We start from the raw sequence: 112655 nt of genomic DNA, 5'->3' as shown, positions 1-112655 counted from the left end.
GACGTGACACGGTTGGTGTCACGGTAGTTGTGATCGGCACTACAAATGGCCTGGATGCACGCTATTGCCCAGTCAAAGGTGCCGCTACCCTCTGAATTGGGTATGTGGAGGTGAGAGTGAGCAGGGTACTGAGACCGAGCGACGACGACGCGTTGCGCGCCGAACTGCGTCGACTGCACCCCCGAACCGAGTTGCCGGTTCTGTTCGGCGGTTGTGTCGACGACCGGTCGCTGACCATCACCGGCTACGTCGGGACTCGTAGCAACATCCTGCGAAATTTGAAGATCGACGCCGAATGCGGACTCGGTGGTCGTGCGATCGCAGAACAACGACCGGGCGCGGTGCAGGACTACGCGAACTCGTCGCACATCACCCATGACTACGACTACGAAGTGGGCACCGAAGCCATCGAATCCTTGATGGCAGTCCCGATCGTCGTACGCGGGGTTACTCGCGGAGCGATCTACGGAGGACTGCGCGCCAACCTGCCGATCGGCGACGTGATCGCCGAGACGATGATGCGATCGTCGTACGCGTTGGCCCGCGAATTCGAGATTCGCGACGAAGTGGATCGTCGGGTGGCGATGCTCGATACCGCTGCGGTGGAACATGGTTCGAATCGCGATGCCCAGATATCCGAAGGGTTGACCGAGAGCGTCCTGGCGCTCGGCGAGATCGCGGCGAACCTCGAGGACATGGCTCTCAGCGCGCAGGTCCTCGCCGTCGAGGCAAAGTTGCGGGCGTTGGCGTCGCCGAAACCTTCCGCGAACACTCCAGTCGCGAACACCGTTGTCCTGTCGCCCCGCGAGCGGGAGGTGATGGGCTACGTAGCTCTGGGACTGCGCAATGCCGAGATCGCCGAGAGGTTGTCCCTGAGCGTCGAAACGATCAAGACGTACATGCGGAATCTGATGGGAAAACTCGACGTCCGCAGTCGGCACGAAGCAGTTGTGGAAGCGCGGCGGCAGGGCTTGATTCTGTAAGGCTGAATCGGTGGGCCGGTCCCGCCAAGCGGAATTTCAAAGCTACGCCTTCGCCATGGTTGGTATGACGGACCTCACTATCGGCAGAGTTCGACACGAGTGATGAGGGCATCGATGCAGGATTTGTTCGACAACAACGACATGACCGGCCTGGCCGAGGCGATCAAGAGCGGCGACGTCTCCGCCAAGGAAGTTCTCGAGTTCAGCCTGGACAGACTCGACGAGCGCAACCCGGCAGTCAACGCGGTGATCAGTGAGCGTCGCGAGGAGGCACGCAACGAGGTATCAGGCGGCTTGCCGGAAGGTCCACTGCACGGCGTCCCGTTCGTGATCAAAGACCTGGGCATGGACGTCGCAGGATTGCCGAGCACCAACGGATCTCGATTGTTCGCCGATGCTGTGGCAGAAAAAGATTCGACGCTCGTGGAGCGGTACCGTGAGGCCGGTCTGGTTGTCATCGGCAAGACGAACACCCCGGAGTTCGGTAAGAATGCGAGTACCGAACCTGCGCTGTTCGGGCCTACCTGCAACCCTTATGCCCTTGATCGTTCACCCGGCGGATCTTCGGGTGGCACGGCTGTAGCTGTTGCCGTCGGGATCGTGCCGGGCGGCCATGCCAGTGACGGCGGTGGATCGATCCGTATTCCCGCATCGGCCTGTGGCTTGGTAGGCCTCAAGCCCAGCCGTGGACGTACTCCGACGGCACCGGCGCGCACGCTGTTCTCGTCGCCGATGAGTGTTCATCACGCACTCACCCGAAGTGTCCGCGACACTGCACTGCTTCTCGATCTCTCCGCCGGACCGACTGTCGGCGATCCTTACGTGATCCTGGCGCCGAAGCGGCCGTATATCGAGGAAGTTGGTGCGGATCCCGGACGGTTGCGGATCGGTCTGAGTAACACTCTTCCTGATGGCACCCCGGTGGACCCGGAGTGCTCGGCCGTCACAACCAGTGTTGCCGGCCTGCTCGAAGAACTCGGTCACGATGTGACCGAGGGTGCCCCGAACTTTCCGCTCGATGCGCTCACCGCCGGGCTTTCCGTGTTGATGGGCATTCCGATGACGATCGAGGTCGACGAACGACTCGAGGCCCTGAACCGCGCAATCCGCGACGACGACCTCGAGCCGATGGCTCGGATGATCTACGACCGTGCGAAGTCCGAAAGTGCGACGAACGTCGTCAAGGCATTGCAGGAACTCGAGCGGGCAGCTCAGGTGATCGGTGCGTTCTTTGTCGATCACGACCTGTTGCTGACGCCGACGATGGCTCGACCGGCAGCTCCGCTCGGTCTGCTCGATACGGCAAATCCCATGTCGATCTGGGAGCATTCGGCCGGGTACAGCGGTTTGACCAGTCCGTTCAACAGTTCAGGTCAGCCCGCGATTTCCTTGCCGATGGGTCATGACACGGCCGGCGTTCCTATCGGCGTGCAGTTGGTGGGTGCGTTCGGGCGTGAAGATTTGCTGATCCGGGTTGCGTCGCAGCTCGAGGTGGCGCGCCCGTGGAGCATTGCCCCAGTGTGGCCGCCCGTCCCGGCGTAGCCCCGGCACCGTCGAAGAGTCGAGAACACCGTACTTTTCACCCGTCGAGGGTGAATGTGGGCCGTCCCGAAACGCATACAGTTCGGAAGGACAGCCCTATCCGGTATCGGTGAAGGAGTCTCTCGATGAGCCAGTTCCAACCAGACAGTCCGGCGACTCCCGCCGTCAATGCACAACGACTGTGGGCGGGCGGGGCCGCAACTGCGCTCGTCGCGGCCCTGGCCGCGGTCGTCGGACTACTGATCGTGCGGGGAATCCTCGACACTCCGGTCATCACACCGGAGCGGATGCCGGGGAATTCCCAAGCCGGCTCGCTTGCTCTCAGCGCCGCGATTGCAGCGCTGGTCGCTACCGCACTTCTGCATGCGTTGATGGTGTCGACGCCACGTGCGTCGAACTTCTTCGCGTGGATCGGAATCCTCGCAACGATCGCCACCGCGCTGTGGCCGTTCACGATCGCAGCGACTACCGCATCGCGAGTCGCCAGCGCCGCAATCTACTTCGTCGTCGGCATCGCGATCGTCTCGTTGCTCACCGGGGTCGCAGGGTCCGCGCAGACCACTCGCCGTATCGGCGTGTGATGGAGTATCGACCGTGAACGGGGTGGTTCCGCAAGCACAACGGCGCACATTGGCGGAGCTCGACGAAAAGCTCAATTTCTCGGTGGGGGACCGAGATTCGAAGCGATCCGCCTTCTGGGTGATGCTGACGCTGTCTGCCGTGATCGCCGTGGCCGGTGTCGTGGGCGATTCCACGGCAACCGTCATCGGAGCGATGATCGTCGCTCCCTTGTCGACGCCGATTCTCGGGGTCGGGTTGGGCATCACAACTGGCCAAGGCGCTTTGGTGGGGCGGAGCCTGGTCTATGTCGTCGGTGGTATCTGCCTCGTCGTCGTATTGGGTGTCGCGTTCGCTCAGGTATTGCCGAATCCCTCCAACGTGCTGACCAATTCCCAAGTGCTTGGGCGTACTTCGCCGACGTTGATGGACTTGACGGCAGCACTTGCGACCGGTTTGGTCGGGGCCATCGCGATCGCGCGCAAGGATGTCGGCGACGTACTTCCCGGTGTTGCCATCGCAATTTCGCTTGTCCCACCGTTGGCGGTGGTAGGTGTCTGTCTCGGCTCGGGGTCACCGAGTTTGGCGGTGGGCGCGTTTGTACTGTTCACATCGAACGTGGTTGCCATGATCATCACTGCGACAGGCGTGTTCGTCGCAGCTGGGTACGCGCGCGACGCCGGGATTTTGAAAACGTCGCGGCGGCGGGCATACCTCGTGCTTGCCGCTCTGTTGATCGTCGTCGCGATTCCGATGGTCGGCAACTCCCTGTCGTCGTTGTGGGCGAGGCAGATCGGGAGCGCGGCGCAACAGTGGCTCGCAGACACTCCGGGAGCCGAGGTCACCGATGTCACCTGGCAGGGCAGCACCGCCACCATCGACGTGCTCGGCCCGGAAACCCTTCCCCCACTAAATGAACTGGAGGCATCGATCGACGCACTGATTCCGTGGAACCCGGACGTGCAGATCGTCCATACCGTCGGGACGAGGATCGCGGCGGGGTGAGGTCAGGCGATAACGCGAATCGGCCACTGACCGTTGACGTCTCCCACGTCCCGGCCCTGGCTGAGTAGGTACTCGGCGAAATCACGCTGGCGCTCGGCGTGCCAATCGGCTTGATCGACCATGAGATCGAGCCCCAGGAGGTCGGGGAACCGCACGGCCAACTCGCGGGCCAACGCTGCCGCAGCTTTAGCATCGGCCTCGGCTTCGTGCGCCGACTCCAATGAAATTCCGTAGTGCTCGCACACGGCCGCAAGCGTTCGCTTGCCCTTGCGGAACGTATCCATCGCCCGATCGATCACGTACGGATCAATCACCAACCCGGGAACGAATGCGGGCTTGCCGATGCGCAGACCCTCGGCATGCATGACCGTCAGATCGTAGGAGGCATTGAACGCCACGACGGCGTGATCGCGCGCCCAGGAATTGTGCAGAGCATCGCGAATCTCTTCGTAGCCCTCGGCGTAGTTCTGGCCGTGCCGCGCCGCGTACTCGGTGCTGATTCCGTGAATAGCCGAAGCGTCGGCGGGGATATCGACGCCGGGATCGAGTAACCACGTGCGTGTTTCGACATTCGAACCGTCGATGACCGCGACGCAGGCACTGACGATGCGAGCATTCGACGGATCCCGCCCGGTGGTTTCGAGGTCGAACGCGCAGATCGGGCGATCGGACCAGCTACTCATCGGGGGCCTTTCGGTGCAGAACGTCATGTCCGAATCACTATGCACCTCCCTACCGACAGAAACGACGAACAGCCACCTCCGCCGGGTGAAGGTGGAGGTGGCTGCTGCGTGACTGTGTGGACCTACAGAGTCTCGGTTCCGACCGTGAAGCGATCCATGACGTCTTCACGTGGAGTCACACCGAAGCCCGGTCCCTGCGGCACGGCGATGTGGCCGTCCTCGATGACAAACGGTTCGGTGATGTCCTCCTTGTAGAAGCGATCGGACGCCGAGATGTCGCCGGGCAGCGTGAACCCGTCCAGCGCCGCGAGGGCCGCGTTGGCGGCGCGGCCGATTCCGGTCTCGAGCATTCCGCCGCACCACACCGCGATACCGTGTGCCGAGGCGAGATCGTGGATGCGCTTGGCTTCCAGATATCCACCGACACGGCTCGGCTTGATGTTGATGACCGAAGCGGCACCGAGCGTGATGGCATCCGCCGCATCCTTGGCCGACTCGACCGACTCGTCGAGGCAGATCGGAGTCGAGAGGGACTGGGCGAGCTTGGCGTGCTGCACCAAATCGTCCTCGGCCAGCGGCTGTTCGATGAGGAGCAGTGCGAATTCGTCCAGGCGACGGAGCAACTGCGCGTCGACGAGGGTGTACGCGGCATTTGCGTCGACCTGCAGAGGAACGTCGTAGCCGAACTCCTTGCGCACCGCAGCCACGGGAGCGATGTCCCAGCCCGGCTTGATCTTCAGCTTGATTCGCACGTACCCCTGCGACAGATAGTTGCCGACGGTCTCTAGCAGCTGAGGGATGCTGTCCTGGATGCCGACGGACACTCCCGAGGGAACTCGCGTGCGAGTGGCACCGAGGTACCGAGCGAAAGACTGTCCGCGAGCGCGCAATTCAGCATCGAGAATTGCCATTTCGATAGCCGACTTGGACATCTGGTGACCCACGATGTGGTGAAGTACGCTGCCGACCGTCTCGGCCGAGAGCGGCTGATCCGACTGCGACTTACGTAGCGTCGGAACGAGATACTCGCGAAGCATCGCCCGCGCACCAGCGGTGTACTCCGAGTTGTAGTACGGATCGCTCAGCGAACCGCACTCGCCCCAGCCGACAGTCTCCACCGGACCGTTGGGGCCGTCGGTGGTGCCGCTCACCTTCAGGACGAGGGTGTTGCGCTCGAGCTGGGTGCTGAATGACGTGGTGAAGGGGGAGACGAGAGGGATGCGCAGTTCGCGCAATTCGACGGACTCAATGTGCATGGACTTGCTCTTCTCCGGTTGTCTCGCAGATTTTCGTGAACGTGTAATAGCCGCTGGGGTCGAAGCCGGTCGATTGCCATTCCTTCGAGGCGATCAGTGGTTCGAGGTACTCGCGAAGCGCGTGTCGCCAGGCAAAGGCAGAGGCGCGGTCGACTGTTCTCAGATGCTCGATGTCTCGGGGTATTCCGACTGCGATATCGATGCAGTCGGGTGGGATCGGGAGCATTCGAGGCGTACCGTCCTCGGTGGGTTGAAGCACCTTGAATGTATCATTCACGGCCACAGCAGAACTCGGAGATCCATCGACGTCGAGATCCCAACTGACGAGCATACGATCGCTGGCGTCGCCTGCGTTGATGCCGTCTGCCATCGAACCGTAGAAATCCGGGTTGTATTCGGTCGGTGCGGCACCGAGACGCTGAATGTTGAAATAGGCATTTCGTGCGACCAGTGGATCGAAGGTCCACCGGATCGTCCTGACACCGCGCTCGATGCACCAGTCTCGCTGATGATGCTTGAGGGCGCGGCCGATTCCCTTGCCTGCGTGTCCCGGTAGTACTCCGGCGATGTGTGAGTGCAGAACCTCGCCGAGAGGCTCGACGAAGAATCCGACACAACCACCGATCATTTCGCCTTCGGAAAAGGCTCCCACCACGTAGTGACCACCGTGATGAAGCGCAACCAACATCGCCGTGCCGAAATGAGCCGGTCCGGGGCTGGTAGCCCAGATCTCATCGAAAACGGCGGATAGATCGGCTATTTCGCGATTGTCGACCAGCTCTCGAAACTCAACCGCTTTGCTTTTCGACACGAGGGCCCCCTTCAGACGTGATCGAACGAATAAGGCCCGCAACCAACGCCGTCCTCGGGGCGATCGCGGACACGAGCGCATGCTCGGTCTCGGCGTGTGCACCGCCGCCGACGCCACCGAGGCCATCGAGGGTGGGGATACCGATACCGGCAGTGAAGTTTCCGTCCGAGGCTCCGCCTACGGCGAGCCCGACGGGAGGAGTCAGATCATGCTCGAGCGCAACACGTTCCGCCAACGCCAGCAACGGTGCGGACATCGTCGCTTCGAGAGGTGGACGGTTGACGCCACCCGAGACCGTGACTACGGCTTCAGGGTGGATTGCCTGCAGGGCTCGGATATTCGCATCGACCCGTTCCTGCTCGGCAGCGCTGGTTGCGCGCACGTCCACATCGACAAAGGCTTCTGCCGGAACGGTGTTGGTGGTGGTTCCGGCCGAAATGACAGTCGGGGTGACGGTGGTTGCCTGCGCCGGCGAGGACAAGTCGTTGACCGCGATCACGAGACGAGCCAGTTCTACTGCAGCATTGATGCCCTTTTCCGGCTCCAGCCCGGCGTGCGCGGCGCGACCGGCAACATGGATCCGATACAGCGACACTCCCTTGCGGACAGTCTTCAGTTCGCCGCCGTCACCGCCGGCCTCGAGAACCAGTACCGCGCCCGCCGCGAGTTTCTCGATCAGTGACCGCGACGTGGGCGAACCGATTTCTTCGTCACCGGTGACCAGGAGTGTGATTCCGTCGAGTGCATCGTCCCCGTGCAACTCTCGGACGATGGCGAGGGCGTGGATTGCCTGAACGACACCAAGTTTCATGTCGAGGCCACCCGGACCTCGAAGTGCGCCCTCGGTGACCGCTGCGGGTAGGCGCGTCAGGGTTCCGATCGGCCACACGGTGTCGTGGTGACCGAGCAGCATCAGCCGCGTCGGTGAGCTGCCGAAACGGGTCACCAGATGGGTTCGGCCTTCCGTCACTATCGACTCCGGTGTCACTCCGAGTCGCTCGCGGACAAGGTCTGATGTCCACTTCGCGCTGCGGGCAACAGCTTCGAGATCGTGCGACGGCGACTCGACTTCGATGAGCGCGATGGCGTCCTCGAGGATCTGAGGAAGTTGGCGCTCGGCCAGATCGCGGAGAATGGTCATCGGTTGTTCACTCGCGGATACGCGCGGCTTCCGACGTGTAGCAATTGTGTACTCCCGGTGTCGGAGAAAGTGATCCGGATCCAACCCGCTGATTGAGGTAGTTGGGTCGCGAATACTCCAGGGTGAACTTCGATCAGGCTGAGAGAGACGGACTCTGCGCTTTCGGCGTTGACCGAAGGGTCGATGTGATCGGTGCGGCGGGCGGTCAGGGAACTCCCGGTTCTTTCCAGGACGAAATCGGCAGCAGCATCACGGTACAGACCGCACAGCGCATCGAGTTCCTCAGGTGAGGACGTGGTGCGGGTGGCGGGGTCTCCAGGCGAAAATGCCGGTGTCACGGCGACGCCGCCGATGGAACCGATCACTTCGGTGAGAAGGTCGCCCGAGAGAGCGTCCATCGCACCGCCGTTGGCCATCAGGACTACCGCAATGCCGTGGGACGGGACCACCCGCAAGAAGGACTGCTGTCCGAGGGTTCCACCGTTGTGACCATGCGCCAGCACCCCGTCCCAATTGTGCAGCAGCCACGTGGTTCCCATGATGTCTGCAGATGACACCTCTCCGATCTGGCGGCACTCCTCGAGCATCGCCAGATGGGTGGACCGCTGAAGCAGAATCGGATCCTCGCGCATCGAATCCTGCGCGAACAGAAGAAGGTCCTCGGCGGTGCTGTTGATGAGACCGGCGGGGCCCATCGAGCGAGGGATGAGGAATTGTGGTGTCTGCGCGAGATTGTCGGCACCGCCGACATGCCCGACCGCAGCGCGGTGCAGTGCCGTCTCCTCGGGCAAGGTCGTGGTCTTGGTCAGGCCGAGAGGCTCGATGATCCGCTCACGCAGAACCGCGTCCCAACTCTTGCCTCGGAGAACCTCGATGATTCGTCCGGCGATGACGAAGCCGGTGTTGCAGTACGACCAATCGGAACCGGGTGCGAAGAGTTGCACCGTCGATGTCAGGGCTGCGACGTATCGCTCGACGCAGTCGTCGCCGCGTCCGCCGTCGATGAAGACGTCACCGTCGATGCCACTGGTGTGAGTCAACAGGTGGCGAGTGGTGACCGTTTCAGTGGCTACCGCGTCGGCAACTGCGAAGCCCGGCAGGATGTTCCGGACAGGCGAGTCGAGGTCCAGTAATCCTTCTTCGACGAGTTGCATGATCAGGGTGGCCGTCCAGACCTTGCTGATCGAACCCATCTGGAACAACGTGTCGGGAGTGGCCGCGACACCGGTGCGGGTACTGACGACACCGGACGTCACCACGGTGCGGTCGAAACCGCTGCGGGTAGTGGTCAGAATTCCGAGCGAAGCACCGGGTACCCCGTACTTCGCGCTCAGGGTGTCGAGTCGGTACTGCCAGTAGTCGGGATCGACCGTGGTCAGTGCCGGCGTAGGCGAGAGATGACGTTCGATCCAGTCGACGAGACGGGTGCTGTAAGCCAGACGGTGGGAGGGTCGACCCGTCAGCACAAAGGCATGCGACGCGCCCGGGAAGACCACCAGTTCGGTCGGGGTGCCGGCCAAACGCAGTCCACCGAACCACTGTTCTGCCTGGTTGACCGGGCAGCGGACGTCGCTACCGCCGTGAAGTATCAGCGTCGGTGTCGTCACCTGGGAGACTCGCCCCAGCGGCGAAAGTTCCTGTACCCGAGATGACTGCGGGTCGAATTCGACCGTCTGCAGCAAGATGCCCTCGTCCGAGGGGCCCGCCGTGTTCGCGATGTCGCAGACAAGGCCGCCAGCGACTGCGACGGCAAACCGATCGGTGACGGACGTCAGGGCGCACGTCATGAATCCGCCGTAGCTGTAGCCCGTGAGCACCAGTTGCTTCGGATCGGCCATCCCTTCGGCGACAAGGGTTTCGACTGGTTCGAGCAGGTCGGCGCGATCCGCCTCACCCCAACCGTCACGCACACCGTCGAAGAACTCGTTGCCGTAGCCGTCGCTTCCCCGCGGATTGATCATCAAGACCGTGTATCCGAGCGCGACCAGTTCCGCGTGGTACGCGTGCATCGGGGTGGGTGTACCGGTCCAGGCATTGTGTGGTCCGCCGTGGACGTCCAGAACCAGCGGACCGGCGCCCGTGACGTTCGGGTCGCGCAAGATCCAACCCTGAACACGGGTGCCGTCGCTGATGTCGAACCAACGCTCGGAGGCGACTGGAAACGCGACGGAAGTTGTCAGTTCCGTGTTCAATTCGGTGACGGTTTCGACTGCGCGAGTCTCGAGATCGATGACGGCGACCTCACCGAAGGACGTCGCCGTTGCCAGCGCGACGACGGCCTTCCCGGATGTCAGGGCAAGACCGGAGACCACTGTCTGTTCTCCGGTGAGAAGTGGTGAGACGGAGCCTGATCCGAAATCGATCTTGTGCAGTTCGGTGGAGCCCTGGTTGCGGATGCAGAAGACGATGTCGCCGTCGGCGGTGAAACGCGGTGCGCCACCGGGATAACCGGTCCCGCCAGGCATGACGTTTCGGTCGAGTGCGGATGTCAGACTGCGGTCTTCCACTCGCTGGTCGCGGTGCAGGACAAGAAGTTCGTTGTTGTGAATGATCGGCGTATGCCAACCGACTGCTACGACGGCGTCGCCGGCAGGTGTCCACGTAAGTGGTCCGGCGATGCCGCGTGCGTGCCCCAGCATCCGCGGAGCCGAGGCGAGATCAGTCAGCGATACGGTCCACGCGGAGCTCGCCCGTGTCAGATCGGCATTGCCGTCCATCGCCGCGGTGAAAGCAAGTTCGGTGCCGTCGGGACTGTACGCGGGATGCGAAGCGTCCCAATCGCCGTCCGTCAGCTGCCGAAGCGAGCCGGCGGCCAGATCGAACTCGAACAAGTGCGCCCGAACGCTGCCCCGGACACCGGATCCGTCGACCTTGTAGTTGAGGCGTTTCGCCACCAAGAGGTGTGACGATCCGGCGGCAGTGCGGTCGACCGGGGCACTGAAGGCGATTCGAGCACCGTCGGGAGAGAACACTGGTGCCCCAGCGCCGAGCGGGAGCTGCGCCGTGGTGGTCATCTGAACGGCGGGCCCGCCGGTGGCGTCGACCTTCCACAGTTGCGGTGTGCCCGAGGAATCCGGCCGAACGAAGACCAACAGCGTGGAAACGGGATGCCATGCCGGCGAGGTGTCGGCAGGTCCCGCGGTGAGCTGTTGTTGCGGGGAAGCCAACCAGATCGAGTGCTCGTTGGTATCCGCGGCCGGATTCGCTTCGGTACGTACGTATGCAATGCGTCCCGACGCTGAGACGGCGATGCTGGTCGGTGTGACCACGGACGCGTAATCCTGGATTCTCGCCGAACGACGTTCTTCGGCACGGGCTACGGCAGCGGGGGAGTCGAGAGTGGTCGGCGTTGTCATTGGAACATCGGCTCCCCGAAGGTCGGGATCGCGGACAACAGCTTTGCCGTGTACGGCTCCTTGGGCGAATCGATCACGTCGAGAACCGGCCCGTGCTCGACGATTTCGCCGCCGAGCATGACTGCGACGTGGTCACAGACATAGCGGATCACCGCCAGGTTGTGGCTGACGAACAGAACCGTCAGACCTAACTGTTTCTGCAGATCCACCAACAGATTCAGAACCGCGCCCTGCACGGACACGTCCAGAGCGGAGGTGATTTCGTCGGCAAGCAGAACTGCCGGTGCGGCTGCCAAAGCCCGCGCGAGGGCAACGCGTTGGCGCTGACCACCAGACAACGACGACGGGTATTCGTGCGCCTTCTCCACCGGCAGTTGGACGGTGGTGAGGAGTCGAGCCACCTCGGCAGCGCGGTCGCCGCGGTTGCGGCGAGCTTTGTCACGACGCTCGGTGGACCGCAGCGCCTCGGCGAGTGACTGGCCGATGGTCATTCGCGGGTCGAGGCACGAGTACGGATCTTGGAAGACCATTTGGATCCGGTGGCGCAGACGAGCGGTCGCGCCGCGGGCGTGAGCGACGTCCACACCGTCGAGAAGGATCTGGCCGGAACTGGGCTCGGCCAAGCCGACAGTTGCTCGCGCCAGTGTCGACTTTCCGGAACCCGATTCACCGACGAGACCGACCACCGATCCGGAGGGGATGTCGAGATTGATGTTCTTGACGGCGTGGAATTTTTTCGAACCGCTACCGAGGTGGACGTTGACGTCACGGAATTCGAGCCTGCTCATCGGATCTCCTCTGCAACAGCCAACAGTTCTTCCAACTCGATGTCGGCGGTGCTCTCCTCGGCGTCGAGGCTCTCCACCTGCCAGGCTTCGTCGACGGTGGCAAGCGGCTTGTCGCGATCGGTGCTCATGGTGGGGACCGCGGCGATCAGCGCGCGGGTGTACGGATGCTTTGCACGACCGGCGATCAGATCGTCGACTGCGATGTCTTCGACGATTTCGCCGGCAAACATGACCAGGACACGAGTGCACATGCCGGTGATGACGGCCATATCGTGCGAGATGAGAAGGATTGCGGCGCCGGTTTCTTCGCGAACCTCGTGGAGCAACCCGAGAACCTCACGCTGAACGGTCACATCGAGCGCAGTGGTGGGTTCGTCCGCGATGATCAGAGCGGGCTTGCCCATCAGACCCATGGCGATCATCGCGCGCTGACGCATACCGCCGGAGAACTCGTGGGGGTACTGCTTCGCACGCCTGGGCGCGTCGGGGATCTTGACGGCGTTCAGTCGCTCGACTGCCGCTTTCTTCGCGTCGACCTTGCTCATACCTTCGTGGAGCCAACCGATCTCGGCGACCTGGTATCCGACCTTGAGAGACGGATTCATGGACGACATCGGATCCTGGAACACCATCGCCATACGTGTGCCGAGTTGGCGGGCAACCTTGCGCGAAGCCGCGTTGTCCGGCCGCTTCCCGTCCTTCATCAGCACGGTGCCGTCGAACTCGATGAGCCCGGCGTCGACCACGGTGGGGTGGGCGGTCAGCTGCGCGATTGCCATGCAACTCAGTGACTTTCCGGAGCCGGATTCACCGACGATGCCCACGGTTTCGCCGCGATGAACTGTAAAACTGATGTTGTCGACGGGGCGACGCCAGTCGTCACCCGCGGGGACTGCGACGGACATGTTGCGGACGGTGAGAACTGCGTCCTCGTCGCTGGGCGCCGAATCGGCCTGAGCAGTTTTCCGGTTGATCGGCTTCCACTTCGGCAGGCGACTGCTGATCGGGCTGCGAACTCCCGCGCCGCGAGCAATGGCCTCGCCGAGCAGCGTGAAGGTCAAGCCGGCGAGCACGACGGCGATGCCGGGGGCAAGTGCGGTGGCCGGGTTGACGAAGATCTTCGACAGACCTTCGTTGAGCATCCGGCCCCAGTCGAATGCAGGTGGCTGAATGCCCAAGCCGAGGAACGAGAGTCCGGCGAAGACCACCAGGCCGCTGCCGACAGCGATGCTGGCATTGACGATGAGTGGTTCACGGATATTGGGGAGAATGTGGCGGAACAGCAGCCCCGGCTTGGTGACCCCGAGGATGCGTGCTGCGTCGATGAAGTCGCGTCCGTTGACCGACGAAGCCAGTGCGTACGTCAACCTCGCGAACGGCGAGGCCAGGGCGAGGCCGATGGCGATCACCGCGCTGCCCGCACCCTGTCCGAGAACGACCAACAGGAAGATCGCGAGGAGCAGTCCGGGGAATGCGATGGCGAAGTTGAGGAATGCCACGACCATGCGTCCGACCCAGCGGGGAGCGAGCGTCGGGAGCGTACCGAGTATCAGGCCAATTGTGACACCGAGTGCGACGGCTCCGAGAGCCATGAGCACCGACAGTCTCGCGGCGGTCATCGTGCGCGCGAAGACGTCACGCCCGCCGGCGTCGGTGCCGAAGATGTGCTCGGAACTCGGTCCCTGAGAGAGTGCCTTCGGGTTGGCTGCGACAGCGGCGTCACCCCAGATCATCGGTCCGAAGATGACGAGGGCGATCAGAGCGGTCAGGAAGGTGAGGGCCAGGATTCCCAATGGGGTGCGGAACGTTCCGACGATCCAGTGTCGTCGCGGGGGCGTCTTGGGGGCCGCAGTGGGGGCCGTAGGTGAGGTGCTCAACTCAGTTCTCCCGAATTGTGGATCGTGGGTCGATGAGAGCGAGCACCACGTCGACGATGAAATTGATGAGAAGGACGATGGCGCCGTAGATCACGACCAGTGTCTGGGCGAGCGGGTAGTCCTTCTCGGTGATGGACTTGACCAGCGCCATGCCCATGCCGGGCCAGGCGAAGATGCTCTCGATGAGCACGGTGCCGGCAATCAGACCACCCAGGAGGAGTCCGGCGAGCGTCAGCGTCGACGTCATGAGGTTGGGCATTGCATGACGGAAGTAGATTCGTGCCACGGGCATTCGCTTGGCGCGCGCCGTACGGATGTAGTCCATGTCCAACACGCCGAGTGCCTCTGCACGGACGATGCGCGACATCGAGGCGATGGCACCGATCGACATGGCCGCGACCGGGAGGATGTAGCTTTCCGGTCCACCGCGGCCGGCGACGGGCAGAACAGGGAACGTGACGGCAAAGAGGTAGACCAGCGCCGTACCGAACATGAACTCGGGGATCACGGCGATGGTGCCTGACGTTGCGGTGTAACCGATCTCGACTCCGCGTCGTCGACCGTTGCGGGTCAGTGCAGCGAAGATGAGGCCGATCGGAATGCCCAGTAGCAGCACCGTGACGACTGTGAGTACAGCCAGTTCGAGTGTTGCAGGGAGGCGGGACGCGATCACCTCGAAGACCGGAGTCCTCAAGGTGATCGAGTCACCGGGATTCCCGCTCAGCAACCCGCCGACGAATCGGAAGTACTGCTGCCACAAGGGAAGGTCGTAACCGAGCTGAGACCTCGTTGTCTCGACCAGTTCGACCGGTGCGTTCATTCCCAGAGCCAACCGAACCGGGTCGCCCGGAATCAGTTGGAGCATCAGGAACGCCGCAGTCACCAGCGCCCAGAGTGAAATCACGAAGGTGCCGAAACGACGCAGAAGATATGCGGGCCAGCTGTCGGACTCGAGCCACTTTGCTCGAGCCTGAGGCGCCGCTTCTGGTTTCGCGGCTTCAATAGTTTGACTCATGGGCTGTCTTTCCGGAGGGCGGGAACAGATGCAGGGCGGGAAGAGATGCTGAGCGGGAAAACGACTTACTGGTAGAGACGCAACGCAGAACCGGTGAGCGTCTTACCGAATGAGAGTCCGGCCTTGTTGAAGTACACGTTCATGACGGAATCTGCGAAGGGCACGGCCGCGATCGTCTTGGTGAGCTCCGACTCGGCGTCGGCCCAAGCGTCACAAGCGTCGCTACCGGTCAGACCGGAAGCCTTGGTGGCTGCTGCTTCGTAGGCGGGGTTGCTGACCGATCCGAAATTCTTGCCTGCTGCGGGAACCGGCCCGGCAAAGTACGCGGTGAACGTGCTGGGCAGCGAGGAGTTGATCTGGACCCAGGCGATGTCCCAGGCAGAGTTGTCCTTGCCGCTCAGAATGACGTCGATGATCTTGTTCGAGTCACCACCGGTCACCTCGACGTTTGCGCCGAGTTCGGACCACGCCGACTGAGCAAGTTCTGCCGCCGCGTTGCGCGGATCGTCGGTGCCGTCGTACACGAGGCGGAGATTGAGCGGCTTGCCATCCTTGCTTCGCTTGCCGTCAGCGCCGGCAGTCCAACCAGCGCCGTCCAGTGTTGCCTTTGCAGCTGTGAGGTCGAAGTCCGGAATGTTGCCTGCGACAGAGTCGTAGACACAGGCGCGCGGTTCGACGGCGACGAGACTGGTTGCCCGGACCCCGTTTCCGGCGGTGATGACCTGAGTGAGGTCGTCGAGATTGACCGCTTGGATCAGCGCCTTGCGCACTGCCGGATCACTGGTGGGGTTGCTGGCGATCTGGTTGAAGTACATCTGGCCTGCGGGCACCGGCCGGCCAACCGAGTCCAGATTGGCTGCCGCGACGCGGTCCTTGTCCGGCCCGGCGATCGGAGCTGCATTGAGTTCACCCGAGAGAAGCTGATTTGCGGCGGTGCTCACGTTCGGTGCCATGGCGGCGATGACCGTCTTGGGGACGCCGGGGGTATCGGAAGCGGTGCCGTCGGGGCCCCAGTTGTAGCCATCACGTCGCTGGAACGTGTAGTGGTCGTTGGCGGCGACTTCGGTGACTTCGAACATGCCGGTGCCGAGCGACTTCTTGTTCGATGCTGTCGGATCTTTCAGCCCGGCCTCGCACAGGATCGGCAGTCGACCGACGTTGAGAAGCAGGAACGGACTCGGCGCCGCAGTGGTCACCGTGACGGTGCGCGCTGCCGGATCGGCGGTTGCTGTGGCACCGGTCGGAACGGAGGACCCGCGCAACTGTGAACCGTTGTCCGGATTGGCGACGAAGTTGATGTTGTCCGCGACGGTCTGGGAAGTCAGCGTCGATCCGTCGGTACAGGTCACCCCGTCACGGATGGTGAAGGACGCCGAGGTCGGAGTCTCCTCCCACTTCTCCGCCAACCACGGTCCGACTTCGCTGGTATCGGGATCCTGGTAGATCAGGTAGTCGTAGGCCAAACGAGACAACTCGGCGGTTGCCTGAGAGGCCGACATGATCGGGTTGAGTGCGCCCGGATCGGCCTGCAGGGCGAAACGGAAGGTCCCGTCCGTGGCCGGTTCACCGCCACTGGCGCCCGAGGACGTGCCTCCCGAGCCACAAGCAGACAACACAAGCGTGAGCCCTGCGGCTGCCGCAAGTGTTGGATAGGAGCGGTGTTTCATGGTGCCTCCGGGATGGAGCTGGGGCCCGAGCGAAAAACGTGAGGGCGCGATTGAGTGTTGACTGCTAAATCTTGGCGCATGACGTGACGCGCATCTCTGTCGATCCTCACGAAAATCGGGTCGATTTTCGTCCGCTCCCACGAAAACCGCCTGGATCGGTGAATACCTGTCCGTATACCGACAGCGACCGGCGAAACACGACGATTTCCCCGGTCGCTACCGGCGGTCTACTGGTACAGGCGCAGGGCCGAACCGATGAAATTGCGGCCGAATGCAAGACCCGCATTGTTGAAGTAGAGAGTCGTGATCTTGTCGGCAAAAGGTACCGCCGAGTTTGCTTTGATGATCTCGGACTCGGCGTCTGCCCAAGCGGCACAAGCGTCCTCGCCCGTCAGCCCGGAAGCCTTGGTGACGGCTGCGTCGTAGGCCGGGTTGGAGATCGACGCAAAATTCATTCCCGCAGCGGGCACAGGACCGGAGAGGAAGGGGACCAGCATGCTGGGCAGCGCGACGTTGATCGGCTCCCACACAACATCCCACGCCGTGTTGTCCTTGCCGCTGAGTGCTACATCGAGAATCTTGTTCGAGTCGCCACTGGTGAGTTCAATGGTGGCGCCCAGGTCGTTCCACGCGTTGACCGCGACGTCGGCGGCAGCATCGGTCGCGTCACCGAACGTCTCGTAGACCATCCGAATTCGGAGCGGTGTGCCGTCCTTGCTGCGCTTACCGTCCGCGCCGACCTTCCAGCCCGCAGACTCGAGAGTTGCTGCGGCTGCACTGGTGTCGAATTCCGGCAGGTTTCCGGCGACAGAGTCGTAGATGCAGGCCCGCGGTTCGATGGACACCATCGTGGTCGATCTGGTTCCGCGACCGGCCGTGAAGATCTCGGCGAGGTCGTCGAGATTGAGAGCCTGGACCAGAGCCTTGCGGACGGCAGGATCGCTCGTCGGATTGCCGGGACTGTGGTTGAAGAACATCTCGCCCGCCGGAGCGGGCTGCTTGACGGTATCCAGGTTCGCGGCGTTCATGCGATCCTGGTCGGGGCCCGAAACTGCTGCGGCATTCAGATCACCGGACAACACCTGGTTGGCCGCTGTGCTGTTGTTCGTGATGATGGACGCGACGACATTCTTGGGTACTCCGGCCGTATCCGAGGTGGTGCCGTCCGGTCCCCAGTTGTAGCCGTCGCGCCGAACGTAGGAGTAATGATCGTTCGCGACTGCCTCTGTCATCTGGAACATGCCCGACCCGAAGGTCGTCTTGTTTGCCGCCGTCGGATCCTTCAACCCGGCCTCGCACATGATCGGTATTCGCGCCAGGTTGAGAAGCAGGAACGGAGAGGGCTCCGGAGTCGTGACCGTCACTGTCCGTGTCGCCGGGTCGGCGGTGGCGCTCGCAGTTGCCGGTGCGTACACCCCGCGGAGAGCAGATTTGTTTGCTGCGTTGGTGATGAAATTGACGTTGTCGGCGACAGTCTGGGCAGTCAGAGCGGATCCGTCGGTACAGGTGACGCCGTCGCGAATGGTGAAGGACGCGGAAGTGGTTGTCTCTTCCCATTTCTCGGCGAGCCATGGCTTGGTGACACCGGTATCGGGATCCGGGTGGAGCAGATAGTCGTAGCTCAGACGCGCCAGCTGGTGCGCCGGCGATGCGGCCGTCATCAGCGGATTCAGAGCGCCGGGGTCGGCCACGAGAGCCAATTTGAAGGTGCCGTCCGTGACGGGTTCACCCGAACCCGAACCCGAACCCGACGAGCCACCCGATGAGCACGCGGTCAGGGCAAGAACGGTGCCAGTTGCCGCAGCCAGCAGTGCGTAGGACCGTTGTTTCATGGTGCCTCCGGAAGATGTAGTCCGGCCCGAGTGACGCGAGGTCTGTCGGGTCAGGAGCAATAAACGATTGCTTGAATCCTCACCCAACAAAAGGAGGAGAACATCGTCCGGATTTACGAATGTTTCGTGAGACTTGGTAGATCGCTACAACGCTGTCGGATAGAAGAGACGAAGCTGGAGCATCAGGCTGAATCGAGTTTCCGGATCATCAAGATCGATTCCGGCAATCCCGGCAAGCTTCTTGAGGCGGTATCGAAACGTGTTGACGTGGATGTGAACCAACGACGCAGCCGCCGGAATGTCGCCGAACGTGTCGAGCCAGGCTCGAAGGGTGTCCACGAGGTTGATGTCGTGAGTGCGGTCGTACTCACGCAGTACCGCGAGCGGACCCGACGCGGTCTCGTTCTCGTCCGCCAGGGCGTCGGAGAGGCGCAGAAGTAGGGAATTGATCTGCACGTCGTCGGCGCGCGCGACGGTCCGGCCCGAGGAATTCCACGTCGACCTCAGAACGCGAAGCGCTCGGTCGGCTTCGTCGCGTGACTTCTCCAGCGTCATCACGTCGGCCACTGTCGCACCGATTCCGATGACCACCGACTTTTCCGAACGGGAACGGTCTGCAAACTCCGACGCGATCCGACGCACGTAGTCGTCGTCGGTCTGGTGCCGGGTGTGTGGGATGACGGCGTAGACGGTGCCGCCGATCGCTGCCGCCACCGACAACGGAAATACTTGGTCGAGATAGGTATTGAGTGTCAGGGCCAGTTGATCGACGTCGGCTTCGGCCTCCAACGATGCGCCGGCGCCGCTACGGAAGCCGGCCGCAAGTACGTTTGCTTTCGAGCGGCCGTAGCCCAGTCGCTCGGCCGCTTCCTTGGCCGAAGTGCCGCCGCTCAGTAGCGTGATCACCTCGCCCAACCTCAGCCGTCGTGCGGAATCGGCGGCCAGCTTGGCGCGAAGCAAACTCATCGCGGCTACGCCCGCCGCCTCGACGAGCGTTTTGACCTGCAATTCGTTCGGCTCCTCGTCCAAGATCACCCAGATCGAACCGAGGATCTGGGATGCCGCATGTATTCGCATGCCGACCCGGGGCCTGATGCCCGGCCCGATACCCGGTAGAAATACCGGCAGGGTAGAGCCGTAGATCTTGTTGAAGTACCCCATTGACCTGAGCCGGTCGGAATAGTGCTGCGGCACTTGATGTCCGAGGACGCTCTGCTTACGTGCCTCGTCACCGAAGGCTTGATCCGCAGAGAACGCGAGGATCCGGCTCGACTGATTCTCGATGGTGACCGGGCCGTTCAATACCTGAGCGATCGAGTTGGCAAGATCGAACAGGTCGGCGTCAGCGGCGGACGTGCGGTCCCCGTTGTTGCCGGATTCGAGGATCTCGTTGATCAGCGACGCACTTTGCAGCCAGCTTGCATCCTTGACCATTCCAAGTAGGGCGATATCGGCTTCGGCGACCGCCCGTGCGACGCTTTCGTCGACGGCCAATGGCTCCCTGACGATCAGCGCGACGGCTCCGGCCGAACCGTATTCTTTTACTGCAGTGGCAATGTCGGCCGACTCGGCCAGTCCTGCGCCGAGCACGACGGCGCCCGCACTGCCTTGCGTGACTCCGGACCCTTCGTGCAGGGTCACTCGGCTGACAGTGCGGGCGTCGTCGACGGTGTCGCCTCCGCTGAGGAACGTCATTCCCAGTCTGTCGACGATGTCGACGATCGAAACTCCCGTTGGTGTGGTCACCACCACACCTTAGGGGGAGCAGGATCGATCAGTTGGCTGGTTGCCCTGCTCAGTTGGCAGGCTGCTCGGCTACAGCTTTCTCGACGAACCGGCGGGTCTGATCGAACGCCGCGGGCACCTGGACGGAATTGGTCATGTCACTGATCTCGGACCACCGTTCGGCGACGACCTCAGGGGAGAGTGCGCCTTCGGGGATGTACAAGCCCTGCGACTCTTCCATGCGAGCGATCGCGAAGACACCGGCACCGGCGCTGAGGATGGTCTTGGTCGGTGCGTCATCGGAGACCATGAACAGTGCGCCGGGTGAAATCGATTCGGGTGCAAGCAGAGCGAGAGTCTTCTCGTCGAGGAGGTCTTCGGTCATGCGGGTCGCGGCGGTCGGGGCCAGCGAGTTGACGCGGATGCCCTTGCGTTCGCCCTCGATAGCGAGAACGTTCATCAGGCCGACGACGCCGGACTTCGCGGCGCCGTAGTTTGCCTGGCCGAAGTTGCCGTAAATTCCCGATGCCGACGTGGTCATGAGGATGCGTCCGTAGTTCTGTTCGACCATGTGCGGCCAGACTGCCTTGGAACAGATGACGGAACCCATCAGATGCACGTCGATGACTTTGCGGAAGTCGTCGAGCTCGGCCTTGATGAAGGACTTGTCGCGCAGGATTCCGGCGTTGTTGATCAGGATGTCCACGCGGCCCCACTTGTCCACGGCCGTTGCGACCATGGCGGCAACGGCGTCGACGTCGGTGATGTCGCAGTGGTCCGCGATCGCCTCGCCACCCAACTCGACGATTTCCGCCACTACCTTGGCTGCTGCGGTATCAGCGCCGCCACTGCCGTTGACCGAGCCACCCATGTCGTTGACGACGACGCGTGCGCCGCGTGCGGCGAGGGCCAATGCATGCGAACGGCCGAGTCCGCCGCCTGCGCCTGTGATGATCGCTACCTTGCCGGAAAAATCCAACGACATTGGAAAACCTCTCTGATCTGGGATACTACTCAGTATTACTATGCGATAGCGTGGAAACAGTCAAGGGCCGGCAGGCAGTGCGAATGGGAGTGGAAGTCGAATGAGTAGTGATCTTCCGGACGTGCGATCCGCGATCATCACCAGCGCCGCCGACGCCTTTGCCGAAGACGGTTACGCGGCCACGACCATGGATTTGCTGGCCGATCGAATCGGGGCCACCAAAGGTCTTGTCTACTACCACTTTCGTTCGAAGTTCGACATCTACCTGGCAATCTACGAGCGCGGGATGAGCCTGCTCCGCGCGGAGGTCGAGTCTCGGATCGACGGGGCAGACAGCGGCCTCGCGCGTCTCGAAGCGATGTCGCACGCCCACCTGGTCAATCTCATGACACATCTCGGGTACCACCACACGATCCACCAAGGTGTCCGGGGCCAGATGAACTCCGCGCTCAAGCCGAGGCAACAGCAAGTCCTCGTGGAACTGAATTCGCTGCGACTCGACTACGAGAATCTGTTCGTCGACGTGATGACCGAAGGTGTCGCGGATGGTTCCATTCGTGCGAGCTCGCCGCGAATGGCGGCAAAAGTACTCCTCAGTAGTCTCAACGGCATCGACCTCTGGTACCGAAGGCGTGAAGGGCAGACTTTGGCGGAGACGGAGTCGTTGGCGGACCAGATCGTCGAACTCTTGATCGGCGGATTGCGCGCTGCGAACTGACTGAAAGCTGCATTCGTGAGCGGATTTCCTCCGACCGGTTCGTGCTGTCCTGCGGCTTGTCGTTCGGTTTGTCCCGCTCTGACAGTCGGGGTAGCATGTTGGCGTCGTGCGCGGACTTGCGTAGGAATTCAGGGAAGAGGAGGTGTGGCTGTAATGCGTGGCCAACCTCCGAGTACCAACTGAAGCTGTAGCCGCCCGGGTTGTTCCGGTATTTTGCTGCAGCTTCATCGTGTGTTCATCGGCTTCGGCTTTGCTGTGAAGCAAGCGTCGTCGTTCACTCTTCCCTCGAAAGCTGTTCAGCATGCGCGAATTTCGTCGTTCACGGTCGGTACTGCCACGTCGTTCCGCGGGTCTCGGTGACTCACATCCCGGGCACTCGCGTGCCGCACGCACCGTCGTCAAGGCTGCCCCGCCCGAGGCGGTGGCGCCCGTCGAATCGACCGTCGTCAACAGTGGCGTGTACCGCGACGGCGAGCGGATAGCGTCGCCGTCCACGCTGGCGGAAGCACTGTCATGCCTTCCGGATTCGCAGTCGATGGCGTGGATCGGCATGTACCGGCCCGACGACGCCCAGTTGTATGCCGCTGCACAACATTTCGACCTCCACGAACTGGCGGTCGAGGATGCGATTGTCGCGCACCAGCGCCCCAAGCTCGAGCGCTACGGCAAGACACTGTTCGTGGTCCTGCGTGCTGCGCGGTACCGCGACGAGACCGAGCGGGTCGAATTCGGCGAGTTGCACATCTTCTGTGGTCCGAACTTCATTCTGACCGTCCGTCACAGCGAATCGCCGGATCTCTCGGCGGTGCGGACTCGCATGGAGAACGATCCTGACCTGTTGCGGTTGGGTACCGAGGCCGTTCTCTACGCCATTCTCGACGCAGTCGTCGACGGGTACGCCCCGGTGGTGGCCGGCCTGCAGAACGACATCGACGAGATCGAAACCGAAGTGTTCAGTGGCGATCCCGGAGTTTCGCGTCGCATCTACGAACTGACCCGTGAGGTGATCGAATTCCAGCGGGCGACGCGTCCGCTGCTGGGAATGCTGCGTGGGTTGTCGGCGGGGTTCGACAAGTACCACACGGACGAGGAACTCCAGCGTTACCTCCGCGACGTCACCGACCATGCGACGACTGTGGTGGAGCGGGCCGACGGCTTTCGTCAGTTGCTCGGAAACATCCTCACGGTGAACGCAACTCTGGTGTCGCAGAACCAGAACGAGGAGATGCGCAATCTGACGCAGGCGAGCTACGCGCAGAACGAGGAGATCAAGAAGGTCTCGGCGTGGGCGGCAATTCTCTTCGCGCCGACGCTTATCGGAACCGTGTACGGAATGAACTTCGACGACATGCCGGAACTGCACTGGCACTTGGGCTATCCGTTTGCTCTCTCGATGATGTTCTTGACGTGTGGAAGTCTCTACACGATCTTCAAACGTCGGGGCTGGTTGTAGAAAGCGCCGGCTGTAGAAAACACCTGTGCGCCTTGCCAACCGAGATCGGTTGACAAGGCGCACAGGTGTTTTCGGGAGGGCGCTCGAATCAGAGCGTTGCGACGCAGACCGTGAACTTACGTTCCGGGTGCTCGAATCCCGAGTCTGCCCCCGAACCGCATTCGTCGATCGACGTGGAGTTCTGCAGGATTTCGACGACCTCGACTACATTGGTGCCGCTGGTATCCGAGCATTCGATGCGGGCGGGCTCGTCCATTCCGCTGCCGAGGTCCATGCATCCGCCGACTACCCAGTCGACGTCGAGACAGACAGCGCCCTGCTCGTCACCCGCGAGGGTCTCGTAGTAGTACGAGTCGACATCGGAGGCACACTGATCAGAGGTGGGAACCTTGGCGACCACCTTGTAGTTGGAATCCTTGCTACCGCAGTCCGCGTTGTCGATTTCCGCGGCCGTCGTGGTACCGCCGAGCTTGACGCAATCACCGATCGACACGTCGATGTCGACGTCGCCGCCGTCGTCCGAACCCTCCTGGCCGGTGATCTTCGAGGTGGTCGGGGCTGCGGAGGTAGTGGTCGAATCGGCAACCGAGGAAGATGATTCCGCAATGGCTTTCGGCTCGATGTCGGAACCGCAACCGACGGTGAAGGCGGCGATTGCAGAAGTTGCGATCACCGCAGTGCAAAGTCGCCGGACGATTCCGGACATAAGGACCCCTTTGTTGATTCTTGGATAATTCTGTTGGTTCGTAGATTGTTCGGGACCTATTCCAATACATCGGTAGTCGAATTGCCAACCGGACTGTCAGTATGGGTAGGTGGAGCTACCCCTGATGCCGCCGCTTGCCCCGATGCTCGCGAAGGCTGCGGCCACTGTGCCGCCTCAGCCCGAGTCCGGTGACCCGACGTGGTCGTACGAGCCGAAATGGGACGGATTTCGAGCAATCATCTTTCGTGACGGTGACGAAGTGGTGCTCGGATCGCGAGGAGGAAAGGACTTGGCGCGGTACTTTCCCGAGGCGGTGGAAGCCGTCAAGTCTGAATTGCCCGAAAAATGTGTGGTGGACGGAGAACTGGTGGTTCCCCGTGAGATCGACGGTGTGACGCGCCTGAGTTGGGAAGCGCTCTCCGAGCGGATTCACCCCGCCGCGAGCCGCGTCGCATTGTTGTCGGAACAGACGCCCGCGCAATTTGTCGGGTTCGATTTACTGGCGCTCGGGGATCGCGACGTCTCGATCGAGGACTTCGGTGTGCGACGTGCGTTGCTCCTCGATTGCGTCGGTGGCGGGCCGAGTTGCCACGTCACGGCAGCGACGGCCGACAGCGCCGAAGCAATGGCCTGGTTCGAAACCTTCGAAGGCGCGGGTCTCGACGGGGTTGTCGCCAAGAAGCTGGCGGGACCGTACCTGCCGAACAAACGCGAGATGATCAAGGTGAAACACGCCAGGACCGCGGATGTCGTACTGCTGGGCTACCGTCCGCACAAGAGCCAGCCGGGTATCGGGTCGATGCTTCTGGGTCTGTTCGACGGTGCCGAATTGAAGATGATCGGTGGCGCTTCGGCTTTCACCGCGGCGCGGCGGATCGAGTTGTTGGCCGAACTCGAACCTTTGCGCCTCGGGGACGACGTTGTGGCCGAGGGAGAGGCCAGCCGGTGGAGATCGGCCGCAGACCGCTCCTGGATTCCGCTTCGTCCTGAGCGGGTGCTGGAAGTGGCGTACGACCAGATGGAAGGGGAACGCTTTCGGCACGCCGCGCGGTTCCTGCGCTGGCGTCCGGACAGGGTGCCCGACGAATGCACTTTCGATCAGTTGGAGGTTCCGGTGCGATACGACTTCGCGGATGTTCTTGCAGGTGGTAAGTGATGGCGAGTCCCGCAGAGGAACTGGACGTCGACGGGATCGCGGTCCGGTTGTCGAGCCCGGACAAGATCTACTATCCGCAGTTGGGTGAGGACGGCGGAACCAAACGGCATCTTGTCGAGTACTACCGAACGGTGGCGCTGCAGGGTGCAGCGTTGCGGGCGCTCCAAGATCGGCCAACGCATCTTCAGCGATTCCCCGACGGCATCGAGGGCGAAGAGGTTTACCAGAAGCGGCTGCCGGCAAAGCGGCCCGAGCACGTCGAATCCTGCGAGGTCACGTTCCCGTCGGGTCGCAAGGCCGACGTCCTTCGAGTGCGAAGTGCTGCGAACATCGTGTGGGCCGCCAATCTCGGGACTGTCACGTTTCATCCCTGGGCCGTGCGGTGCCCGGACACCGACCACCCGGACGAACTCCGCATCGATCTCGATCCGCAACCGGGGACCGGGTTCGACGAGGCCGTTGCCATCGCGGACGAGGTCCTTCGCCCTCTGCTCGCCGAGTTGGGATTGGAAGGATTTCCCAAGACGTCCGGTGGCCGAGGCCTTCACGTCTACATCCCGCTCGAGGCGCGCTGGGATTTTGTCGAGGTCCGCCACGCGGGTATCGCCCTCGCCCGTGAAGTCGAACGGCGTAGTGCCGATCGCGCCACAACCGCGTGGTGGAAGGAAGAGCGGGGTGAACGGATCTTCATCGACTTCAATCAGAATGCCCGTGACCGGACGATCGCGGCGGCGTATTCCGCTCGTAAGACGCCGATCGCAACTGTGTCCACGCCGGTGACCTGGGACGAACTGCGCGACGTGCATCCAGACGACTGCACCATCGCCACGGTGCCCGGCTTGCTCGCCGATCGTGGTGATCCGATGGAAGCGATGCACGACAAGGCCTTTGCCCTCGACGTTCTGTTGGAGATGTGGGAGAAGGATCTGGCGGCGGGACTTGGCGATCTGCCGTACCCGCCGAACTATCCCAAAATGCCCGGTGAACCCAAACGTGTTCAACCGAGCAAGGACCGCGATCGGAAGAACAAAGACGGGTAGCGTCAGAGGCGGACATATCGGGTAATTCGATTAGACGTCGAATGTACGGTCACGTCGAATGCACTGTGGGGGTTGGATATGGATCGCCGGAAAATGCGAGCAGCAGGCTTAGCGGCGGGTGGCGTGATTCTTGCCGCCTTCGGATTGTCACTCGGTAGCGGAACAGCGTCGGCCGCGACGTTGGATTGTTCGGCGCGCGGCCAAGATCAGACGATCGTCGACGGGTCATCCGCATGCCGAGCGGTGGCAGATCCCTCCAGTTACGCGATTTCACACGTGGAGGGCGACGGCGTCGGCGTCGCCGATTCGCGAGACGGTGGCCGGTCGGCGGGCGTCGGACTCTTCGGCGGCGTTGCTGCAGCGGAGTCGCGCGGTGGGCTACTTGCCGCCGTTGCGTACGGCCCGGGTTCGCTCGCACTCGGTCGCACAGACTCCTTACCCTTTGCCGTGGTGCTCAGCGGACCTGGCGGCAGAGCGGCGGTGGGTGACGCGGACGTCGGGGCGATCTGCTCGGGTGGTCCCACCCTTGTTTTCAACCTTGCCACAGGTCAGGGATGTGTCAGCGACGGCACTTCGACGTGGGTCACCCCGTGAGTGCACCCCGGTCCTGAGCCTCTTGCGTGACAGTGGTCACAATGGTGTCAAGCTCCTGCCACCGATCCGGTGACCGGACAACTTGAATCAGCGGGGATCGGAGGACGCGATGGCTCCCAATGCACGACGGGGTTCGCTCGCCCGGGTGGAGGTGCCTTCGCGCACCGAGCTGTATGTGGACCGGCGATTCCTTCCCTTGGCCGACCGCTTCTTCGCGATGTATCGCCAACCGCAACAAGGCGGCGGCGCGCTGGTCGTGTACCTGGGCGGCGAGAAAGTTCTCGACATCTGGGCCGGCAATGCCGACCGCGACAGGCGCTGGGACCACGACACGGTGTCGCTTTCCTTCTCGACCGGCAAGGGCGTGGCCAGCACCGTCGTTCATCGACTCGCCGAACGCGGGCTGATCGACTACGACTCTCCGGTTGCTCAGTACTGGCCCGAATTCGCAGCGGCCGGCAAGGACAAGATCACCGTCCGGGAACTGATGTCACATCGCGCGGGCCTTCACCGCGTTCGCGGCCTGATGCCGCATCCCCTCGACCTGATGGACTACGACGCGGTCGTTGCCGCCCTGGCTGCCGAGAAGCCGGATCCGCGTCGGCTTCGAGGCCCCGGCTATCACGCTGTGACCTACGGCTGGTTGGTAGCCGAACTTGTGGCCAGGGTGTCCGGTCAGCCGTTCGTCGACGTCGTACAAGCGGAGATAGCGAAGCCCCTCGGAGTCGACGAATTCTGGTACCGCGTACCCGAAACCGAGCGTCCACGGATCGCGAAGCTGTTCCCACATATCAACCCTGCCGGCTTGAACTGGGCCTTCGCGTCGACCGTGCTCTCACACGTCGGTCCGACTCGCGGACTCGCGGAGGCCGCGATGCCGGACGGTTTCGACGTCATGGTGCGCAACCCGGCTGTCCATGACGCCGTCATGCCGGGCTGGAACGGAGTGTTCAGCGCGCGCGCTCTCGCGAAGATGTACGGCGCCATTGCGAACGGCGGCGTGATCGACGGGAGGCGGTTCCTGAAGGAATCGACCATCGACCAGATGTCGACCATCCAGACTCGCGATCGGGATTACGTGCTGGCGGTGCGGCCCAACTGGACTCTCGGTTACCACCCGCCGATCATTGCCGCGCGGCGGCAGCCGCGGAATGCGATAGGCCACTACGGAGTCGGCGGTTCAGGCGCGTATGCGGACCTGTCCAGCGGACTCTCGCTCGGTTTCACCACCAACAGGTTGGGTAGTGCTGTGACAGCTCTCGGTGATCTTCGCCTTGCGAGGCTCGGCGCCGAGGCGCAGGAGTTGGTTCGTCGAATCTGACACGAAGGGAATGCCATGAGCAGCAACGTGTACCGGGTGACCGAGATCGTCGGCTCGTCCACCGAGAGCAGTGACGCGGCAATTCGCACCGCCATCGCCCGGGCGAACGAGACGGTGCGCAACCTCGAATGGTTCGAGGTGGTGGAAACTCGCGGCCACATCGAGAACGGCGCCGTGGCGCATTTCCAGGTCACGTTGAAGGTCGGCTTCCGGCTCGACGGCGACGAATCCTGAACCGTTCTTCATGAGTGTTGATCTCACGGCGGCCGTCGGGTTCATGGCGGGACATGCCAGGACTCTCGATCGGCATCGGCTGAATTTGATTCTCGGACAGGGTGACCGGGCCGCGGCTTGTGCGGCCGTGGACGGTTATCGCAACCCGGACGGTGGGTACGGCTGGGGACTCGAACCGGATCTTCGCTCGGCAACCAGCCAACCTGGCGGAGCGCTGCATGCCTTCGAAGCCTTTGCCGACATCGGAACGCCGACGCCCAGAGCGGTCGAACTGTGCGACTGGTTGCAGACCAATTCGCTGGCAGGCGGCGGTTTGCCCTTCGCCTTCCCGATTGCCGACCCAGCCGGGTGTGCGCCCTTCTGGGTGAGCGCGGACCCGTCGGCGCCGTCGTTGCAGATCACCAGCATCGTGTGTGCTGCAGCGGCTCGCGTTGCCGAATTCGACGAGGCCGTCGCCGAACATCCGTGGTTCGCCTCTGCCGTTCGATATTGCCTCGACGCGATCGACGGGGCGGATTCTCTGCATGCCCTCGAGTTGGCCTTTGCCTTGCAGTTTCTCGACGCGGTTCACCGGAACAGTCCCGAAGCGTCGTCGTTGGTGAGCACTCTTGGTTCGCGTATCCCGGCTGACGGCTTGGTTCACGTGGACGGGGGAGCCGAGGGCGAATTCATGCGGCCCCTCGATTTCTCACCGCTTCCTGGCGGTCCGACCCGCGCGTTGTTCGATGCAGCGGTGATCGACTCCGAACTGTCCGCGCTCGCTGCACGGCAACACGACGACGGCGGTTGGGCGGTGGATTTCGACAGCTATTCGCCCGCCGCGGCGTTGGAATGGCGAGGTCACGCCACCGTGCAGGCGGTATGGCTGCTGAAGCGCAATGGGGTGATCTGAAAACGATTCTCGCGCCAAATTGGAACACGTTATAGTCTGGGAATCAGTTCGTGCTTCGTGTTTCAGGGATAGGGGAATGTCATGGCGTATGTGATCACGCAGCCGTGCTGCAACGACGCCTCGTGTGTTGACGTGTGTCCGGTCAATTGCATTCACCCGACACCGGACGAAGCTCCGTTCGCGACCACCGAAATGCTCTACATCGATCCCGACACCTGCATCGATTGTGGTGCGTGTGTGGACGAGTGCCCGGTCGAGGCGATCTTCCCGGACAACGAACTCGACGAGGACGACGCGCCGTACCTGCAGATGAACGCGTCGTACTTCGAGAAGCATCCGATGGGCCCGGATTGGCCCGAGCCGATCACGATGGCCAAGATCGATCCCGAACTGGGAACGCTGAAAGTGGCGATCGTCGGCTCCGGCCCCGCAGCCTGCTATGCGGCGATGGAACTGACCGGCAAGCCTCGCGTCGAGGTCGACATGTTCGATCGGCTTCCCACTCCCTACGGATTGGTGCGCGCCGGCGTGGCTCCGGATCATCCCGGAACCAAAGGCGTCACCGACCAGTTCCGCGCCGTGGTCGCGAAAAAGACCGTGCGCTGCCACTTCAACGTCGAGGTGGGTACCCATATCTCGCATTCGGAACTCTTGGACCATCACCACGCAGTGATCTACGCGGTCGGCGCTGCCGGGGATCGCAAGCTCGAGATCCCGGGCGAGGAACTGCCGGGAAGTCACGCTGCCACCGAGTTCGTCGCCTGGTACAACGGCCACCCGGGATATGCCGATCGGACTTTCGATCTGTCCGGCGAGCGAGCGGTGATCGTCGGAAACGGCAACGTCGCACTCGACGTCGCACGCATCCTGGTGACCGACCCTGACCAGCTGGCGAAGACGGACCTCGCCGAGCACGCATTGGAAGCGCTGCGTAACAGCAAGATTCGTGAGGTCGTCATTCTCGGCCGTCGCGGGCCGGCGCAGGCCGCGTACACCAATCCCGAACTGTTGGCCCTCGGACAGATGGCGAACGTGGACGTAGTCGTCGACCCGATCGAAGCCGAACTCGACGAGGCCAGTCAGGCGTTCGTGGACAGCGATGCCGCGGAGCCGTCCGTGCTGCTCAAGGTCAAGCAGGCGCAGGAATTTGCTTCCCGTACCGCAGATCCTTCCCGCAAGCGGATCGTTCTCCGGTTCCTCACCTCGCCCGTCGAGATCCTCGGTGACGACGCAGTCGCACAGGTGCGGATCGTGAAAAACGAGTTGGTGGCAACGCCGACCGGTCAGCTCTCCGCCCGGCCTACCGAAACCGAGGAGACGATCGACACCTCGCTGGTGCTTCGGTCGGTCGGATACCGCGGTACACCGATGGCCGACTTGCCCTTCGACGACGCTCGCGGCGTGATCCCCAACGAGAACGGTCGCGTGATCGACACCGACACCGGCACGCCGATCCCGGGTGTCTACGTCGCGGGTTGGATCAAGCGCGGACCGACCGGCGTGATCGGCACCAACAAGTACTGCTCCGCCGAGACCGTGTCGATGATCTTCGACGACTTCGCTGGTGGGCGCCTCGCCACGCCGACCGAGGACGCTGACAAGTTGCAGGTTCTGCTGGCAGATCGGTCGCCGGATCAGGTGGACTACCAAGGTTGGCAGCGGATCGACAAGGCAGAACGAGCATCCGGTGCCGCCGCCGGTCGACCGCGAACCAAACTCATCTCCATCGAATCGATGTTGGCGGCTGCTCGCAGCGAGGGATAGCAACGTTTGGGCGAACATCCGAATTGCTCGATTGCCGCATTTGTGTGTTAATGACTATGGAAATGTGCGGTTTGCTCTCTTTGGCGTGCTCGGGTGTGTAGGTGTGCGCCCGGCGGGCGCGTCCGGATGGTGCATCGGCATCGGTACCAGGCGGGTGTCGATGCCGGCCGCGCAAAATCCACGTGAGTACGTGGTCATTCGAGCGAAGGTAGTGACATGGGCAGCAAACAGGGTCGTCGGACGTCACGGGTTGCCGTGGCAATCGTCGGAGCGGTGGCTGCCGGCCTGGCTCTTGCCGGACCTTCCGCGGCCGTTCCTCTCTTCCCCGGTGGACCGGACATTCCGTTGCCCGTCATTCCCGGAGTTCCGTACCTCGATCCGGCGATTCCGGTTCCGGGCATCCCGGGTACACCGATTCAGGCTCCCATCGGCGCTCCCAACTTCTCCGCGCCGTCGCTCAACCCGTCGGCGGGTGAGACAGTCGGCATCGCGCAGCCGATCATCATTCGTTTCAACGAGGCAGTCGGCGACCGTGCGACGGCCGAGCGCGCGATTCGCGTGACCACCGATCCTCCGGTCGATGGCAGCTTCTACTGGATCAACGACAGCCAGGTCCGTTGGAAGCCGGCACAGTTCTGGCCGGCGAACATCTCCGTGACCGTCGACGCCGGTGATTCGCACTCCACGTTCAACATCGGTGACGCACTCGTCACCGTCGCGGACGACAACACCAAGCAGGTCACCGTCACCCGCAACGGTGAGGTCGTGCGCACCATGCCGACGTCGTTCGGCAAGCCGGGGCACGAAACACCGAACGGCACGTACATCGTCGGCGAGCAGCTGCGCGACATGTACATGGATTCGTCCACGTACGGCGTTCCGATCGATTCTCCCGAGGGTTACCGCACCTACGTCGAGTACGCGACACGAATTTCCTACAGTGGCATCTTCGTCCATGCCGCTCCGTGGTCGGTAGCGCAACAAGGTTTCACCAACGTCAGCCACGGCTGCCTCAATGTCAGCACCGAGGACGCCAAGTGGTTCTTCGAGAACGCAGGCAAGGGTGACCCGGTGATCGTGCAGAACACCGCAGGTGGAGTCCTCAGCGGCGCCGACGGATTGGGTGACTGGAACCGCTAGACATCGACGAGGAAGGCCCTGCGCGAGAAGTATTCGCGCAGGGCCTTTTTCGTGTCGCGTTCAGCTCGAGTGTCTTGTACGTTCACCATTCATTCGTTGCGAGCGGTCAGACTGCCTCAGTGAGATCGAGTCCGGAAAGAACGCTGCCCACATCAGGCAAGCCAGGTCTGTGGGGCAGACCATGGCGTGATTACGCGCTCTTTGCGCTCTTGGTAGGTCCCAATCTCGCGTTGCTGATCTTGTTCACCTATCGCCCGCTGGTGGACAACATCCGACTTTCGTTCTTCGACTGGAACATTGCGGACCCGAAGGCGACGTTCATCGGGCTGAGCAACTACCGCGAGTGGTTCGGACGAAGCGACACCTGGCAGATTGTCACCAACACAGTGGTATTCACATTGGTCACAGTGGTGGGTTCGATGGTCATCGGTCTGGCGTTGGCCATGCTGCTCGATCGCAAGCTCGTCGGGCGAAACCTGGTCCGGTCGGCGATCTTCGCGCCGTTCGTGATCTCCGGTGCAGCGATCGGTGTCGCGTTTCAGTTCGTCTTCGACCCCAACTTCGGTCTGATCCAGGATCTCCTGCACCGCGTCGGACTCCAATCGCCCGACTTCTATCAGGACCCCCACTGGGCGCTGTTCATGGTGACGGTGACATACATGTGGAAGAACCTCGGCTACACGTTTGTCATCTACCTCGCTGCGTTGCAAGGAGTTCGGCAAGAATTGAATGAAGCAGCCGAAATCGACGGCGCCAAGCCGTGGACCAAGTTCCGCCGGGTTCTCCTACCTCAGTTGCGCCCGACGACGTTCTTCCTCTCCATCACCGTCATGCTCAACTCGCTCCAGGTCTTCGACATCATCAACGTCATGACCCGTGGTGGCCCGCTGGGTACAGGGACGACAACGATGGTCTACCAGGTATACAACGAGACATTCCGAAACTTCCGGGCGGGCTACGGCGCGACGGTTGCCACCATCATGTTCTTGATCCTGCTGATCATCACCGTCTACCAGGTTCGTGCCATGGATCGGGGAGAAGAGAAATGACAGCGGTAGAGGAAAAGAAAAGCGCTGCTCCGACTTCCGTCGTCCGGCCCGGGCCGGAACGCAAGAACGTGGACCGGCGTGAGGTCGGTGTGAAGATCCTCGGCTACGCGGCAATGGTGATCGCCTTGGTCATCATCGTCCTGCCGCTCTACTGGATCGTGATGACCTCGTTCAAGGAGCGTCCGGAGATCTACACGCAGCCTGCAACGTGGTGGCCGTCATCGCTGCATCCCGAAAACTATTCCGAAGCAACGACATCGGTTCCGTTCTGGATGTTTTTGCGGAACTCGATAGTGATCACGACGATACTGTCCGCGGCGAAGTTCGTTCTGGGGACTCTCAGCGCCTATGGGCTGGTGTTCCTGCGCTTCCCGGGGAAGAACTTCGTCTTTCTCGGAATCATCGCCGCATTGATGGTTCCGAACCAGATCACCGTGATCTCGAACTACGCGCTCGTGGCAGAGTGGGGCTGGCGTAACACGTTCCAGGGCATCATAGTTCCGCTTGCGGGTGTAGCCTTCGGTACGTTCCTCATGCGCAACCATTTTCTCTCGATACCTTCGGAGATCATCGAGGCAGCGCGGATGGACGGCGCCGGCCACTGGCGGCTTCTCTGGCGCGTGGTGCTCCCCGTTTCCGGGCCCACGATGGTGGCGTTCGGCATCATCACGGTGGTCAACGAATGGAACGAGTACCTGTGGCCGTTCCTCATGTCCGACGATTCCTCGGTGGCGCCGCTGCCGATCGGATTGACCCAACTGCAGAACAACGACGGACTCACCAACTGGGGTCCCGTCATGGCAGGAACGGTACTGACGATGCTACCGATCCTGGTGATTTTCCTTCTGCTGCAACGACACATGATCAAAGGCCTCACCTCCGGTGCGGTCAAGGGCTGACAGCATTTCCCGTCACATTTCTTTCTCGAGGAGCAGTAATGGCAAACATGAACAGGCGCGGATTTCTGAGCCTCGGCGGTGCAATCGCCGCCGGCGCAGCACTGACCGCATGCGCGGGATCCGGTGGTTCCAGCGCTGATGCTGCGGGAACATCCGGTGCGTCGGGTGATTCCAACACCATCACCTTCTGGTCGAACCACCCGGGTAAGTCCACCGATGTGGAGAAGGAACTGATCAACCGCTTCCAGACCAAGTACCCGGACTTGAAGGTCAACTTGGTGGACGGCGGCAAGAACTACGAAGAGGTGGCGCAGAAGTTCAACGCTGCCCTCTCCGGCGGAGATGTTCCCGATGTGGTTGTGCTGTCGGATGTCTGGTGGTTCAACTACGCACTTGCCGGGGCAATCGAGCCGCTCGACGGACTCTTCTCCGAGGTGGGCGTCGACTCGGCCGACTACGTCGATTCGTTGCTCGCCGACTACCTGTTCCAGGGCAAGCACTATGCGCTTCCCTACGCGAGGTCGACGCCGTTGTTCTACTACAACAAGGCGGTCTGGTCGCAGGCCGGACTTCCCGACCGTGGGCCTGCAACGTGGCAGGAGTTCGACGAGTGGGGACCTGAGCTGCAGAAGGTCGTGGGCAACGGCAAGTTGGCACACGGGTGGGGCAACGCGAAGGATTACCTCGGCTGGACCTACGAAGGCCCCATCTGGACCTTCGGCGGATCGTACTCCGACCAGTGGAATCTGCAGCTCGACAACGAGAAGACCATTGCCGCAGGGCAGTTCCTCTCCAGCATGATTCACGACAAGAAGTACGCCGCGGTCTCCACTGACATCGCAAACGAATTCGGTACGGGCATCCTGGCGTCGACCATCGCGTCGACGGGTGACCTGTCCGGCATCAAGAAGACTGCGAACTTCGACTTCGGCACCGCTTTCCTCCCGGCAGTGGACGGAACTCCCGGTTGCCCCACCGGCGGCGCCGGGCTCGCCATCCCGTCCAAGATCTCCGATCAGCGTAAGAAGAACGCGCTCAAGTTCATCGACTTCATCACCAATGGTGAGAACACGGCGTACTTCTCGCAGAACGTCGGCTACATGCCGGTCCGCAAGTCGGCAACGTCGGAGCCGAGCATGAAGGCATTCCTCGACGCGAATCCGAACTCCCGTACCGCTGTGGATCAGCTTTCGCGTACGCGCTCGCAGGACTACGCACGCGTGTTCGTCCCGGGTGGCGATCAGATCATCGGCACCGGACTCGAGCAGATCGCTCTCCAGAAAGCCGACGTCGCATCGACATTCGCCGTCGTTGCCACCCAGTTGCAGCAGATCATCGACCGGCAGATCACCCCAAAGCTGCCGAAGTAGTAGGAGAGAACACTCATGGCCAACGTGCAATTCGCGGGAGTCACGCACCGCTACGAAGGAACCGATCGACCGGCAGTCGACCGTCTCGACCTCGACATCGCCGACGGTGAGTTCCTGGTACTCGTAGGGCCTTCCGGTTGCGGTAAGTCCACCAGCCTGCGAATGCTCGCCGGTCTCGAATCCGCGTCGGACGGCCGGATCGAGATCGGCGGCACGGACGTCACGCATCTCGCGCCGCGAGCACGTGACGTCGCCATGGTGTTTCAGAGTTACGCGCTGTACCCGAACATGACCGTCGAGCAGAACATGGGTTTTGCGCTCCAGAACGCGGGAGTGGGAAAGTCCGAACGGCGCGAGCGGGTACTCGAGGCAGCACGGATGCTTGAACTCGAACCGCTGCTCGGACGTAAACCGGCCAAGCTGTCCGGTGGGCAACGTCAGCGAGTTGCCATGGGTAGGGCCATCGTTCGCCATCCCAAGGTGTTCTGCATGGATGAGCCGCTCAGCAATCTGGACGCCAAACTACGCGTGAGCACGCGGTCGCAGATCGCTGCCTTACAGCGTCGACTCGGCACCACGACGGTCTACGTCACCCACGATCAGGTCGAGGCGATGACGATGGGGGACCGGGTGGCGGTGATGCTGGACGGTCGTTTGCAGCAGGTGGCGAAGCCGCGGGAACTTTACGACAACCCCGTCAACACCTTTGTGGCCGCCTTCATCGGATCGCCCGGCATGAACCTGATCGAAGCGCCGGTCGAGGGTACCGTCGCAGTACTCGGTGACCTGCGGATTCCGCTGCCCACCGGGGCGTCCGAGCGGGAGCGGGTCGTCGTGGGAGTGCGTCCCGAGTCGTGGGATCTGGTGGGAGCGTGGCGAAAGGGCTCGCTGGCCGTGGATGCCGACCTGCTTGAAGAGCTGGGCGCCGAATCGTTCGTCTATGCAAAGGGTGCCCCGGATTCGCAGTGGCAGAGCCGATCCGGCCGAATTGTCATTCGCGTCGATCGGAAGATGTCGGTGGCACCGGGGGAGTCGCTTCATCTGCTGCCCAAGGCCGGCGAGGTGTACTTCTTTTCCGCGGAGACCGGGGTACGTCTGTAGCGATACTGTGTGCGGCATGACCGTCGCACGTTCGCTATTGCTGTTCGTACTCGCCGCGCTGCTCGAGATCGGGGGCGCGTGGTTGGTGTGGCAGGGAATTCGCGAGCACAAGGGCTGGATCTGGGTAGGGCTCGGCGTCATCTCGCTCGGTCTCTACGGTCTGGTCGCGACCATGCAACCCGATGCGAACTTCGGGCGCATCCTCGCCGCGTACGGCGGGATCTTCGTAGCGGGTTCACTGCTGTGGGCGGTGGTGATGGACGGATTCCGCCCGGATCGTTTCGACATCGCCGGTGCGCTGATCTGTCTGGTCGGCGTCGGGGTGATCATGTACGCCCGGTAGGGCCTTCGGCCCCGTGCGCGCTCAGGGAGTCCAGGGGGTCCTTAAGCGCGCACAGGGGCTTGCCCTTGCTACCAGATCTTCACACGCTTCTCCGGCTCCAAATACAGTGCGTCACCTGGCTTGACGTCGAACTCCTCGTGGAACGTGTCGAGGTTGCGGACGACGCCGTTGCACCGGAACTCCGGCGGCGAGTGCGGGTCGACGGCCAGACGGCGAAGCGCTTCGGCCTCACGGGCCTTCGTGCGCCATACCTGCGCCCACCCGAAGAACACGCGCTGCAGACCGGTGAGTCCGTCGATGACCGGAGGTTCGGTACCTTCGGTCGCGATCTTGTACGCCGCGATCGCGATCGACAGCCCGCCGAGATCGCCGATGTTCTCGCCGATCGTGAATTCACCGTTGACGTGGTGGCCCGGCAGTTCCTTGGGCTCGAACTCGTTGTACTGCTCGATGAGAGCCTTTGTGCGCTTGCCGAATTCGCTACGATCCTCGTCGGTCCACCAGTCGACCATGTTGCCGTCGCCGTCGTACTTGGCGCCCTGATCGTCGAAGCCGTGCCCGATCTCGTGGCCGATGACGGCACCGATGCCGCCGTAGTTGGCGGCGTCGTCGGCTGCGGCGTCGAAGAACGGCGGCTGGAGAATGGCTGCGGGGAACACGATTTCGTTCATGCCAGGGTTGTAGTAGGCGTTGACGGTCTGCGGCGTCATGAACCACTCGTCACGGTCCACGGGGCCACCCAGCTTGGCCAGGTCACGGTCGTACTCGGCGGCGTATCCACGACGGTAGTTGCCCACCAGGTCGGTAGCCGAGATATCGAGACCGGCGTAGTCACGCCACTTGTCGGGGTAACCGATCTTCGGGGTGAACTTCTCGAGCTTGGCCAACGCGGCCTCACGAGTCTGCGGGCTCATCCACTCGAGGTCGGAGATGTTGCGGCGGTACGCCTCCTGCAGGTTGGCGACCAGTTCCAGCATGCGGGTCTTCGCCTCAGCGGGGAAGTGACGGTCGACGTAGAGCTTGCCGACGGCCTCGCCGAGCAGATCTTGCACCAGGCTGACTCCGCGCTTCCAGCGCTCACGGTTCTCTTCGGTACCCGAGAGCGTGGTTCCGTAGAAAGCGAAGGTCTCGTCGACCAGCGCCGAATGCAGGTAGGGGGAGCGAGCGTGCAGCACCTTCCACGCTGCCCATGCCTTCCAGTCGTCGAGTGACTCCGACGCCCAGAGTGCGGTGAAGGTGTGCAGGAAATCGGGCTGACGGACCACGATCTCGGCGAACTTCTCCGAATCGGCGCCGAGACCGGACAACCATGCCGCCCAGTCCAAACCGGGGTTCTGCTCGGTCAGTTCCTCGAAGCCCACGAGGTTGTAACTCAGATCTGCGTCACGACGCTTGACGACGTCCCAATGCCCGGCCGCGATCTTCTTCTCGAGTTCGAACACACGCTGTGCGTCGTAGCCGACGCCGGCGAGGGTGAACATCTTGTCGATGTGCGCGACGTACTTCTCGCGGATCTCCGCGTAGTTGTCCTCGCGGTAGTACGACTCGTCGGGCAGGCTGATTCCCGACTGGCTGAAGTGGATCAGGTACCGCTCGGAATTCTTGGCATCGGTGTCGACGTAATGCGAGATGGCACCGCCGACGCCGACGCGCTGGTGGCGTCCGATCACGGTGGCCAACGACGACCGGTCCGGCGCATCGGCGACGGCGTCCAGTTCGTCGTCGATGGGGCTGAGGCCCGCGGCCTCCACGGCGTCGGCGTCCATGAAGCTCGAGTACAGGTCGCCGATGCGCTGTGCATCGGTACCGGCGGCAGAGTTGGACTCCGCGGCTTCGGTGATGATGGTCTGTACGTCTTCTTCGGCCTTGTCGTAGAGCGTCCGGAAGGCCCCGTCGACTGCGCGGTCTGCCGGAATCTCGTATTCGGCGAGCCATTTTCCGTTGACGTGGACGAACAGATCGTCCTGCGCCCGTGTGTCGCCGTCGAGGTGGGTGAGGTCGATGCCTGAGCGATGAGCCGTGGTCATTTCTCCATCCTTACACGATCATGGCGAACTGCTCGGTGTGTGCGTGATCGCTCCACACCCCAGTTCATCTCTTGTGCTGGGCAACGTCGGTACCGCATGGCACGATCGAATACGTGACCAGCAGACCTGCCGCAGATCCGCACCTGCAGGACCTCGCGCGACTACGACGCGTGCGTGACCGTATCGACCGGGAGTACGCGCGGCCTCTGGACGTGGAGGCGCTCGCGCGGGGAGTGAACATGTCTGCGGGGCATCTCAGTCGCCAATTCCGTCAGGCGTACGGCGAACCGCCGTACGCATACCTGATGACCAGGCGAATCGAGCGCGCAATGGCGTTACTGCGCCGCGGGGACCTCAGTGTCACGGACGTCTGCTTCGAAGTCGGCTGCAGCTCTCTCGGCACTTTCAGCAGTAAGTTCACCGAATTGGTAGGGGTCCCGCCCAGCGTCTATCGGCGCGAGGCCGAGCAGTCGACGGCCGGAATGCCGTCCTGCGTGTCCAAACAAGTCACCAGACCGATCAGGAATCGAGAAGCGCAGAACCCACAACCGCAATTAACGTGATCGCCATGGACATCACCATTCACTCGAGTTTCCTTCCGCAGGACGACCCTGACGCCGCCCTGAACTTCTACCGCGACACCCTCGGCTTCGAGGTGCGCAACGACGTCGGCTACGACGGGATGCGTTGGATCACGGTGGGGCCGCCCGGCCAGCCCGGCACCTCCATCGTGTTGCATCCGCCGGCCGTCGATCCCGGAATCACCGACGACGAGCGCCGCACCATCATCGAGATGATGGCCAAGGGCACGTACGGCGGACTTCTTCTGGCCACCAAAGATCTGGACGATACGTTCGAGCGGCTTCAGGCCGGCGACATCGACGTCGTCCAGGAACCGACCGAGCAGCCGTACGGCGTTCGCGATTGCGCCGTCCGCGACCCAGCGGGAAACCTGATCCGTATTCAAGAACTGCGCTGAGACCGTCAACTGCGCTGAGACCGTCGGCGATCGACTGACAGATGGAGACACGATGACTGCCCTGCACACTGCAGACAGCCACGATTTGATCCGCGTGCAAGGCGCGCGGGTGAACAATCTCGAAGACATCAGCGTCGAGATCCCGAAGCGGAGGCTGACGGTATTCACCGGCGTCTCCGGTTCGGGAAAGAGCTCGCTGGTGTTCAGTACGATCGCCGCGGAATCGCAGCGGATGATCAACGAGACCTACAGCGCTTTCGTTCAAGGATTCATGCCGACGCTCGCGCGGCCGGACGTCGATGTTCTCGACGGCCTGACCACCGCGATCATCGTCGATCAACAGCGGATGGGCGTCGACCCGCGCTCGACAGTCGGAACCGCCACCGACGCCAACGCGATGCTCCGTATCTTGTTCAGCCGTCTCGGAAAGCCTCACATCGGTTCGCCTCAGGCGTTTTCGTTCAACGTGGCCTCGATCTCCGGAGCAGGCGCGGTCACGATGGAACGCGGCGGACGTCAGACGAAAGAGCGTCGTAGCTTCAAGATCACCGGCGGCATGTGTCCGCGATGTGAGGGACGAGGGGCGGTCAACGATTTCGATCTGACCGCGTTGTACGACGACACCAAGTCGCTCAACGAGAGTGCGATCACGGTCCCCGGCTACAGCATGGAGGGTTGGTACGGCCGGATCTACCGCGGCTGCGGTTTCTTCGATCCCGACAAGCCGATCAAGAAGTACACCAAGAAGGAACTGAACGATCTGCTCTACAAAGAGCCGACCAAGATCAAGGTCGAAGGCATCAACCTGACGTACACGGGTCTGATTCCGCAGATTCAGAAGTCGTTCCTCGCCAAGGACGTCGACGCGATGCAGCCCCACATCCGGGCGTTCGTCGAGCGGGCGATCACGTTCACCACCTGCCCCGAATGTGATGGGACGCGACTGAGCGAGGGCGCGCGGTCGTCGAAGATCAAGGGCGTCAACATCGCCGACGCCTGCTCGATGCAGATCAGCGATCTCGCGGAATGGGTCAGCGGTCTGAAGGAACCATCGGTCGCGCCTTTGCTCACGACGCTCGGCGAAACGCTCGACTCCTTCGTGGAGATCGGACTCGGCTACCTCAGTCTCGACCGTCCGTCGGGAACGCTGTCCGGTGGTGAAGCTCAGCGCACCAAGATGATTCGTCACCTGGGTTCCTCGCTCACCGACATCACGTATGTATTCGACGAGCCCACTACCGGCCTGCATCCGCACGACATCGCGAGGATGAACGATCTTCTGCTGCGCCTGCGGGACAAGGGCAACACCGTGCTCGTTGTCGAGCACAAGCCGGAGACGATCGTGATCGCCGATCACATCGTCGACCTCGGTCCAGGCGCGGGTAGCGCCGGCGGAAACGTCTGCTTCGAGGGCACAGTCGATGGCTTGCGAGCCAGCGATACGGTCACCGGGCGTCACTTCGACGACCGGGCCGCCCTCAAGGAGACCGTGCGGGAGTCCACCGGAGCAATCGAGATTCGTGGAGCGAACTCACACAACCTCCAAGATGTAGACGTCGACGTACCTCTCGGCGTACTGGTCGTGGTGACTGGTGTGGCCGGATCGGGTAAGAGTTCGCTGATCCACGGCTCGCTCGCGAAACGCGAAGACGTGGTGTCGGTCGATCAGAGTGCGATCCGCGGCTCGCGTCGGAGCAACCCGGCAACGTATACCGGGCTGCTCGACCCGATCCGCAAGGCATTCGCGAAGGCCAACGGCGTGAAGCCGGCGCTCTTCAGTGCCAACTCCGAAGGCGCCTGCCCGACGTGCAACGGCAACGGCGTCATCTACAGCGACCTGGCGATGATGGCCGGCGTTGCCACTCTCTGCGAGGAGTGCGAAGGCAAGCGCTTCCAGGCGGAAGTTCTCGAATACAAATTCGGTGGCAAGGACATCAACGAGGTTCTCACGATGTCGGTGGCCGAGGCCGAGGAGTTCTTCGGCGACGGTGAGGCGAAGACGCTCGCTGCGCACAAGATCCTCGTCCGACTGGTCGACGTGGGGCTCGGGTACCTCACGATCGGCCAGCCGTTGACGACGCTGTCGGGCGGTGAGCGTCAGCGCATCAAGCTGGCGACGCACCTCGGCGAGAAGGGTGGCGTGTACGTCCTCGACGAGCCGACCACCGGACTGCACCTGGCCGACGTCGAGCAGTTGCTCGGCCTGCTCGATCGACTCGTCGATTCCGGTAAGTCCGTCATCGTCATCGAGCACCACCAGGCCGTGATGGCGCACGCCGACTGGATCATCGACCTCGGCCCTGGAGCCGGTCACGACGGCGGTCGGATCGTCTTCGAAGGCACTCCCGAGGAGCTCGTCGCCGACGGCTCCACCCTCACCGGAAAGCACCTCGCGGCATACGTCGGCGGCTGACCTGGCTCCTACCTCAGGCGTCGATACCCAGGTTGATGACGGCGAGGTAGGAACCGTCCGACTGCTTCTCGACGGTCATGAGGCCGGTGTCGTCGTAGATACCGTCACTGGCGTTGTTCGTGTTGTTCTCACGACCGGTGTGCTCGCTGTACGGGGACTGCGAGTACACCTCGTCGAGAAGGGTCTCGTCGAAGAAGGTCTGCGACGTGAGGACCGTCTTCTTGTCGATGTGAACCTTGACGTGGATGTGGGTGGTGCGGCCCATGTACCAGCCGGGGAAGATCGTTGTGAACTGTGCGATGCCGTTTGCATCGGTGGTCTGGGCACCGCGCAGGTAGGTGCCGTCGTCGGTGGTGGTGGCTTCGGTGTCGCCGACGCTGTATGAACCGTCGGAGGTCTCTCCGGACCCTCCCATGCCGCCGCCCATTCCGCCGGGGGCGCCTGACGGTGGTTCGCCCATCCCGCCGGCCGGGGGAGTTCCGCCGCCGCCACCGCCGCCGCCGTTGGCGCTCAGCGAACCGGATTCGAAGCCGGAGTACACGCCGCCGGCGTCGCAGTGCCAGATCTCGACGACGGCGTTGGAGACCGCGCCGATGCTGCCGTCGACGTTGCACTGGCTGTTGTCCTGCACGCGCATTGCCACCTGCAGTGTGGTGCCCGGACGGTCTTCGCGGATGTCGCCGCGAATGGAGTCGACGTCGAACCAGTAGGGGCCCTGTGTCTCTTCCTTGCTCATGACGCACTGCGGTGCTTTGGCCAGAAGTGCGGTGACGGCATCGCCGGATGTGGCCGCTGCGGAAGCGCCGGACGTGGTTGTCGTCGATGCAGCCGCGGCCGAAGTCGTCGTGGCGGTGCCACTGTTACCGGAACAGGCTGCGATGAGCCCGCCGAGACTGATGGTTCCGCCGAGAGCGAGGGCCCGTCGACGGCTCACGCGTAGCCTGCTCGCTTCGATGTCTTTGTTCACGCCGCTGTACCTCCATTGTGTGGGCTGTTGTCTCAATGGTGGACGGGCGACCTGGTGCGGAACTGGTTATCCGCTGTGAACTTGCTGGGAGAGCATCTGGATGCTCGAGGTGGCCCGTACGTAGACCTGTCCGCCGGCGTCGACGATGCGAGTTTCGATCAGCGCGAGCCTGCGCCCGGCGCGAATCACGGAGGCTTCGGCGCGCAAGACCGGCCCACCGATGTCGGGTGAGCGCAGGAAGTCGATCTTGTGGTCGAGGACGCGATAGTCCTGATCGGCGCTGGTCAGGGTCTGTGCTGCCAGTCCCGTAATGGCGTCGACTGCCGAGATGAGGACACCACCCTGCACGGCGCCCAGCGGGTTGGCCATCCAGGCCACGGGTGAGAACTCACCGACGACGGAACCTGGCGTCACGTCGACGACAGCAAGATCGAGTAGCCCGGCGAGCGGTCCGCGTTCGAGTTTGCCGCCTCGGATACCTTCGACGACGTCGGACCCCGCCAACCCACTCAGGTTGCTCGTTTTCTCCGGCGTCGGGACCGGTAGCGGCGCACCGTCCACGTAGTCGTCGATTCCGACGACGGGTGGACGCGAGACCACCATTGCGCGGCCGGCCATCACGGCCAGCAGGGTGCCGTTCTCGTCGCGAAGTTGACCGGACGCGAGCCCGACGCCGTCGTCGAGATGCACGAGCGTGCCGGTGGCGCCGACGTCTGCGAGAGCGGGAATGTCGGCGCCCGCGCTGACCGTGACCTGCGCGAGCACGGATTGATGGCCCGAGGTCAGTCCCGAGTACACCGCGCCGCCCATGGCACCGTCGATCATGACGCCGATGGAACCGAGCACCGTCTTGCCACGGTGATCGTGGAAGCGCGGGCCGACTGCCTGCGCGAAGGCCAAGTCGCCAGGCACGACCGATACGGCGCGCACACCCATCAAGGTGTTGAGGGGGTCAAGTTGCGTGACGGGTGCGGCGGAGTTGTCGATGCTCATCCGTCGAGTATCTCCAGCGCACCCAGTCCTGCCGAGACCGGGTCTCAACCACCGATACGTGAATGCATCTCCCAGACGAGGACTTCCGCCCCGGCGTCGGAGGTCAGTTGCTGCCCACCCGAATCGCTCAACCGGACGGCATCACCCTCGTACAGTGTGCCCACGCCCTCCATCTCGGCAGTGCCCTGCGCAACGAAGACGTGCAGGAACGGTGCGCTGGGAAGATTCACGGAGGTGCCGGGCAGAATCCGCGCGACGTGCATGGCGGCGTTCTTGTTGTTGATGCGAATCGCCGAATGATCCTTGTAGCGCTCCATTCCGGAGGCCACCGGGATCAGACCGCCGCGCAGCAGTTCGTCGTCGATCTCGAGTTGTTCGTAGCCGGGGGTCAGTCCACCTTCGTCCGGTACCACCCACATCTGGATGAAATGCACGGGGTCGGAATGCTGTTCGCCGCCAATACGCCACGAATCGTTCTTCTCGCTGTGCATGATTCCGGTACCGGCGCTCATGCGCTGGGCGAGGCCTGGATAGATGACGCCGGTGTGGCCGATGGAATCCTGGTGCACGAGCGAACCGCGAAGTACCCACGTCACGATTTCCATGTCCTTGTGCGGGTGCGTATCGAAACCGGTTCCCGCCAGTACGGTGTCGTCGTTGTTGACGAGCAGCAATCCGTGATGAGTGTTGTCCGGATCGTAATGCTGTCCGAACGAGAACGAATGTTTCGAATCCAGCCAGGAGACGCGGGATTTCAAGCGATCACCGGAGCGGTGCACATCGATGTGCGGTGTCGTCCGTGGGGCCTGTGCTCGACCAGATGCCATGGCTCCTCCTTCTGTGCCACCGGGATCCATCACTACCGGATCCACCACTACCGGCATCCACCCTACGACGAACCTGCTGTGTAGTCCGAACATTGGGCGTACTCGGTGGTGTCGTCAGTTCGTCGACGCGTGCATCTCCCACACGAGTATCTCCGCATCGTCGATTCCCTCGACTCGTTGACCGCCAGTGTCCTTGAGTCGCAACGAATCTCCTGGTCCCAGCAATCCGACTCCCTCGACGTCGACAGTGCCGCTGGCGATGAACCCGTGCACGTACGGCGCATCCGGAAGAGATACCGACCCGCCGGTCTCGAGGCGAGCAACATGTAGTGCCGCATGTTTGTTGTGCAGGCCGATGGCGCTGTGACTGCGATGCGCAGGCATCCCCGATGCCAGGGTGATCAGGCCACCGCTGTCGAGTTCGGAGTTGATGTCGAGTTCCTGATAGCTCGGGGTCACTCCGGATTCGTCCGGCGGTATCCACATCTGAACGACGTGAACGGGTTCGGTGACGCGTGAGCCGTCGGCCCGGAAGCGATCGTTGCGCTCGGAGTGCAGGATTCCGGTACCGGCGCTCATTCTCTGCGCGAGTCCGCGATGGATGACGCCGGAGTGCCCAGCGGAATCCTGGTGAACCAGAGATCCGCTGAGCACCCACGTCACGATCTCGGTATCGCGGTGCTGATGAGTGTCGAAACCGGAGCCGGCTTCGATGATGTCGTCGTTGTTCACCAACAGAAGTCCGTGCGCGTACGCGGCGTGATCGAAGTTTCCGGCGAAGGGGAAACTGTGACGCGCGGTGAGCCAGCCGTAGTTGAGGTGCGCACGTTCGGCTGCTCGTTGGACGACCACCGACGACATGTCAGCTCAGCTTTTCGTGTGCTGCCGGGATGGATCCGAGGCGTCCGGCCTGGAAGTCCTCGAAGGCCTGCATGACCTCGGACTTGGTGTTCATGACGAACGGCCCGGCCATCGCGATGGGCTCACGAATCGGTTTGCCACCGAGGATGAATACCTCGAGGGACTCGGTCCGCGAATCCTGGCGATCGGAAGCGGCGACGGTGATGGAGTCACCGCGTCCGAAGACAGCCGTCTGCCCTACTCGAATGGGTCGACGCTCGGCTCCGACCGTTCCTTCGCCGGCGAGCACGTAGACGATGGCGTTGAACTCGGGGTTCCAGGGCAGAGTCAGGCTCGCACCCGGGGCAATAGTGGTGTGGGAGAGCGCGATGGGTGTGTACGTCGATCCGGGTCCGGCGTGGCCGGCGATGTCTCCGGCGATGACGCGCACCAAGGCTCCGCCGTCCGGCGAGGAAAGCAGGGCCACCTTGTTGCCCGTGATGTCCTGGTACCGCGGAGATGCCATCTTGTTGTCGCGAGGCAGGTTGACCCACAGTTGGACGCCGTGGAACAGGCCGCCGCTGAGGACGAGGTGCTCCGGCGGAGTTTCGATGTGAAGGATGCCGCCACCCGCGGTCATCCACTGGGTGTCGCCGCCGCCGATTACACCGCCGCCACCGTTGGAGTCCTGGTGCTCCATGATGCCGTCGATCATGTAGGTGACGGTTTCGAAGCCGCGGTGCGGGTGCCACGGAGTGCCCTTGGGCTCTCCGGGTGCGTAGTTGACTTCGCCCATCTGGTCCATGTGGATGAACGGGTCGAGGGCGGAGAGGTCGATGCCGGCGAACGCGCGGTGAACGGGAAAGCCTTCACCTTCGTATCCGACCGGCGCGGTGGTGATGCTCTTGACGGGGCGGTCGACTGCTGACTCTGCCGGCTCGTCGAGGCGGGGCAGGGCCAAGATGTTCTCGACTGTCACAGCAGGCATGTCGTACTCCTTGTATCCGTGAAGCTGATGTCAGGTAGTTGATTGTTCAACTATCTCATTCGGAGTCAACAAAGTCGAGCCCCGGGTATTCCCGGGGCTCGGCTGGTGTTCGGATCAGCCTGTTGTCTGGATCAGCGCAACATGCTGCCGAGGGTTTTTGCCGCTGCCATGACCTCGGCGCCCAGGGCTGCTTGATCCTCGGAGTCGAACACGGAGATTCCGAGGCTGGAGATGGCGTCGCGGCGTCTGCCGGGGATGACTGCCGAGATTCCGAGGACGGACGGGATGACCTCCCCGACGGTCACTGCATAACCCCGTGCGCGGGCAGCCGTCACTTCCTCTCGTTCCCCGCTCACCGGTGGGAGTGAGGCAAGAATGGAAAGCCCGGCGGAGCCGCGGTCGATCGGATCAACCTGCCCCGGATGAAACGCGACGTGAACCTTGGCGCTGCGCGGTTCGACCACCATCAGTGCGCGCACTTCGGTGTCGCTCTCGCGGACCACCAGGTGTGCTGTCGCCTCGGTGGCCTCGGCAAGTTCTTGAAGTATCGGGCGGGCCAGGGTTCGCAAATCTTGTTCCACCGGTTCGGCGAGGGTGACCAGTCCGGCGCCGAGAGTGACGCGCTTGAAGGAGTCCTTGCGGCACAGGTGATGAGCCTCGAGCGTGCGGATCAACCGATGTGCGACAGTCCGGTGGACTCCCACTCCGTCGGCAATGTCCGTGACTGACAAACCGTGCGGATAGGACGTCAGGAGTTCCAGGATCTCGAGTCCGTGGTGCAGCGTTTTCGACATGCTCGAGTCCACTTGAACTGCGCTTTTGCGCGGACGGTGTTCCTCGCTCAGCTCTGACATCAAATCCCTTTCTTGACGTTTGTGAGGTATGCCACCTACGCTTTGAACATATCGCACAGTGTGTGCGATTATCGCACACTTTACGGAGCTGCACAACCTTCGGGTGGATGCAGCGCAGCGTGTTCGGAGAGAACCTTCATGAGCAACTATCGCGTCGTGGCAACGGAGGATGTTGTCGCAATCCACCAGCTGTACGGCCACCAGAGTCATTGCATAGACTCTGGGCGCCAGCAGGATTGGGCGCAGACATTCACGGACAACGGTGAATTTCATTCAGCCAGTTATCCGGAACCCGTGGTCGGTTTCGACGACCTTGCAGCGTTTGCTGCTCGCTTTTACGCTGCTGCGGAAGCTGTCGACGAGGTGCATCGGCACGTTCTGACCAATCTCGTCGTCGAGGCGGTGGACGAGAGTGCTCTCGCAGTGCGCGGGTACCTGCAGATCGTTGCCACCGCTCGCGGCGGCGAATCGCGACTGGTTCGGATGACGACGGTCGCTGACCGCGTGGTTCGGGTCGGTGAGGAATGGAAGATCGCCCGCCGCACCGTCTCCCGAGACGACGCACCTCGAGTGTCCGAACACGGCTGAAGTACCGAAATGTTTCTTGCACAACAATATTCAGTAGGAGAAGTACATCATGACCGAAAGCTCTGACCAGACGAACCCGGGCCGCACCGTTGTGACGCAGATGTCGGCGGTGTACCCGGAGTTGGCAGGCAAGGTCGCAGTGGTGACCGGCGCGGCTCAGGGTATGGGTGCGACCTTCGCCGAAGGGCTGGCAACACGCGGCGTACATGTCGTCGGTGCCGACATCAACGAAGAGCAGATGCTCGCCACGGCCGCACGAATCAATACGGACCTGGAATCGAATGCACTGGCGGACAAGCCGGGTCGCGTCGTCGGAGCTCGGGTCGACGTCACCAAGCCGGACGAGCACGAACTGCTTGCGCAGTTGGCGTTGAAGGAGTTCGGCCGGGTCGATTTCTGGATCAACAATGCGGGTATCTTCCCGTTCGCGCTGGCCGAGGAGATCACCCCGGAGCAGATCGGCGCAACGCTGAGTGTCAATGTCGAAGGAGTGCTCTACGGTGCTCAGGCAGCGGCACGCCACCTCGGTCCCGGCGGCGCCATCGTCAACATGTCCTCGGTATCTGCGCTGCGTGTGCGGAAGGGGAGAGGCGCTTACTGCACGTCGAAAGCTGCCGTCGCGCACCTCACTGAGTCGCTCGCAGTGGAGTTCGGAGACAAGGGTATTCGTGTGAACTCCATTGCGCCCGGCTACATCGACACGGCGATGACGAAGTGGGTCCAGGATGATCCGATCGCGCTCGCGAACGCACTCGACGCGGTACCGCTGCATCGTCTGGGCTCGCCCGAAGAGGTCTTCGGGCCGCTGCTGTTCCTGCTCTCGGACAGCGCGCGCTACGTCACCGGGCACAGCATTGCGGTGGACGGTGGTTCGCGGCATGTCTGAGTCCACGAAATATCCCGGCGTCGTTCTCGTTACCGGCGGTGCTGCCGGGATGGGAGCGCATCACGCGCGCACTCTCGCCGCGCGCGGTTCGCATGTCTGCATTGCCGATGTTTCGGATTCATCCGGCGTGGTCGACGACATTGTCTCCGCCGGCGGATCGGCGTCCGCTCATCTTCTGGACGTCACCGATGCCGATGCCTGGGACCGGGTTGTCGACGAAATTCGCACCACCCGTGGGGAACTCGGTGGACTGGTCAACAACGCCGGCATCTCGCGTCGGCTCGAATTCATGGACACCCCGAACGACATCTGGGAACTGACCATGAAGATCAACCTCTTCGGTCCGTTCTACGGTATGAAGGCGGTGGCGCCGCTGATGCGCGAGAGTGGTGGCGGATCGATCGTCAACATCTCGTCCATCGCCGGTCAGATCGGGTACTTCTCTCCGGCTTACTCGTCGAGCAAGTGGGGTTTGACCGGTCTGTCGAAGTCGGCCGCGGGCAACTTCGCGCAGTGGGGGATTCGCGTCAACTCTGTGCACCCGGGACTGGTCGGTACGGCGCTGCTCGGCGGCGCAAACGACTTCGTCGCCGCGTCACTGAAGTCGGTTCCCTTCGGACGCATGGGAACTCTCGACGAGATCACCGAAGCAGTGCTGTTCCTGCTCTCGAACAGCTCGACCTACACCACCGGTACGGAGCTCACTGTCGACGGCGGGTTGGTGTCGAACGGTCTTTACCACCGCATCATCGCGGAGACTGGAGAACTTTCATGACCGAGCACTGGGACGTCGTTGTCATCGGTGGCGGCGGAGCAGGCCTCGCGGCTGCGGTGTCCGCGGCAGAAGAAGGTGCATCCGTTCTGCTGTTCGAGTCCGAAACCGAACTCGGTGGTTCCACTGCGCTCTCGGCCGGAATCTTCACGGCCGCCGGAACAAGCGTGCAGGCCGGACTCGGCGTCGACGACTCGGCGGAGAAGTTCTTCCAGCACTACATGGACCTCAACCAGTGGATGCTCTCACCCGGATTGATTCGTGCGTTCTGCGAAAACGCCGGTCCGACACTGGAATGGCTCATCGGACTTGGCGTCGAAATTCCGGCGGCAATCTCGGGTAACGCTCACCAACCGGGACTCGCCCAGGCCGGCGTCGAGGACGTCTGGCGCGGCCATGTGCCCAAGGATCAGGGATACGGACTGATTCAGGTGCTGGACAAGGCTCGTCGTAAGCACGGGATCGAGGTCATCTTCGGAACACGGGTGCAGAAGCTGATCGAGGAAGACGGTCGGGTTGTCGGTGTTGTCGCCGACGACATCGAGGTACGTGCGGGCGCCGTCGTTGTTGCTTCCGGTGGATTCGCGCAAGATCCGGGCTTGGTGGCGCGCCACTTCCCGGACGCGAACAAGGCCGGAGACGCCTTGTTCGTCGTCGCAGCCGAGGGGAGTCGCGGAGACCATCTTCGTTTTGCCGAAGACCTCGGTGCTTCCGTGGCGGGCGACGGCTGGGGTCTGATGCTGCCCACGGTCTACTTCCAGCGATTCCATCACTGGCAGGCCGGTTTTCCGCCGAAGTCGCGGATCTACGTCAACCAGGACGGCCGTCGATTCATGGACGAGGACAGCTCGTACGCCGTCTCGACCGGCATCATCGACCATCAGGGTGGATACGGTTGGATGATCTTCGACGAGAACGCTCGCGTGAATCTGGCTCCGGGATATGCGGATTGGAATCCCGAACGCATCGAGGAAGAAGTTGCCGCCGGTGGCACGATTCGCGCGGATACGATCGAAGACCTCGCAGTGGCTACGGGTGTTCCGGTTGCGACGTTGACGCAAACCCTGCGTCGATGGAACGACCAACTGCCCAGCGGTCACGACGACGACTTCCTCCGTCATCGCACGCTGCGAAACAAGGGTGCCGTCGGCAACCCGGATCCTATTGCGACAGCACCGTTCTATGCCGCGAAAATCCTTCCGGCGGAGCTCGTATGCACGCACGCGGGAATGGAGATCAACACCGATGCGGCCGTACTCGGCAGCACCGGAGTACCTATCGAGGGTCTGTACGCGGCCGGTGAGGCCGGCGCCGGAATCCTCGGACTGAGATACGTGGGCGGCGGCAATGCAGTTGCCAACGCTTTGACCATGGGCCGCGTAGCGGGACGTAATGCGGCGAATTACACCAGGACCAGCGCTGAGAGCGCACCGGTCCATTCCATCGCGCACTCCTGACGTCCGACGTCTGCGCGGCACCGAATCCAGTCAGTATCCAATCCAGGCAGGGAACAACATGTCAGAGAATGAGACCATGGCGAGAGCCGAATCCACCGAGGGCAGCAGCGTGGCAACCGAACGACAGTCGACGACGAAGGTAATTCGCGCGGCCATCGTCGGTACCGTCGTCGAGTACTACGACTTCGGTATCTACGGATACATGGCCACGACAATCGCCGCGCTGTTCTTCGTTTCCCACGACCCGAACGCAGCACTGCTCGGTACCTTTGCAGCATTCGCCGTGGCCTTCTTTCTACGCGTGCCCGGCGGAATCTTCTTCGGCCACATCGGCGACAAGTACGGCCGAAAGAATGCTCTCTCCTGGACCATCCTTCTGATGGTTCTGGCGACAGCAGGCATGGGCCTGCTGCCGACGTACGCCACGTTGGGTGTGTGGGCCACGTCCATCCTCGTTCTGGCTCGTTGCCTGCAGGGCTTCGCGGCCGGCGGTGAACTCGGCGGTGCCAACGCGTTTGTCTCCGAGTCCGCTCCCAAGCGGTGGCGTGCGACGCAGACCTCGATGGTCAATACCGGCACCTACCTGGGTTCGCTGGCTGCTTCGCTCATGGCCCTCGGCCTGACGTCGGTATTCTCGCAAGAGCAGATCCTCGAGTGGGCTTGGCGTATCCCGTTCCTGCTCAGCCTGCTGATCGGTGGCATCGGTATCTGGATCCGTAGCCAGATGGAAGACACTCCTCAGTTCGAGGAACTGCAGGACAAGGGTGAGACCAAGAAGCTTCCCATCCGTGAGCTGCTCAGCACCTCCGGTGGCAGCGTCGTCAAGATCATCCTGCTGGGTGCACTCATCACCGGTGGCTACTACATCGCCTCGGTGTATGCCGCAACGTACCTGCAGACCACCGGCGGTCACTCGTCGCGCGTTGCCTTCCTTTCCACTTCTCTTGCGCTGGTTCTCGGCGTCATCACGTTGCCGATCTCGGGATACATGGCAGACAAGTACGGGCGCCGGCCGGTGCTGTTCGCCGGTAGTGCCGCCGCAGTGGTTCTCGGAATCCCGATGTTCATGATGATGGCCGGTTCTGGTATCTGGCAGGCGGTTGTCGGTCAGTCGGTGCTCTTCATCTGCGTTTCCGTTGTCAACGGTGCTTCGTACGTGACCTATGTCGAAATGCTGAAAGCATCTGTGCGGTACAGCGGTCTGGCCTTGGGTAACAACGTCACCAACATGTTCCTCGGTGGCACCGCGCCCTTCATCGCCACCTATCTCATCAGCTTGACCGGTAACTCTCTCGCCCCGGCCGGATACTTCGTGTTCTGTGCCGTGATCACCCTCGTCACGGTCTTCTTCATCAAGGAGACCAAGGGCGTTGAACTGCAGGTTGATTGATCACCTCGGGAGAACAGGAGACGTGTTGTGTCCCTCGCTGACAAGCAAGAGATCACCGAAGTTCTGTATCGCTACGCTCGGGCCGTCGATCGGAAAGATTTCGACAGCGTAGCTCTCTGCTACTTCGACGACGCGATAGACAACCACGGTGGTTACATCGGAACTGTCGACGGGCTCATCGAAGACATGAAGTTCAGGCACAAGACGATCGACTCGTCGATTCACTGCATTTCCAACATACTGATCGACGTCAACGGCGATGTCGCTCAGTGTGAGTCGTACTGTTTGTGTTTTCTGCGGCAGGAGCGTTCCGGTACGGATTCGGTGCAGACGCTTGCCACGATCAAGTGCCGTTACGTCGACAGGTTCGAAAGGCGCCGTGGTGAGTGGCGAATCGCCGATCGGATCGTCGTGTTCGACGAATCCCGTGAAGACGTGATCGAAAACGTTCTGCCCACTGACTGGGTGACCCAACGCCGATCCTTCGACGATCCGGTGTACACCAGGACGCCTTGACCAGTAGTGCAGACGAAAGGCCTTCACACACGATGTGTGTGAAGGCCTTTCGCCTGTTCACTGGTCGTGTCAGCCCACTGCGTCCGGTGCGGCGACCTCGGTCAAACGGCCGTCCGAGAGCCTGAGCCAGCGTTCGACCTTGACCTCGGCCAGGAATCTCTCGTCGTGGCTGACCACCACGAACGCCCCCTGATATGCATTCAGGGCACTTTCGAGTTGAGCAACGCTCACCAAGTCGAGGTTGTTGGTCGGCTCGTCGAGAAGAAGCAATTGCGGGGCCGGATCGGCGAAGAGAACGCATGCCAACGTAGCCCGCAGCCGTTCACCGCCCGAGAGTGCAGCGACGGGTAGGTGAGCACCCGCACCCCGAAAGAGGAAGCGCGCCAGGATGTTCATGCGTTCCGGTGCCGGAAGGCCTGGAGCCGACAATGCAAAGTTCTCGGCGACGGTGCGTGCGGGGTCGAGTAGGTCGAGCCTCTGCGACAGATATGCCACCCGGCCGTCGGCTCGCTTGACCTCACCGGAAGTCGGCGCAACATCCCCGTTGACGATGCGAAGTAGCGTCGACTTTCCGGCGCCGTTCGGCCCGGTCAACGCGATACGCTCCGGTCCTCGAATGGCCAGGTCAATGCCGGGGTCGGCGAAGATCTCACGATCGCCGAACGCGAATTGCATTCGCTCACCAAAGAACACCATGCGTCCGGCGGGTACGTGAGTGCCTGGCAGTTCGAGCGAAATCGTCTGATCGTCTCGAAGAGCGCGGCCCGCTCTGTCGAGTCGGTCCTTTGCCGCGTCGACCCGGGCGAGGTGTGTCTCGTTCGCCTTGCCGGCCGACTCCTGAGCATTGCGCTTCATGGTCCCCGCAAAGATCTTGGGCAAGCCCGCGTTCCCGAGATTGCGGGCAGCGTTACTTGCGCGTCGTGAAGCGCGTTCTCGGGCCTGCTGCAGTTCGCGCTTCTCGCGTTTGACGTCCTGCTCGGCGTTGCGGATGTTCTTCTCCGCCACCTCGCGAGCCGAGCGTGCCGCAGCTTCGTAGTCGGTGAAATTGCCACCGTAGAAGCTGATCTCGCCGCTGTGAAGTTCGGCGATGCGGTCCATACGGTCGAGTAGTCCTCGATCGTGGCTGACTACCAACAGACAGCCACTCCAGTCGTCGAGAACGTCGTAAAGTCTGCGGCGCGCGTCAAGGTCGAGATTGTTGGTGGGTTCGTCGAGGAGAAGGACATCGGGGCGTCGCAGGAGTTGAGCCACCAGTCCGAGCGAGACGACCTGCCCGCCGCTCAGAGTGTCGAGACGACGATCAAACGTCATGTCACTCAAACTGAGTCGGCCGAGTTGGGCTCGGGTCCGCTCTTCGACGTCCCAGTCGGACCCGATTGTCGTGAAGTGTTCTTCTCGTGTGTCTCCGGATTCGACAGCGTCCAGCGCAGCGAGCGTCGGGGCGATGCCCAAGACCTCGGCAACGGTCAGATCGCCCGTCAGTGGAAGGTCTTGCGGAAGGTATCCGAGAACGCCGTCGACGGACACACTGCCGGCGCGTGGGCGGAGTTGACCGGCGATCAATCTGAGCAGAGTGCTTTTCCCGACGCCGTTCTGGGCAACCAGCCCGGTTCGGCCACCGGGCACCGTGAAGGACAATTCGTCGAAGACCGGAGTGTCGTCCGGCCAGGCAAAAGACAGATTCGAGCAAACGATGTAGGTATCGGACATGAATAGACCTCAGGTGTCGTGCGGGCGCGGCAACGCTGCTCCGCAAAAAGTCGGGTAAGTGAACGACAACATGGCCACTACGGCAGCGCTCCGAGGCGTCTGCCGGTGGCCGTCATGCCCGGTTTTATCCGGAGATGTCGAGTTCACCAACCATGTCTGATCCTTTTTGGTCTGTGCGGTTTCATCCGACGATAACAGGAGCCGGTATTTACATACGAGCAATACCGGCGCAGAGAAGTTCGACCAGTCTTCGATACACCCGATCCGGGTCGGTGCCGGCCGGTTGGCCCTCTACCGATTCGAGGATGCAGAAACCGTGCAGCGCGCTACGAAGAGACCACGCCGCCTGCTCCGAATCATCCGGGCTCAGACCGTATCCCGCGATCACCTTGTTGATGACGTCTACCACCTCGCCCACGGCGGAGACCAGATCGGGATGCGGAGCAGTGGGGTAGCGGTCGGTGATGGCGTAGAGCCCGGGGTGCACCCGGACGAAGGCACGCCATGCGTCTGCGAGCGCCATGACGGCGTCGTCGCGCGAGAGACCAACCGCGGCGGCACGCAGTTGTTCGGCGAGAAGGTTGCGTGCGAGGAGGCTGAGTTGATGGTGGACGTCGTCGACCCCGTCGACGTGTTTGTACAGGGCTGACTGCCGGACGTCGAGGGTCTCGGCGAGTTGACTCAGTACCAGAGCGTCGGCGCCTTTGCTGTCGACCAGGTCGGCTGCGGCAGCGATCACGCGTTCACGGGTAACCGGAGTTCTCATGCACGCATCTTCCCTGTATGACAGGCTTTGCGTCGGTGATACATTATCACCATGAGTGATGAAGTATCGCCACGCGTGCCGTCCGGCGATCAACTACGCCGTCGTGACCTGCGCGTAGTCGTCACCGGTGCATGCATCCTCGGGTTGACCTCGGTGCTCTATGAACTCTCAGGAGTGTCTCCGTCGACGGGTGCCTTCTTTCGGTGTCTCTATGCGCTCATCCCTCTCGGCATACTCGTGCTCGTTCAGCGTCGTCGGTCATCCCGGTCTTCGATCTCGGCGCCCTGGATCGTGAAGTCATTGCTTGCCGGCGCGTTCCTCGGAATCGATCTTGTGCTCTGGCACGAGTCGATTCATTCGATCGGGGCAGGTCTTTCGACTGTGATCCTGAATTTGCAAGTGCTGTTCGTCGCAATCCTCGGCTACGTTGTTCTGCGCCAACGGATCGGCCGGGAACTGGTCGCCAGCCTTCCGTTGCTCTTCGTCGGAGTTGCTCTGGTAGCCGGGACGAGCACAACGCTCACCGGGGCGAATCCTGCTGTCGGAGTGTCGTTTGCCGTGATCGCCGCAGGCGCCTACGCGGTCTACATCTTCCTGATGGGTCTGGCTACTCGGGCGGCGGGTAGAACGGCTCTGCCGATGTTCGTCTCGACGGGAGCCACTGCCCTCACTGCAGGTGCATACGGCCTCGTGAGTGGAACTTTGGATCTGACCCCTTCGCTCGTAGCTCAAGGCTGGCTTGTGCTGCTCGCGTTGGTATCTCAGGTGATCGGGTGGCTTCTGGTGGCCAGCGCCAGTCAGCGTCTGCCTGCCAGTGCAGTCGCCGCCAGCCTGGTGTTGCAATCGGCGTCGGCACTGCTGTTCGGCGCGGTGATGCTTGCGCAGACCCCAACTCTCGTCCAACTTGCAGGTGCCGGAATGATTTTGGCCGGAGTGGTTGTGGCGACGCGGATACCTGCGAAGAAGTCCTCGACGACTGTAGTCGGAAAACGAATGGAGACAAGCGTATGACACCGGTGGCTGACCACATCTACATCAACGGCGAGATCAGGACCATGGACGGTGCGGTCGGCGATAACGCGACCGCTGTGGCAGTCAAGGACGGCAGATTCGTCGCCCTCGGAACTGATGCCGAGATCTCGGCGCTGACCGATTCCGAAACCTCCGTTGTCGATCTTGCCGGAGCAGTTGTTGTTCCGGGGTTCATCGAGACGCACCTTCATCCGATGATGTGGGGTTTGATGCTCAGTGGGGTCGACGCAACGACGAGTGCGTGCCCGACCATCGAGCAGTTGATCACGGCGTTGGCCGCGCGGGCCGCGATCACACCAGTTGGCGAGCCCATAGAAGCGTGGGGCTTCGACGACAGCCTCGTGGCGGAGGATCGAGGTCTGACCGCAGCTGATCTGGACAAGGCATCCACCGAGCATCCGATTCTGGTGCGGCACTTGTCTGCTCACGGGATCTATGTCAACTCGGTCGCACTGGAGAAGGCCGGGATCGATGCCACCACGGTCGATCCGGAGGGTGGTGTCATCGTTCGGGACAGCGCCGGTGTACCCACCGGTGAACTGTGCGAGGTTCCGGCAATGTCTCTGGTACACGGACTTGTTCCGGATATGAACCCGGATGCGTCCAAGATCGCGATGCTGCGGGCGCAGGAAGTCATGGCTTCGGTGGGCGTGACAAGTTTTCACGACATGTACGTCACAGCCGAGATGTACGAGGCGTACCGACAACTGGACGCTGATGGTGACCTGCGTCTGCGTGCGCGCCTCTATCTCGGCCACGGGGTGCACGATCAATTGGGCGAACTCGCCGATTCGACAGATCGAGTTCGTGTGGGCGGCGTCAAACTCATTTCGGACGGGTCGATTCAGTTGCACACCGCTGCGCTGACCGAGCCGTACCACGATCTGGGCGGATGCCACTGCGGCGGAATGGCAATCCCGGCAGGTGCACTCGGGGTGCTCGTCGCGGAACATCACGCTGCCGGCCGGCAGGTTGCGATTCATACCAACGGTGATCAAGCCATCGATTTTGCACTGGACGCAATTGCAGCGGCACGGACGGCACACCCGGACGTCGAAGTTTCGCATCGACTCGAGCACGTTCAGACGTTGCGGGAAGATCAGATCGTGCGGATGGTCGAACTCGGGGTGGTGGCGTCGATCTTCGTGAACCACGTCTACTACTGGGGCGACCGGCACCGTGATCGGTTCCTCGGACCGGGTCGTGGCGAGCGGATCAGCCCCGTGGCGTCGGTCGTGGCGGCGGGGCTTGCCTACGCGCTGCATTGCGACTGCCCTGTCACTCCCGTGAACCCGCTCTTCACGATGAACACAGCCGTACACCGTGTGACGCGAGAAGGTCATGTTCTGGGTGCAGAGCAACGGGTTTCCGCGTCCGATGCGTTGGCCGGTTACACAAGCGCTGCCGCCCGTCTCACCGGTGAGTCATCGGACAAAGGTCGGATAGCGGTGGGACTTTTGGCGGATTTTGTTGTGCTCGACGGAGATCCGTTGCGGAGCGCTTCTCAGGAATTGAACGAACTGTCGGTCCTGCGCACGGTTGTCGGCGGTGAGACCGTCTTCGAGGTGTAGGTGCTCGTAGTTTTACCTTGGGATTGGGTGCCGGTAGTCAACTCCTTACCGGCTTCGCAACTGTAGACGCACGTGGGCCGGGTAGCGAATTTGCTTCCCGGCCCACAGCTTTGGACGCACCAGGGGGCAGTCGCTATTCGATGGTCGGACAAAGTTATTGGTGGAGTGCTGGTTTCGGAGCGTGCGAGGGTTTGTCATGGCCGTCTGATCCGGCGAGGCGCGGCGATCGATGATGCCCGTGTCCGTGGCATTCGTGAACGAAATGCAGCACGTGCTCGAAACGGTTCGATCCTTCTGTTTGCTCGAGGGTCGCTGTTCTCGACGAGTTCGTTCGTGAATATCCTCGGACATACCAAGAGTATGTAGAACGTGTTCTCATATCGAGTGGAACGAATCGCCCGTTCGGCGCCAAAGGGGTTTTCGGGAACAAGTTACGAAGCGCAGCTAACTGTTTCTAACAGTACTGGTCAGCGCGCATAATTCACCCGCATGGAGTGTTCGAATTCCTCCTGAACGTTTGACCAGTAAAACCGCCACAAAAGCTGATACGTGTGATAAAAATTGATCCGAAGCGGAGCAGTAGCTATGTATGAGCGAGGGCATGCACAGCGTCACGGTTCGGCTCGCAAGCCTTCTGCAACATGTTCGGCACCGATGGCGGATGTACCTGGATCTGTCGTCTTATCACCCCAATGCCCGGCAACGGGACAGACGAAATGAGTCTTCACATGCCTCGATTTTTCCCGGTCGGGGACGGACGCGGATCCCGTCTCCCCCGGCGCGCCACTGCTGTGTTGGCGGCGCTGCCGGCTGCATTGCTCCTCGCGACCTCGGGTGCGCTGCTTGCTCCCGGTAGCGCCGTGGCTGCCCCGGGCGACGACATCACTGACCAGTGCCTGGAGATGTCCCAGAACGGTGGACCCTGGGTCAAGCCGCCAGCCTTCGGGCCTAATGGAACCGACTACATCCCGATCCCCGGAGATGAGGGCACGCAGATGGCCTTCGACGTCCGCAATGTCTGCGACCTTCCCGCCACGCTCACACTCTTCAGCGAGGGCTGGTCCGTCTCGGGCGGCGGCACCGCGACAGTACGGGGCAAAATCGGCAGCCAGGTCGGCCAGCAATTCGTGATCGGACCGGATGCGAATTCCGCGACTCGGATCGAGTTGGTGAAGACGCCTCTCGCGCAGAACGTCAACGTGATGGTCGGTTTCATGATTGGTATCCCGGCCAGCGAAGTCCTGCAGGGATACGAGATCAACCCCGGCTGGGGTCTGGTCCTGGTGGAGGGCGAGCCTGCTGTGGTCGCCCCCAGTGCTCCGACCGACTTGTCTCTGGGCGCCGCCGAGGTAGAGGCGGGTACACCCGTCAAGGTCTCCGGCAAGGCAGAGCCGAACAGCACCGTCACTGTCACCGGAGGGGGTGCCACCTGCACCGCCACCGCGGATGCGAGTGGGGACTTCAGCTGCAACCTGACTATCACCACACCCGGCAGTCATCCGATCACCGCCACTGCGACAAATGCGGGTGGGACCAGCCCCGCCTCCGCGGGAGTCACGGTCAAGGTCACGGCGAAAACTACCGATCCGGGTGGCAGCAGCAGCGGTTCGCTCGGCAGTAGCACCGGTTCGCTCGGAAGCCTGGACCTCTTCGGAAGCCTCGGCGAATAACCACTCCGGCCCAACCGACCACTTAGAACTCGCGATGCGCGGGGCGATCTCGACCATCTCCGCGCATCGCCGGCCTTCTCAGTCACCGAATTCAATTCGGCGGCTTCATTTCCCATGCCCCTTCCTGGGGCTGTTTCACCGGAGTGCACATCCGCACGGCCCGGGCTCAACCAAGCGCGTCGGATGTCCCGCCGCGAACTGCACAGGAGGAATACCAGATGAACAAGACCACAAAGGGTGCGATCGCCGCAGGTGCGGCTGCTGTTCTGCTCGCAGGCGGTGCGGGCACCATGGCCGCGTGGAACGCGTCCACCAACACCACGGGCGCCGGCACGGTGACCGCAGGATCGATGGCAGTTTCCGAGACCACTGCCGGCACCTGGAAGTGGGTCGGCGGCAGCAAGGCCGGACAGGCGTTTGCGCCCACCGACAAGCTGGTTCCGGGCGACAAGGTCGCTTACACCTCGGTGTACCAGGTGACCCTGAACGGCACCAACCTGAAGGCCACCCTCACTCCCACCCTCGGCAACCTGACCGGCTCGCTCAAGGACGCGGATCTGCTCACCGTGAGCCCGTCGAGCACCAACGTCTCGCCGATTACCGCGTCCGGCCCCATCTCGTTCACCACCGAGGTGGAGTTCAAGGCGGATACGACCGGTCAGGTCGGCGCCGCCGGCACCGCCACCATCGGTGCCGGAACGATCCTCCTCGAGCAGACGCTCACCCCGTAGTTAATCCGTAACCAGAAGAAGGTCACGTGAAGACCCAATACAAATGGGCGATCGCAGCGTCGTCGGTTCTGCTCATCGGGTTCGTCTCGGTGCAGCAGACCGGCGCGCTGTGGCGCGATACCGCAGAATCGACCGGCGGCACTATTCAGGCAGGCATGCTCGATATCTCTGCCGGCGGTGAAGGGGTCAAGCAGTTCAACCTCGATGGGTTCAAGTTGGACAACAAGGGCCCGGGCGACAGCATTCAGATGCCCTTGCCGGTGATCAACTCCGGCAATGTGCAGATGAACTACGTGCTTTCCGATGTTGTACTCAACGGCGCCACCCCACCGCCGCTGAGCCTGCGCGTGGCCAAGGTAGCCAACGAGGCGGCCTGCACCGCCACTGGTGACGTGGGCACTGAGCTCTACAACGGTGCCATGGACGGTGCGGCCTTTTCGGAGCAGCTGGTTCCGGCCGGGCAGATGCAGGTGTTGTGCCTGCGGGCCACGCTGGGCCAGGGCGCGGCAGCGAGCCAACAGTCCAACGCGACGTTCACCTTCGACGCAAGCTCAGTGAGCCAGTCATGACCGTCACCGCGAGAAGCCGGCGCGCGGGCGAACGTGCCGAGTATCGACCCCGGCACAGCGCACACGTGGAAACATCTGAGCGGCAACATGATCCCGAACAAGACTCAGGAGAGAAGACCACCCTCTGGTGGTGGACTCGCACCATCGTCTCGTGGGTGCTGTTGCTGTTGATGATCGGCGTTCTCGCGGTGATGGTCGTTATCCCTCGACTCACCGGCTCCACCGCGTACACGGTTCTCACCGGCTCGATGGAACCCACCATGCCCCCTGGCACGCTCATAGTGGTCAAGCCGACTCCCAACGAGGATCTGACCACCGGGGACGTGATTACGTTCCAGCCCGTCTCCGGCGATCCAGCGGTGGTCACCCACCGCATCGAGGGCATCTACTACACCGGGGAAGGGGAGCGTCGCATCCACACTCGCGGCGACAACAACCCCGTCGCCGACTCGTGGTCGCTGGTGCCCGAGCAGATCCGTGGTCGGGTCATCTACTCGGTGCCGTATCTGGGCCGGGTGAACTCGGTGATCAACGGACAATCGCGTTCGATTCTCACCACAGGCGTGGCTGCTGGCCTGGCTGTATATGCCGTGTGGATGGTCGTCAGTGGCATCCGCGACAAGCGGGGCAAGGCAGATGACGACGAAAGTGGCACCGACCCGACTCTTTCCGGCCCTGAACTCGGCGCGCCGGTACTGCCCGCCGATCCATCGGCACCAAACTCCGAATCGAAATAGGACAGCAGAATGTCTACAGAACAGAAATCGGGCGGCGGCGCGCGTCTCGGGGCGCGGATGCGAAGCCGTCTGGGCGAGACCGGTTGGATACGTACCCGGGCCGTGCTCTCTCTCGGCATGGTCCTGGGCCTCGGAGCGGTCGGCACGATGGCGGCGTGGTCCGACAGCGCTACCGCGACCACCGGCATGTTCAGCACTTCGTCGGTCCAGCTGAAAGTCGACAACCAGCGGCCCGCACACCAATTCACCGAACTCAAGCGCAACAGCATGCTGCCAGGCCAGAGTGAGGCCGGGGCATTGACGGTTCAGAACACCGGAACGGCCAACTTCCAGTGGGCAGTATCGGCAACGGCCACCGGCTCGTCCGCGCTGATCGGGAAGCTCAAGGTTTCTCTACATCAGAGCGGTGCCAACGACGGCAGTACCTGTTCAGGACCGATCATCGGGACGCAGCAAGCGTTCTCCGGCAACCCGACACTCGTCTCCGGCAGATCACTCGCTGCCGGTGTTTCGGAGCAGGTGTGTATCAAGGTGACCGTCGATTCGACCGCAGGTCAGACGGAGCAGTTCAAGATCGCCGATCTGGGCTTCAACTTCACCGCAACGGGGCAGTGATCATCGCGATGGACAGCACCGATGAGGAGGTGACCGTGGGACGCAGTCGCGGCAAGGAAATTGCCCTGAATGTGGCTGCGGTCGCCGGGCTCATCTGCATAATCGCCACTCTCGCGTCCCTGATATTCGGGATCAAACCACTGGTGTTCCGCTCGGGTTCGATGGAACCTGCAATCTCCACCGGTGCGCTGGCGCTGGCGAAGACCGTGCCTGCAACTGAACTCGCTGTCGGCGACGTGATCAGCGTCGACAACGACCAAGGCGTGCGCATCACCCACCGCGTGGTCGAACTCGAATCGGCAGGAGCGGACACCGTGCTCGCCACGCTCAAGGGCGATGCCAACAATGTGGCTGATCGGCTGCCGTACACCATCACCGAGACAGACCGCGTGTTCACCAGCGTCGGTGGGCTCGGCTATGTCGTTGCTTGGCTTTCCAGTCCGCTCGCAACTTTCCTCGGCGGCGGATTGGTAGGCGCGGTGCTGGTCATCGCATTTGGACGAACTAAAGACCGGCGTCTGGAGAATGCCCGCGCCGCCACTACAAATGACGCCCGCGTCGATGCTGACGAAACCTGCGGGGAGCTTCAGGAGGCTCATAATGATTGAAATGCGTCGGGCTAGCACCCGCATGAAGTCGCTGCGGTCGTTGATCGCCATCGGCGGCGCTGCTGCAATGGCTTTCGGCCTGGCTCAGACCACCGGGACGTTGGCCAATCCAACTGACGCGGTCAATTCGACTGGTGCACAGGTGGCGACGGGCAACTTCTATCCGACGCCGTTGACGTCGGGTCCGATCTCCTGCTGGTACGAGGCGCCCTGGTACGACACCATCACAGGTAGGCGAGTTTCAATTTCCTGGCCTCCGGTCGCAGGCGCGACCGGCTACAAGGTGGTCTTCGTCCGGAAATCTGATCCCAATTATGTTGTTCGAGTAGATAATCTGCCGGCGAGCCAGACGTCGATCACCGGAATCACCCATGGTGATCGGAACCTGATGTACGCCCGGGTTCACACCGTAAATGGTTCCGTGATCTCGTCGGGATACAAGACGTCGGTCGAGATCACCCACAAGGACCTCACGTCCAACAGGACCGAATGCCAGGGTGGTACCGGTCCGGAGTTGGCCAACCAAGCCTGGGAGAACGTCTCCACCTGGAATCCGACGACACCGGCACCCAACGGGGCGAACCCTCTGAGCAGGATGCAGGCCGAAGCGATGGTGCCGAACGAGCCGGATGCGTTGGAGACGACCACTGCCCAAGCTCCGTCCACGAGCGAGACCGTCGATCCGACAACGTCCACCGAGCCGACCAGTACAACCGAGGCCACGACCACGACGGCACCGAGCACAACGACTCCGGCACCGACCACCCCGGAAACCACGTCGCCGGAGACCACTCCCTCGGCTGATCCGAAGCCGGTTCTGACGGACACAGTCGAGAGTGGCGGCCTCACCGGCGGCTGGACTGCGGGTGGTAACAAGGTTGCAGTGGTCGACGCCGACGGCAACGAACTCGCAAGTGGCCGTGTCGAATCGGGTTCCACTCTGCACTGGTACGACGGCCAGTTGTGGATTGTCGGGGCAACCGAGGTCTACCGCATCATGGAGTCGCCGCAGGACGGCACGTGGAAGTTCTACAAGGACAGCGGGCAGAACATGCCTGACTTCGGGTAGCGGCTGATCACTCGATATCTCGTCTGTGCCCCCGAGTCTGCGGACCCGGGGGCACAGGCGTGGATCCGCATGCTCTGATCGTGTCGGGCAACAGGTAACCGGCCGGTCGCCCGCTGGTGAGGTTTCGGCGATTCGGGAACGGGATAAGCAACTGCAGGTGGCAACGACGTGTAGAAGTGCCAAGAGTGCTCGTACGGAATTGGTATTTCTTCAGGTCTCGAGCTATCTTACTGCAAAGTAAGTTTGGTGTCGGCAATCGATCGGGGCGATTGCCGACCTGAGTACGAGGACCGATATGCGGTTAAACCTGGGGGCCGTAGTTCGGCGACGTCGTTGGGCGCGAGACGTATTGGCAGCCACGGCGGCATGTGCGCTGGCGATGTCCGCGTTGCTGTCGGTCCAGATATCGGCGTCGGCGTCCGAACTGCACGAGTATGTGAATTTGCCCCTTGTGAATCGCAATGCCGAACACGGTCCGGGCGGTGTCCATCCCGCGTTGCCGACTGATCTCGGCACCTTGCAGGCCCTTGTGGAAGAAGCCCGCGCCAGTGGTCGCAGTCCGGAATCCTATGCGGCCTTGCTGTTTCAGTATCGATTGGTCGCTGCCACGGAAGCCGCCGGAATCGATCTCTCATCGTGGAATCCGCGCGCCGGAGTGTCGGCTAATCGCACGAACCTGGTGAAGTCGTACCGCTACTACGAGGATCTGCAACTCGGTCACCCGGAACTGCAGTGGGCGGGCATGGGCGGACAGGTAGGCGCGGACTTCGGCGGGGGACTGATCGACTTCGAACTGATGGCGGACGTGTACTCGTTTCCGAATCTCCAGCAGGTTGCCAATTCGATAGCTTCTCAGGTCACGGATCAGGTTGGCGTGCAGTCGCTGAACCAATTGCCGGCAGGGCTGCGCGCACTCGCGGCGGTGGGCAGGAACGTCACGGCGGACGACTTGGATTATGTGCTGGGGATGATCCTGGTGATGCAGAAGAACATCTTCTCGGATCTGATGCCGATGCATCAGGCATACGTGGACGAAGGGCTTCCCGCACTGGAGGAAATGCAGAGTGCCGGATTGTTCGGCAAGGATGTCATGGACGCCTGGCGTGATGTCGCGTCCAGTGATTCGAATCGGATCGCACTGGGGAACGTTGCGCTGCTCCAACGTGAGCAAGGGGTGATCATCCGCGACCAGTGGGATACCGTGCGCGCCTACAAAGGTGATGTGGGAGAAGCGATCACCTACGCATCGACCGTTGCCGGCTCGCCCTCGGTCGCCGGCGTGGTCCCGCCTCGCTCGTTCCGGCCCCTCGAGTTCACGACGACACTCGCCGACGGACGCACCGCGAACGTGACGATGCCACTGCCGGATTGGAACTGGTCGGTGTACGAGGACCGGTGGGACTACATCACCTCACAGCTATTGCCGAAGTACCGAGCGATGGTCGAAGAAGATTGGCCACGGCTCGTAGCCACATTGAGTGTTCCCTACGAAATTCAATTGGAGAGCCACCGCCCGATGATGACCCTCCCACAAACTCTCGAATCGGCCCTCTCCAGTTTGAAAGTGACGGTTCAGTGATGTCGTCGGCGACATTCCGAAGGTTGGCGCCGCTGGTAGCGCTGACCGTTGCGCTGGTCCTGCCAGCAACGGCCGGAGCTGAGGTGCCGGACAATGATGTCCCGAAAGACGTGCAAACTCCTGTATCCGAGGAGTTTCGGACCGACACCCCAACTCTGGGAGAGGTATTCAACGGGTTCACCGTCGGTGCTCTCAGTTCAGGGGAGTTCGCATCCGAAGAGGAGATCTTCACTGCTCTCACCGCCGATGATCCGTTTTACGACGAGCCGGTGTTGACCGGCGCCGAGCGTCCCGGTGATCTCCTGAAGTCGAAGAAGGTGGATGTACTGTTCACCGGATACAAACCGGGACAGCTCGACGCCTACAAGATCATGTATGTCACAACCGGAATCGACGGTTCGACGCCGGTAGTGAGCACTGGAATCATGATGATCCCGATCGACGGAACGCCGGCGTCGGAGAAGAAGATCATCAGCTATCAGGAGGCCAACGACAGCGTCGGCGGCTACTGTCATCCGACTTCACACTGGACCGGCGGCGATCCGCTGGACGGCGCCTCCTGGTCGGCCTTGGGTCCACTGGCGCTGATGTTCGGAAAAGGCTATGCCGTAGTGATTTCCGACGTCGGGAACAACGGAGACCGTGATCCCCACGGGGTCTTCGCGGGTAAGTTCGCCGGGCACGCCCAGTTGGATGCAGTGCGCGCAGCATTTCAGCTGCAGGATTCCGAGCTGAATCCGGATGCGGAGATTGCGTTGTTCGGGATCGCTGGTGGTGGAGTCGGTTCGGCATTCGCCGCCGAATCTGCGCAGTCCTACGCGCCGGAACTCGATATCGTCTCGACAGTCCTCGAGGGCATGGTGATCAAGCCCCGAACATTCATGGAGACAACAGATTCCTCGGTCGGCGCAGGCTTCGGATTTGCGACGCTCCTCGGTCTCGAACCGTGGTATCCCGAGATGAAGTTGAACGACAAGCTCAATCCCGTGGGCCGAGCGATTGCCGACGTGTACCGGGGTGAGTGCCAGATGCCGGCGTACTTCACGCTTCCGTTCGTGCCGTTGGCAAGCCTTTTCGAGCCGGGAATCGATCCGATCACAGAACCCAGCTTCCAGCGTGCGTACGACGACAACGTATTGGGTCACGGTGCTCCGGCGTCGAAGGTATTGATAACTTCGTGCGCAAAGGACGACTCCCCGATGTCACTTGTACCGGCAGCTGATGCGCGAGAACTGGCGGACACGTACAGAAGCCGAGGGACGGACGTGAGCTATCAGCCTACGGACTGCAATATGGATCGCGCAGTCGCGGATCCATACGGTTGGGGGACAGACCTGTTCGGAATGCAGACAATCGATTGGATAGCCCACAATTTCGACAACTGAGTGAAACTATCCGGTGACAGCGAGACGCAAACTCTGATGGCGCCGTACGAACATGCTGGGGACCCAACGTGGCGGGAATTCGGAATCGACTGTGACATGCGAACTGTTTTCGAGAAGTAAGGCGATAGCGGTCTTTGCTTCCAGCCTGGCCAGCGCGGCCCCGACACAGAAATGTGCTCCCTTGCCGAAGGCGAAATGCGCTCGGAGATTGGCCCGGTCGAGGTTCATCGCGTGGGGCTCGGCGAACGACTCCGGGTCGCGGTTCGCTGAGCCCCACAGCAGTATGAGATGACTGCCGGCGGGTAGCGCAACTCCGCCGAGGTTTGTGTCCGCATTGACATGTCGGTGGTGTCCGCGAAAAGGCGACTCGAGTCTGAGCGTCTCCTCCAGGAATGCGCTCACGAGTAGAGGGTCCTCGCGCAGCTGCGTCTGTATCTCGGGGCGCTCGGCGAATAGCCGAGCAGAGCTGGCGATCAGTCCGGCGGTCGATTCGCCACCCGCACCGACGAGTTGCACCAGCATCAGAACGGCCACGTCTTCGCTGAGTTCGCCTGCGTCACAGCAACGGACGAGGTCTCCGAGTAGATCGTCGATCGGGTTTGTCCGCGCCTCACGAAACTTGCTGTAGAGGTACCCGGTGAGCTCGGCCGCCGAGGTGACGACGTCCGTAAACCGTTCCGCCGTCACGATGCCGCTGAGAAGTTCGGTGCTGTCGTAAGACCACGCCAGCAATTGGGGGACGTCGGCTGTCGGCAAGCCGATCAGTGCGGCAACCATCTGCAGTGGGAGGGTGTCCGCAATCGACGTGACCCAGTCGATGTGGCGACCGTCGAAGCCGTTGTCCCACAACTGCTGCGTGTACCCGTGCATCGTCGGCTCGAGTGCTCGTATTCGTTTGGCGACCAGTGTCGGCAGGACAAGTTTGCGATGGTGCTGATGGTTCGGTTCGTCGGCGGTCGCGAGGACATGAGCGGCTTGCCCGCCGCCGTTCATGTCGAACGTCACGGCAGATCCGTCCGGTGTTCGAACCAGTACGCCGGTGAGGTTGGAGGAGAAGTCCTCGGTACGGGAAACGGCTTCGGTGACAAGTTCCCACGTCGACACCAGATAGAAGTCGGTATCGGGTATTCGATACACGGGGTGCTCGCGCCGGAGTACGTCGTAGAGCGGGTAAGGGTCGTCGATATTCGACGGGAGGAAGGGGTTGATGTCCAGCGTCGGTGGTGTCACGAATGGAAGATTTCACGGCCGTCGAGGAGAAGTCAACAGGTGGAAAATGCCTCTGAACTGGCATTTTGAGAAAATCTCACGCACTTCAACCCCCTCGTACTTCTCCCAGGTCAGAGGCTCGCGGCCTTCCGTAGCCTTGAGATTTCTGATTGAATCTGTCTCAGAGTGAGACGAGGTGACGGAGAGTGACCGGTGCAAACGAGCGCCGCGCCGCCGACTGGTTGGCCGGCGGTAACCGCCGTGAACTCGCAACCGAGCGCATCTTCGCGGCTGCAGCAGAGCTGATTCGAGAACAGGGATTCGATCGGTTCAATGCCGATGACGTCGCCTCCCGCGCAGGCTGTTCGCGGGCGACGCTCTACCGCTACGTGGGTGGCAAGTCCGCGATCCGTGAGGGGCTGTTGTCACGAGGTGCTGCGTCCGTGGCGAGCCAGGTTGCGGCTGCCGTCGAATCACTGCGTGGCGACCAGCGGATCGTGGAGTCGATCCTCGTCGCCGTCGACGCGATCAGAGCCGACGCCGCCATGAGCCATGGCCTTGCGGCGGCGCGGGCCAACGGTATCGACGAGTATCTCGTGTCTTCTCCGTTGCTACCGCGTACTGCACTCGAACTTGCTGGATTGGATCCCGAAGGTCAACAGTCGCAGTGGGTGGTTCGGATCGTGTTGATGCTGTTGGCGTGGCCACTGGCCGACAGGGCAGACGAACGACGGATGGTCGAGTCGTTCGTCTGCTCCTGAGCAGGGTTCCGTGTTCGTGAACAGTGCGGCGGGTCGGTCGCTGCTGCAGACGGTTCGGTTCATGCATTCGTTCCTCGGCTCGGTACCCTGAAGCCTGTCCGCTGCCGCGAAGGAGAAAGTCACGATGGTGGTACGCAGTACGTCCATGCGTTTCGACGCAACAGAACTGACGATCGAGGAACTCGCGCTTCAGGCTGAAGTGCGGGAGTACCTCGACAAGCGGCTAACCCCCGGCAGCTACCCCCTCGGACTCGGGATGTCCGGGGCTGTGGATCCGGCGTTCTCGCGAGATCTGGGTAGACGTGGGTGGCTCGGCATGTCGCTGCCGAAGGAATACGGCGGGGGTGGACGGTCAGCAGTGGATCGATTGGTCGTCGTCGAAGAACTTCTCGCGCGGGGAGCGCCGGTCGGCTATCACTGGATCGGAGACAGACAGTCGGGTCCGAGCATCGCCGCCAACGGCACGGAAGAACAGAAGCGGTACTTCCTTCCCGGTATCGCGAGCGGTGAGTTCTCGTTCTCGATCGGGATGAGTGAACCCGACTCGGGTTCGGACCTGGCATCGGTACGCACTCGCGCCGAACGTGTCGATGGTGGCTGGAAAGTCAACGGCACCAAGATCTGGACCACCGGTGCCTTCCATGCCACACACGTACTCGCTCTGCTTCGAACCTCGGCAGACAAGCACAACGGACTCACTCAGTTGATCGTCGATCGCGACAGCGAGGGCCTGACCGTCTCACCCATTCCGTTCATCGACGGAAGCGAGGACTTCTGCGAGGTGTCGTTCCAGGACGTTTTCGTGCCGGACTCGCGTCGCCTCGGAGACGTCGGAGCGGGCTGGGGACAAAACACCGGTGAACTCGCACTCGAGCGAGGTGGCGTCGACCGCTGGATGTCGCTGATGCCGGTCCTCGAGAACTGGGCAGCCAACCAGGCGGCGCAGGGCGGTCCCTCTGCCCTCGCCGATCTGGGCTCGATTACGGCGCGCTGCTGGGCTTTTCGTGGGATGTCGCTGTCCATTGCACGGATGGTCGACTCCGGTCGCTCGCCGGTCACGGAGGCCGCGCTGATCAAGGAGATGGCAACACGCTTCGAACAGGACTGTGTTGCGACCGTCGCGCGGCACCTCGGCCGGGCTCCAGACCTTGCCTCCGACGATCCGTACGAGTCGCTGCTCGCCCGGGCCGTGCTGGTGGCGCCGTCGTGGTCGATTCGCGGTGGAACCAACGAAATTCTCCGCACCGTGATCGTGAAAGGATTGAACCGATGAATTCGGGGTCAGAGATCAACGCGTACACATTCGACGCCGACCTCGAATCGATGGTAGAACAATTTTTCGCCGAGAAGTCCGGCACCGAGGTGGTAGCGCAGGCGGAGATCGACGGTCTGTCCACCGGATTATGGAGCGCGGCAGTCGAACTGGGGTTGCCGCTGGTCGGTCTTCCCGAATCCGTTGGTGGTTCCGGTGGCTCGCTCCTCGACGCCGTGACTGTCCAGCGCGCGGCGGCGAGGCACGCTGCGCCGTTGCCGCTCGCCGAGACGTACCTCGCGGGCAGGCTGGCAGCAGCGGCCGGGCTACCGGTGCCCTCCGGAATCGCAACCGTCGCGCCGGGATCGCAGCGCGACGATGTGCGTCGCACCAACGACGGTTTCCTGTCGGGCACCTTTCACGATGTGCCGTGGGGTAGCGCCGCATCAGTGCTGGCAGCAGTTCTCGGTGATCGCGTTGTACTCCTGAACATCTCCGACGCCGAGATCGGTGGAGGGACGGATCTTGCCGGGCAACCGCGTCAGAGCCTGACGTTCGCAGAAGCGCGGATTGTCGATGGCGACAACTTGGTCGACCCACGGATTCTCAGCAGGCTCGGCGCGTTCTTGCGCTCGGTACAGATGGCAGGAGCCATGGAGTCGGTGTCGACTTTGACCCGTCGCTACGTGTCGGAGCGGGTGCAGTTCGGTAGGCCCATCGCGCAGTTCCAAGCCGTCCAGCAGCATATCGTCACTCTCGCACAGATGGCATCGATGTCCACACTGGCCGTGGATCGCACGGCGCACGCGCTCACCCGGCGCGACGCCGACTTCGAAGTGAGCGCAACCAAATTGGTGGTTTCACAAAATGCGCTCGCGAGCGTGCGCGCCGCCCACCAGGCACACGGTGCGATCGGCATGACCCGCGAATACCGCTTGCAACAACTCACCCGACGACTGCATGCCTGGCGATCGGAGTTCGGCGACGAAATCGCGAGCGCCACGCAACTGGGAGAGGCCGTAGCTGCATCGCCGTCACTGCACCGCTTGATCACTGATCCAGAACCGACATTGCAGCTGTAATCCTGACTGTCGTAGAGGATTACGTTGCGTTGCAACGAAGATCGCGCTTCAGTATCTTGCCCGCTGCCGACAGTGGCAATGCATCGACGAATTGGAAGGTACGCGGAGATTTGTAACCGGCGATCAGCGTTTTCACGTGAGCGCGCAGTTCGTCGGCGTCGGCGTCGAAACCATGCCGAAGGACGACTACGGCATGGACACGCTCGCCCCACTGGGTATCGGGCAGGCCGATCACGGCACAGGACGCGACGGATTCATGTTGTGCCAGAGCGTTTTCGACCTCGGTGGAGTAGACGTTCTCGCCACCGGTGACGATCATGTCCTTGATGCGATCGACGATGAACAGGTAACCGCGGGCGTCGAGGTATCCGGCGTCGCCGGTATGCATCCACCCGTCGCGGAGCACTTCTGCGGTCTCTTTCGGTTTGTTCCAGTATCCGAGCATGACGTGGCTGCCGAACGTGACGATTTCGCCCACCTCGCCGGGTGGGAGTTCCGCGCCGGTCGGGTCGACGATTTTCACCTCGCAGTGCGGCAGTACTCGACCGGCGCTGCGGAGGAGATCACCACCTTCGAGGTGATCAGCCGGGCTCAGCATGCTGATGTGCGCGGTTTCAGTCATCCCGTAGCCCTGCACAAACGAGCTGTTGGGGAACATTTGCATGACTCGTTCGAGAAGCGTCGGCGAAATGGGCGAGGCGCCGTATCTCAGGATCCTGACGCTGGACAAGTCATAGGTGGTCGAGTCTTCGTAGTCGACCAACATCTGAAGCATCGTCGGCACCAGACCCACAGTTGTCGGGCGATGGCGATCAACGGCCTCGAGGAACGTGCGTGGGCTGAAGTTCGGCATGAACACCTGGGTGCCACCCATCAGCGACTGAGCCAACCATCCGACTATCCCGGCGATGTGAAACAGAGGGTTGATCGCGAGGTTCGTTCCGTTGCTGACAGCCACGCTGCCTGCCGCGAGAGTACCAAGCGCCGAGGTCATCAGCGCTTGATGACTGATCATCACGCCCTTCGGCACTCCGGTGGTCCCGCCGGTGTAGAGGAGTAGTGCCAGCGTGTCGCCGCCGACGCGCAGATCGTCGACCGGAGTCGCCTCCGCGATCACCCGTTCATAGTCGAGCATTCCGTCGCGAACCGGGCCGCTGCCGCAGTAGACGACAGTGGTCAGGCCTGGACACGCCTCGCGAAGGGTAGCTCCGACGGAAGCAAAGTTCTCGTCCACGAGTAATACCGTCGATCCTGAATCTTCCAGGGCGTACGTGATTTCCGCCGTGCTCCAGCGAGAATTGACCGGACTGGCCACTGCTCCGAACCACCAGCAGGCCAGGAGCGCCTCGTGGTAGTAGTCGGAGTTCGATGCCAAGATTGCGACTCTGTCACCGGTGCGCAGGCCCAAAGTCTGAAACCCTCCGGCGAGTCTGCTCATCCGGTCCACCGATTCCCGGCACGTGCGCAGCCGGCCGTCGAAGATCGTCATCACCGCATCGGGCGATGCTCGCAGGGATCGGTGAACGAATTGAGTCAGCTGCATGCGATTCCTTCTGCGGGTGTGGGCCGAGTGCTCCGACTCGGATCAGTTCCAGCCATGATGCTATTTGCCTGATAATTTCCTTCACTCACCGCCTGAGACCGCGCCTCACCCTCGATGCCGTCTAGGACGATTGTCCAGTTGTCTCTTCCGATTCCGTCCTGCAGCGGCGTGATTTCTGCGAGAGTGTCGAACATGCGTGGAATTCTGGTAGCCGGTGTGAGTGCATTCGCGGCGGTCGTCTCGGTCGTCTCGGCTCCCACGGCCGGTGCCGAGGCGACTGCGGACCGAGCTCGCTCGTTCTCCGAGACCACGTCCGTCGGCGTCCACAATTCCTACGAGAAGGCGACGTTTCCGTACTTCGCCGACGCTTTGGACTCCGGGGCCTCGCTGCTCGAATTGGATCTGTGGACCAACGGCGGTGGTCCGGACTGGCGTGTCTCGCACATGAATCCGGTGGCGAGTGACAGCAACTGCGTCGGTGCGCAGGACGCATCCGGGTTGCGAAGTGGTCAGCGAGATCAGGGACTGCGCGGATGCCTGGCAGATATGCGGGCGTGGCACGAAGCCGACCCGGAGCATCCTCCGGTGATGATCAAGTTGGAACTCAAGGACGGTTTCACCACCGGCTACGGACGCGGACCTGCCGATCTCGACGCCTTGATCCTCGGGACTCTCGGGAACGCGGTCTTCACTCCATCCGATCTGATGGGTGAGTCCTACTCGACCCCGGATGCCGCCGTCACCGACCGTGGATGGCCGAGCATGTCCGAGATGACCGGCAAATTTCTGTTCGAGCTGATTCCGGGAACGATCGAGGAGGGAAACCCGCTCGACACGGAGTGGACCGACCGGCAGTACGCGACGCACTTGCGAGATCTGTCCGCTGCCGGACTCGTCCAACTCGGCGCCGCCTTTCCCGCTGTTCACCGGGCGTCACCGGGAGACCCACGAATCGACCGTTACGCCGACCCGGGCATCCGCCCGTGGTTCGTGATCTTCGACGGCGACGCCCTCGATTACACCTCGGGCGTTGTGGATCCGCAGTGGTACCACGATCGTGGCTACCTGCTCGTCATGACCGACGCGCACAAGGTCGCTCCACAGATCGACGGTGCGCATGCCACCGAGGTGGAGGCGAGCGAGCGTCTCGACCGGTTGGCGGGTGATCACGCAAGTTATATCACCGCGGACTGGTCGAGGTTGCCGAACGTACTGTCCACCGTGGTGCCGCGTCGGTGATCTAGAGGGCGGCAATTCTCAGGAACAGGGTGCAGGATGGGTTCATGCGCACTGTCACGTGGAATCCCGAAGTCTACGGCCGCTATTCGGGTGAGCGGTCACGCCCGTTCGTGGACCTGGTGTCACGGGTGGCGACCGAAGACCCGACGCGGGTAGCCGACCTCGGCTGCGGATCAGGTAGCTTGACCGCGATGCTGGGGGAACGATGGCCGGACGCGGCGGTATCCGGTTTCGATTCGTCTCCCGAAATGGTGGCGCAGGCCCCGACAGACTTACCGGGAAACGTCACCGTCGAGTTGGGGGACATCATGTCCTTCGATGCCACGGGTTACGACGTGGTCGTCAGTAACGCTGCATTGCAGTGGGTTCCGAGCCACCGCGAGCTGATCGACCAGTGGGCGGACACCCTGGTATCCGGGTCGTGGCTGGCGTGGCAGGTTCCGGGAAACTTCGATGCACCGTCACATGCGCTCATGCGAAGCCTCGCGGAGTCCGCGGAATGGAGCGAGCGACTGGGCGGCGTCCTACGCGGCCCGGAAGGCGTCGACAGTCCGGTTGCGTACGCGCAGCGCCTGCAGGAGCACGGATTCGACGTCGACGCCTGGGAGACGACGTACGTACACGTGCTGGCCGGTGCTGATCCGGTGCTCGGATGGGTTCGAGGGACTGGACTTCGGCCGGTGCTGGACGTTCTCGGCGAGGCCGACGCTCCGGAGTTCGAGCGCCAGTATTCGGATCTGCTGCGGGAGGCGTATCCCGCAACAGCCGCCGGAACGCTGTTTCCGTTCCGGCGGGTGTTCTGCGTGGGACGCAAGCGGTAACTACTCGGCTGTGCTGCGGTCCGCCGATCACTCAGCGGTGACAAAGCCTTCCGAGACCAGCCAGTCGCGAGCCACGTCCGCCGGCTCCTTGCCGTCGACGTCGACCTGCCGGTTGAGCTCGGTCATCACCTCGTTGGTCAGTTTCTCCGAGATCGGCGCCATGACTTCGGCAACCTCCGGATGTGCTTCCGCGAAGTCCTTTTTCATGACCAATGCCGGATTGTATTTCGGGAAGAACTGCAGATCGTCTTCGAGCAGAACGAGATCGAGTGCGATGATGCGACCGTCGGTGGTGAACACCTCGCCGAACTTGCACTGATCGCTGTCGGCTGTCGCCTGGTAGATGATGCCGGTCTGCAGGATCTGGCGCTGGGCACGAGAGGCGTCGAAACCGTATTTCGCTGCCAGGCCGGGGTATCCGTCCTGGCGGACGTTGAACTCGGTCTCGACGCACGTCACCGCGGCGCCGGGATCGGATTCGACCAACTTCGCGTAGTCGGAAACCGTCTTGACGCCGGTCTTCTCAGCGGTCTCCTTGCTCATCGCCAATGCATACGTATTGTTCATCGGCGCCGGATCGGTCCACACCATGTCGTTCGCAGCAAGGTCCGCATCACGGACGGCCTCGAACTGCGCCTGCGAATCGGGAAGAGGAGTCTCGTTGCCGAGGTAGTTGATCCAGCCGGTCCCGGTGTACTCGTACGCAAGGTCGATCTGCCCGTTCAACTGTGCGTCACGGGTGCTGTTCGAGCCCTGGATGTTCGTGAGATCTCGAACATCTGCGCCCGCAGCGGCCATCGCGAATTCGATGACGTATCCGAGCACGATCTGCTCGGTGAAGTCCTTGGAGCCGACGGTCATCTTCACACCCTCGAGCTCCGGAACCGGCTCGATGCTGCCGGGGCCGACAGCCAGGGGCAGTGCGCCACCGGACTCGAGGCCACACGAAGCGACAAGTGTGAGGCCGATCGTGGCAACCGCGACTTTCCAGCCCCACGTTCTGGTGATCGAAGTCTTGGTCATCGTAATCCCTTGGGCCCGAGATAAGTTTCGGCGAGCGCGCCGAGCCAGTCGATCAGCAAGGCCAACGACACCGCCAGTACGGCACCGACCACGAGGGTGACGTTGTCGCGGAGCTTGTATCCGGTGTCGATCAGAATGCCGAGTCCGCCGGCACTGACCAGGAAGCACAGCGTCGCGGTGCCGACTGCCAGAACGAGCGAAGTGCGCAGTCCTGCAAGGATGTACGGGACCGCCATCGGGAATTCGAGTTGACGCAGGACCGTGAGCGAAGACATTCCCTGCCCGCGCCCGGCATCGATCAAGGTCTTGTCCACTTGCTGGTAGCCGAGGATGGTGTTGCGCAGCACCGGGAGCAGCGAATAGAACGCGATGGGAAATACGCCGATCCAGAAGCCCGTCGTTCTTGTTGCGAGATAGAACAGCACGAGCAGGCCGATGGCAGGCGCCGCGGCTCCGATGTTGGCTATTCCCACGAAGAACGGTGCCAGCCGGGTGAATTTCGGCCTGGTCAGCAGAGTTCCGAGTGGAACTGCGATGGCGACGACGATGATGACCACGGCGGCCGTGATCAGTACGTGCTGCCAGGTCAGTGTGACGATGTTGTCGAGATTGATGCTCGCCTTCTGCGTCGCGTTGAGATCTCGGCTGAATGCCCAGATCAACACGCCCGCAACCAGGATCAGGACGATGACCGGTTGCACATACAGTCGCATCCGTTCCGCACGGCGCGTGGCGGCGTTCTCGGCCGCACCCAGATCGGGGGCGTCCGGTTCCATCTCAGGCGCGGAGACGCGCTCCTCTGTCGTGGCAGTCATGTTCAACCCTCGACGTTCTCGGTGTCTGGCTCTTCGTCGTGGTCGTGCGCATGCTCCTCGCGCATCTCGGAGAGATGGCTGACCAGCGTGTCGATGGTGATGAGACCGACATACTCGCCGCGCCGTCCGGTGACCACAGTGGACGCATTGCTTTCGGCGAGAAGAGCTTCCAAGGCATCCTGCAGGGTGGACTGGATGGACACGGCTTCGCCGATCTCGTTACCGACACCTCGAAGCGTCGACGCATGGGCGAGGTGGCCGGGCGAGACCCAGCGAAGCGGCCGTCCACGCTGATCGAGAATCAAGGCCCACTTCCACTTACGCGCTGCGAGTGCGGTTCTCAAATCATCGACCGAATCGGTTTCGCGGGCGGTGAGGCACTGCTTGAGTTTGATCTGGCGCACGCGTGTCAGGGTCAGCTGCTTGAGCGAGGCGTCCGCCCCGACAAATCCCGCGACCATGTCGTTTGCGGGATTGGCGAGAATCGCTTCCGGAGTGTCGTACTGCATGATGCTGGACTGATTGCCCAGCACGGCAATACGGTCACCGAGTTTGACTGCCTCGTTGAAATCGTGGGTGACGAAGACGATGGTCTTACCCAACTCCGACTGCAGACGCATCAGTTCGTCCTGCAGCAGGCCGCGGGTGATCGGGTCGACGGCACCGAAAGGCTCGTCCATCAACAAGACAGGGGGATCTGCAGCCAGGGCCCGCGCCACGCCCACACGCTGTTGCTGGCCACCGGACAACTGGCGAGGGTAGCGGTCGCGATAGGTATCGGGATCGAGGCCGACGAGGTCGAGCATCTCGTCGGTGCGAGCTGCGATACGTTTCTTGTCCCAACCGATGAGGCCGGGCACCGTCGCGACGTTCTTCGCAATGGTGAAGTGCGGGAACAATCCTGCCTGCTGGATCGAGTAGCCGATGCCGCGGCGAAGCTTGTCCGGGTCGATGGACAGCGCGTCCTTGCCGTCGATGGTGATCTTGCCCGAGGTGGGTTCGATCAGACGGTTGATCATGCGCATCGTCGTCGTCTTGCCGCAACCCGAAGGTCCGACGAAGACCACGATCTCACCGGCCGGAACAGTCAGTGAAACATTGTCCACCGCTGCAGCTTTCTGGCCCGGGTAACGTTTGGTCACGGATTCGAGAACGATCTCGACCCCGGATACCTTCTGATCTGTGGATACGTCAGACGGAATGGTTTCAGTCATTGCAGCCCCTTCGAAGTAGTGAGACGACCGATGACGACGTAGATTCCGTCGAGAATCAGAGCGAGAATGACGATCAGTACGGTGCCGACCAGCGCTTGAGGAACAGCGTTCGGGCTACCGACACGCGAGAGTCCGGAGAAGATCAGGTTTCCCAGACCAGGACCCTTGGCGTACGCCGCGATGGCGAGGATGCCCATGAGCATCTGTGTGCTGACCCGCATGCCGGTGAGGATCGACGGCCACGCAATCGGCAGCTCGATTCGACTCAGAACATGCATGCGATTCATTCCGACACCGCGGGCTGCGTCCGTGATCGCCGGGTTGACCGCATCCAGACCGATGATCGTGTTCCGAATGATCGGGAGCAGGGCATACAAGATCAACGCGGTGATCGTGGGAGCGACGCCGAGACCGAGAATCGGAATGAGCAGTCCGAGGAGGGCGAATGAAGGAACCGTCAAGATCGTGCTGGCCAACGCCGTAGCGATGGAGGATCCCGCCGGGCTCCGGTAGACGAGAATGCCGATGATCACGGCGGCAATCGTCGCGATGATCACGGACTGGATAACTGCTGAAACATGTAGGTACGAGTCGGTCATCAATTGTTGTCGTCGTGCAACGACAAAATCCCATAGGGCGCCCATATTTCCGAACCCACTTTCTTCGGACTTCTGCTCGCTCGAACGTCTTCCCTCGACACCGACCGGCGCACAAGGGCTTTCCCCGCAGCCTCCGTAGGCCGAGGGGTTTCTCTCGACTGTCGTCCAAAAACTGAGATACTGCAACTAATTCCGATTGCAGCGTGTCGGATGTTGTTCTGGACGTGAGATTTTGCGGGACGCGGGTAGGTACCCACTGCGTGCGGAGTTGAAACGTGCTGGAGACAGCAAACGCTCGAGACAGCAATGCGGGAGGGCTCCGGAGAACCCTCCCGCATTGTGGGAACCGTACGAATCGGCCTCAGGCCCAGCTGAGCGCATCCTCATTGGACAGCCGCGGCAGACGGTCGAACCACGGGTTCTCGCCGGGATGGCCGATGTTGACCACCAGGGTGGTCTTGAAGCGTCCGTCCGCGAAGAACTCGCCGTCGATGCCGTCGGCGTCGAAGCCGGCCATCGGGCCGGCGACCAGGCCCTGCGCCCGAATCGCGAGGATCACGTAACCAGCCTGCAGTGCGGCGTTGAACTTGCTGCTCGATGTGGCGGCAGCGTCGTCGGACTCGAAGTAGTCCTTCATCTCCGGATGGATGGGGAACAGTGCCGGAATATGCTCGTAGAACTTGGTGTCAACGGCAAGAACCGCGACAGCAGGCGCCGATGCGGTCTTGGCCTTGTTGCCGTCGGACATGTGCTCGACGAGGCGCGCTTTGCCCTCCTCCGTACGTACGAACAGCACGCGCAGTGGATTGGTGTTGGCCGCGGTCGGTGCCCACTTCGCGAGCTCCCAGATCGCAGTCAGTTCGTCGTCGGTGACCGGTTCGTTGGAGAAGGAGTTTGCCGTGCGGGCTGCTGTGAAGAGCAGTTCACGGCCGGCTGCGTCGAGCTGCTGTGCGGTAAATGGGGTGGCTGCGTCGAGTGACATCGGTGGTTCCGTTTCCGTTGTAGCTCATCCGAGCGTTACCCGGTAAAGCTAGTTGCTAGTAAAAAAATAGTGCCTACGGATACGTTAGCACTGTGGCTAGGATGGTGGGGTGGCAAGCAAGAGCGAAGCGGAACACGAACCCCGCGCATGTGACGGGGCGTTGGCCCGCGCGTTCGGCTTCCTGGGCAAACGGTGGAACGGCGTCATTCTCGGCACGCTGCTCAACGGGCCGGCGGGATTCTCCGAACTCAAGCGCGCGGTTGGCGGGATCAGTGATTCGGTACTCTCGGAACGCCTGACGGAGTTGGCGGGGGCAGGCTTGGTGACGCGGACCGTCGACGCCGGCCCGCCCATCGCTGTGGAGTACGAACTCACGGCGTCGGGGCAGGCGCTGCTCCCCGCTCTCAGTGAACTGACAACGTGGGCCGCCGAAAACCTGCCACCCGAGAGTTGCCCGAACTGACCTATTGCGTGTGAACAGTCTTGTGAGATTCGTACCAGGTGTCACCTGCCGGTTCTCCCGCCAAGTTCCAACTCCACGAGACTGTCGGCGTGATGCGTGAATAGATTCCGGGACCGACCATTCCTACCCTTTCGACCGGTTGCTCAGCGATTCCGTAGATCCTGATCCCGCGCGCGACAAACGGCTCGAATGACGGCATGTCGTCGATGACGAGGGCTACTTCGAGTTGTCCTGACCCGATATTGCGGAACTTCTTGGTTTTCAGGACACTCTGGCCGCCCCCGCCGATCCAGAAGTGGGCCCCGTCGTATTCGAAGGCCAATGGCACGACGTCTGGTTGCCCGTGCGGTGAGAGCGTCGCTACGCGCGCCAGTGGCTGCGACTGCATGTATGCGATTTCTTCTTCCGTGAATGCCATCTGTTCTCCTTCGGGGACGAAACACGTACGCAACGTAGATGCAACGTAATCAAAACTAGTGTTCTGGATCACACAGTGTTCGTGTGGTCGAGAGGCCTTTGGTCACGAATCTGTGGGCAGAACGGGTCCTGGTTCGCTACCGGTGGTGGATGAGGACAAGGTTCCGCGGGTTGAGCACACAGCTCGCGGAACCGCCCCACCACACGCCCCGACGAGGGCACCGGCCGACAGGAGTTCAGGTGTCCGTAGTTGCGGAAGTCTCGGCGATTGATTTCGCGGAGACCGAATTCGATTGGGCGCAGCGATCGACGCGGATTCGTGAAGTCGACCCACTCGTTCCGGGGCCACCATCCTTGGCGATGTGTCTGAGCGAGCCGACGCGCGGACTGGTCGACATCGCTTCACTGCTTCTCGCGGCTCCTTGGTTGCTTCGATCGCCGCGTGGGGACGGGCATCCGGTCCTCGTTCTCCCCGGATTGCTGACTTCGGACGTGTCGACTCTCGCCTTGAGGACGTACCTGAGCTTTCTCGGATACCGGGTTCACGGTTGGAATCTGGGTCTGAACACCGGTCCGACGGCGACGGTGGTCGACGGATTGCCTGCCGCATTGGCCGAGGTAGCTGATCGATACGAGCAGAAGGTGTCGGTGATCGGCTGGAGTTTGGGCGGTATCTACGCGCGAAAGCTGGCGAGGGATCTGCCGGATTCCGTACGTCAGGTAGTGACACTCGGAAGTCCTTTCGCTCTCACCAGTCTGGAGCAGACGAGAGTCGGATCTCTCTACGCTCGTTTGTCCGGTAATCACGCGATACTGCCTCCGGTCGACGGCATCGAATCCGAACAGGGATCGCCTATTTCCGTTCCTGCCACGTCGGTCTACTCCAGGCACGACGGTATCGTTCCATGGCAAGCGTGCTGTGAAACCTCGGCAGGCCTGTCGGAAAGCATTGCGGTGCAAGGCAGTCATATGGGGTTGACCCACAACCCGTCGGCGTTGTGGACGGTTGCCGATCGTCTGGCGCAGGACGTGGACAACTGGCAACCTTTTGCGGCTCCGAAACGGCTTCGACGCATGTTTCCCTGCTGAGGTACGAGGCTGGGGTTCGAGGCTGGGGTGTGGGGGAGAACCCTGAGTCCGACGCGGGGACGGACTCGTACCTGAGGACACACCGCGTCGGAAAAGATGGGTCCATGGCCTGATGCGCACAGGTGGATCGGCAGCGGATAGTGGAGGTCGACGCGGATGAACCGCGAGTTCCGTTGAAAGGAAACAACACATGACCTCCCCGATGAAGACCCGCAAGCTCACCCGCGCCCGCTCGGGAGCAATGTTCGGTGGGGTGTGCGCCGGAATCGCTCGATACTTCGGTTGGAAGTCGTCGACTGTCCGCTTGCTGTTCGTGCTCTCGTGCCTGCTGCCCGGCCCGCAGTTTCTGATCTACATCGTGATGTGGATTTTCATTCCTCGTGAGCAGATCTGACCGAACCGCTCAACGGCGGCGGTCTTTCAGGCATTGCTTGGCCTCGTGCAATTCCTCCGAACTCAGCGGAGGAAGGGGGAGTGCGTCACGGTGCAAGCCCTCCGTGCGTAGACCGTCGAGCATCACCGAGAGGTATCGACGCCACACGGTCGGGTTGACGGGCTGAGCAAATTCGGTGACTGCGCCCACCATGAAGATGAGGCCGAACAGGTCCGTCGGTACGGCGTCGGGGCGCAGCATCCCGGCCTCCTGGGCCCGGTAGAAGATCCTCTCGACCGACGGTTCGATGATGGATCGTTGGCATGCGACTTGCTCGCATCCCTCGTCGGTTCCGTTCAGGACGTCTTTGAGCCCGCGGTTGACCGACATACGGCTGCAGGCGAATTCGGCAAAGGTGACCAGGCCGTCCCACGGATCCGGATTGGCGAGTGACGCGTCCGCGGCCGCCGCCATGTCGGCGAAGTTCTGTTGGAAGACTCCGTCGATCAATTCTTCCTTGCTGGCGAACCGCCGATAGACCGTTCCGACGCCGACACCCGCGCGCCGGGCGACGTCGTCGAGTGTGACGTCGATCCCTTCTTCGGCGAACAATTCACGTGCGGCGTCGATGATCAACTGCCGATTACGTGCAGCATCGGCGCGAAGGGGGCGCTCCATTGCGGTACTCATGTCCCCACTCTACCCGCCAAGTGGAGACAGCCTCTCCGTTTTCGTGTAGCGTTTTTGCTAACCGGAGAAGCCATCTCCGCATAGGTTGGGCGAGGGACTATGTCAGACATTGCTGAACGGACTGAATTCGAGCAGTCCTCAGCGCCTTCAGGGGACAACCACGCAAAGCGGTGGCTGGTTCTCGCGGTTCTGGGAATTGCGCAGCTGATGGTGGTCTTGGATGCCACCATCGTCAACATCGCGCTGCCTGCTGCGCAGCGCTCACTGGAGTTCGGTGATTCGGACCGCCAGTGGATCATCACGGCATACGCATTGGCGTTCGGCAGCTTGCTGCTACTCGGCGGTCGATTGAGCGACTTGTTCGGGCGCAGGCGAACTTTCATCGTCGGGCTTATCGGCTTCGCAGTGGCTTCCGCCATCGGTGGCGCAGCCGTCAACTTCGAAATGCTTGTTGCCGCTCGTGCCGGCCAGGGCGTATTCGGTGCGCTCCTTGCCCCGGCAGCCCTGTCGCTGCTGTCCGTGACATTCACGGATCCAGGTGAGCGTGCCAAGGCTTTCGGTATCTTCGGTGCCGTTGCCGGCGGCGGTGGCGCCATCGGACTGCTGCTCGGCGGCGCACTCACCGAGTGGGTCGACTGGCGCTGGTGCCTCTTCGTGAATCTCTTCTTCGCGGCGATCGCCCTGGTCGGAGCAGTCCTGTTGCTCGCGCCGCACACCAGTGACTCGCGACCCAAGCTCGACATCCCGGGAACGATCCTGGTGTCGATCAGCTTGTTCAGCATCGTCTTCGGATTCTCGAAGGCCGAATCGGACGGGTGGAGTGCAACTCCCACCATCTCGTGGCTCGTTGCCGGCGTCGTGTTCATGGCGGCGTTCATCTACTGGCAGACCAAGTCCGAGCACCCGCTCCTGCCGCTGCGGGTGGTCCTCGACCGAATCCGGGCTGGCTCGTACCTGGCGATCTTCCTTTCCGGCGCAGGCATGTTCGCAGTCTTCCTGTTCCTGACGTACTACATGCAGCTGATCCTCGGGTACAGCCCGATCATGACCGGCCTCGCATTCATGCCGATGGTGTTCGGAATCGTGACAGCGGCAACGCTTTCGACAGCGGTTTTGCTACCGCGCGTCGGTCCGCGAGTGCTGATCGTGAGCGGAATGGTCATCGCGGCGATCGGAATGACGCTGCTGGCCCAGATTTCCGTGGACAGCACCTATGCAGTCCACATTCTGCCGGGGCTCGTTGTCACCGGACTCGGCATGGGCAGCATTTTCGCCCCGTCGATGCAGGGAGCAACTTCAGGCGTGCATCACGAAGATGCCGGCGTCGCATCTGCCACGGTCAACACGATGCAGCAGGTTGGCGGCTCGATCGGAACTGCACTGCTCAGCACGATTGCAGCCTCGGCTTCCACCAACTACCTGGTGGGCCGCGAGATGAATCCGCTGACCCAGGCACAGGCTGCCGTCGAGAGCTACACCACGACGTTCTACTGGGCCGGTCTTGACCGGACTGGTTCTTCGGAGTGGACTGCTTCCGGATTCGCCGGAAGGTGAACCGGTAATCGCCCACTGACAGCAAATTTCGGGGTCGACGCCATTGCGGCGTCGACCCCGAAATCGAGTCAGCAGTTCTTATCGGGCGATGCCTGAAACCGATGAAGGACGTGATCGAGTTGTTCGGAGGAAAGCGCCGGGACGGGCAACTCGCGATGGCCGGTGCGGGACGCGCAGAGTCCGTCGATCATGAACCCGAGTGCGCGGCGGTAAGCCTGAGGGGCCTCGTCGCCGCCGAACTTCTGGGCCATCTTGACGACCTGCATGAGAAGCGGAATGTCGTTGACTTCGAAGTCGCTCCGCAGGGTGCCCTGTTCCTTGGCACGATTGACAAGTGCCGCGGTGTGCTGAGCGATCCCGGCGCGCGCGCGAGCGAAAGTGTCGGACGCGAAGCGCCCGTCCATCAGGAGATCGCCGAATCCGCGGTTGTCTGCCATGCGCAGGGAGATCACGTCGAGAAAGTAGACAAGACCTTCCCAGGCGTCTGGCATCTCCCGGGCGGTGGCGGCAATCGTTTCGATCTCGGAGCACCGTGTGTCGAACAGCGCCTGGATCAGCTCGTCCTTGCTGGCGAACCGGCGATAGACGGTGCCGACGCCGACGCCGGCGTGCTTCGCGACGTCCGCCAGCGTGGCGTCGAGTCCTTGGGCAGCAAACACCTCGCGAGCGGAGTTGAGGATGCGCTCGAGGTTGGCCTTGGCGTCGGACCGAAGGCGCGGCTGTGAGCAGTCGGCCGAGGTCCCCGAATGAGAAGCGTCGGGGTGTGTTGTCGGCATCCTCACAGTCTACGGCACTAAGCGGAATGATCGATTCCGTTAGTGCTATATTACTAAGCGGAACGTGTGGTTCCGATTGTCCGTATGAGAGAAGCCGATATGAGCACGTCTGACATCTGGGTCGGGAGCAATCCGATCTCGATGGTGGGTACGCGGAGTGCAGGTTTCGCGGTAACGAGGCTTCGTGCTCTTGCCGGCGACGGCGCCTTTGCTCAGCTCGTTCGTTTTGCCCTCGTCGGCGGAGCCAGCAACATCTTGTACTTTGCCGCTTTTCTGGCGCTGCGCGGTGACGGAGCGCTGGTCGCCAACGCCGTTGGTGCAGTCTTGAGCACCATTCTGGCCAACGAACTGCATCGCCGGCTCACCTTCCATGCCGCGGATCGCGTCAACTGGTTCACCGCGCAGTGGGAAGGCGGTGGACTCGCTCTGGTCGGGTTGATCGCCAGTTCGGCCGCCATCAGTGCGCTCGGCTTCCTTCTCCCCGGCGCCGACGGACTTCTTCAAGCCGGGCTTGTGATCGCAGTGAGTGGAATTGTCGGTGGCCTGCGATTCGTCGCTCTTCGCGGTTGGGTTTTCTGAGCGGTTCTCGAATTCGAGTCGGACTCGGCTCGTAGGGAACACTGTGACCTATGAGCCTTTCGATAGCCGACTCCGGCATCCGTCTGGCTGTGCTCTGCATCGTCATGGCTCTTGTCGCCACGCTCGTCTACCGATTCACCTCTCTCGGTAGCGTTCGGGTAGTCCCCGGCGCACTCGCTCGTGGCGCTCTTCAGTTGGCTGCGATTTCGTTGATCCTCGCCGCTGCCTTGGCTCACATCTGGTCAGCGCTCCTCGTGCTCGTCGGCATGTTCGCTGCGGCGTCGTTCACCGCGGCACGACGCTCCGGCGCAGGAACGTCCGGAGCGTGGCTGACCATCGCCTTGGCGTCGGGAATCGGTGTGGTTCTGCCACTGATGCTGCTGTCCGGAGTGGTTCCGCTGGAAGGCGTCGCTCTGGTGCCGATCGGCGGAATTGTTCTGGGCGGCGCGATGACTGCGACATCGATGGCAGCCAAGCGCGGACTCGATGCCGTCGATGATCGATACGGGGAAGTCGAAGCCGCACTGAGCCTTGGATTTTCCCAGCGCGATGCACGGTGGGAAGTAGCCCGCACCGCAGCCTCCGACGCCCTGCTACCGGGAGTCGACCAGACGCGCACCGTCGGCCTCGTGACATTGCCCGGCGCTTTTGTCGGCGTTTTGCTCGCGACGGGGTCGGCCGTTCAAGCCGGTGCCGTGCAAATTCTTGTGCTGGCAGGGCTGCTGTTGGCGCAAACCTGCTCGGTCGCCGTGGCGTTGGAACTCGTCGCCCGCGGTTTCGTCTTTCGAGGTAAGACTGTCAGGCCTGCGCGAGTTCGTTGATCTTGTCGCTGCGAAGGACGCGGTCGGGAAGATCGGGCGTGTCTGCCGCGAGGGTGATCATTGCCCTGCCGATGTTTTCACTGGTGGTCACGCTGCTGGGCCAGACCTTGCGCAAGAGTGGGTAGAGAGGCACGGAGATTTGATAGAAGGCCTTGTACCACCAGGTCTTCGACGGCGATCCCGGGCGCGGACGGATGAATCCCGGCCGGAGGATGTAGGTCGTGAGAGGGAGTGCGAGTAGCGCATTCTCGGTCGCGCCACGTACTCGCTTCCACATGGTCTTGCTGGTCTCGGTGGAGTCGGCGCTTTCGCCGGACACGTAGACGAACACCATCTGAGGGTTCACACCCGACAGTGTCGTGGCGGCGGCAAGCGTGATGTCACGCGTGATGCGGGTGTAGTCGGCTTCGTTCATGCCGGCAGAGGAGACACCGAGGCAGAAGAAGCAGGCATCCGCGCCGGTCAGATCGGCTTCGATCGCCGAGAAGTCGAGCATGTCGCGGTGAACGATGTCGACGATCTTCGGGGCGGTTGTACCGGACGGATTGCGGCCGACGGTCACGACTTCGTCGATTCGTGGATCGTCGAGGCATTCCCTCAGGACGCTGTTGCCGACCATTCCTGTTGCCCCGAAAACGACGACCTTCATGATTTCCCCCCCCGGCGTTGGTTCCACTTTCTGTGATGCGCACACTACGGAACGGGCTGCAGTTCATCCGACCGGAGTGGCCAACTGAACGCTTGACCTGCAATTATGAGTCCATTTTGACCCGACTCGTGACTAAAGTCCCTACAAACCGGCTGGACGGTTGGCTGAAAATAGTTTTATGAACGAAGGAGTTGATGAAATACACGTTCTGGGATCGGAGTCAGCCGGTCGAATGGTAGAGGCGTCGACGATCATCGTTCTCGGTGCGCTCTGTGCCGTGGTCGCAGGTTCTGGCGTGTTCTTTGTCGTCGGATCGATTGGTGGCTTCGCCAGACTGCTCTACCTGGTTGTTCGTGGTCCGCTCAACTCTTGCTCGGTACCGGCGTCGAATGTCGAGCTGGTGCCTTCGAGAACGTCATGTGGTCGTTGATGCTCCCGAACGTGGAGTGAAGACGGTCAAGGATGTAGTTCTGACGCATGTTCCACGGTGACTTCGATCCCTGCTTCGGGAACTGTTCCACGGCACGCATGACGTACCCCGACGCCAGATCCAGGATCGGCCGCTGGTCCATTTCTTCGGTCGCGTGCGGCACGCACTTCGAATAGTCGCGCTTGTCCATCTCCGTCAGCAGTCGGCACACGTACATCGACGTGAGATCTGCTCGCAGAGTCCACGAGGCGTTGGTGTAGCCGACGCACATCGCGAAGTTCGGTACGTCGCTGATCATCATGCCCTTGTAGGCGTAACGATCACCGAGGGTGACGAGTTCGCCGTCCACTTCGATGGACATCCCGCCGCACGCCTCCATCTTCAATCCTGTTGCAGTGACGATGATGTCAGCTTCGAGTTCGCGACCTGACGCGAGAAGGATCCCGGTCTCGGTGAAGGTGTCGATGTGATCGGTCTCGATCGAGGCCTTGCCGGATCGGAGGGCTTTGAACAAATCGCCGTCGGGTACGACGCACAAGCGCTGGTCCCAGGGATCGTAGGAGGGTGTGAAGTGAGGATCGAGGGGGATGTCTTTCGGGAGTTGACGACTGATCGCGAGGTTCAGCATCCTCTTTGCACGCGCCGGACTGCGTCGGCACAGTTGGTAGAAACTCAGGTTCACTACGACGCTCTTCCATCGAGCGATGCTGTGCGCGAGTTGATTCGGCAGTACCGCGCGAATGGTGTCCGATAATTTGTCGCTGGACGGAAGCGCCAGAATGTACGTCGGTGATCGCTGGAGCATCGTGACGTGGCTTGCGTCCCGTGACATCGTGGGGACCAAAGTGACTGCGGTGGCGCCGCTTCCGATCACAACGACCTTCTTGTCGGAGTAATCGAGTTCTTCGGGCCAGAACTGGGGGTGCACTACCTCACCGGCAAACGATTCACGTCCGGGGAAGTCGGGGGTGTATCCGCCGTCGTAGCTGTAGTACCCGCTGCAGAGATAGAGGAAGTTACAGGTCAATGTTTCGTCTTCGTCGCCGGTCGTGACCGTGACTGTCCAGGTCGAGGTCGCTGACGACCATGATGCGGCCGTCACCTTCCGGTTGTACCGAATCTTCTTGTCGATCCCGTTCTCTCGCGCGGTGTCGCGCACGTACCGCAGGATCGAATCACCGTCGGCGATTGCTTTGGCATCTGTCCACGGGCGAAACGGGTAGCCGAGCGTGAACATGTCGGAATCCGATCGGATGCCGGGATACTTGAAGAGGTCCCAGGTTCCGCCGCTGTTCGCTCGGGCCTCGAGGATTGCGTACGACTTTCCTGGGAGCTCGGTCTGGAGTCGATAAGCAGCACCGATGCCGGACAAGCCGGCGCCGACGATCAGGACATCGAGGTGTTCGGTGCTCATCAGTTCGGACTCCGTATCGACTATGTGGGGCCACCGGCAGAGTTAGTGCTCGATCACCACACTACTGAACGATGCTCAGTAAGGCGAGGAGGACCAGGTGATCGTTGGTGGTCGGATTGCCGCGCACAGTGGTTTACCTGCGGTGTCGGTGAGCCCGAGGTCTCCGTGGAGCACGCCGGAAGCGTCGGCCTGCTCGACGATGTGCTCGGGGATCGCGTCGAGCATCAGCTTTGCGCGCCGAAACATCTCGAACGTCTGGTCATCGGATACCGTCACCCAGGACAGGTAGATGAAGCGTCCGCGAGGTGGACCCTGGATGTGTGAACCGAGAATGTCCCAGGCACCGGACTTTCGCTCCAGACTCGCTGTCAGTTCCCATCGCACTGTCTCGGTATCTCCTGGTACGAGGTCGAGGATTTCGTGTGGCTTGCCTCGGCGCTGAACGCCGACGTGGATGTTGCTGCGCCCTTCGAAGGTTGCGGTTTCGGAACACTCACGTCCGGGCAGGCTGTGACCGGTGATGATGATCTGCATATCGACATCATGCTCTGCACAGGTCGGGAGGGGTTGGCGTGGTGAGTCGTTCGGGTAGAACCTTTGTTGCGGCCGTGGTGGCGAGCATTCTGTTGTCGAGTCTCGGCTGGGGGCCAGGTGCTGCCGCGGCGACGACGGACGAACCGGAAGTCGCGGGCGCGCTGGAGTCCTATGGCGAACTCTCGGCCGCAGTGTTTCCGGTCGGCGCCGGTGAGACGCAGCGGGTCGTGTATCGAACTCTGCGTACCGCTGACAGATGGGGGGAGTCGTCAGGGTCCGTGTTTCTGCCGGAAGGTGCCCCACCGGCGGGCGGTTGGCCCGTCATCTCCTATGCCCACGGAACTTTGGGCAGTGCGGATCAGTGTGCACCCTCGTCGACCGGATTCGGTCCGGGCGAGATCGAACCGATCGAACGCTGGTTGGAAGAGGGATACGCGGTAGTCGCTACCGACTACTCGGGACTTGGTACCGACGGGGTGCTGGCCTATCTCGACGGACATGCCGCCGGCGCGAATGCGGTCGACATCGTGCGGGCTGCGCACGAGTTGTACGGCAGTGTGCTGAGTCCGCGGTGGATGGTTGCGGGTTTGTCCGAAGGCGGTCATGCGGGGTACTTCGCGGGACACGAGGCCACCACTCGTGCACCGGAATTGGATTTCCGCGGCTCGGTCGTTGTTGCCGGCCCCACCCATATGGAAGGTTTGTTTTCGTTGGGCGGACCGCTGTTTCCCGACATCGGCATCACCGGGTTGGTGGGATACGCGCTGTACGTTCTGGCCGGGATCGACGATCAACGACCCGAAGAGAACATTCGGGAGGTTCTCTCGCCGCAGGGGATCGAATGGATGGAAAAGGCTCGGACACTGTGCGCCGGAGATCTCGGCCGCCACATTCGCGCCGAACGAATCCAGTTGAGCTCGTTGTTTTCTCGGTCGGTGTGGACGCCACGCTTCCACGATCTGTTTCGCGAGATGATGCAGGTGCCGGTCGACGGCTACGACCGGTCACTGCGTGTGGTGCAGAGCGTGTCGGACACAACGGTTCCTGTCGCCCTTACCTGGGCGCAACTGGTCGACATGCGTTCGCGAGGAACGCAGTTCGAGTATCAAGAACTCAGCGGAATCAGCCACGGCCAAACGACGGTCGCTTCGATGGACCAGACCATGGAGTTCATCGATCGATTGATGAGGTGATGTTCGGCGGTGTTGTTGTTGCGGTGTTGTTGTTGCGGTGTGGTTGTTCAGCGCATACGTCGCGGCCCGTAATCGTGGCCACCGTTGGCGAACCACACGATTGCCGCAATCGCGTACAGGATGCAGACCAGGAGTAGTAGCCCGCCTGCGATCCACAGCGAGATCTGACCGAGTCGTTTCACTCGATCGGACGCGTACCGCGACCCGGCCACATCGCCGTCGGCCCACAGCGGATACACGTTGAAGGCGTGCGTGAAAGCGGAGAAGGAGAGCGGCCAGAAGAACAGCAGCGAGACCACTGCCCAACCCGCATTGACGGGCGGTCGAATCGGGTGCTGAGGAACGGATTGCTGGACGGTGGGTTGATCCGGGTTGGTCATGGGGGCTCCTGACATGAGGTGGCCCTTTCGACGCTACTGCGATGGAGCTGAAGAATCACTGAGTGTGCACGATCAGCCGTAATGCCAGTCGCGATCCATCCGTCGGAAGTACGGAAAGAGTGTGGCCTCCTCGAAATCGAGGTGCGACTGCATATGATCCGCCAATTCGGAGATTGCGGCGTGTGCCCGATTGACCGTGGAGGATTCGGTGCTCAGCGCGAGTGACGCACGCTTGGCTTCCGACACGATCTCCCCGACAAGCTTGTGTTCTGCCTGCAGTCGTTCGACCGCAGGGGCCAACTCGGGAAAGTTCCTGGTCATTACCGGGAACATACGTTGATCTTCGATGGTGTGGTGCAGAGTCAGCGTGTTGCAGTAGAAGTCGCAGTTGACCCGTAGTTGCCAGACGAAATCCGCGATCGTCAGATTGTCGATCATTTCGGGTATCCGAGTCAGATCGGTGGTTTCGTCCGACAACAGTTGCAGGGCATTCTCGAGTACCTCGATATCGGCTCGCAGAGGTTCGTGAACCTGACGTAGCTGTTCGATCATCCTCAGACCGGCAACTGTTGCCGTGTTGTGTGAATGAGGGGCGTTCACGTCAGCGCAACTCGATCCCGCTCCGCGAGCATCCTCGCTACCGGCAGGACGTCCTTCGCTGCCATCTCGATACGCTCGAATACCTCGGGGTTGAGGATAGTCGTTCCGTCGAAATCACCGGAGCTGAGATAGATCCCGACCGGAGCGGTCAGCGCTTGGAAGAAAGCGAACAGTGGCCGCAGGGCATGGTCCAACACGAGAGCATGGCGGTCGCTGCCACCTGTCGCAGCAAGAATCACCGGAGTGTTGGCAAGCGCGTACTGGTCCACGAGATCGAAGAAATGCTTGAACATTCCCGTGTACGAGCCGCGGAACACCGGTGACGCCGCGATGACGATATCGGCGGACTCGACTGCTGCCAGCGCTTCGGCGGTCACTGAGTCGACGTGATCGCGATCCAGAGCAGATGCAAGACCTGGAATCAGATCCACGATCTCGAAAACTCGTGTGTCGATCTGCTCGAAGTCTCCCAAGGTTTCGACGATCAGGTCGACGAGGGCACGAGTCTTGGAGGGTTTTTGAAGGTTGCCGACAACGGCAACAATTTTGAGCGGTGTGCTCATCGAAACTCCTATTCTTGGGACGACTTCAGTGATTCGATTTCCTTACGCACAACGGGGGCTACTTCGGTGCCGAGGATCTCGATCGCACGCAGCATGTCCTTCTGTGGCACGTTGCCGAACCCCATCTGGATCATGATGCGGTCATGATGGAACAGTTCGTACTGCGCCATCGTCTTGTCGATGATTTCCTGCGGGCCGCCGAGGAAGAACGCACCCGCGGTGGTTGCCTGCGCCTCGTATGCCCTGCGCGGCATGGGAACTCCGTTTCCCCGCTGATGATGATTCTGCATCCACCCGGCCTGGAAGTACGGGTACGACGTGTCGAACGCTGTTTGCTTCGAGGTATCGACAAATCCTGGCGAAGCAATCGAGACAGCGAGCTTCTTCGGATCGTGTCCGAACTCCGCTGCAGCCCTGCGGTACAGATCGACGAACGGTTCGAACTGTTGGTAACTTCCACCGATGATGGCCAGTGAGAGGGGCAGGCCCAGTTTCGCGGCACGGACGACAGAGGCCGGAGTACCTCCGACTGCGATCCACACCGGAATCTGACGGTCCGGGCGGGGCGTCACGTCACCGTCGATCAGTGGTGCGCGAAGTTGTCCTTCCCAGTTGATCGGGTTCTCGTCGCGCAGTTTCAGTAGTAGATCGAGCTTTTCGGCGAAGAGTTCGTTGTACTGGGACAGGTCGTACCCGAAAAGCGGAAATGACTCCGTGTACGAACCTCGGCCGGCAATGATCTCGGCACGGCCTTCGGAAAGCAGGTCAACTGTCGCGAACTGTTGGAACACACGGACGGGATCGTCGGAACTGAGTACAGTTACGGCGCTGGACAGCTTGATGTTGTCGGTAGCCTGAGCCATTGCCGCGAGCACAACTGCCGGGGCTGAGACTGCGAAGTCGGTGCGATGGTGCTCGCCGACACCGAAGACATCGAGTCCAACCTGATCGGCAACGGTTGCCTGCTCCACCAAATGGCGAAGGTGGACACCGGGATTCATCATCGCGCCGGTAGTGGGATCTGGGGTGAGTTCACCGAAATGGTAGACGCCCAATTCGAAAGCCATGTTGTTTCTCGCTATCTGTTCGTGGGGGTGATGGAAAGTTGTTCTACGTGCGCATCGCATGCGCCGCCTTGATTCGTGTGATGTGCGGCAAGTCGGGAGAAGAAGCGTTCGAGTACCGGAAGCTCCTCGGTTTCAATGAGATCGGAGAAGTATTCGGCGATCCCTCGCGTGTGTATGGCGGACGCTTTTCGAAGCGTCTTCTTGCCCGCAGGCGTCATCGATACCGTCACGACGCGTCGATCGTTGTCCGGTCGAACGCGCTCTGCCAGTCCTGCCTCGACCAATCGATCGACGACGCGCGTCACGCCACTGGTGGTGACCAGGACCAGTTCGGCCAGATCGCCCATTCGGATCGTGTTTCCCGGCGCTTCGTGCAGTCGGAGCAGAACGTCGTACTGGCCAAGGGTGAGCCCGGTGGTGGTTCGAAGGTCCGCCTCCATCTTGCCGAGGAGGACGCTGTGGCTGACCACTAGGTCACGCCAGACGGAACCGCGTCGACGTTCATCGGTAGTCATCGGTGACAGCCTCCATTTATTTGCGCTCGCAAGTATTGCTTACTCAAATAATACGCCTGGATCGATCGAACTATTCCCCGCTCTCATTTGTGCTGGTAGCAAGGTATTGACTCGAACACGTGTTCGAGTATTGTTGGGGGGTGGGGATCGGGGGATTCAATGAGTGTCTTGTTGTCGGATGTGGTGTCTGGTTCTGCGGTGGGGTTGCGCGGACGCCTGTGGCGGTTGTCTGCTTCTGAGTTGCGTGCTGCTGCTATCGGGGCGAGTGCGGAGATTCTTCGTCTCGAGGCTGTTCGTGTGGCGGTGGTCGACGAACTCTCGATGCGTCCTGATGATCAGGTGATTGCGAGCCGCGGGGTGGGTTGCTGGTTGGCCTCGAACACGATGCTGCAGGTTCGGGACGGGAAGAAGATCGCCGCCCTGGGTGCGGCGCTGCGGCCGTTTCCGGCGGTGGCGGCCCGGTTCGATGTCGGGGACTGCTCGTTCGAGCATGCCGTGTTGATCGTGGCGTTCTGCGAATCACCGCCGAACGGCATGCCGGAGGAGGCGCTCCCTCGCTGTATCGATTTGTTGTTGGCTGCCGCGTCGGGCGTGGAGGCGACAACGACGAAGGTGCGAAACGTGATCGCGACCTTGGAGCGAGTGTTCGAATCGGATGACATTCCGCCCGCCGAGGATGTGGATCGTAACGAGTTGCGGATGGCGTCGACACTGAACGGCCGGGTGGTGGTGCGCGGTGATTTCGATGCTCTCACCGGGGAAATGTTGTTGTCGGCGTTGTCGAATCTGACGATGCCGACGCCGGCACCGGATGGAACCCCGGATTCTCGGTCGGCGGCGAAGCGGACTGCGGATGGGTTCACCGAACTGATCCGCCGGTATTTGGACTGCGCGAAGACCGGTACCGATGGTGGGCAGCGGCCGCACGTGAACGTGCACATCAACGCCCGTGATCTCGCTGAGCATCGGGACTGCGCCGCAACATCCGCTGCTCCTGGTGGTGGAGTGGCTGTGGCTGTGTCGGATCTCGATGTCGGGCACATGCCCTGGCTCGGGCCACTGTCGGTATCGCAGACCAGACTCCTCGGGTGTGACTGTTTCCTCTCGACCGTGCTGCTCGACGATCACGGCGCGCCGTTGGATGCGAAACCCGGGAAACGGTTGGTCACCGCCGAACAGCGAGTGGCGTTGATCGCCCGAGACAAAGGCTGCGCGTTCCCCGGCTGCACGTGCGTGCCCGCGTGGACCGACGCGCACCACATCCGGCACTGGGCCAACGGCGGCCCGACGGTGATGAACAACCTTGTCCTACTGTGCCGTTCGCATCACCGGTTGATGCACCGGAAAGCCGGGTTCGTCGGGAAATGGGTAATCCGCATCGGCGTCGACAACAAACCGTGGTTCATCCCACCACCCTCGATCGACCCGCAGCAGCACCCGCGGCCGGCGAACACCACCTTCAAAACCTGAGGACGAACCTCAGGCACAACAGAACACGGGCCAGCACCGCATCGAAGGGATCCTCCGATGCGGTGCCAACAGGCCGTGGGGGAGTCGAATCAGTGCTTCGAGCGCTTGTGGCGGTACATCTCGGCATCGGCCGTATCCCAAGTCTCGGAAAGGCTTTGGGCCATGGAAAAGTCGGCTCGACCGATCGAACAACAGACGTCGGCATTCCGGAACGCCTTCTCCAAACACTCGACCAGGTAGTCGACGGCGCGCGGCTGTGTATCGGGCAGAGCGATTCCGAACTCGTCTCCGCCCAACCGTGAAACCACCGCACCAGGGTGCGCGCATGCTGCCAAGATCTTGCCGGCCCGTTGAACATATTCGTCACCCGCGGCGTGACCGAGTTCGTCGTTGATGGTCTTCATGCCGTCCAGATCGACGATGATGATAGATCCCGGATCGGCGAATTGGCGGTACCGGGTTTGCTCGGCCTCGAGGATGCGGTTCCACCCGCGCCGATTGAGAAGACCTGTCAACGGGTCGGTCTCGGCATCGAGTTGCGCAGTTTCGGCCAGTCGCACTGACTGCGCGCGCTGATAGTCGACATCGAGAATCGTTCCGAGGAGTCGGCACAGGAGGGTGAGGAGGGCCAGGTTGTCCTCGAGTACGGAGTCGCCCGTAATCGGGTCGGCGCCACACAGAGTGCCGAAGAGACTGCCGTCGTTGTGAAGGATTGGGATGCTGACGTATGCGCCTATGCCTTCCCACCTGTCATCTCGGGAAAGTGCAGGTACGAGTGCGCGATTCGATGAGGCTGGCGGCGCATTTCCGAGGACTACCTCGCTGCACATGGTGTTTTGCCAAGTCCGGGTCTCGCCGACTTCGATGTGAAGTGGGTTGGGTGAGACGGTGAGAAAGATTTGATTCGACCCGTCGAACCGCGTGATCGACCACAGTGCCAGCGGAAGATATTCGTCGAGGTAGGACACGATCGAGCGACTGGCGTCGTCGAAATTCGTCAGTGGTGGCAGGAGTGGCAGCATCGGGATGGTGCGCGCCTGGCCGTGCGGCATTTGGTGACCTCCTGATCGACCCTAAGATTCTGTCGATGTTCAGGCTCTTGGTCCCGCGTGCGACAAATCTTCCACGAACAGTCTGCCTCGAGAATCCTGTCGATTGCTGAAAGTGTGCTGTGATTCTTCCGACCGCGGGGCCGTTGATTCTTTGGTGGCCCGCTAATCTTCCGGTATGGAGCTGGCGCGTGGAGCGAACACAGTCGTTGACGGAACTTCGCTGAAGGTGGCGGTGAACGGTAGCGCCCCGGGCACGGTGGACCTGATGGTGTTCCAGCTCGACGAACGGAACAAGGTGCGGAACGACGCAGATTTTGTCTTCTTCAATCAGCCGGTGTCGCCCGAAGGTGCGGTGCGCTTGGAGTCCGGCGGCGTCATCGAAATCGACATTGCGAGGTTGCCCGCCGACATCCACCAGCTGAGTGTTGCCGTGGCGCTTGATGCGGCGGCAAACGGAACCCTTTCTGCTGTCGGGGGCCTTGGTGTCGTGGTGGAGCAGGCTGGTTCCACCGCTATCGTGGCTCAGGCTTTGGGTTTGACGAGTGAGAGGGCAGCGGTCCTCGTCGAGATCTATCGCCGCGGCACGGACTGGAAGGTTCGGAACGTTTCGGCGGGTTGGGACAGCGGATTGGCAGATCTGGTCACTGCATTCGGAGTCTCGGTCGACGAGGAACCGCAGAGCCGACCCGACTCGGCTGAATCGGCAGATGGCATTCGGACCGTGCCCGACGAAGCCAAACTCTCGATGGTGAAGCGGGAAAAGCTGGACCTCCGAAAGCGCGAAGTGGCCAAGGTCCTGCTGACCAAGGGTGGCAACGGAATTCGGGCGCGAGTGGTCCTGGTGATCGACAAAACCGGAAGTATGGCCAAGCAGTACCGCACCAGAGTGGTGCATCGTGTTGTCGAACGCATGGTTCCCGTTGCGATCCAGCTCGATGACGACGGCAAGCTGGAGCCGTACTTGTATGCAGTCAGCTTCGTCAAGCTTCCCGAGATCTCTGTTCATGACGCGGAAGAGTGGTCGGATACCTACCTGCACTTGCGCGGCTCGCACGGCGGATTCAACTATGACAAGATCGGCGCCGCAAATCGTGAAGTGCCGATCATGACTGAGATTCTCTCCGGCCTGACACGTGGTTCGGCGCCGACGCTCGTCCTGTTCTTCACCGACGGAGGCTTCAGCGAGCGCAAGGAAATCACGAAATTGATGCGCGAAGCGTCTGGGCTCCCGGCCTTTTGGCAGTTCGTCGGAATCGGCAAGGCCAACTACGGAGTGCTGGAGAAGCTCGACGACCTCGACGGCAGGGTGGTCGACAATGCCGGATTCTTCGCGCTGGACGACATCGACACCGTCGACGACGCCCAGTTGTACACCCGTTTGCTGAGTGAATTCCCGGATTGGCACAAGGCAGCTGTAGCCGCGGGCATCACGACGCCGTGATTTAGCTGGTCGAAACCAACTGCGGTGCATTCTCTTTCAAGAATTCGTCGATGTGCGCCCAGGTGGAGTCTCTCGCGGTGGGGCCGGCAACGAGCCCGAGGTGACTTCCCGGCGCCTTCTCGAACCGGACCGACGGCGCTCCGGTGAGGACCGACGTGATCGCTTCCACCGAAGCGATGGGTGCAATCACGTCGGTGGTGCCGCCGATCGCGAGAACGGGAACGCTCAGAGCTGACAGTTTGATCTCGCGCCCGGCAAGCGTGACAGCGTCGTTGTAGAGATTGTTGCCGAGCATGAGTTGTTCGCAGATCTGCTGAAATGCCTTGCCCGGGTATCCAGGCATGGCTGCCATGAACTTGTCTATCGATTCCATACGAGCCAGGGTCTCGGTGTTGTGAAGATTGCGGACGATGAACCATGGCTTGAGGACTTCGCGCTGCAACGCCGTCACCTTGTAACTCGCCTGAACGAGTGGAGCAGGTAGTCCGCCGACCAGATTGGTCGCGGAGGTGAGCGGGGTATCGCCCGTGTATTTGCCGATCAGCCTCAACGGGCTGATAGCGGGAATCTTCGTGTAATCGATTGGCGTGCCGATTGCCGTGATCGATGCGATCGGAAGGTCGGAGTGAGCGGAGCCCGTGAGCAGAGACATGGTCCCGCCGAGGCTCCACCCGATCAGCGAAACAGGTGCGCCGTCATGTAGGTCCGAGATCGTACGGATCGCTTCCGGGATGATGTCGTCGACCCAGGCCTCGAAACCCATTCCGCGGTCGGAGTACCGCATGGTCCCGTAGTCGAGGAGGTAGGGCGTGTTTGCGCCATCCAGTAGGTGTGCGGCGAGGCTCTGGCCTGCACGAAGGTCGTAGCAGTCGGCTGAAACCGCGAGGGGAGGTACGAGGAGAACCGGATTGCCTCTGGGCGTCCACAATGCGCCGAAGCGATACAGATCGCGGTGTAGACCTTCGCTGATCAGTACCGACGGCGTGCGTTCGGCCTTCTCGACACCGTCGCCGAACGAGAGTCCCCATGCATTGCGCGCTGCGGTGTCCAGCGTCGGACGCCACGTCGCGATCAAACCACTGATATCGAGCACTGGTTCCCCTTGGAGTCGAATCGGCGGACGGCCGAGTCGGCCGCGCTCGGTGTATGTTACCTGCCTTCACATACATCGATCTCGGGGGGCAAAAACCCAGCTCGGCAACGGAGCCACCGTGCCGAGCTGGGCTGATCGGGATGATGCGGCAGTGATCAGGCGGGGACGATCAGGCAGGGACGATCAAGCCGGTCGAGGCTGTGGCCGCCGCGTATCGCTGTGCAACGTCTTCCCAGTTGATGACGTTCCAGTAAGCCTTCACATAGTCGGCCTTGACGTTCTTGTACTGCAGGTAGAAAGCGTGCTCCCACATGTCGAGCATGAGCAGCGGAACGATACCGATGCTGATGTTGCCCTGCTGGTCGGTGAGTTGCTCGATGACCAGGCGCTGCCCGACCGTGTCGTAGGCCAGTACCGCCCAGCCGGACCCCTGCAAAGTCGTTGCTACAGCAGAGAAGTGGTTGACGAATGCGTCGAAGGTACCGAAGTGCTCGTCGATCGCGGCTGCCAAATCGCCTTCTGGTCGCTCACCGCCGTTGGGGGAGAGGTTCTTCCAGAAGATCGAGTGATTGGTGTGGCCGCCGAGGTGGAAGGCGAGGTTCTTACTGAGCAGCGGCGCCTTCGCAGTGATCGTGCCGTCTTCGCGTGCAGCAGCCAACTGCTCGATTGCGCTGTTGGCGCCCGCCACGTACGTGGCGTGGTGCTTGCTGTGGTGCAGTTCCATGATCTCGCCGGAGATGTGCGGTTCGAGTGCGGCGTAGTCGTAGTCCAGCTCGGGGAGAACGTATTCAGTCATGTGACATGCCTTCCTTTGAGGAAATGTTGTGAGACGAGAGATTTCGATAGGTTCGATCGTGATAGACGAGCGGCGCTGACACGTGCTGCGGATCGATGACGTCGACGACGCGCGCGGTGACAATCACTGCGGAGCCACACGTCGTGGCATTCAAGGGAACCGCCCGCAAGGCGTGGCCCGTGCCGTGCAGGAATGGTTCACCCGTCGACAGAAACGACCAGCGCATGTCGTCTCCGAAGCGGACAGCGCCGCGGGTCGCGAACGTGGCCGCCAGTCGCTCGTTCGCCGAATTTGCCAGGTGAACAACAAAACTGCTTGCGGAAGCAATGACGCTCGCAGAACCACGCAACGACTGCAGTGAGAACGCCAGAACTGCCGGATCGGCGCTGATCGAGATCACCGAAGACGACGTGATGCCGGCCGGGCCGTCATTGCCCGTCGCGGTGATGATCGAGACGCCGGCGGGATGATTTCGGAATGCCTCGACGAATGCGCTTCGGATGGACGGCGCCGAATCAACAGCGACATCCGAAACAGGTTGGGTGCCAACCAATTTTGTCGTCACACTTAGCACCTCTTCTGACTCGGGTTTTGCTGTCGTTGCACTGTCTTGTGCAATACCGACGTTAAAACCTCGAGTGCAGTTGAGGTCAAGGTGCTGTGGCGGACCTCACCGTCCGAGCTTGGCTGCCAGACGTTCCATGTATCCGACCACCTCTTCGGGGCTCTTGTCCGGAGTGCCGAACATCGCCTCCGTGACACCGATATCTGCCCAGTGGGCGAGCTTCTCCGGATCGGGTTTGCCTGCCAGGACGGTTATTTCAGGCTCGCCGACTCTACCTGCTTCGGCCCAGATCTTTCGGAGCAGTTCCACGTTTCCGTCGATCTCCTGCTCGATCGGTGTGGTGATCCACCCGTCGGCAGACTTTGCGATCCACTTGAAAGTCTTCTCGTTGCCGCCGCCGCCCAACATGATGGGCGGACGGGGCTTCTGAACGGGCTTGGGCCAGGCCCAACTAGGCCCGTACTTCACGAATTGGCCGTCGTACGAAGCTTCTTCCTTCGACCACAGTTCACCCATGGCTTCGAGATACTCCCGGAGTGCGGTCCGGCGTTTGTTGGGCGGTACGCCGTGGTCGGCGAGTTCCTCTGCATTCCAGCCGAATCCGACGCCGAAAACCACGCGTCCGTCGGAAAGATGGTCCAGCGATGCGATGGTTTTCGCGAGAGTGATCGGATCGTGTTCGAGGGGGAGGGCCACCGAGGTGCCCAATCGGATGGTGCTCGTGACCGACGCGGCGGTGCCGAGGGCAACCCAGGGGTCGAGTGTGCGCATGTAACGGTCGTCGGGCAATTCTGCCGACTGGGTTCCGGGGTGATCGGAATCCCTCGATACGGGGATGTGAGTGTGCTCCGGAACGTAGAAGGCGTCGAATCCATTCGCCTCCGCAGCCTTTGCTGCATCGGCAGGGCGGATGCCGCGATCACTGGTGAACAGGCTGAGTCCGTAGCGCACTGGTTCTCCTTCGATGGTCCGTCGAAAAACTGTAACCTGTTGCATCTTCGTTCGGATAGGTTTCCAGCCCAGTAAATCGATTGCCGACGTGACCGGGGGCGTGGTGAACTCGGGCGGAGTTGTTGTGGGCCGAGAGGTGGATGCAGTAGAGATGGACGCAGTGGAGATGAATCGGTTGTCGTGGAATGCGGCGACCGTCGCTCACAACAGTCACAAAGGTGACCAAGCACAGTTCTTTCGCAACGGCGGGTCGACCTTGTTTCCGGAAGAAGTGGCGCTGCTCGGCGAGATCGACGGCTCCTCGATTCTTCATCTGCAGTGCAATTCCGGTCAGGATTCGCTGAGTTTGGCTGCTCTCGGTGCCGCGATGACCGGCGTCGACATCTCGGATTCTGCGATCGACTTCGCGCGAACGTTGTCTGCGGAATCCGGCATTGCCGCCGATTTCGAGCGAGCGGATGTATCTGCGTGGCTCCGAGATGCCGGCGCTACCGGGAGGAAGTTCGATCGAGTCTTCTCTTCGTACGGAACGGTGATCTGGTTACCCGATCTCGACGAGTGGGCCGAGGGGATTGCCGGTGTTCTGGCGCCGAACGGTCGATTCGTTCTGGTGGAGTTTCATCCGTTTGCCATGTGTTTCGACGAGAAGTGGTCGCTGACATACCCGTACGGAGGCGGGACTCCCGTGACCGAACCCGGTGGCGTCGGCGACTACGTGGCAGATTCAGCCGATCTCGTCTTGCCGGGCGCTCAGGGAGACGGAGTCGAGAACTTCGAAAATCCCTTCCCTTCATGTGAATTCAACTGGTCCATCGCCGAGGTGCTCGGCGCCCTGCGGCGTGCCGGATTGACGCTCGAGTCCTTCGACGAGTACCCGTACGCCAACGGTTGGCAAGGATTCGAGGAGATGGCAGAACTCGGTGGCAAGCGTTGGGGAGTCCCGGCCGGACGACCAGAGATACCGCTGATGTATTCGCTGTCTGTTCGCTTGGCCGACTGACGCCTATTTCCCCCGCATTTGCGGGTAATTGCAGACACAGGTAGTAATTACCCCCATGCCCACGACGCCACTGACACGACGCATCGCCGTCGACCTGTGCCGTCTTGGTGCCAACTGCTGTTGCTGTTGATTCCTTCCGACTCTCCTGAGTGAGAACGGCGCCGCTCTGTGCGCCTTCGCCCCTGCATGTGCGCTCGTTGCTGCATGTGTGCCGGAATTTTCCGTACGTCGAGGAAGAACAGCGATGTCGACTCCTGTCGAAGCAATAGAACCAACACCAGTCGCGGAACCGAACCGTGAACCGCGTCGGCCGTGGACTTCGAGTGTGACCACTGTCGGACTGCCGGTGCTCTCAGTGATCGCATTCTTGGCCTTGTGGCAGGTCGCCGCGGCGAGCGGCACCTGGAGTGAGACCTTCGTGCCCTTTCCGAGCACGGTCTGGCATGCCTTCGTCAACACGATGACCACGCACGACGGAGTGCGTGGCTACCAGGGGTATTTGCTCTGGGAGCACCTCTACATGACGCTGCGACGGGTGCTGGTCGGTGTGATCATCGGCGTCGGATTGGGCGTGATCCTAGGTTTGGCAATGGGATCGGTGACATGGCTGCGGAGCCTGCTCGAACCGTGGTTGACCTTCCTGCGGGCACTGCCGCCCTTGGCGTACTTCTTCCTGCTGGTGATCTGGCTGGGAATTGACGAGGCGCCGAAGATCACGCTTCTGGCGTTGGCTGCGCTACCGCCGGCAGCAGTGGCCACCACAGCTGCTGTTGTCGCGGCACCCGTCGGGCTGGTCGAAGCTGCCAGGGCGCTGGGAGCCTCACGGGCACAAGTGATCCGAGACGTGGTTGTCCCGTCGGCGCTGCCTGAAACTTTCACGGGCATTCGCTTGTCGGTGGGTATGGCGTACTCGTCAGTTGTCGCGGCCGAATTGTTCAACGGCATCCCCGGAATCGGCGGAATGGTCAAGGATGCAAGCAATTACAACAACACTCCGGTAGTGCTGGTGGGGATCTTCGCCATCGGATTCTCCGGTTTGATCATCGACGGACTGTTGCGGGCTGCTGAGCGCCGCGCCGTTCCCTGGAGGGGAAAAGTATGACCGACAATAAGAAATATGGCAGCATTTCCGAGCCCAGCGGCAATCTGAAGCGCAACAGCAATCCGAACCGCAACGAGGGAAGGGCTTCCCGGACGGCGTTCACGGTGCTGATCGGCGTTCTTGCCCTTGTTCTCGGTGCGTGCTCGGTGGATCATTCGGGCCAGGATTCGTCCAAGGAAACGATCCGTATCGCCTACCAGTCGTTCCCGAGCGGCGACTTGATAGTCAAGAACAATCGCTGGCTCGAAGACGCATTGCCCGAGTACAACGTGAAGTGGACGAAGTTCGATTCGGGAGCCGACATCAACACCGCCTTCATTGCCGGTGAAATCGATTTCGGCGCAATCGGTTCGAGTCCGGTTGCTCGTGGCCTCTCGGCACCGCTGAACATTCCGTACCAGGTCGCGTTTGTTCTCGACGTGGCCGGCGACAACGAAGCCTTGGTGGCGCGCAACGCAACCGGAATCAAGACCGTCGCAGATCTGCGTGGCAAGAAAGTGGCCACGGCATTCGCCTCGACCGCGCACTACAGTCTGCTGGCAGCACTGAACCAGGCCGGACTCAATGCTGACGACGTCCAGTTGGTGGATCTCCAGCCGCAAGCATCCCTCGCTGCCTGGCAGCGCGGTGACATCGATGCCGTCTACACCTGGTTGCCCACGCTCGACGAGCTCCGTAAGGACGGAACACAGTTGATCGCCAGTCGCGAGCTCGCGACGGCTGGAAAGCCGACACTCGATCTTGGTGTGGTGTCGACCGCGTTTGCCAAGGATCACCCCGAGATCGTCGATACCTGGCGCCAGGTTCAGGCCCGCGCGCTCACGACGATCGCCACGGACCCGGACGCGGCAGCGGAAGCTGTTGCCGCGCAATTGGGCGCCTCGAAGGACGACGCGGCAGCGCAGCTGAAGCAGGGAGTGTTCCTCACTCCCGAGCAGATCTCCTCGCCGGAATGGCTGGGCGCCGAAGGCGCTCCCGGGAATCTGGCAGTGAACCTGCAGAGTGCAGCGCAATTCCTGGCCGAGCAGAAGCAGATCGACAGTGTGCCTGATCTGGCGGTCTTTCAGAATGCTCTCTATGTGAAGGGGCTTCCCGATGTCCTTGACCAGTAGCGAGACCGCACAGCAGGCCGCGGGAGGATTCGCTGCCGACCGCCCGGGCGCGATCCGAATCGACACCGTCTCGCACAAGTACGGCCACGGTCGAGAGTCCGTCACGGCACTCGGGCCGGTATCGATCGACGTTGCACCTGGTGAGTTTCTGGTCCTCGTCGGAGCGTCGGGTTGCGGCAAGAGCACATTGCTGCGGCTGATTGCGGGTTTCGAAAATCCTTCCAGTGGAACAGTTCAGGTATCAGGATCCGACCCGATTCCCGGGTCGAGTGCCGGCGTGGTGTTTCAGCAACCACGACTGTTTCCGTGGAAATCGGTGGGCGGCAACATCGATCTGGCACTCAAATATGCCGGGGTGACGAAGAGCGAACGCGGGCGAAGGCGCGACGAGCTTCTCGACCGCGTCGGTCTGGGCGGCACAGCGGACCGGCGTATCTGGGAAATATCCGGCGGGCAGCAGCAGCGGGTGGCAATTGCCCGGGCCCTGGCGGCCGAAACGTCGTTGCTGTTGCTGGACGAGCCCTTTGCCGCATTGGACGCCCTCACTCGCGAGCGTCTGCAGGAGGACCTCCGCAGTGTCAGTGCCGAATCGGGGCGAACAAGTGTCTTCGTCACTCACAGTGCCGACGAGGCGGCCTTTCTCGGCTCCCGCGTCGTAGTTCTGACAAGCCGGCCCGGCAAGGTCGCACTGGACCTGAAAATCGATCTGCCACGAACCGGCGTCGATCCCGACGATCTCCGAGGCTCACCCGAATACGCGGCATTCCGAGCCGAAGTCGGCCATGCGGTCAAGGTTGCTGCTGCAGCGTAGGTACCCTGCGCGTCGACTACCAGGTGGCCGCGTCGATAATAGGAAGGAGAACGTGCAGGACACGACGAACAAGGAGTGGTCATGGCAACTGAGGTGGAGTCCGGTGACCTCGTGCAGGCAGCCGGCCATGCGGGTCCGTGGACGGTAGTCGAAGTTCGCCAGGGCATGGCGTTGCTCGAACACAGTGACGGGCACAGGTTGTCGCGTCGAACGACGACGTTGACCGTCGTCCGCAAGGGCTCGGGCAAGAAGACGACGGCGGTCGACGACGGGAAAGACGAAAACGGGTCGCCTACCCTGTTCGACTGATCTTCTGTCAGCCCGAGAAGACGTCAGCTGGAGAAGACGTCGTCGACGCGTTTGTCGAAGTACTCGGCGATTCGGAACGCCAGTGACAGACGCGGGTCGAAGTGTCCCTTCTCGATCGAGATGACGGTTTGGCGCGTGATTCCGAGTGCGTCGGCGCACGCTTGCTGTGACAATCCGGCCGCCGTCCTGAGTTCTTGAAGATTGTTGCGCATCAGATCTCGATCGTGGGGGCGCGGTCCCTCGACACCGCCCAGTACCGAATTCCGAAGTCGACCAGGCCGAGGGCAGTGAAGATCAGGAGCGGCAGTTCGGGAGCGCCGAAGACATTGTGCGCGATCAGCGCGATTCCCATGGCAGTGATCAAGTCTGTGAACGCGCCGAATCCGGCCTTGCGGCTCCATTCTGTTTCGACGGTGTCCTCGGGATAGGCGGGAGCCTTGTTCTTTTCCGATGGGAAAAGGGCCCATACGGATCCGATGCAAGCCGGCGCCATGACGATTGCGAAGACGACGAAGGTCAACGTCTTCTGGTCGCCGGCGGTCAGTGCTGCGAAAAAGCCGAGGGTCAGCGTTACTGCGACGCCGATGCCGATAACCAGGCTCCACCGTGCCGTGGTGCTCATGAAGCCTCCCGGATGTAAGAGTTCTTTGACAGGGTTGAGCGTAGATTCACGCACGCCGTATGTCAAAGAACTCTTACATCGCGCTTCGGGTCACGCGATTCCGAAAGGCGCTGCGTATGAAAACTTCCCCGTCTGATCAGCGCGATGTGTGGTGAGCGTTCTGATCTGAAAGTGAGCGCCCCACTCAGCTTCCGGAGACTCCACTCCGACGTCCGTGCTGGTGACGAATCCGAACCGCGGGTAGTACTCGGTGCTGCCCAAGAGTGCGATCAGCGGCACGTCCAGGGCGTCGCACGCGCCGACCACCGCGTGCATCAGTGCCGAACCAACCCCGCTGCGCTGGTTACCCGGGGTGACAGCCAGCGGGCCGAGGCCAACAGCCTCCACGGGACCGACCCATCCGCGCGTCCCGATCACGAAACCGACGATCTCACCGCCGGCTACGGCGACCAGCGACAACTTCGGTAAGTAGTCGTCCGAGGCGAAGAGTTGGCGTGTCAGTTCGATCTCGTAGGGAGTCTCGCCGGGCGGTGCCTGGTCGGCAAACGCCGCCCCGAGCAGTGAATAGATGGCGTCACGGTCGGAAGAAGTTTCGCGGCGGATGTACATGGCCACGAAACTACCCGGTTCACTTCGGATTGTGCTCCCCGTTTTCGGCCTGACGTGCCACTCGCTTTTCGTAGTCCGCACGCCCGTTCGGATCTACCGATGTCAGTGCGCGGCGATCGTCGATCACCCGGCGGCCGATGTTGATGATCCATTCGGGGACCAGTGCGTCGACGAGATCCCAGCCCGCAAGGTAACGGGGAACTGCAGTTTCGGCTCGCCGATGCGCGACCGTGTCGACGACGGCCTTGGCCACTACCTCGGGCTCAACCGTCGGCATTCCCTTTCCGAGTGGCACGCCTGACGAGAGGCCGGTCCGCACCGCGCTGGGCAGGATCGCGCTGACGCTGACCCCGGAATCTGCGAATTCGACACGGGCAGAAGCCGAAAGACCCACTGCGCCGAACTTGCTGGCGTTGTACACGGCCATCCCGGGTACCGGAAGTTTGCCTGCCATCGATGCGATGTTGACGACGTGCCCGCGTCGTCGATCCACCATGCCGGGCAACACGGCGCGCATCCCGTGAATAGGCCCCCAGACGTTGACGTCGAGGGTGACTCGACTGGTGGCGTCGGACTCGTCGAGGAAGCTGCCGAGCGGCATCACTCCCGCGTTGTTGACGAGAATGTCGATGTGGCCGAATTCGCCGATCACCTTGGAGACGAACACATCCCAGGAATCGCGTGAGGTGACGTCCAGCAGGTAACCGCGGGCACGTGGGCCGATGGACTCCGCTGTGTCGACGGCCGTCTCCTCGTCGAGATCGCCGACGCATATGAGTGCACCGCGAGTAGCGAACAACTTGGCTGTCGCCCGGCCGATTCCGCGGCCACCGCCCGAGATGACGACGACCGCTCCGTCGAGATCGATCGGGGGGTAGGTGGTGCCGAAGAGGCTCATGCGGTGTACTCCGGTTCCGGAATGGTGGTGGGCTCGGATGGCGTAGGTTCAGATGGCGTGGGTTCAGGGGGCGTGTTGTCTGACTCAGGGTTCGACGTGTGGTTGTAGGCATACGGATCGAAGTCCCGTAGCCGTCGACGCATGGCACCGGACGACCACGGCCAGTTGAAACTGTTGCGGCCGTTGACGTCGAAGAAATAGCTTTCGCAACCACCGGCGTTGTAGACCGTGGTCCCCAATGCCTCCTGAACCTGAGAGTTGAAGGCTGCCTGAACTTCCTCTCGCACGTCGATGGTCTGCCAGCCGTGACGACGGGCGTGGCCGATTGCCTGCGCCACATAGTTCAGTTGGGCTTCCAAGATCATGAATGCCGACGTGTGCCCGGTGCCGAGGCTCGGGCCCAGCAGGATGAACGCGTTGGGGAATCCACTGACGGCGGAGCCGAAGTACGCCTGCGGGCTTCCCTGCCAATGATCGTCGAGTGATCGACCTTCTCCGTCGAATACCTTGGATGCGATGGGCATGTCGAGGATGTGGAAGCCCGTTCCGAAGATGATGGCGTCCACCTCCGCCTCCACTCCGTCGGCGCCGATCACGGTGTTACCGCGGATCTGCTCGACGGCGTTGGCATGGACGCTGACGTTGGGTTTACCGAGGGCCGGATAGTACGAGTTCGACATGAGCAGTCGCTTGCAACCGAGGGTGTAGTCGGGAGTCAATGCCTTGCGCAGCTTCGGATCGCGTACCTGCAGGCGCAATTGGGCTGACCCGAGTTTCTGCACGATTCGCAGGATCCACGGATTACGGAATCCCAATCCGAGCGCTTCCATGATTCCGTATTCGATGCTGCGCAAGGCTTTCTGTGCTCCCGGCACGAATCGCATGACGGACCTTTCGATCCGCGGTACGTAGTGATCGGGTTTGGGAAGAACCCATTGAGCGGTTCGCTGGTAGAGGTGAAGGGCGGAGACCTGGGAAACGATGCGCGGAACGAACTGGACTGCCGAGGCTCCGGTTCCTACGACGGCGACGCGTTTTCCGGTCAGGTCGTAGTCGTGATTCCACTGCGAGGAATGAAACACCTCTCCCTCGAACGCTTCCAGTCCGGGTATCGCCGGTGTCAGGGGCTCGTTCCATGGGCCGGCAGCGGCTATCACGAAGCGAGCAGTCAGTTCGCCGCTGGAAGTTGTTATCTTCCAAAGTGATTGCGACGCATCCCATCGCGCGGAGAGCATTTCGACCCCGAAGCGAACGTGTTTGTCCACTCCGTGCGTGCCCGCCGTGTTCTCGATGTATTCGCGGATCTCCGGTTGCTCCGCGAACAAGCGCGTCCAATCCGGATTGGCGGCAAAGGAGTACGAGTACAGACCGGATGGAACGTCGCAGGCGCACCCGGGATAGGTGTTGGCGCGCCAGGTTCCACCGAGGGAGTCGGCCTTCTCGAGGAGTGCGAAGTTGTCGATTCCGAGACGCTGCAGGTGGATAGCCGCGCCGATTCCGGAAATTCCACCGCCGATGATCACGACCTCGAAGTGGTCAGATTCGTTGTTCACTGAGTCTGCGCTTTCACTGGTGGGAACGAGTGGGCTGGAACGGGTGCACATCGAGTTCGCGCTTGACGCTCGCACGTGTTGTACGCAGCGATGATTCGAAGGTGGCGAGCCGTCGGCGGCCGTCCATGAAGTTGGCGCCCATCACGGCAAGGTCGTCGTCGGTGGCATCGATTCGTATGACTCTGGTACCCGCGGAGCGGACCAGTTCGATCTCCTGATCGAGCCCCTTGGACATGGCATTGCGCAGGGCACCGCGTTCGATACGGGCGGCTCCGCGCGCCGGCCTCAGGGTTCGAGAAGCCATGGGCGCCAGTACAACCAGCTCGTCCAGTTGGAGGGGGAGCAGAAGGTCTACCGAAGCCGTGGATGCGGCGCCGCCGTCGATGTACCTGACGCCGTCGATCGTGACGGGTGGAAACCAGCCGGGAATCGCCCATGACGCTCGGAGTGCTTCACCGACGGTCACTTTCGGAGCCCCCTGTGCCCCGAATGCGACCCGTCGCCCCGTTCTGTAGTCCATGGATACCATGTAAGCGTTCGGATGTGGGAGCCACGAATCGCCCGGAGCAAGTGATTCGGCGAGCGTAGTGAGCCAGGACGGGTCGCCGCCACCAACCGGTGCAATGCCGCTCATCCGGCTCAGAACCGGAAGGTCTCGACGCGTGAGGAGTCGTGGATTGCCGACGCCCAGTCTCGGAAGTGGCGGGAGCTTTCCGGGCGCCGACGCGATGTGGGTGAGGAGCTCGGGGCGTGCGGCGGCGTTGCCGAGTTGCATGGCAACCAACTCGTCGACACCGACTCCGCTGCCGAGCATCGTCACGAACTCGGCGCCGGCGGACGTCCCGATGATGGCTGTGGCTTCCCGTGGATCCCAGTCGAGTGCATCCCGGACCGAGGCGAGCGCGGCAACAGTCCAGGCAAAACCGAGAGTGCCGCCGCAGCCGATGGCCAAGCCGCGTCTCGGTGCGCTGTTTTGGCGCACGGTGGTACCGGTCACATCTGAAGTCATGTTTCGGAGACTATCAGTATCCGAATAACGTTGGTACCCCAAAAATTGGTTTCAGTACTCCACTCGACGACCGTTCGCGGTATTCGGCTACCGTGGGAATCTCGATACCGAGGACCACTGGGAGGTTCCGATGGCGCGATTGACCAGGCAGGAAACGCAGGCGTTGACCCGCGAGACCCTGTTGGCGACGGCCGTCGAGCACTTTCTCGATCGCGGATACGCCGCGGCCTCTCTCGATCAGATCGCCGAGGACGCCGGGTACTCCAAGGGGGCGGTGTACTCGAATTTCAAGAACAAGGATGAATTGTGTGCCGAAGTTCTCGGCCGGATCAGGCTGACCAAGGTCGGTGAGATCACTGCGCAACTCGGGGCGAAATCGACCCTCGACGATGCGGTGGCTGAATTCGCGCGGTGGGCCGAGCGAACAATCGGGGACCAGAGGTGGACGCTGCTCGAGGTCGAGTTCTCGGTGAGATCGCGGCACAGCGAGGACATTCGGGAGAAGATCGCGGCGGGTGCAGACCAGGTGCGGGGACTGATCGCCGGATTGGTCCAACACCTCACGGAATCCAACGGGGTGACGCCGACGCTGGATCCGGACGCAGCCGCGCTGCGAATGCTCAGCGTCGGAATCGGTTTGGGGCTACAGCGCGCAATCAGCCCAGAGCTTCCCGTCGATCCGCTGGTGGATACGGTGCGGGAGATTCTGTCGGGCGGCTGAGGAGTGCGCGGAGCATGCCGCCGATCTCGGCGACCGCTGCACGGGATCCGGCACTGGGCCCCAGAATGTTGACGAAGCCGTGGATGAAGCCGGGATAGCGTCGATCCGTGACATGAACACCGTTGTCTCGCAATCGTGCTGCGTACGCTTCGCCTTCGTCTCGGAGTGGATCGAATCCCGCCGTGATCACGATGGCTGGTGGCAGTCCGGCCACGTCTGGGGCGCGTAGCGGCGACACCAACGGGTCGAGTCGATCGGCATCCTTGCCGAGGAAGCTGGACTCGTAGAAGTTCATATTGGCCTCGGTCAGGAAGAAGCCTTCACCGAACGTCGTTCTCGAGGGAGCCTTCTCGTGAAAGTCGGTAGCGGGGTAGATCAACAGCTGTGCTGCCGGTGGGGTCTTGCCGTCGTCGCGGGCACGCAACGCCACCGTCGCGGACAGGTGCCCGCCCGCACTGTCTCCACCGACAGCGATGCGTGTCGGGTCTGCCCCGAACTCTTCGGCGCGGTCGACGATATCCTGGTACGCGGCATAGGCGTCGTCTACCGGTGTGGGGAAAGCGAATTCGGGTGAAAGCCGGTAGTCGACCGAGACGACCCGTGCGCCGGAGGTCTCGGCCAACAGGCGACACGGAGCGTCGTGTGATTCGATGCCGCCCTGTACCCAGCCGCCGCCGTGGAAGTAGGCGAGCAGAGCGCCGGTGTCGGTAGTCGGAACGTAGAGCCGGGCGCGGAGGGGGCCGTCGGCGCCCGAAACGGAGATCTCTTCGGTGCGGACCTGCGCGGGTCGGCCGCCCATCATGATCGCGGTTCGGGTGAGATTGGCGCGAGCAGCGGCGAGTGACTGGGGATCGGTGGAATGTGAGGGGAGTGGCCGCGTCTTCGCGAGCGTGAGCAGCAGGTGTGCGTCGGCGTCGAGCGTGTTGCCCTCGATGACGACGGGTGGCCCGGTGATTCGACGTTTCACCGCGCTGGGCAGCGCGAATGCGGCTGCTACCAAGAACGCTTCGGCGCGATCTCGAATGCTGCGGCTGCTGGCCTGCTTCACGGATTCCGACACGTGGCGCAGACTACCAAGCATGACTACTGCGGCACTGTCGATCACGCAGATCGAGAACACACATCTGGTTCGGTGCGGTCACGCCAATTGGGTCCTGGTCGAAGAGGGGGCCGATCTGACGTTGATCGACGGCGGATACCCGGCCAACGGCGCCGACGTCGAACGCTCGATCGAGCAGATCGGTCACCAGCTCGGGGATGTTCGGGCAATCCTCGTCACTCACGCGCATGTCGATCACATCGGTGGAATCGCGGACATCGTGACTCGGCTCCAGGTTCCGGTCCTGATGGA

The 112655-nt window shown here is 61.9% G+C and carries 111 protein-coding genes and 1 pseudogene (1 of these 112 only partly in view); 60 read left to right on the top strand and 52 right to left on the bottom strand.

What is annotated here, in order from left to right; genetic code table 11:
• Positions 1-116 precede the first annotated feature (116 nt).
• From AC1DVN_RS01920 to AC1DVN_RS01905, 4 genes are all read left to right on the top strand, one after another.
• Positions 117-983, top strand: a complete 867-nt coding sequence (locus AC1DVN_RS01920) for a helix-turn-helix transcriptional regulator (RefSeq protein ID WP_042952912.1) — start codon at positions 117-119, stop codon at positions 981-983.
• Positions 984-1097: 114 nt separating this feature from the next.
• Positions 1098-2525, top strand: a complete 1428-nt coding sequence (locus tag AC1DVN_RS01915) for an amidase (RefSeq protein WP_029256211.1) — start codon at positions 1098-1100, stop codon at positions 2523-2525.
• Between the two features lie 125 nt (positions 2526-2650).
• Positions 2651-3106, top strand: a complete 456-nt coding sequence (locus AC1DVN_RS01910; protein WP_020909071.1) for a DUF6069 family protein — start codon at positions 2651-2653, stop codon at positions 3104-3106.
• Between the two features lie 13 nt (positions 3107-3119).
• Positions 3120-4088 carry a TIGR00341 family protein gene (locus tag AC1DVN_RS01905; RefSeq protein ID WP_477993241.1) on the top strand — a complete coding sequence of 323 codons (969 nt, stop codon included), beginning with the start codon at positions 3120-3122 and terminating at the stop codon, positions 4086-4088.
• 2 nt (positions 4089-4090) lie between these two features.
• Here the strand turns inward: AC1DVN_RS01905 and AC1DVN_RS01900 are convergent, their stop codons facing one another.
• The 12 genes from AC1DVN_RS01900 to AC1DVN_RS01845 all read right to left on the bottom strand — a co-directional run bounded on the left by AC1DVN_RS01900 (position 4091) and on the right by AC1DVN_RS01845 (position 21224).
• A complete protein-coding gene (locus tag AC1DVN_RS01900; protein ID WP_021345497.1) occupies positions 4091-4771 on the bottom strand; it encodes a 3'-5' exonuclease in 681 nt (226 codons plus the stop codon).
• A 122-nt stretch (positions 4772-4893) separates the two neighbouring features.
• The gene (gene menC, locus AC1DVN_RS01895; RefSeq protein WP_020909062.1) at positions 4894-6027 is read right to left on the bottom strand and encodes an o-succinylbenzoate synthase; all 1134 of its coding nucleotides are present in this window, start codon (positions 6025-6027) and stop codon (positions 4894-4896) included.
• Positions 6017-6838 (bottom strand): GNAT family N-acetyltransferase, encoded by an 822-nt coding sequence (locus tag AC1DVN_RS01890; protein WP_029256203.1) that lies wholly within the window; start codon positions 6836-6838, stop codon positions 6017-6019. The genes menC and AC1DVN_RS01890 overlap by 11 nt, the downstream gene beginning before the upstream one ends.
• The gene (locus tag AC1DVN_RS01885) at positions 6816-7979 is read right to left on the bottom strand and encodes a M20/M25/M40 family metallo-hydrolase (RefSeq protein ID WP_477993239.1); all 1164 of its coding nucleotides are present in this window, start codon (positions 7977-7979) and stop codon (positions 6816-6818) included. The genes AC1DVN_RS01890 and AC1DVN_RS01885 overlap by 23 nt, the downstream gene beginning before the upstream one ends.
• Entirely contained in the window at positions 7976-11335 is a 3360-nt protein-coding gene (locus AC1DVN_RS01880; protein WP_477993237.1) for a serine hydrolase, read from the bottom strand. The genes AC1DVN_RS01885 and AC1DVN_RS01880 overlap by 4 nt, the downstream gene beginning before the upstream one ends.
• On the bottom strand, positions 11332-12123 hold the full coding sequence (locus tag AC1DVN_RS01875) for an ABC transporter ATP-binding protein (protein ID WP_020970730.1): 792 nt from the start codon (positions 12121-12123) through the stop codon (positions 11332-11334). The genes AC1DVN_RS01880 and AC1DVN_RS01875 overlap by 4 nt, the downstream gene beginning before the upstream one ends.
• The gene (locus tag AC1DVN_RS01870; protein WP_477993235.1) at positions 12120-14000 is read right to left on the bottom strand and encodes a dipeptide/oligopeptide/nickel ABC transporter permease/ATP-binding protein; all 1881 of its coding nucleotides are present in this window, start codon (positions 13998-14000) and stop codon (positions 12120-12122) included. The genes AC1DVN_RS01875 and AC1DVN_RS01870 overlap by 4 nt, the downstream gene beginning before the upstream one ends.
• Position 14001: 1 nt before the next feature.
• Complete coding sequence (locus AC1DVN_RS01865; protein ID WP_019745232.1) at positions 14002-15015, bottom strand: ABC transporter permease; 1014 nt, start codon at positions 15013-15015, stop codon at positions 14002-14004.
• 65 nt (positions 15016-15080) lie between these two features.
• Positions 15081-16682: an ABC transporter substrate-binding protein gene (locus AC1DVN_RS01860; RefSeq protein ID WP_019745231.1), complete on the bottom strand. Its 1602-nt coding sequence runs from the start codon at positions 16680-16682 to the stop codon at positions 15081-15083.
• 227 nt (positions 16683-16909) lie between these two features.
• Positions 16910-18514: an ABC transporter substrate-binding protein gene (locus AC1DVN_RS01855; protein ID WP_211918810.1), complete on the bottom strand. Its 1605-nt coding sequence runs from the start codon at positions 18512-18514 to the stop codon at positions 16910-16912.
• A gap of 144 nt (positions 18515-18658) precedes the next feature.
• Positions 18659-20260, bottom strand: coding sequence for a PucR family transcriptional regulator (locus AC1DVN_RS01850; protein WP_037120543.1), 1602 nt, complete (start codon positions 20258-20260; stop codon positions 18659-18661).
• A 49-nt stretch (positions 20261-20309) separates the two neighbouring features.
• Positions 20310-21224, bottom strand: a complete 915-nt coding sequence (locus tag AC1DVN_RS01845; protein ID WP_387403069.1) for an SDR family NAD(P)-dependent oxidoreductase — start codon at positions 21222-21224, stop codon at positions 20310-20312.
• Positions 21225-21324: 100 nt separating this feature from the next.
• Here AC1DVN_RS01845 and AC1DVN_RS01840 point away from each other — a divergent pair, with 100 nt between their 5' ends.
• Positions 21325-21942 carry a TetR/AcrR family transcriptional regulator gene (locus tag AC1DVN_RS01840; protein WP_020970727.1) on the top strand — a complete coding sequence of 206 codons (618 nt, stop codon included), beginning with the start codon at positions 21325-21327 and terminating at the stop codon, positions 21940-21942.
• 301 nt (positions 21943-22243) lie between these two features.
• The gene (locus AC1DVN_RS01835; protein WP_007731382.1) at positions 22244-23395 is read left to right on the top strand and encodes a magnesium and cobalt transport protein CorA; all 1152 of its coding nucleotides are present in this window, start codon (positions 22244-22246) and stop codon (positions 23393-23395) included.
• Positions 23396-23483: 88 nt separating this feature from the next.
• Here AC1DVN_RS01835 and lppU read toward each other — a convergent pair whose 3' ends face one another.
• Positions 23484-24101 carry an LppU family putative lipoprotein gene (lppU, locus tag AC1DVN_RS01830; protein ID WP_019745226.1) on the bottom strand — a complete coding sequence of 206 codons (618 nt, stop codon included), beginning with the start codon at positions 24099-24101 and terminating at the stop codon, positions 23484-23486.
• Between the two features lie 109 nt (positions 24102-24210).
• Here lppU and AC1DVN_RS01825 point away from each other — a divergent pair, with 109 nt between their 5' ends.
• The 13 genes from AC1DVN_RS01825 (at position 24211) to AC1DVN_RS01765 (ending at position 37004) form a co-directional block, all read left to right on the top strand.
• A complete protein-coding gene (locus AC1DVN_RS01825; protein ID WP_020909053.1) occupies positions 24211-25257 on the top strand; it encodes an ATP-dependent DNA ligase in 1047 nt (348 codons plus the stop codon).
• A complete protein-coding gene (ligD, locus tag AC1DVN_RS01820) occupies positions 25257-26297 on the top strand; it encodes a non-homologous end-joining DNA ligase (RefSeq protein WP_003940248.1) in 1041 nt (346 codons plus the stop codon). Before AC1DVN_RS01825 ends, ligD begins: the two co-directional genes overlap by 1 nt.
• A gap of 78 nt (positions 26298-26375) precedes the next feature.
• Complete coding sequence (locus AC1DVN_RS01815) at positions 26376-26891, top strand: DUF6764 family protein (RefSeq protein ID WP_477993231.1); 516 nt, start codon at positions 26376-26378, stop codon at positions 26889-26891.
• Positions 26892-27000: 109 nt separating this feature from the next.
• The gene (locus tag AC1DVN_RS01810) at positions 27001-28212 is read left to right on the top strand and encodes a serine hydrolase domain-containing protein (RefSeq protein ID WP_092764360.1); all 1212 of its coding nucleotides are present in this window, start codon (positions 27001-27003) and stop codon (positions 28210-28212) included.
• Between the two features lie 15 nt (positions 28213-28227).
• A complete protein-coding gene (locus AC1DVN_RS01805) occupies positions 28228-28446 on the top strand; it encodes a dodecin (RefSeq protein WP_003939815.1) in 219 nt (72 codons plus the stop codon).
• A gap of 10 nt (positions 28447-28456) precedes the next feature.
• Positions 28457-29338, top strand: coding sequence for a hypothetical protein (locus AC1DVN_RS01800; protein ID WP_092764358.1), 882 nt, complete (start codon positions 28457-28459; stop codon positions 29336-29338).
• Positions 29339-29419: 81 nt separating this feature from the next.
• Positions 29420-31102 (top strand): FAD-dependent oxidoreductase, encoded by a 1683-nt coding sequence (locus tag AC1DVN_RS01795; protein WP_092764356.1) that lies wholly within the window; start codon positions 29420-29422, stop codon positions 31100-31102.
• 216 nt (positions 31103-31318) lie between these two features.
• On the top strand, positions 31319-32242 hold the full coding sequence (locus AC1DVN_RS01790; RefSeq protein WP_019745219.1) for a L,D-transpeptidase: 924 nt from the start codon (positions 31319-31321) through the stop codon (positions 32240-32242).
• 74 nt (positions 32243-32316) lie between these two features.
• The gene (locus AC1DVN_RS01785; RefSeq protein ID WP_019745218.1) at positions 32317-33291 is read left to right on the top strand and encodes a carbohydrate ABC transporter permease; all 975 of its coding nucleotides are present in this window, start codon (positions 32317-32319) and stop codon (positions 33289-33291) included.
• A complete protein-coding gene (locus AC1DVN_RS01780; RefSeq protein ID WP_092764355.1) occupies positions 33288-34190 on the top strand; it encodes a carbohydrate ABC transporter permease in 903 nt (300 codons plus the stop codon). The genes AC1DVN_RS01785 and AC1DVN_RS01780 overlap by 4 nt, the downstream gene beginning before the upstream one ends.
• 38 nt (positions 34191-34228) lie before the next feature.
• Entirely contained in the window at positions 34229-35560 is a 1332-nt protein-coding gene (locus tag AC1DVN_RS01775; protein ID WP_092764354.1) for an ABC transporter substrate-binding protein, read from the top strand.
• Positions 35561-35575: 15 nt separating this feature from the next.
• Complete coding sequence (locus tag AC1DVN_RS01770; protein ID WP_019745216.1) at positions 35576-36661, top strand: ABC transporter ATP-binding protein; 1086 nt, start codon at positions 35576-35578, stop codon at positions 36659-36661.
• Between the two features lie 16 nt (positions 36662-36677).
• Entirely contained in the window at positions 36678-37004 is a 327-nt protein-coding gene (locus tag AC1DVN_RS01765; RefSeq protein ID WP_003940244.1) for a YnfA family protein, read from the top strand.
• Positions 37005-37072: 68 nt separating this feature from the next.
• Here the strand turns inward: AC1DVN_RS01765 and AC1DVN_RS01760 are convergent, their stop codons facing one another.
• Positions 37073-39031, bottom strand: coding sequence for a M13 family metallopeptidase (locus AC1DVN_RS01760; RefSeq protein ID WP_019745215.1), 1959 nt, complete (start codon positions 39029-39031; stop codon positions 37073-37075).
• Positions 39032-39144: 113 nt separating this feature from the next.
• Here AC1DVN_RS01760 and AC1DVN_RS01755 point away from each other — a divergent pair, with 113 nt between their 5' ends.
• The 3 genes from AC1DVN_RS01755 to AC1DVN_RS01745 are packed head-to-tail and all read left to right on the top strand — an operon-like array spanning position 39145 to position 42423.
• The gene (locus AC1DVN_RS01755; RefSeq protein WP_019745214.1) at positions 39145-39594 is read left to right on the top strand and encodes a helix-turn-helix transcriptional regulator; all 450 of its coding nucleotides are present in this window, start codon (positions 39145-39147) and stop codon (positions 39592-39594) included.
• Between the two features lie 5 nt (positions 39595-39599).
• Positions 39600-40010: a VOC family protein gene (locus AC1DVN_RS01750; protein WP_020909044.1), complete on the top strand. Its 411-nt coding sequence runs from the start codon at positions 39600-39602 to the stop codon at positions 40008-40010.
• Positions 40011-40062: 52 nt separating this feature from the next.
• A complete protein-coding gene (locus tag AC1DVN_RS01745) occupies positions 40063-42423 on the top strand; it encodes an ATP-binding cassette domain-containing protein (RefSeq protein WP_019745212.1) in 2361 nt (786 codons plus the stop codon).
• A 13-nt stretch (positions 42424-42436) separates the two neighbouring features.
• On the opposite strand, the gene AC1DVN_RS01740 is transcribed toward AC1DVN_RS01745, so the two are convergent.
• From AC1DVN_RS01740 to AC1DVN_RS01715, 6 genes are all read right to left on the bottom strand, one after another.
• Entirely contained in the window at positions 42437-43390 is a 954-nt protein-coding gene (locus AC1DVN_RS01740; RefSeq protein ID WP_092764350.1) for an intradiol ring-cleavage dioxygenase, read from the bottom strand.
• A gap of 66 nt (positions 43391-43456) precedes the next feature.
• Positions 43457-44383: a PaaI family thioesterase gene (locus AC1DVN_RS01735; RefSeq protein WP_092764349.1), complete on the bottom strand. Its 927-nt coding sequence runs from the start codon at positions 44381-44383 to the stop codon at positions 43457-43459.
• 44 nt (positions 44384-44427) lie between these two features.
• Positions 44428-45210, bottom strand: coding sequence for a pirin family protein (locus tag AC1DVN_RS01730; protein ID WP_020970714.1), 783 nt, complete (start codon positions 45208-45210; stop codon positions 44428-44430).
• Positions 45211-45324: 114 nt separating this feature from the next.
• The gene (locus AC1DVN_RS01725) at positions 45325-46071 is read right to left on the bottom strand and encodes a pirin family protein (RefSeq protein WP_092764347.1); all 747 of its coding nucleotides are present in this window, start codon (positions 46069-46071) and stop codon (positions 45325-45327) included.
• Between the two features lies 1 nt (position 46072).
• Positions 46073-47038: a pirin family protein gene (locus AC1DVN_RS01720; RefSeq protein ID WP_020970712.1), complete on the bottom strand. Its 966-nt coding sequence runs from the start codon at positions 47036-47038 to the stop codon at positions 46073-46075.
• A 131-nt stretch (positions 47039-47169) separates the two neighbouring features.
• On the bottom strand, positions 47170-47892 hold the full coding sequence (locus AC1DVN_RS01715; protein WP_029256190.1) for an IclR family transcriptional regulator: 723 nt from the start codon (positions 47890-47892) through the stop codon (positions 47170-47172).
• 138 nt (positions 47893-48030) lie between these two features.
• Here AC1DVN_RS01715 and AC1DVN_RS01710 point away from each other — a divergent pair, with 138 nt between their 5' ends.
• The 6 genes from AC1DVN_RS01710 to AC1DVN_RS01685 all read left to right on the top strand — a co-directional run bounded on the left by AC1DVN_RS01710 (position 48031) and on the right by AC1DVN_RS01685 (position 53501).
• Positions 48031-48480, top strand: a complete 450-nt coding sequence (locus tag AC1DVN_RS01710; protein ID WP_019745206.1) for a nuclear transport factor 2 family protein — start codon at positions 48031-48033, stop codon at positions 48478-48480.
• Positions 48481-48529: 49 nt separating this feature from the next.
• Entirely contained in the window at positions 48530-49366 is an 837-nt protein-coding gene (locus AC1DVN_RS01705; protein ID WP_019745205.1) for an SDR family NAD(P)-dependent oxidoreductase, read from the top strand.
• Positions 49359-50141, top strand: a complete 783-nt coding sequence (locus AC1DVN_RS01700) for an SDR family NAD(P)-dependent oxidoreductase (protein WP_019745204.1) — start codon at positions 49359-49361, stop codon at positions 50139-50141. The genes AC1DVN_RS01705 and AC1DVN_RS01700 overlap by 8 nt, the downstream gene beginning before the upstream one ends.
• The gene (locus AC1DVN_RS01695; RefSeq protein ID WP_019745203.1) at positions 50138-51595 is read left to right on the top strand and encodes an FAD-dependent oxidoreductase; all 1458 of its coding nucleotides are present in this window, start codon (positions 50138-50140) and stop codon (positions 51593-51595) included. The genes AC1DVN_RS01700 and AC1DVN_RS01695 overlap by 4 nt, the downstream gene beginning before the upstream one ends.
• Positions 51596-51671: 76 nt before the next feature.
• Complete coding sequence (locus AC1DVN_RS01690) at positions 51672-52985, top strand: MFS transporter (protein ID WP_007731424.1); 1314 nt, start codon at positions 51672-51674, stop codon at positions 52983-52985.
• Between the two features lie 27 nt (positions 52986-53012).
• Positions 53013-53501, top strand: a complete 489-nt coding sequence (locus AC1DVN_RS01685; RefSeq protein ID WP_092764345.1) for a nuclear transport factor 2 family protein — start codon at positions 53013-53015, stop codon at positions 53499-53501.
• 69 nt (positions 53502-53570) lie between these two features.
• On the opposite strand, the gene AC1DVN_RS01680 is transcribed toward AC1DVN_RS01685, so the two are convergent.
• Together AC1DVN_RS01680 and AC1DVN_RS01675 are read right to left on the bottom strand one after the other, a co-directional pair.
• A complete protein-coding gene (locus AC1DVN_RS01680) occupies positions 53571-55211 on the bottom strand; it encodes an ABC-F family ATP-binding cassette domain-containing protein (RefSeq protein WP_092764343.1) in 1641 nt (546 codons plus the stop codon).
• Between the two features lie 208 nt (positions 55212-55419).
• Positions 55420-55977: a TetR/AcrR family transcriptional regulator gene (locus tag AC1DVN_RS01675; RefSeq protein WP_003940110.1), complete on the bottom strand. Its 558-nt coding sequence runs from the start codon at positions 55975-55977 to the stop codon at positions 55420-55422.
• Positions 55978-56028: 51 nt separating this feature from the next.
• Here AC1DVN_RS01675 and AC1DVN_RS01670 point away from each other — a divergent pair, with 51 nt between their 5' ends.
• From AC1DVN_RS01670 to AC1DVN_RS01620, 11 genes are all read left to right on the top strand, one after another.
• Entirely contained in the window at positions 56029-56988 is a 960-nt protein-coding gene (locus AC1DVN_RS01670) for a DMT family transporter (protein ID WP_020970706.1), read from the top strand.
• Positions 56985-58580 carry an amidohydrolase gene (locus tag AC1DVN_RS01665; protein WP_020970705.1) on the top strand — a complete coding sequence of 532 codons (1596 nt, stop codon included), beginning with the start codon at positions 56985-56987 and terminating at the stop codon, positions 58578-58580. Before AC1DVN_RS01670 ends, AC1DVN_RS01665 begins: the two co-directional genes overlap by 4 nt.
• Positions 58581-59308: 728 nt before the next feature.
• Positions 59309-60250 carry an Ig-like domain-containing protein gene (locus AC1DVN_RS01660; RefSeq protein ID WP_477993221.1) on the top strand — a complete coding sequence of 314 codons (942 nt, stop codon included), beginning with the start codon at positions 59309-59311 and terminating at the stop codon, positions 60248-60250.
• A 218-nt stretch (positions 60251-60468) separates the two neighbouring features.
• Positions 60469-60981 (top strand): alternate-type signal peptide domain-containing protein, encoded by a 513-nt coding sequence (locus AC1DVN_RS01655; protein ID WP_175470320.1) that lies wholly within the window; start codon positions 60469-60471, stop codon positions 60979-60981.
• A 26-nt stretch (positions 60982-61007) separates the two neighbouring features.
• Entirely contained in the window at positions 61008-61550 is a 543-nt protein-coding gene (locus AC1DVN_RS01650) for a hypothetical protein (RefSeq protein WP_019745195.1), read from the top strand.
• A gap of 65 nt (positions 61551-61615) precedes the next feature.
• Positions 61616-62287: a signal peptidase I gene (locus AC1DVN_RS01645; RefSeq protein WP_223257981.1), complete on the top strand. Its 672-nt coding sequence runs from the start codon at positions 61616-61618 to the stop codon at positions 62285-62287.
• A 9-nt stretch (positions 62288-62296) separates the two neighbouring features.
• A complete protein-coding gene (locus AC1DVN_RS01640) occupies positions 62297-62902 on the top strand; it encodes a SipW-dependent-type signal peptide-containing protein (protein WP_021345457.1) in 606 nt (201 codons plus the stop codon).
• 8 nt (positions 62903-62910) lie between these two features.
• The gene (locus AC1DVN_RS01635) at positions 62911-63510 is read left to right on the top strand and encodes a signal peptidase I (RefSeq protein ID WP_175470325.1); all 600 of its coding nucleotides are present in this window, start codon (positions 62911-62913) and stop codon (positions 63508-63510) included.
• A gap of 1 nt (position 63511) precedes the next feature.
• Entirely contained in the window at positions 63512-64579 is a 1068-nt protein-coding gene (locus tag AC1DVN_RS01630) for a hypothetical protein (RefSeq protein WP_258955544.1), read from the top strand.
• A 295-nt stretch (positions 64580-64874) separates the two neighbouring features.
• The gene (locus AC1DVN_RS01625) at positions 64875-66158 is read left to right on the top strand and encodes a hypothetical protein (RefSeq protein WP_092764335.1); all 1284 of its coding nucleotides are present in this window, start codon (positions 64875-64877) and stop codon (positions 66156-66158) included.
• Positions 66158-67543 carry a lipase family protein gene (locus tag AC1DVN_RS01620; protein ID WP_374701085.1) on the top strand — a complete coding sequence of 462 codons (1386 nt, stop codon included), beginning with the start codon at positions 66158-66160 and terminating at the stop codon, positions 67541-67543. The genes AC1DVN_RS01625 and AC1DVN_RS01620 overlap by 1 nt, the downstream gene beginning before the upstream one ends.
• Positions 67544-67549: 6 nt before the next feature.
• On the opposite strand, the gene AC1DVN_RS01615 is transcribed toward AC1DVN_RS01620, so the two are convergent.
• On the bottom strand, positions 67550-68773 hold the full coding sequence (locus AC1DVN_RS01615; RefSeq protein WP_092764331.1) for a cytochrome P450: 1224 nt from the start codon (positions 68771-68773) through the stop codon (positions 67550-67552).
• A 185-nt stretch (positions 68774-68958) separates the two neighbouring features.
• On the opposite strand from AC1DVN_RS01615, the gene AC1DVN_RS01610 reads away from it, so the two are divergent.
• The 3 genes from AC1DVN_RS01610 to AC1DVN_RS01600 all read left to right on the top strand — a co-directional run bounded on the left by AC1DVN_RS01610 (position 68959) and on the right by AC1DVN_RS01600 (position 71847).
• Positions 68959-69513: a TetR/AcrR family transcriptional regulator gene (locus AC1DVN_RS01610; protein WP_113682510.1), complete on the top strand. Its 555-nt coding sequence runs from the start codon at positions 68959-68961 to the stop codon at positions 69511-69513.
• Between the two features lie 124 nt (positions 69514-69637).
• Positions 69638-70786: an acyl-CoA dehydrogenase family protein gene (locus AC1DVN_RS01605; protein WP_477993215.1), complete on the top strand. Its 1149-nt coding sequence runs from the start codon at positions 69638-69640 to the stop codon at positions 70784-70786.
• Positions 70783-71847, top strand: a complete 1065-nt coding sequence (locus tag AC1DVN_RS01600; protein WP_151532200.1) for an acyl-CoA dehydrogenase family protein — start codon at positions 70783-70785, stop codon at positions 71845-71847. Before AC1DVN_RS01605 ends, AC1DVN_RS01600 begins: the two co-directional genes overlap by 4 nt.
• Positions 71848-71866: 19 nt before the next feature.
• Here AC1DVN_RS01600 and AC1DVN_RS01595 read toward each other — a convergent pair whose 3' ends face one another.
• Positions 71867-73390, bottom strand: a complete 1524-nt coding sequence (locus AC1DVN_RS01595; RefSeq protein ID WP_153211648.1) for an acyl-CoA synthetase — start codon at positions 73388-73390, stop codon at positions 71867-71869.
• A gap of 192 nt (positions 73391-73582) precedes the next feature.
• On the opposite strand from AC1DVN_RS01595, the gene AC1DVN_RS01590 reads away from it, so the two are divergent.
• Both AC1DVN_RS01590 and AC1DVN_RS01585 read left to right on the top strand, forming a co-directional pair.
• Positions 73583-74629, top strand: coding sequence for a phosphatidylinositol-specific phospholipase C domain-containing protein (locus AC1DVN_RS01590; RefSeq protein ID WP_153211650.1), 1047 nt, complete (start codon positions 73583-73585; stop codon positions 74627-74629).
• 44 nt (positions 74630-74673) lie between these two features.
• A complete protein-coding gene (locus AC1DVN_RS01585; protein ID WP_336503632.1) occupies positions 74674-75450 on the top strand; it encodes a trans-aconitate 2-methyltransferase in 777 nt (258 codons plus the stop codon).
• Positions 75451-75477: 27 nt separating this feature from the next.
• Here AC1DVN_RS01585 and AC1DVN_RS01580 read toward each other — a convergent pair whose 3' ends face one another.
• The 5 genes from AC1DVN_RS01580 to AC1DVN_RS01560 form a co-directional block, all read right to left on the bottom strand.
• The gene (locus tag AC1DVN_RS01580; protein WP_019745161.1) at positions 75478-76473 is read right to left on the bottom strand and encodes a glycine betaine ABC transporter substrate-binding protein; all 996 of its coding nucleotides are present in this window, start codon (positions 76471-76473) and stop codon (positions 75478-75480) included.
• Positions 76470-77288, bottom strand: coding sequence for an ABC transporter permease (locus AC1DVN_RS01575; protein ID WP_003939758.1), 819 nt, complete (start codon positions 77286-77288; stop codon positions 76470-76472). Before AC1DVN_RS01575 ends, AC1DVN_RS01580 begins: the two co-directional genes overlap by 4 nt.
• Before the next feature lie 2 nt (positions 77289-77290).
• Positions 77291-78502 carry an ATP-binding cassette domain-containing protein gene (locus AC1DVN_RS01570; RefSeq protein WP_007731456.1) on the bottom strand — a complete coding sequence of 404 codons (1212 nt, stop codon included), beginning with the start codon at positions 78500-78502 and terminating at the stop codon, positions 77291-77293.
• On the bottom strand, positions 78499-79146 hold the full coding sequence (locus tag AC1DVN_RS01565) for an ABC transporter permease (RefSeq protein WP_019745160.1): 648 nt from the start codon (positions 79144-79146) through the stop codon (positions 78499-78501). The genes AC1DVN_RS01570 and AC1DVN_RS01565 overlap by 4 nt, the downstream gene beginning before the upstream one ends.
• 316 nt (positions 79147-79462) lie before the next feature.
• Positions 79463-80083, bottom strand: coding sequence for a malonic semialdehyde reductase (locus AC1DVN_RS01560; protein ID WP_279164428.1), 621 nt, complete (start codon positions 80081-80083; stop codon positions 79463-79465).
• A gap of 109 nt (positions 80084-80192) precedes the next feature.
• On the opposite strand from AC1DVN_RS01560, the gene AC1DVN_RS01555 reads away from it, so the two are divergent.
• Positions 80193-80546 carry a winged helix-turn-helix transcriptional regulator gene (locus AC1DVN_RS01555; protein ID WP_279164427.1) on the top strand — a complete coding sequence of 118 codons (354 nt, stop codon included), beginning with the start codon at positions 80193-80195 and terminating at the stop codon, positions 80544-80546.
• 1 nt (position 80547) lies between these two features.
• On the opposite strand, the gene AC1DVN_RS01550 is transcribed toward AC1DVN_RS01555, so the two are convergent.
• A complete protein-coding gene (locus AC1DVN_RS01550; RefSeq protein ID WP_279164426.1) occupies positions 80548-80964 on the bottom strand; it encodes a PPOX class F420-dependent oxidoreductase in 417 nt (138 codons plus the stop codon).
• A gap of 239 nt (positions 80965-81203) precedes the next feature.
• Here AC1DVN_RS01550 and AC1DVN_RS01545 point away from each other — a divergent pair, with 239 nt between their 5' ends.
• Positions 81204-82052 carry an alpha/beta fold hydrolase gene (locus tag AC1DVN_RS01545; protein ID WP_019745156.1) on the top strand — a complete coding sequence of 283 codons (849 nt, stop codon included), beginning with the start codon at positions 81204-81206 and terminating at the stop codon, positions 82050-82052.
• A 190-nt stretch (positions 82053-82242) separates the two neighbouring features.
• Entirely contained in the window at positions 82243-82446 is a 204-nt protein-coding gene (locus AC1DVN_RS01540) for a PspC domain-containing protein (protein WP_019745155.1), read from the top strand.
• Between the two features lie 9 nt (positions 82447-82455).
• Here AC1DVN_RS01540 and AC1DVN_RS01535 read toward each other — a convergent pair whose 3' ends face one another.
• Positions 82456-83115, bottom strand: a complete 660-nt coding sequence (locus tag AC1DVN_RS01535; RefSeq protein WP_019745154.1) for a TetR/AcrR family transcriptional regulator — start codon at positions 83113-83115, stop codon at positions 82456-82458.
• Positions 83116-83214: 99 nt separating this feature from the next.
• Here AC1DVN_RS01535 and AC1DVN_RS01530 point away from each other — a divergent pair.
• Positions 83215-84688: pseudogene (locus tag AC1DVN_RS01530) on the top strand (MFS transporter).
• A gap of 49 nt (positions 84689-84737) precedes the next feature.
• Here the strand turns inward: AC1DVN_RS01530 and AC1DVN_RS01525 are convergent.
• On the bottom strand, positions 84738-85445 hold the full coding sequence (locus AC1DVN_RS01525; RefSeq protein WP_477993210.1) for a TetR/AcrR family transcriptional regulator: 708 nt from the start codon (positions 85443-85445) through the stop codon (positions 84738-84740).
• 141 nt (positions 85446-85586) lie between these two features.
• Between AC1DVN_RS01525 and AC1DVN_RS01520 the strand changes: the two genes are divergently transcribed.
• Complete coding sequence (locus AC1DVN_RS01520; protein ID WP_044480100.1) at positions 85587-86024, top strand: GtrA family protein; 438 nt, start codon at positions 85587-85589, stop codon at positions 86022-86024.
• Between the two features lie 50 nt (positions 86025-86074).
• Entirely contained in the window at positions 86075-86845 is a 771-nt protein-coding gene (locus AC1DVN_RS01515; protein WP_019745151.1) for an ABC transporter permease, read from the top strand.
• Here the strand turns inward: AC1DVN_RS01515 and AC1DVN_RS01510 are convergent.
• The 3 genes from AC1DVN_RS01510 to AC1DVN_RS01500 all read right to left on the bottom strand — a co-directional run bounded on the left by AC1DVN_RS01510 (position 86823) and on the right by AC1DVN_RS01500 (position 89872).
• Entirely contained in the window at positions 86823-87494 is a 672-nt protein-coding gene (locus AC1DVN_RS01510; protein ID WP_029536977.1) for an NAD(P)H-binding protein, read from the bottom strand. The genes AC1DVN_RS01515 and AC1DVN_RS01510 overlap by 23 nt on opposite strands.
• 362 nt (positions 87495-87856) lie before the next feature.
• Positions 87857-89338, bottom strand: coding sequence for a flavin-containing monooxygenase (locus AC1DVN_RS01505; RefSeq protein ID WP_019745149.1), 1482 nt, complete (start codon positions 89336-89338; stop codon positions 87857-87859).
• 75 nt (positions 89339-89413) lie between these two features.
• Positions 89414-89872, bottom strand: a complete 459-nt coding sequence (locus tag AC1DVN_RS01500; protein ID WP_141488431.1) for a DUF5990 family protein — start codon at positions 89870-89872, stop codon at positions 89414-89416.
• Positions 89873-89910: 38 nt separating this feature from the next.
• On the opposite strand from AC1DVN_RS01500, the gene AC1DVN_RS01495 reads away from it, so the two are divergent.
• Positions 89911-91065: a lipase family protein gene (locus AC1DVN_RS01495; RefSeq protein ID WP_019745147.1), complete on the top strand. Its 1155-nt coding sequence runs from the start codon at positions 89911-89913 to the stop codon at positions 91063-91065.
• A gap of 47 nt (positions 91066-91112) precedes the next feature.
• Here AC1DVN_RS01495 and AC1DVN_RS01490 read toward each other — a convergent pair whose 3' ends face one another.
• From AC1DVN_RS01490 to AC1DVN_RS01470, 5 genes are all read right to left on the bottom strand, one after another.
• Positions 91113-91445 carry a CD225/dispanin family protein gene (locus AC1DVN_RS01490; RefSeq protein WP_003940071.1) on the bottom strand — a complete coding sequence of 111 codons (333 nt, stop codon included), beginning with the start codon at positions 91443-91445 and terminating at the stop codon, positions 91113-91115.
• A 72-nt stretch (positions 91446-91517) separates the two neighbouring features.
• Positions 91518-92045: a hemerythrin domain-containing protein gene (locus AC1DVN_RS01485; RefSeq protein WP_019745145.1), complete on the bottom strand. Its 528-nt coding sequence runs from the start codon at positions 92043-92045 to the stop codon at positions 91518-91520.
• Entirely contained in the window at positions 92042-92608 is a 567-nt protein-coding gene (gene msuE, locus AC1DVN_RS01480; protein ID WP_019745144.1) for an FMN reductase, read from the bottom strand. The genes AC1DVN_RS01485 and msuE overlap by 4 nt, the downstream gene beginning before the upstream one ends.
• Before the next feature lie 8 nt (positions 92609-92616).
• Complete coding sequence (locus AC1DVN_RS01475; protein WP_019745143.1) at positions 92617-93675, bottom strand: LLM class flavin-dependent oxidoreductase; 1059 nt, start codon at positions 93673-93675, stop codon at positions 92617-92619.
• An 11-nt stretch (positions 93676-93686) separates the two neighbouring features.
• The gene (locus tag AC1DVN_RS01470) at positions 93687-94190 is read right to left on the bottom strand and encodes a MarR family winged helix-turn-helix transcriptional regulator (RefSeq protein WP_029536975.1); all 504 of its coding nucleotides are present in this window, start codon (positions 94188-94190) and stop codon (positions 93687-93689) included.
• Between the two features lie 159 nt (positions 94191-94349).
• On the opposite strand from AC1DVN_RS01470, the gene AC1DVN_RS01465 reads away from it, so the two are divergent.
• A complete protein-coding gene (locus AC1DVN_RS01465; RefSeq protein WP_019745141.1) occupies positions 94350-95660 on the top strand; it encodes an HNH endonuclease signature motif containing protein in 1311 nt (436 codons plus the stop codon).
• A gap of 89 nt (positions 95661-95749) precedes the next feature.
• On the opposite strand, the gene AC1DVN_RS01460 is transcribed toward AC1DVN_RS01465, so the two are convergent.
• Positions 95750-96712 (bottom strand): GGDEF domain-containing protein, encoded by a 963-nt coding sequence (locus AC1DVN_RS01460; RefSeq protein WP_019745140.1) that lies wholly within the window; start codon positions 96710-96712, stop codon positions 95750-95752.
• A gap of 175 nt (positions 96713-96887) precedes the next feature.
• Here AC1DVN_RS01460 and AC1DVN_RS01455 point away from each other — a divergent pair, with 175 nt between their 5' ends.
• Positions 96888-98153, top strand: a complete 1266-nt coding sequence (locus AC1DVN_RS01455) for a vWA domain-containing protein (protein ID WP_019745139.1) — start codon at positions 96888-96890, stop codon at positions 98151-98153.
• Between the two features lies 1 nt (position 98154).
• Here AC1DVN_RS01455 and AC1DVN_RS01450 read toward each other — a convergent pair whose 3' ends face one another.
• The 4 genes from AC1DVN_RS01450 to AC1DVN_RS01435 form a co-directional block, all read right to left on the bottom strand.
• Positions 98155-99246, bottom strand: a complete 1092-nt coding sequence (locus AC1DVN_RS01450; protein ID WP_029256148.1) for an alpha/beta fold hydrolase — start codon at positions 99244-99246, stop codon at positions 98155-98157.
• A gap of 169 nt (positions 99247-99415) precedes the next feature.
• Positions 99416-100042 (bottom strand): superoxide dismutase, encoded by a 627-nt coding sequence (locus AC1DVN_RS01445; RefSeq protein WP_019745137.1) that lies wholly within the window; start codon positions 100040-100042, stop codon positions 99416-99418.
• A complete protein-coding gene (locus tag AC1DVN_RS01440; protein WP_019745136.1) occupies positions 100035-100607 on the bottom strand; it encodes a flavin reductase in 573 nt (190 codons plus the stop codon). The genes AC1DVN_RS01445 and AC1DVN_RS01440 overlap by 8 nt, the downstream gene beginning before the upstream one ends.
• Positions 100608-100712: 105 nt before the next feature.
• On the bottom strand, positions 100713-101558 hold the full coding sequence (locus AC1DVN_RS01435; protein WP_019745135.1) for an LLM class F420-dependent oxidoreductase: 846 nt from the start codon (positions 101556-101558) through the stop codon (positions 100713-100715).
• Positions 101559-101646: 88 nt separating this feature from the next.
• Between AC1DVN_RS01435 and AC1DVN_RS01430 the strand changes: the two genes are divergently transcribed.
• From AC1DVN_RS01430 to AC1DVN_RS01410, 5 genes are all read left to right on the top strand, one after another.
• Complete coding sequence (locus AC1DVN_RS01430; protein WP_037133505.1) at positions 101647-102558, top strand: class I SAM-dependent methyltransferase; 912 nt, start codon at positions 101647-101649, stop codon at positions 102556-102558.
• A 244-nt stretch (positions 102559-102802) separates the two neighbouring features.
• Positions 102803-103660: an ABC transporter permease gene (locus AC1DVN_RS01425; RefSeq protein ID WP_021332086.1), complete on the top strand. Its 858-nt coding sequence runs from the start codon at positions 102803-102805 to the stop codon at positions 103658-103660.
• Positions 103657-104772, top strand: a complete 1116-nt coding sequence (locus AC1DVN_RS01420) for a taurine ABC transporter substrate-binding protein (protein WP_019745132.1) — start codon at positions 103657-103659, stop codon at positions 104770-104772. Before AC1DVN_RS01425 ends, AC1DVN_RS01420 begins: the two co-directional genes overlap by 4 nt.
• Entirely contained in the window at positions 104756-105583 is an 828-nt protein-coding gene (locus AC1DVN_RS01415; RefSeq protein WP_019745131.1) for an ABC transporter ATP-binding protein, read from the top strand. The genes AC1DVN_RS01420 and AC1DVN_RS01415 overlap by 17 nt, the downstream gene beginning before the upstream one ends.
• 81 nt (positions 105584-105664) lie before the next feature.
• The gene (locus AC1DVN_RS01410) at positions 105665-105892 is read left to right on the top strand and encodes a hypothetical protein (protein ID WP_021345436.1); all 228 of its coding nucleotides are present in this window, start codon (positions 105665-105667) and stop codon (positions 105890-105892) included.
• 23 nt (positions 105893-105915) lie between these two features.
• Here AC1DVN_RS01410 and AC1DVN_RS01405 read toward each other — a convergent pair whose 3' ends face one another.
• The 6 genes from AC1DVN_RS01405 to AC1DVN_RS01380 form a co-directional block, all read right to left on the bottom strand.
• Entirely contained in the window at positions 105916-106104 is a 189-nt protein-coding gene (locus AC1DVN_RS01405) for a helix-turn-helix transcriptional regulator (protein WP_019745129.1), read from the bottom strand.
• Entirely contained in the window at positions 106104-106514 is a 411-nt protein-coding gene (locus AC1DVN_RS01400; RefSeq protein ID WP_020970646.1) for a hypothetical protein, read from the bottom strand. Before AC1DVN_RS01400 ends, AC1DVN_RS01405 begins: the two co-directional genes overlap by 1 nt.
• A 90-nt stretch (positions 106515-106604) precedes the next feature.
• A complete protein-coding gene (locus tag AC1DVN_RS01395; protein WP_020908958.1) occupies positions 106605-107123 on the bottom strand; it encodes a GNAT family N-acetyltransferase in 519 nt (172 codons plus the stop codon).
• A gap of 19 nt (positions 107124-107142) precedes the next feature.
• A complete protein-coding gene (locus AC1DVN_RS01390; protein ID WP_141488450.1) occupies positions 107143-108021 on the bottom strand; it encodes an SDR family oxidoreductase in 879 nt (292 codons plus the stop codon).
• A complete protein-coding gene (locus AC1DVN_RS01385) occupies positions 108018-109574 on the bottom strand; it encodes a flavin-containing monooxygenase (protein ID WP_141488451.1) in 1557 nt (518 codons plus the stop codon). Before AC1DVN_RS01385 ends, AC1DVN_RS01390 begins: the two co-directional genes overlap by 4 nt.
• Positions 109575-109587: 13 nt before the next feature.
• Positions 109588-110583, bottom strand: a complete 996-nt coding sequence (locus AC1DVN_RS01380; RefSeq protein ID WP_019745125.1) for a patatin-like phospholipase family protein — start codon at positions 110581-110583, stop codon at positions 109588-109590.
• A gap of 130 nt (positions 110584-110713) precedes the next feature.
• Here AC1DVN_RS01380 and AC1DVN_RS01375 point away from each other — a divergent pair, with 130 nt between their 5' ends.
• Positions 110714-111304: a TetR/AcrR family transcriptional regulator gene (locus AC1DVN_RS01375; RefSeq protein WP_283308332.1), complete on the top strand. Its 591-nt coding sequence runs from the start codon at positions 110714-110716 to the stop codon at positions 111302-111304.
• On the opposite strand, the gene AC1DVN_RS01370 is transcribed toward AC1DVN_RS01375, so the two are convergent.
• Complete coding sequence (locus tag AC1DVN_RS01370; RefSeq protein ID WP_477993200.1) at positions 111240-112364, bottom strand: alpha/beta hydrolase; 1125 nt, start codon at positions 112362-112364, stop codon at positions 111240-111242. The genes AC1DVN_RS01375 and AC1DVN_RS01370 overlap by 65 nt on opposite strands.
• A 19-nt stretch (positions 112365-112383) precedes the next feature.
• On the opposite strand from AC1DVN_RS01370, the gene AC1DVN_RS01365 reads away from it, so the two are divergent.
• Positions 112384-112655, top strand: the start of a protein-coding gene (locus AC1DVN_RS01365) for an MBL fold metallo-hydrolase (protein ID WP_019745122.1). It continues 493 nt past the right edge of the window; 272 of the gene's 765 nt are visible here — the first part of the coding sequence; the start codon lies at positions 112384-112386; its stop codon lies beyond the right edge, outside the window.

The organism is Rhodococcus sp. P4_E4 (genome assembly GCF_056401575.1).
Note: the sequence above shows the minus strand (reverse complement) of the source record. Positions and strands in the feature narration are given on the sequence as shown.

Excerpts from the sequence above, each read along its gene's own strand:
- AC1DVN_RS01915 (WP_029256211.1), top strand. The coding sequence starts at position 1,098 with ATGCAGGATTTGTTCGACAACAACGACATGACCGGCCTGGCCGAGGCG.
- AC1DVN_RS01910 (WP_020909071.1), top strand. The coding sequence starts at position 2,651 with ATGAGCCAGTTCCAACCAGACAGTCCGGCGACTCCCGCCGTCAATGCA.
- AC1DVN_RS01900 (WP_021345497.1), bottom strand. The coding sequence starts at position 4,771 with ATGAGTAGCTGGTCCGATCGCCCGATCTGCGCGTTCGACCTCGAAACC.
- menC (WP_020909062.1), bottom strand. The coding sequence starts at position 6,027 with ATGCACATTGAGTCCGTCGAATTGCGCGAACTGCGCATCCCTCTCGTC.
- AC1DVN_RS01885 (WP_477993239.1), bottom strand. The coding sequence starts at position 7,979 with ATGACCATTCTCCGCGATCTGGCCGAGCGCCAACTTCCTCAGATCCTC.
- AC1DVN_RS01880 (WP_477993237.1), bottom strand. The coding sequence starts at position 11,335 with ATGACAACGCCGACCACTCTCGACTCCCCCGCTGCCGTAGCCCGTGCC.
- AC1DVN_RS01875 (WP_020970730.1), bottom strand. The coding sequence starts at position 12,123 with ATGAGCAGGCTCGAATTCCGTGACGTCAACGTCCACCTCGGTAGCGGT.
- AC1DVN_RS01865 (WP_019745232.1), bottom strand. The coding sequence starts at position 15,015 with ATGAGTCAAACTATTGAAGCCGCGAAACCAGAAGCGGCGCCTCAGGCT.
- AC1DVN_RS01860 (WP_019745231.1), bottom strand. The coding sequence starts at position 16,682 with ATGAAACACCGCTCCTATCCAACACTTGCGGCAGCCGCAGGGCTCACG.
- AC1DVN_RS01855 (WP_211918810.1), bottom strand. The coding sequence starts at position 18,514 with ATGAAACAACGGTCCTACGCACTGCTGGCTGCGGCAACTGGCACCGTT.
- AC1DVN_RS01845 (WP_387403069.1), bottom strand. The coding sequence starts at position 21,224 with ATGTCGTTGGATTTTTCCGGCAAGGTAGCGATCATCACAGGCGCAGGC.
- AC1DVN_RS01840 (WP_020970727.1), top strand. The coding sequence starts at position 21,325 with ATGAGTAGTGATCTTCCGGACGTGCGATCCGCGATCATCACCAGCGCC.
- AC1DVN_RS01835 (WP_007731382.1), top strand. The coding sequence starts at position 22,244 with ATGCGCGAATTTCGTCGTTCACGGTCGGTACTGCCACGTCGTTCCGCG.
- lppU (WP_019745226.1), bottom strand. The coding sequence starts at position 24,101 with ATGTCCGGAATCGTCCGGCGACTTTGCACTGCGGTGATCGCAACTTCT.
- ligD (WP_003940248.1), top strand. The coding sequence starts at position 25,257 with ATGGCGAGTCCCGCAGAGGAACTGGACGTCGACGGGATCGCGGTCCGG.
- AC1DVN_RS01815 (WP_477993231.1), top strand. The coding sequence starts at position 26,376 with ATGGATCGCCGGAAAATGCGAGCAGCAGGCTTAGCGGCGGGTGGCGTG.
- AC1DVN_RS01810 (WP_092764360.1), top strand. The coding sequence starts at position 27,001 with ATGGCTCCCAATGCACGACGGGGTTCGCTCGCCCGGGTGGAGGTGCCT.
- AC1DVN_RS01805 (WP_003939815.1), top strand. The coding sequence starts at position 28,228 with ATGAGCAGCAACGTGTACCGGGTGACCGAGATCGTCGGCTCGTCCACC.
- AC1DVN_RS01800 (WP_092764358.1), top strand. The coding sequence starts at position 28,457 with ATGAGTGTTGATCTCACGGCGGCCGTCGGGTTCATGGCGGGACATGCC.
- AC1DVN_RS01795 (WP_092764356.1), top strand. The coding sequence starts at position 29,420 with ATGGCGTATGTGATCACGCAGCCGTGCTGCAACGACGCCTCGTGTGTT.
- AC1DVN_RS01790 (WP_019745219.1), top strand. The coding sequence starts at position 31,319 with ATGGGCAGCAAACAGGGTCGTCGGACGTCACGGGTTGCCGTGGCAATC.
- AC1DVN_RS01780 (WP_092764355.1), top strand. The coding sequence starts at position 33,288 with ATGACAGCGGTAGAGGAAAAGAAAAGCGCTGCTCCGACTTCCGTCGTC.
- AC1DVN_RS01775 (WP_092764354.1), top strand. The coding sequence starts at position 34,229 with ATGGCAAACATGAACAGGCGCGGATTTCTGAGCCTCGGCGGTGCAATC.
- AC1DVN_RS01770 (WP_019745216.1), top strand. The coding sequence starts at position 35,576 with ATGGCCAACGTGCAATTCGCGGGAGTCACGCACCGCTACGAAGGAACC.
- AC1DVN_RS01765 (WP_003940244.1), top strand. The coding sequence starts at position 36,678 with ATGACCGTCGCACGTTCGCTATTGCTGTTCGTACTCGCCGCGCTGCTC.
- AC1DVN_RS01760 (WP_019745215.1), bottom strand. The coding sequence starts at position 39,031 with ATGACCACGGCTCATCGCTCAGGCATCGACCTCACCCACCTCGACGGC.
- AC1DVN_RS01750 (WP_020909044.1), top strand. The coding sequence starts at position 39,600 with ATGGACATCACCATTCACTCGAGTTTCCTTCCGCAGGACGACCCTGAC.
- AC1DVN_RS01745 (WP_019745212.1), top strand. The coding sequence starts at position 40,063 with ATGACTGCCCTGCACACTGCAGACAGCCACGATTTGATCCGCGTGCAA.
- AC1DVN_RS01735 (WP_092764349.1), bottom strand. The coding sequence starts at position 44,383 with ATGAGCATCGACAACTCCGCCGCACCCGTCACGCAACTTGACCCCCTC.
- AC1DVN_RS01730 (WP_020970714.1), bottom strand. The coding sequence starts at position 45,210 with ATGGCATCTGGTCGAGCACAGGCCCCACGGACGACACCGCACATCGAT.
- AC1DVN_RS01725 (WP_092764347.1), bottom strand. The coding sequence starts at position 46,071 with ATGTCGTCGGTGGTCGTCCAACGAGCAGCCGAACGTGCGCACCTCAAC.
- AC1DVN_RS01720 (WP_020970712.1), bottom strand. The coding sequence starts at position 47,038 with ATGCCTGCTGTGACAGTCGAGAACATCTTGGCCCTGCCCCGCCTCGAC.
- AC1DVN_RS01715 (WP_029256190.1), bottom strand. The coding sequence starts at position 47,892 with ATGTCAGAGCTGAGCGAGGAACACCGTCCGCGCAAAAGCGCAGTTCAA.
- AC1DVN_RS01710 (WP_019745206.1), top strand. The coding sequence starts at position 48,031 with ATGAGCAACTATCGCGTCGTGGCAACGGAGGATGTTGTCGCAATCCAC.
- AC1DVN_RS01705 (WP_019745205.1), top strand. The coding sequence starts at position 48,530 with ATGACCGAAAGCTCTGACCAGACGAACCCGGGCCGCACCGTTGTGACG.
- AC1DVN_RS01700 (WP_019745204.1), top strand. The coding sequence starts at position 49,359 with ATGTCTGAGTCCACGAAATATCCCGGCGTCGTTCTCGTTACCGGCGGT.
- AC1DVN_RS01695 (WP_019745203.1), top strand. The coding sequence starts at position 50,138 with ATGACCGAGCACTGGGACGTCGTTGTCATCGGTGGCGGCGGAGCAGGC.
- AC1DVN_RS01690 (WP_007731424.1), top strand. The coding sequence starts at position 51,672 with ATGGCGAGAGCCGAATCCACCGAGGGCAGCAGCGTGGCAACCGAACGA.
- AC1DVN_RS01680 (WP_092764343.1), bottom strand. The coding sequence starts at position 55,211 with ATGTCCGATACCTACATCGTTTGCTCGAATCTGTCTTTTGCCTGGCCG.
- AC1DVN_RS01675 (WP_003940110.1), bottom strand. The coding sequence starts at position 55,977 with ATGAGAACTCCGGTTACCCGTGAACGCGTGATCGCTGCCGCAGCCGAC.
- AC1DVN_RS01670 (WP_020970706.1), top strand. The coding sequence starts at position 56,029 with ATGAGTGATGAAGTATCGCCACGCGTGCCGTCCGGCGATCAACTACGC.
- AC1DVN_RS01665 (WP_020970705.1), top strand. The coding sequence starts at position 56,985 with ATGACACCGGTGGCTGACCACATCTACATCAACGGCGAGATCAGGACC.
- AC1DVN_RS01660 (WP_477993221.1), top strand. The coding sequence starts at position 59,309 with ATGCCTCGATTTTTCCCGGTCGGGGACGGACGCGGATCCCGTCTCCCC.
- AC1DVN_RS01655 (WP_175470320.1), top strand. The coding sequence starts at position 60,469 with ATGAACAAGACCACAAAGGGTGCGATCGCCGCAGGTGCGGCTGCTGTT.
- AC1DVN_RS01640 (WP_021345457.1), top strand. The coding sequence starts at position 62,297 with ATGTCTACAGAACAGAAATCGGGCGGCGGCGCGCGTCTCGGGGCGCGG.
- AC1DVN_RS01635 (WP_175470325.1), top strand. The coding sequence starts at position 62,911 with ATGGACAGCACCGATGAGGAGGTGACCGTGGGACGCAGTCGCGGCAAG.
- AC1DVN_RS01630 (WP_258955544.1), top strand. The coding sequence starts at position 63,512 with ATGCGTCGGGCTAGCACCCGCATGAAGTCGCTGCGGTCGTTGATCGCC.
- AC1DVN_RS01625 (WP_092764335.1), top strand. The coding sequence starts at position 64,875 with ATGCGGTTAAACCTGGGGGCCGTAGTTCGGCGACGTCGTTGGGCGCGA.
- AC1DVN_RS01620 (WP_374701085.1), top strand. The coding sequence starts at position 66,158 with ATGTCGTCGGCGACATTCCGAAGGTTGGCGCCGCTGGTAGCGCTGACC.
- AC1DVN_RS01605 (WP_477993215.1), top strand. The coding sequence starts at position 69,638 with ATGGTGGTACGCAGTACGTCCATGCGTTTCGACGCAACAGAACTGACG.
- AC1DVN_RS01600 (WP_151532200.1), top strand. The coding sequence starts at position 70,783 with ATGAATTCGGGGTCAGAGATCAACGCGTACACATTCGACGCCGACCTC.
- AC1DVN_RS01595 (WP_153211648.1), bottom strand. The coding sequence starts at position 73,390 with ATGCAGCTGACTCAATTCGTTCACCGATCCCTGCGAGCATCGCCCGAT.
- AC1DVN_RS01590 (WP_153211650.1), top strand. The coding sequence starts at position 73,583 with ATGCGTGGAATTCTGGTAGCCGGTGTGAGTGCATTCGCGGCGGTCGTC.
- AC1DVN_RS01585 (WP_336503632.1), top strand. The coding sequence starts at position 74,674 with ATGCGCACTGTCACGTGGAATCCCGAAGTCTACGGCCGCTATTCGGGT.
- AC1DVN_RS01580 (WP_019745161.1), bottom strand. The coding sequence starts at position 76,473 with ATGACCAAGACTTCGATCACCAGAACGTGGGGCTGGAAAGTCGCGGTT.
- AC1DVN_RS01575 (WP_003939758.1), bottom strand. The coding sequence starts at position 77,288 with ATGACTGCCACGACAGAGGAGCGCGTCTCCGCGCCTGAGATGGAACCG.
- AC1DVN_RS01570 (WP_007731456.1), bottom strand. The coding sequence starts at position 78,502 with ATGACTGAAACCATTCCGTCTGACGTATCCACAGATCAGAAGGTATCC.
- AC1DVN_RS01565 (WP_019745160.1), bottom strand. The coding sequence starts at position 79,146 with ATGGGCGCCCTATGGGATTTTGTCGTTGCACGACGACAACAATTGATG.
- AC1DVN_RS01560 (WP_279164428.1), bottom strand. The coding sequence starts at position 80,083 with ATGTCACTCGACGCAGCCACCCCATTTACCGCACAGCAGCTCGACGCA.
- AC1DVN_RS01550 (WP_279164426.1), bottom strand. The coding sequence starts at position 80,964 with ATGGCATTCACGGAAGAAGAAATCGCATACATGCAGTCGCAGCCACTG.
- AC1DVN_RS01540 (WP_019745155.1), top strand. The coding sequence starts at position 82,243 with ATGACCTCCCCGATGAAGACCCGCAAGCTCACCCGCGCCCGCTCGGGA.
- AC1DVN_RS01535 (WP_019745154.1), bottom strand. The coding sequence starts at position 83,115 with ATGAGTACCGCAATGGAGCGCCCCCTTCGCGCCGATGCTGCACGTAAT.
- AC1DVN_RS01525 (WP_477993210.1), bottom strand. The coding sequence starts at position 85,445 with ATGCCGACAACACACCCCGACGCTTCTCATTCGGGGACCTCGGCCGAC.
- AC1DVN_RS01520 (WP_044480100.1), top strand. The coding sequence starts at position 85,587 with ATGGTGGGTACGCGGAGTGCAGGTTTCGCGGTAACGAGGCTTCGTGCT.
- AC1DVN_RS01515 (WP_019745151.1), top strand. The coding sequence starts at position 86,075 with ATGAGCCTTTCGATAGCCGACTCCGGCATCCGTCTGGCTGTGCTCTGC.
- AC1DVN_RS01510 (WP_029536977.1), bottom strand. The coding sequence starts at position 87,494 with ATGAAGGTCGTCGTTTTCGGGGCAACAGGAATGGTCGGCAACAGCGTC.
- AC1DVN_RS01505 (WP_019745149.1), bottom strand. The coding sequence starts at position 89,338 with ATGAGCACCGAACACCTCGATGTCCTGATCGTCGGCGCCGGCTTGTCC.
- AC1DVN_RS01500 (WP_141488431.1), bottom strand. The coding sequence starts at position 89,872 with ATGCAGATCATCATCACCGGTCACAGCCTGCCCGGACGTGAGTGTTCC.
- AC1DVN_RS01490 (WP_003940071.1), bottom strand. The coding sequence starts at position 91,445 with ATGACCAACCCGGATCAACCCACCGTCCAGCAATCCGTTCCTCAGCAC.
- msuE (WP_019745144.1), bottom strand. The coding sequence starts at position 92,608 with ATGAGCACACCGCTCAAAATTGTTGCCGTTGTCGGCAACCTTCAAAAA.
- AC1DVN_RS01475 (WP_019745143.1), bottom strand. The coding sequence starts at position 93,675 with ATGGCTTTCGAATTGGGCGTCTACCATTTCGGTGAACTCACCCCAGAT.
- AC1DVN_RS01470 (WP_029536975.1), bottom strand. The coding sequence starts at position 94,190 with ATGACTACCGATGAACGTCGACGCGGTTCCGTCTGGCGTGACCTAGTG.
- AC1DVN_RS01465 (WP_019745141.1), top strand. The coding sequence starts at position 94,350 with ATGAGTGTCTTGTTGTCGGATGTGGTGTCTGGTTCTGCGGTGGGGTTG.
- AC1DVN_RS01460 (WP_019745140.1), bottom strand. The coding sequence starts at position 96,712 with ATGCCGCACGGCCAGGCGCGCACCATCCCGATGCTGCCACTCCTGCCA.
- AC1DVN_RS01455 (WP_019745139.1), top strand. The coding sequence starts at position 96,888 with ATGGAGCTGGCGCGTGGAGCGAACACAGTCGTTGACGGAACTTCGCTG.
- AC1DVN_RS01445 (WP_019745137.1), bottom strand. The coding sequence starts at position 100,042 with ATGACTGAATACGTTCTCCCCGAGCTGGACTACGACTACGCCGCACTC.
- AC1DVN_RS01425 (WP_021332086.1), top strand. The coding sequence starts at position 102,803 with ATGTCGACTCCTGTCGAAGCAATAGAACCAACACCAGTCGCGGAACCG.
- AC1DVN_RS01420 (WP_019745132.1), top strand. The coding sequence starts at position 103,657 with ATGACCGACAATAAGAAATATGGCAGCATTTCCGAGCCCAGCGGCAAT.
- AC1DVN_RS01415 (WP_019745131.1), top strand. The coding sequence starts at position 104,756 with ATGTCCTTGACCAGTAGCGAGACCGCACAGCAGGCCGCGGGAGGATTC.
- AC1DVN_RS01410 (WP_021345436.1), top strand. The coding sequence starts at position 105,665 with ATGGCAACTGAGGTGGAGTCCGGTGACCTCGTGCAGGCAGCCGGCCAT.
- AC1DVN_RS01405 (WP_019745129.1), bottom strand. The coding sequence starts at position 106,104 with ATGCGCAACAATCTTCAAGAACTCAGGACGGCGGCCGGATTGTCACAG.
- AC1DVN_RS01400 (WP_020970646.1), bottom strand. The coding sequence starts at position 106,514 with ATGAGCACCACGGCACGGTGGAGCCTGGTTATCGGCATCGGCGTCGCA.
- AC1DVN_RS01395 (WP_020908958.1), bottom strand. The coding sequence starts at position 107,123 with ATGTACATCCGCCGCGAAACTTCTTCCGACCGTGACGCCATCTATTCA.
- AC1DVN_RS01390 (WP_141488450.1), bottom strand. The coding sequence starts at position 108,021 with ATGAGCCTCTTCGGCACCACCTACCCCCCGATCGATCTCGACGGAGCG.
- AC1DVN_RS01380 (WP_019745125.1), bottom strand. The coding sequence starts at position 110,583 with ATGACTTCAGATGTGACCGGTACCACCGTGCGCCAAAACAGCGCACCG.
- AC1DVN_RS01375 (WP_283308332.1), top strand. The coding sequence starts at position 110,714 with ATGGCGCGATTGACCAGGCAGGAAACGCAGGCGTTGACCCGCGAGACC.